The following is a 110685-nucleotide window of genomic DNA, read 5'->3' as shown; positions in this document are numbered from 1 at the left end:
ACGGCGTGAACGGGATGAAGGTCGGGTACAGCTCGAAACCGATCCGCTCCGCTTCGGCGATCGCGTCGCGCATGTGGTCGACGTCGATGTGCTTGTCGAAGATCCGCAGGATCCGGTTCGAGGGGAACTCCAGCGCGCACGTGACGCGGCGCAGGCCCAGCGAGACGAGCTTCTCCAGCTCCTTGGTGTAGTCCAGGACGTGGTCGACGCGCGTAGTGAACTCGAACGTGATCGGGCCGATGGCCTCGACCAGGCGCTCGACGACTCCGATGCCGATGGTGCGGGAGTTGAAGAACTCGGCGTCGATGAAGCAGAAGTGGCGCACGCCCTCCTCCGCGAGCTGCAGCGCGTCGGCCAGGACGGTGTCGGCGTCGAAGGCCGCGACTCCCCCGTCGTAGGCGCCGTAGACGGAGCAGTACGTGCACTTGTGGTGGCAGCCTCGCGAGACCTCGATGTTGCCCATCAGCCCGAACGGCGAGTGGTGCGCCGGGTAGTGGACGAGGGAGGGGAAGAGGTCGCGGGCGGGCCTGGGCACGGAGATACGCCGGCGCGGGGGCTTGGGCCGCATGCCATGGCGGGTCATCAGGGCGGGGACGGCATCGAGGGCGAGGGTGCCTGCGGCGAGCTGGGCGAGCTCCTCGCTGACGAGCTCGGGTTCCTCCATGACGATGCCGTCGACGACCTCGAGGAACTCGCGGTGGTTCATCTGCGCGTACTGGCCGAAGGTGACGACGGTGGTGCCGTAGGTCTCGGACACCCTGCGGGCGAGGCTGATGCCGCGCTCGAGGCCCTCGAACTGCTGGACGGACACCAGCGTGAGGTCGAAGGGCCCTTCGGGAAGGGCGTCGGGCCGCAGGTGGGCGTCCCAGCCGACCACGTCGGCGCCGTGGTGTTGCAGCGCGGCGGCCGCGCACGCGGATGTCAGAGGTTGGAGCTCGGCTTCGAAAGCAGAGGTGACGAGCACACGGGGTTGGCTCACACTTCCCCCCCAGGGAGTGATCAAGGAATGCGACGGGTCGTGATCGGGCTGGGTCTGGGCCCGGATCGGCAGCGACTCTGTCGGCCGACGGCCGGAACCCTGCCAGCGTTAAGCGATGTATGTCAATAGATCGATGAATGACCGAAGAGCGATGGGCGCCCATCGGACGCCCGGGCGAAGCGCGACTGGCCTGTTCTGACCGGGTTGAGGGTCACTGGGCGGTTGGCCGAACCGCGCGATCTACCGTCAGATGCCTTTGCCCCATGGCTCCGGGACGGCTGCGAAGAGGGCGGTGCGCCTGCACCGCCAGCCCCCGCCGATGACTGCGCCAGAGTGTCGGCGCAGTCGATGACCAGCCGAAATCAATCGGTAACCATCGATACCGGGAGCGGCGTCGGCGTTCCACGATTCAATCGATGGGTGGCGCCGACTGGCGTGACGGCGTCCTTCGCGGGGCTCGCCGGGAAGGCCCTCAGGAGGTACCTTTGCGGCTGGATCGCGACGCCCGCGCATGCCCTGGGTCAGGTGTGCAGGGCGTCGGGTGTGGGCCGCTCATCCGCGCGAATCGAGCCCAGGGGGGTCGTGAGGGCTAGCCGCAGAGGCGTTTGGTGTGCGCGGCCTCTCGTGAGCTTTCGGCCAGGCCGCCGAAGAACGCCGAGAGAGCATCGAACATCTCGGGGTCAAGCTTGTAGTAGGTGAAGCGCCCGCACGGCTCGGTCGCGACGACGGACGCTTCCCTCAGGACGCGCAGGTGGTTGGAGAGATTCGTCTGCCGGGCGCCCGTCTCCTGGACGAGATGGGACGTGCACAGTGATTCACGGGCGAGCAGGCACACGATGCGGAGTCTGAGCGGGTCCGCCAGGGCCCGGAGGAGCTCCATATTTACCGACGTCAGCACGGTCTGATCGTGACACATCAATCACAACCGGTGTCCACCGCGCCCACCAGCAACTCCCATGGCTGTGAGGGGATATGAGGAGAAAACAGATGCCCGGCAGGCCCTCCGTCCTGTTCGTGTGCGTGCACAACGCCGGCCGTTCCCAGATGGCTGCGGCGTGGCTGCGCCACTTGGCCGGCGACCGGATCGAGGTCCGTTCGGCGGGCTCGGCACCGGCTTCTTCGGTGAATCCGGCCGCGGTGGAGGCGATGCGGGAGGTCGGCATCGACATGTCCGCCGAGATCCCGAAGATTCTCACCGTGAAGGCGGTCAAGGAATCCGACGTGTGCATCACGATGGGCTGCGGCGACACCTGCCCCGTCTTCCCGGGCAAGCGCTACCTGGACTGGGAACTCAAGGACCCCGCCGGTCAGGGCGTCGAGGCGGTGCGCCCCGTCCGCGACGAGATCAGAGAACTCGTGGAGCGCCTCATCGCCGACATCGAGTCGCCGGGGTGAGGGACGCGGTGCGGCGCCGCGCGGGCATCAGTCCGTAGCGGGGAAGACCCGTTGTTGCAGCTCGCGCAGGGCCTGCGGCCGCAGCGAGAACCATGCCCATGTGCCTCGCTGCTGTCTGCGCAGGAAACCGGCGTTCATGAGGATCTTCAGGTGGCGGCTCACCGTCGACTGCGCCAGCTGCATGGAGGTGGTGAGGTCGCACACGCACAGCTCACCGGCCGGAGCCTGGTGGATCAGATGGATCATCTGCAGCCGGGCCGGGTCGGCGAGCGCCTTCAGCCTGGAGGCCATCAGCTCGACCTCCTCGCGGTCGATCAGCCGGCCCGGGGCGCAAGGACTGCAACGCTCTTCGCTCAGATCTTCGATCGGTATGTCCGTCGCAGAGATAGCCATCCGCTCACCATACGAGAACGCAAGATCTGTTCGCGAACCGTGAGGCGCTCCCGGGTGAGGCGTTCACCGGCCGTTCACTCCACCCAACCGCCGCTCCTCGGCGAGGAGTTGGCCGAACCGGATAATCCGCGATCTGACGGGCGGCTTCGCGGGCGGGACGGCCGAGGCCGATGAGCGTGGCGGAGGCGGGGCCGGTCCAGCCTCCGTGGCCAAGCAGGTGCAGACGCGGTTCGGCGACGGCCCGGGTACCGGTCCTCGGTATACGGCCGCGCGTGCCGCGCAGACCCAGCGGAGCGGGATGGGACAGGGCGGAGCGAAAGCCCGTGCACCGGGTGATCGCATCGGCCTCGGCGGTCGTGCCGTCCGCCCACGCGACCCCGTTCGGGATGAGGCGGCTGAACATCGGCCGGGGCTTGAGGAGTTCCGCGCCGCGGGCTGTCGAACAGGTGGCACCGCGACGATGTCACCGGGCGGGGCCACTCCCCCGGTGTCCGCGCGGCCCGCGGCCAGCGCCCGGCGCCCGGCGTCCGGCGGCGGGCCGCGGCGGGCGACAGCGGGCAGCGGGCGACAGCGGGCGCGTCGAACAGGGCGCGGCCGTCGATGTCGTCGGGGAGGTAGCGCGGCGAGCGCGTCGTCACCCAGGTCGGCTCGGTCCTGCAGGCGGGATCGGCGGCGATCGGGGCGCCGGAGTCGCCGCCGCCGACCACGGCGACGCGCTGCCCGGCGAAATCCTCGGCCGACCGGTAACCACCGGCGTGCGACCGGACGCCGGCCACCAAGATCCATTGCCAGGGTGGCCACTCCAAGGAATCGGCCTCGGTTCGCGCGTGACCCGCACGTCCGGTCGGCCCGGCCCTCGTACGGCCGGGTGCGCGGTCGGCCCAGGCCGAGTCGGGGGCCCGGATGGCCTCCAGGACCGGCTGGAGCCGCGGGCTGTCGTGTCACTGGCCTGCCACGCCCAGCAGCGACAACGGCTTCTGCTCCTGCTCAACCACCAACTGCAGCTTCGTGATCAGCCCTGTGCCGGGTGAATCAGAGGTCATGGGTGGGTCCGCCTCCGTCGGTGGGCGACTGCCGGGAGCCCGGCTGTCGTCAGGCTTCCCGGTCGTGGCCCCGGGGCCCGCCTCCGGACGTGTTCACTCGGAGGTGTTCGGAGAGCCACGTGTGGATGGCGAGGGCGCCGAGTCTGCCCTGATCCGTATCCGGCCGACGCCGTCCTGGGCGATCAGGCCCCGGTAAGGCCGGCGCCATGGTGCTTGCGTGCAGCGCGCAGGTACGGGGCGAGCCTGCGGACCCCTTCGTCCGGTTCGTTGTTCAGGGCGTTGAGGACTTCCGGGAGCAGGGCAACGGGCTCTTCGAGATGACGGTAGAGGGATTCGGCGGTCTGCCGGTGATGCCGGACCACAGGGGAGGGGTCGACGCAGTACGGCAGGTAGATGCCCAGGATCAGGGAGGCGTCGATCTCATGCTCGACGAAGTCGTCGATGGCTCCTTGCACCGTGGATTGCTCGATCGGCGGCCGCTCAGGTGCGAAATGGGTGAAGGAGGCGTCGGTACGGCCAGTGTCCAAAATGAGGTCGGTGATGTGACGGGCGATGACGGGTGAGCTGTGGAGGCCGTCACGATAGGTGCCGGTGGCGAAGACCAGGCGGCCGCAGGAGGCCATATGCCCGATGAGGGGGAAACCGTCGAGTGCCACCGGGCGACGGCCGTGCAACCAACGCTGGATGCTCGAATTTCCCAGGCGGCGGTCGAGTTGCTCGCTGGCGCCGCGCAGCAGGTTGAACGCTACTCCGAGACCGGGGCCCTTGTCGGACCGAAATGACAGAATGTTCGTCGCTCCGATGTACTCCAGGCCCTTGCCGGCCAGCGGCACGAGGTGGAGGCCGCACGCGCCGGCCTGGTTCGGCGTGCGGACCACGTGCCGGAATCCGGGGTATGCCTCCCGCTGCGCCTGCACGGCCAGCCCAGTACCGTGCAGCATCGGCGGGACCGCCCCCTGCGGCAGTTGCTCGATGAAGTGCTGGGTGGTGCTTCCCGCAGCCAGCACCACCGTTCCTGCCGCCATCCGGTCACCGCCGGCCAGCCGCACGCCCGTGACCCGGCCACCGGACATCTGCAGGCCCTCGACCACATCCCCTACCATCTGCACGTTGTGGCGTTCCAGAGCCTTCTCGAGCAGAGCGAGGATCTCGCGGGCGTCGACGGAACCTTCCCGGTGCAGGTGCAGTGCCCGCACAGGGCGTGCGTTCAGCTCCGGGCTCATGCCCTCGATGTCCTCGAAGGTCACTTCGGTGAAGGGTTCCTCGTACTCGAGCAGAGCCGCCTCGATGGCGTGGAAGTTGTTGATCGTCTGGTCGGCAGCCCGCGCGCCCAGCAGGACGAACGTGCCCTCCGTCCACGACCGTGATTCCCCCGCCGCGCCAGCCGCCTCACGCAGGCGGCCAAACCAGGAGGGCCACGCATCCAGCGCCTCCCGGGCGATGGTGAACTTCGCGCTCGCGGCCGGATGGGTGAACGTGGAGGTGGTGACCTCGGCGAAGCAGTTCAGCATCGCCCCGGCGGCCGCCGATGCCGCCCCTTCCCGCACCGTGGGCCCCACCACTGCGACACGTAGTTCCGGAGCCCGCTGAGTGAGTTCGAAGGCGATGGACATGCCGATGACACCATTGCCGACCACTAGCACATCGAGCGCGGGACGAGTCGCCTCCACGTTGTCTCCACAAGGAGTCTTCCCCCTCGCGAGAGGGGGCCAGGTACAGAGAAACGGCACAGTACTCAACCAGCCCGGCTCACCCGTCTCCACACGCCGGACGATCAGCCGGCTCAGAAACCGCACTCGTCTCATGAGAGATTCAGCGCCGCCCCGGCCGATGGGTCACCAGCCCGTCAGGAGGCGTCCGGACCAACTCGGCAGTCGCCCGTTTGCGGGCGGGTGCGGCACGTCACCGGGCCGGCCCGCGGGGACCGCGCAGCGGGTGCGCCTCGTCGGACGCTCCTTGCCACCGGTGTCCTTCATCGTCCGCTGGAAGAACCGGGCGTACTTCTCCAGCTCGTCGGTGATTTCCTCAGCCGTCCCGTGGCAGTTGCCGACCTCGATGGACAGCAGGGGGACGTCGTCCCGGGGGCGCCGAAAACGGTGAACCGTCCCCCCATCCTGCGGCTCCCGGGAACGCTGGGGGATGATCTCCGGAGTGTTCCGAGTGCCTCCCCCGCCGGGGAGGCGACCTCTTCGTTCCTGTGCCGGATCGCGGCCCGCTACGGGCTGGAGGAGCAGGTGTTGCCGTCCTGTCGGCAGTGGCGTAGCCACTGCCCCGGCACGAAGGCGGGGGTGCGCGGGCGGACGCGGAGGTACTGCTGAATGCGGCAGCCTGAACGGACCATCGGGCGGTTGGCCGTGGGCGCGCAGGAGTTGTTCAATGCACTGGATTCCGGTGGATTGCCCGTTGTCCGGGCACCGGGCGTAGCGGATCGGCGGGACCTCAACGTTGTTGCCGGCGCGCTGGGTGCCACGGTCGGGTCGGTCCTCGTTCGTGCTGCTGCGACGAGCCGCCCGGCCGAAGGCTCGGGTCGAGCCTTCGGCCGGGCGACAGATCCCTACGACGAGATCCCTACGGCGAGATCCTTACGGCGCCGTGGCCCTCACCGGTTCCGTGGTCGTGACCTTCACCGGTTCGGTGTCGGGTGCGCTGTGCCGCTGGGCCCAGTTGTGCAGGGCTGTGCGGCAGGCGTGGTCGAGGTGGTGCAGCCCGGACAGGTCCACCTCGATCGGCCGGTCCTGCGGAAGGGCCTCCAGGCTGTCGAGTATCTTCGGCAGCCGCAGGAAGGTCGCGTTGCCCGTCAGGTACACCTGAATCGGCCCGGCGCCCTTGTCTATGACCTCTGTCTTCAGGTGCGACGCCTCCCAGGCGGTCTTGATCACCGCCAGGGCCAGACCGATGAGCACGCCCTCGAACATGTTCACGGCCACGATCGACACGGCCGTGACCACCAAGATCAACGCCTCACCCCTGTGGCCCCGCCACATCCCGGCGATCTGGCGGAACGGAATCAGCTTCCAGCCCGCGTGCACCAGGATGCCGGCGAGCGCGGGCAGCGGGATCAGCGCCAGCGCGGAGGGCAGCGCGGCGGCGAACAGCAGCAGCCACACGCCGTGCAGCACACGCGACGCCTTGGTCTTCGCGCCCGCGTTGACGTTGGCGGAGCTGCGCACGATCACCGCGGTCATCGGCAGCGCGCCGAGCAGACCGCACACCGTGTTGCCCCCGCCCTGGGCGATCATCTCCTTGTCGTACTGGGTGCGCGGACCGTCGTGCAGCCGGTCCACCGCGGCCGCGCTGAACAGCGACTCGGCGGAGGCGATCAGCGCGAACGCGATGATCGTGCCCCAGATGGCCGGGCTGGCGAGCTCACCGAAGGCGTCGGCGCCGGGCGGCTGGATGACGCCGAGCAGACCCTCCACCTCGACGGTGGCGACTGGCAGGCCGAAGGCGAGCGAGGCGACCGTGGCCAGCAGTACCGCGGCGAGGGCGCCGGGCACGGCCTGTGCCTTCTTCGGCATCTTCTTCCACAGCACGATGACGGCGATGGTGCCCACGCCGATCACGAGCGAGACGAGCGCCTTGGTGCTGCCGAGGGCGTCGGCGAACGCCCCGGGCAGGCCGGCGATCTTGCCGATGCCGGTCTCCGGGGCCTTCAGACCCGCCGCCGCGTAGATCTGCCCGGCGATGATCACCAGGCCGATGCCGCAGAGCATGCCCTCGACGACGGAGACGGATATCGCCCGGAACCAGCGGCCGATCCTGAGGAAGCCCATGGCGAGCTGGAGCAGTCCGGACATCAGCACGATCACGCCGAGCGCGGCTGCTCCGAACTCGCTGACCGCCTCGAAGACCAGCACGGTCAGGCCCGCGGCCGGCCCCGAAACCTGAAGACTGCTGCCGGGCAGCAGGCCGGTGAACAGGCCGCCCACGATGCCAGTGACCAGGCCCAGTTCCGCGGGGACTCCGGAGGCGACCGCCACGCCGACGCACAGCGGCACGGCGACCAGGAAGACGACGACGGAGGCGGCGAAGTCCTGCCGCAGGTGAGGGAACTTCGACATCGCAGTCAGCCCCTTCACAGTGCCTCGAACGTGTCGGACTCCGCGCGGTGTTCGCGCACGGCCCCGGTGTGCACCTCGTAGTACCAGCCGTGCAGCCGGAGTCGGCCCGCCTGCAGGCGCTGCTCGATGCTCGGGTAGGAGCACAGTCGCAGCAGCTGCGCCAGGACGTGGTTCTGCACGGCCTCGGCGACCGTCGGGTCGGCGGGGTCGGAGCACTTGGGTTCGTCGGCGGCGTGCGTGAGCCAGTCACGCACGGCGGGTACGGCGTTCAGGTCGTCGCCGCGCACCAGCGCGCCGACGGCGCCGCAGTGGGAGTGGCCGCAGACCACGATGTGCTGGACGCCGAGCACCTCGACGGCGTACTCGATGGTGGCCGCCTCGCCGGTGGGGTGCTCGGAGGCGTAAGACGGGACGATGTTGCCCGCGGTGCGCAGTTCGAAGAGCTGGCCGGGGCGGGCGCCGGTGATCAGGGCCGGGACGACCCGGGAGTCGGCGCAGGTGATGAACAGGACCTCTGGCGCCTGGCCTTGGGCGAGGCCTGCGAACTCCTCAGGGCGCTGTCCGAACGTGCGGGCGTTGTCGATGAGGGGCTGCATGCGGTGATTCCTCCTGGCGCGCTGACGGCGCGTCGGGCTGACGGGGGCGGGGTCGGGCGCCGCTCGGCGGCGGGACCCGGAGGCGGCCGGTGTGCGGGCCACGCCGGGGCGCGGCGGATGCGGTTGCGGTTGCGGACCACCCCCTCTCCTCTTGGCACGCACGCCGAACTTCACCAAGGAAAGTCAAAGACAAGGTCAATGAAGGGTAATGGCGCAGGTGGGGTCGGATTGTGAAGAGTTTTTGAAGTAACAGTGTTTCCGACTGAAAACAGCTGGAAGTCGACGGAAAACCGCCCCGGGGTCGGAGGGGCGCGAGGCGTCGGCGGCGTGCGCGGCGGCCGGGGTGGGGTACGGCGTCGCCGGGGCTCACCGCCGTGCGGCGGTCCCGGAGCCCGGTACGCGCCGCGCGGCGGGGTTCGGACGGCCGTCGGGGCGGCCCGGTGCGGATGATCGCAGCCGGTCGAACACGGCCTGGGCGATGGCCGGGGCGACGGTGGTCGCGGCCGCCTTCCAGGCGGCGTCGGTGTTCACCCCGCAGATGCCGAACCCCCGTCCGGCATGAAGAGCAGGCCCGTGTCGGCCACCGTCGGGCCGAGGGTCCCGGCGGCGCGGCCGTCCACCAGGGCCGCACCGGGGGCCGCCGCGGCCAGGCACCCGTGGCGCAGGTCACCACCGCGGTCACCAAACGCATCTCTATGGCTGCGCTGATCTGCACCAGGGCCGGCCTCCGGTCGCGGCTGATCTACCGCATCCACCTCGACCGCGGTCCCGCCGAAGGGCGGCGCAGAGGCTTCACCGAGCCCGACTACGCCCGCCTGCTCGACGCCGCACACCAGCCCGGCGGACCGATCGCCCTGGTCCAGGACAATCCGAACACGGACGTCAACCGCACCATGCGGCAGCTGATCGGCACCCGATCAAGGAAGCGCGAGCTGTTGAGGCAGGATCAGTAGCCGCTGATGTAGCAGCGGATGGTTGTGCCGTCGGGACCGGTGTGGATGCGTACGAGGTCTGCCAGATAGTGAACCAGCAGCAAACCCCGGCCGCCCTGCTGGGCTGGCGTGGCTGGGCGGCGTCCGGCGAGCGGATCGCTCAGGTGCCCGTGGTCGCGGACCTCGAGCACCACTTGGCCGTCGTCGGTCCATACCCGTATGGTGCCCGAACCCCCGCCGTGCACGACGCTGTTGGTGGTCAACTCGGCCACGATCAGAGCCACGTCCTCCAGGCGGATCCCGGACAGGCCGAACCGTGCGGCCCGCTCGACCGCGAAGTGCCGGACGCCCGGCAGCCCGTCGGCGTCATAGACGAGCTCTTCCGTCGTCGCTGGATGTGCCAAGGGGCGGTTGTAGTCCGTAACCACCTGCTCGGGTGCGTAGGCGGTACTGAGCCGCTCTTCGCCCCCGGAGATAACGACGGGGTGGGTCGCATACGCGTCGGTGAGTACCTGCTCGTCGAGGCGTTCGGCATCGTAGGGGCAGAGAATGGTGACTTCCCGGCCTTCGAATGCCGGATTGATCAGCGCCTCGTGCTGGACGCACGCGGGATACTCCACGCTGCTGCGGCCGACCCAGATCGGCTCACCGATGATCCGCACTCGCGTCTCCCGATGAGCGTCCGCGAAAGCGCGCAGCACCCTCGGGATGATCCGTCCGGGGTTGCGCCCCACCTCGGTCATGTCGAGGAACCGTACATCCGGGGCATCCGCGCCCAGGGCCGCCCTGAGGATCGCCAGGTTCGGCCCGGGCACGGCAACCGCCACCGGCTCCCCGGCCTTCAACCCGTCGCGGATGAAGGGCACCGTGCCGTGCAGGTACTCCGTCTCGCCTCGGTAGAACAAGGCGGGATGAACGAAGGGTTCGGTGGTCTGGACGGTCATCACGCCACCACCTCGAGGGCGGGCAGATCCGGCCAGAACATGTCCATGACCCGCCGCAACGCGGCAGGCGGCCCTTCCAGCACGATGCGTCGTCCCTCCGGAAGGGTCTGGGCGGCTGCCGCCAGAGCAGAGACACCAGCGACGTCGACGAAGGTGATCGCGGAAAGCTCCAAGTGGCACGCCTCTTCGTCGCTCAGGGCAAGCTGGTGCAGCGTCTGTTCCCAGGCGGGGCGCGTGGTCAGACTGATCTCGCCGACCGCTTGCCAGCCCGGCCGGTCCGGCAACGGGTGCACGCTCAAAGCGCCCGGAGGCCGGGCGGGCGATGCTGCCAACGCATCCGCCTCCCCTGAACTGTCCACGCCGTCACCCCTGGGTTACCTGCTGTTTGATTTCCCAGTATCCCCTACCGGTGAAGTGAACGTACGGCAGGGCGGAGGCGGCTTCTGCAGGCCGCTCCGATGTCAGCGACGGACCGGCGCCGGGCCGCGTCTGGAGGTAGCTGTGGACGGTGCAGGCAGTTCACGGCGAGGTGGCTCCGGCATGCCCGGGTCCACCCGCGGCTCCTCTTCCCGTACCTGCCGCAGCAACCCGGCTACGACAAGCGGCTGCGCGAGGCCGCCGACCTGCTCCGTCGTATCAGCCGGACCCTGGCCGCCGCCCGGCCCGCAAGGGCGAACAGCAGCGGCCTGGCGGACCCCTGTCCAAGCCGCTGCGGCAGGTCGTCGGCACCGGACATGGCACCCTCCGTTCGCTGACTCCATACGGTCACTGACCCTTGGAATCGATCACCCAGGGCCTGTATGAGGTTGCGATCAGTGGTGGTCCCGCAGGAGGCCGTCGGTCCAGGTCATTGAGGTCGCTGAGGCGCGGAGGTGCGAGCCCGCGAGGTGACTCCCGGGTGTCTCGTCGTATCGGGTGGTAATGCCTCGCCACGCCTTCACCTTGTTGATCAGGTCTTCGGCAGTGTTCCGTTCCCTGGAGAGACTGGGGTCGTGACGGACGGGCCGGCCGCCTCGTGTGCCCTTCTTCTTGCGGTGGGCGGCCCGGTCCTTCTTTTCCGGGATGACGGCTTTGACACTGCGCTTGCGCAGGTGGGAGCGTCGCCGCGGGACGAGTGGGCCTCGCCCGCGGCGACGGCTCCCGGCCTGGACGGACCGCCACCGCCTTTGGGAGACCGGGTCGGCCACCCGAGTCGGCCGCACCGGAACCACTCCCCATGCGACTGCGGTCGGAGCGGTGGTACGCCCCTCTCGACGTATCCCTTGCGGATCTTCTGGCCGACCTACCATTGTGGAACGCCTGCACTCGTCTCCGCTGTATGAATGGATCAGAATGACGCAGCAGACATCGGACGGCCGCGGGCCCACGTTGGTGTACGCGAACTTCGTTTCCGATCTGGCCCTCGGCCTCGAAGCATCCGAGGTGCTCGATCGATGGGCCGAGCAGGCACCGCGCAAGGTGTGGCTGCTCAGCCCGGGCGACGTACTGCTGACGCCTGTGCCGCTCAGCGCCGCTTTCCATCGGTACGCGGCGCAGCTGCTGGCCGTGTGCCCGGAGGAGGTGACTGCCGTTGTGGTGCCGCCGCGGCCGGGTGCCTCGATGGCGGATGCCGTGAGAGGCGCCGGCTTGATGGACAGGATCCGGGAGCTGGCTCAGGAGCGACCGGGTATCGCGCTGTTGCCGACAGCGCTGGACAGCTCCTCCGTCGGCTTTGCCCGGGAGGTGGGCGTACCGGTCGCTCCGTACGGGAGGGGCGGGCCCACCACGCAGGCGTTGCGCGTCGTCTCCTCGCTCAATACGAAGTCGGGCTTCCGGGACATCGCTTCGACACTCGGCATGAGGGTGCCGCAGGGTGTCGTCTGCCAGCACGCGGATCTTCGCACGCATGTCGAGGAAATGGTGAAGAAGCACGGTGAGGTGGTGCTCAAACCAGACCGGTCGGCCGGAGGCCACGGTATGAGCTTCCTTTCGGCTTCGCAGTCACAGCTGCCCGTCGCCGGCCCCGGTCTGGACGGCCTGTGGGTCGTCGAGGAACGGCTGGAGGTGGCCCACTCCGTCAGCATCCAGCTCAGCACTGGGCCGCAGGGCAGCGTCATGGCGTACAGCGGTGAAATGCGGACCAAGGAGTGTTCCTTCATCGGGTACGAGGCTCCGCTGCGGGGGCTCGCGGCGACCGCGGCTGATGAACTCGAACAGTGGGGTACGAAGCTCGGCGATCACCTCGCACACCACGGTTATGCCGGCCCGTTCAGCCTGGACGCGGTGGTCACGCACGACGGCACCTTGTTCGCCAACGAGAGCAACGTACGCCGGACGGCCACCACCACACCGCACGCGATGGTCACCAGACTCGCCCGCGCGGCAGGCCTGCACCGCCCCGCATGGCTCCTGGGCCGTCGCCGCTCTGCGAAGACGTACACCTTCGTGGAGGCGGTGCGGTTGCTCGAGGACAGCGAACTGGCGTGGAGCCGCGAGCGGCGTGAGGGCGTCGTCCTCTACATGGACGAGCCGGTGGATGGCCACACCTGGCGGTACGCCGTCATCAGCGGGCCCGAGGACGGCCGGCTGGCCGCCCTTGAGGCACGCCTGGCCCGGACCATGGCCTTCGAAGACTGAGTGCGCGCGAACACACGGGACCGCGTGCCGGGTGACGCTGCGCACAGCGTGCCCCGAGTCCCTCCTCAGGTCGCGCGGCCCCAGGGCCTCAGGCCATCGCTGCCGGCAGGGCGGACAGCCAGTGGGCCAGGGTCTCGGCGCCCTGGACAAGAGCCCGCACCTCGGCCCTTTCGTCACCGCTGTGCCAGCGGTCCTCCAGCAGGCCGGTGCCGTAGAAGAGCACGGGTGCCTCAACGGCCCGGGCAAGCTGGGCGGCAGGAGCCGCGCCGCCGTTGCGCATGTGGACGGCCGACGCCCCGAGAGTGCGGCTGATCGCACGCTCCAGCGCCGTGAAGGCAGGGTGGTCCGTGGGTGTCGTGTACGGGTCCGACCGGCTGGAGGGAAGATCGAGGTCGAAGGTGAAACCGGACGGGATCCGCTCCTCGACCCACTCCCGCACCCGCTGTGCGATGTCATCCGCCTGCTGGCAGGGCACCAGACGGAACACCAGGCCCGCCGTGGCGGTGGCAGGAACAACCCCCAGCCCCGGAAGGTCCGGGTGACCGCCGAGCATGCTCGTCACCTCCGCGGCCGGCCGCAGCCATACGCGCTCCAGGATGCTGAACCCCGCCTCCCCCCGTGCGCCGAAGGTGCCGGTCCGGGCAAGCCATTCCGGCTCGTCAGGTGCGATGGCGGCGAGCTGCGCCCGCTCACGTGCCGACGGGTCTTCCACCTGATCGTAGAACCCGGGGACGGCGACACGTCCGCTCTCGTCATGAAGAGAGCCGAGCAGCCGGGACAGCTCTGTGAGCGGATTGCCGGCCGCTCCCGACACGGCCCCGTTGTGGATGTCGTACCGTGCCGCGCTCACAGTGAGCGCAGCGCTGACCGAGCCACGCACGCCGGTGCACACCGCCGGCTTGTCCGTCGACCACAGCATCGTGTCGGAGACCATGACCACGTCGGCCTGCAGCTCTTGGCGGTGCTGGGCCAGCAGGCTGTCGAGATGGACGGAGCCGATCTCCTCCTCCCCCTCGATCAGGAACTTCACCGTGACCGCCGGGGCGCGACGGCCTGTCGCCGCGAGGTGTGCCCGCAGCGCCCACACGTGGCACATCACCTGGCCTTTCGCATCCGATGCGCCCCGTCCGTGCAACCGGCCTTCCCGCAGTACGCCCGCGAAGGGCTCCGTCTCGTACCACTCCTCGTCGATGACGGCGTTGACGTCATGGTGACTGTAGACAAGCACCGTCGGGGCGTCGGGACGGTGAGCGGGCCAGCACGCATAGACAGCGGGAAGCCCGTCCGTCCGCCATTCCTCGACTACGGGAAACCCCGAGTCCCGTAAGAACGCGGCCAGCCAGCGGGCCGATCGGGTCACGTCCACCACGTGGCCGGTGTCGCTGGAGACGGAAGGGATACGGACCCATTGCGCCAACCGTTCCATCATGACGTCCGTCTGCTGCGCCACGACATCACGCACCGAAGCCCTGTCGGTCAACCGTCGCTCCCTTCCGCCCGGACACAGGCATACACCCGAACGCCGTCACCCGCCGGTACATGTACCCCGTCCTGCGCACGGGACGAAGGCCGGCCTCCCCCCTCACGCGTCGCCCGGCCTCAGGTGATGGACACCCTGTTGATCACGGCAGCGCCGGGCATGGCCGGTCCCACAATCAAGCCAGCCTATTGGCACACCGCGCCGCACCACTCCGACGGCCACCGGCGTTGCGACAAGTGAGGTGCCCAAACACCTGACTGGACGCAAACGGCAACGACGACCGGCAGAAGCGCGGACCATCGGCGGTCGCGAGCAGAGCTCCTGGACCGCATGAGCACCGGACGCCGGACCGGGAGGCCGTTTCACGGACGGCGGCATTGTTGCGCCACACCGTGGGCAGGCTCGGAGCCTGACGCGACGCCGCCTGCACCGCCTGACCGTCGGCTCCCTCCTGACCGTCGGCACCCCCTGACCGTCGGCACCGACGGCGCGACCCGGCTGCGACTACAGGCCTTGACCCGTTTGCCGGGCGCTGCCATGCACCGGACCGCCGTGACTGGCGATACCGGGATACGACTGGCTGTGCGCCTGGAGACACCGGCAGAGGATTCGTTCCTCCGGGCACGGGCACCCGCGACGGTACGCGCATCGCCGAGAGGAGCGGATCTCGTTGACCCACGACACGTCGACTGCGGGGAAGCGTATGAAAACGCCCACGGGCACCGGGCTCGTCGCACGGGCCGCGCGGAGCATCGCGCACTGGCGCCACGCACCGGCGCTGCACCCGTTCGGGGTCAGCTGCGACGGTGTGCTCGCCGTGCAGCCGTCCGGCCCTGCCTGGGGCGAGCCGTGGCTCGACACGCCGGGGGACTACCAGGTGCGGATGAGGTGGTCGCGTGCCGTCGGGCTGCCCGGACGGCTGCCGGACGCCCTGGGACTTGCGCTGCGCGTGCACAGCGCCGGAGGCGCCGGGCGCTCCCTGGACCTACTGCTGACCAGCAGCGGCACCGGGCGACGGACCAGACATCTGCCCCTGCCGCGCTTTGACGCCCTGGTCGGACCGTACTCCACACTCCTCGCCTACCGGGTCGGCGAGCACGAGGCGCTGCTGGCCGCCCACCCGGACATGACCTCGCCCCTCGTACCAAGCGGCCTCGCGACTCTGCGCACGACGCTCCAGGCCGGGCCGCTGACGTTTCACCTGTGCGCGGCGCTGCCCGGACAGGGGTGGCGCGCTCTGGGCACACTCACCACCGGCCCGCCCCACGACCTCCCCGCCGAAGAGACCGTCTCGTACGACCCGTACCTGAACCACCTGCCGCGCCTGCACCCGACGGCCCGGTTCAGCGGGCTGCGGGAAGCCGCCTACGCTGCTTCCCGGGCGGGACGTCGAGCGGCCGGCCGCGCCGGCTCGTGAACTCTCCCGCGGCCATGGAGCCCGCGGCAGGGTGTGACCGCCCTGCGGCGTCCAGGACCACCACACGCGGCCGTCGCCCGGCGAAGACCTGGCATCCGACCCCGTCGGCGGCGTCCAGCCCGAGGCCGACGAGGGCGGGCCCCCGCAACCAGCCGGCCAGTCGGACAGCCCCGGCCACGCGGGCCTTGCCGCGGCCGACCCGCGTGGCCGGGGCAAGGGGGGCCGCCCACCGGCCGAGGGGGTCGTGCCTGCCGCATCAGCACCGAAGCCGCTTATGTGGAACGATCCCTGCGGCATCCCTAGCACCGGAAGTGAGACAGAGCCGTCAAATTGACACACCCGTTCAATTGTGGGCCGGGGCCATGCCGGAACAGCGGCGCGAGCAGCTGGAGGAAGAGGAAATCGACGCGTACTGGTGCCCGGCATCGCCGGTGACGTGGCAGTGGTGCCTCCACCTCACCCGGCTGCACCTGGATGACGGTGGGACGCTGCCCGCCACGGTGGGCGAGGTCGTACGCCAGGGCGAGAATCCGGGGCGGTGGGTGACGACGGCGAGGCTCGGGTGGGATCAGCTCACCGGCGTGCGGCAACGGAGCAGGGCCACCCCGTTGCCGCCGGAGCGGATGGAGCAGTTGTCCGCGATCGGAATGCGCTGGGGGTGAGGGGTGTGCTCTGTGAGTCTCCGGGCAAGCGGGGCCGGTGGGTTTCCCGCTGTGTGCCAGGATGCGTCGATGGACGACCTCATACGCGCAGGGGAACGCATCGGGAGCTGGTTTCGAGAGCACCGGTGCGCTGGCGCTGTCTCCGAACTGCACCCGCCTGTCTCCGAAGAGGTCATCCGGTCCCTCCAGGACACCATCCCGTACCCGCTTCATCCGCATCTCGCGCAGTGGCCTGGAATCCGCGGCGGCGCCCCCGTGTAGGACGCCCCCGTCTGGCCGGGCGGCTACGTCCCGTACGACATCGAAGCGCTCAAGGGCGGGCCGGAGTCCATGGAGGAAATACTCGAAGAGTTCGACGAGCAGCGTGATGAGGATCCCGGGCACTGGATTCTGGATCCGTGCGCGGACCCGCTGTGGCTTCCCCTTGCCGGTACGAACACGGGGAAGAGCCTCGTCATCGACCACCGGCCCGGCGACACCTACGGCAACATCATCGAGATCGACTATGAGGGCGGAGAGGTCACCGCGGTCCGCTGGAAGAATCTGGGGGAGATGATCAGGCTGACGGCCGAGTCCCTGGAGTCCGGACCCCTTATGCCGTACTCGCGCGTTCCGCAACTGGACGAAGGCCCACCCGGCCGCCTCAACTGGAAGTTGGAGGAGATCCAGGACCAGGACGCGAGAAGCCCCCTCCCGCGGACCGGCGGGAAGGGGCTTCTCCTCTGTACCTGCTACGGCCTGACCGGGCCGGGGACATCGATGAAGTACGCATCGTTGTCCAGCATTCGACGCCTGGTGCAGAAGCCCGAGAGGCGGGGTCCAGCACGCTCGTTCTGGGTTCCGGCCATGGTGGCGCGGGCGCACTTCTCCGTAGAGGTGGGTGCGGTGTTCGGCGGCCGGGGCCAACGCGCTGCCGGTCGCCGAACACACCACAGGGTGCGGCCGCGGGCGGACGGCCGTGTGCGGCGCGAGCCCGCCATGAGCACTCCGGGAGATGAGTGGTGAGCGGAGCGGAGAAGCAGCCAAGACGAGTGAGGCCTGGGCGTGGTGCTTACCGGACGCGGCCCGCGCCCGCCCCCCGCGCCACAGCGCGGTCCGCCCGCACCGCGCTGTCGACTGGGCCGTGCAGGGAGGGCTTCCAGCCGACGTCACCGGTCAGGTCGCGTTCGCTGCCGGAGTTGTAGGCGTTGTGGATCGCCAACAGGTCGACCGGGAAGCCGTTGAAAGAAGTCCCGCTCTGGTGCAGGGCGGTACCGTTCCAGCTCTTCACCAGATCCGCCGCCTCGACGTGGCCCGGCGTGGTGAAGGAGTTGTTCTCCGCGTAGATCGCCGACTCGGTGGAGACCCCGATCGAGTACCGGTAGTCGTGGGCATCGGCCGGAACGACGTACCGGTTGTTGTACAGGTGCACTTGGCCGTAGCGGACGCGCGGGGCGCGCTGTACGACGCCTTGGAACTCGTTGTGATGCAGGGTGACGCGCAGTCTGCCGCGGTCACCGGCCGCGGAGTCGCTGTTGCCGATCAGCATGGCCTTGTCGTGGTCGGCGAACCGGCTCCAGGAGACGGTCACCAGGTCCGATCCCTGGGTGATGTCCAACAGGCCGTCGTGGCGCAGGTAGTTGCGGCCGAAGTAGGCCGGCTCGTCCTCATCAAGGTGGCCCTTGTCGCTGGCGGTGACGTGGTCGATCCACACATGGGAGGCGCCGCGCAGCCAGATGGTGTCGTACGCGGCCTTCCAGTCTCCGAGACCCCCGGTGTTGGGCTGCCAGACGGGGAAGCAGTCGAAGGCGTCACGCAGTTCGAGGTTGCGCACGATGACGTTGCCCGCGTTCTCGATCTGCAGACTGGCTCCCTTGAGTACGGCGCCGGAACCGAGCCCGACGATCGTGGTGTTGGAGCCGACCGGGAGCTCCACCCGCTCGGCCTGGCGCGCGGCCGACGCCTTCCTGGCCTCCTCCTGCGGACCGGCCGGTTTGGCGGAGCCCCAGGTGCGCGGGTCGTAAGCGGCCAGGTACTCCTTCAGGCCGTAGCCGCCGGTGACGTAGTCGGCGCAGTCCAGGCGGTGGCCCTGGTCGTCGGTGTTGGCGTCGACGACCCCGGCGACTTTGATGATCTTCGGGGTGCTGCTGCCGCCGTCCAGGGCACGGGCCAGCTCCGCCCGGTTGCGTACGGTGAACACATGGCCCTGGTCGGCCGCAGCGCCCCCGTCGGTACCTCCCTGCGCAGCCGCCCAGCCGTCGTTGGGTGCGAGCGTCTCGCGGCTGATGTCGCGGGTCTCGGCGGCGGCGGTGGCGCCGGCGCCACCGCCGGCCAACAGGGCTCCCACCGCGGTGAGACGGAGCGCTGCACGGAGGATGGGCACGGGCGTCATATACGTCTCCCGGATCGTGTACCGCGTCTCATATATGACGCATGAAGTACGACGCCATGAAGCTAGGGAGGCACCAAGCGTTTCGTCAACTCTCCTGACAAATTAATTTCCATCAGCTGGAGGAGTCGTGCGGTCGGACTGAGCCGTGGCGTCCGCGCGCTTCGTGCACTCCTCCGAAGTCCGTGACTGAGCGCGCCGGACGGTGGGGCGCTGCGGACAGGCGGGAGAGGCAACCACGACGCGGCGTCGGCGTTGACCTGCGACCCACACCCGCCGGGGACCGTGCTCCACCGGTCGCGTCGCAGTACCAAGGGCCGGTACCGCGCGGTTCGGTAGGACCTTCGGTGGGCTACGGGGCGGCCCTTGCCGCAGCGTGAAGAGGGCTGGGGGAAGACCGCGTCGGGGGTGTCGGGGCCGTGCGGGTTCACCACGGCGGGCAGGTGCCGGACCCGTTGCCGAGGTCGGTCTCCACAGACCGCTCGGCGGCCGGATGGTCAGCGTTTGCGTGATGTCGTCGACGTTGACCGCTGCGGTGACCACCTTGAGCGGGGTGCCCTTCCCGTCGCAGATCAGGCAGTGCTTACTGCCCGTCTTCCCGGGATCGGCCGACGACGGGCCGGCGACCTCGCCCCCTTTTCCGCGCGAATGTGGGAGGCATCCACACAGGCTCGCGACCAATCGGGTTCGCCGGCCGCGCGCAACTGACCGAGCAGAATGCGGTGCAGCTGGTCGAACACGCCGGCCTCGTACCACCGGCCCAGCCTGCGCCAGCAGGTCTGTCCGGAGCCGGACCCCAGCTCCAGCTCCAGCAGTTGCCAGCCGATGTCGTGGTAGAGCACGTACAGGATGCCCCGCAGGGACAGCCGGTCATGCACCGGCTTCGGGCCGGGCGCCTTCTGCGGCCAGGGCGGCAGCAGCGGCTCGATCCGCATCCACAAGTCGTCGCCCACGAGCCACGGCCGAGCGCCCACACCTCTCGAACGGCGGAATCGTCACACCGGTCACGCCCGACCGGGAGTGTCCAGTCGACGGCGGATCTGCTGATCAAGGAGAGACGCCGGGTGAGCGAGATGACGATCATGCACGAGTCCGTCGAGGAACTGGCCGGTAGTGAGATGCCGTCGGCCGCGTACGACGGGAAGCGCCCGGCTGAGAAATCCCAGCCGGGCGCTTGTCCGGGTCCCGCACTCCACTGACCGACCGTCAGCGATTAATGGTCACGGGGTGCGATGTCGTGGACCGGTGCTTCCTGTCCTGCCGCAGCGACCCGCTCACCGGAGGTGTTCAACAGGGGAGAGTGGTCTTGCCGGCAGCGCCGGTGGCGCCGGTGGTACCGTCCGCGAACATCGTGGCGGCGGTGCCGTTGCCGCCGGGCTTGCCCGGGCACACCGGGCTGGCCGCGCCGCCGGCGCCGCCTGTGCCGCCCGTGTGGCCGCCCCCGACCTTGGAGGCGCCGCCGTTGCCGCCCTTGCCACCGGCGATGCCGGCACCGGCATCGCCTACGCCGCCCACGCCGCCTTTGCCGCCGGTGCCGCCGAGCTTGGCCTCTCCGCCGTAGCCGCCGTTGCCGCCGTTGCCGTTGGCGCCGCCGGCGCCACCCGTGCCCCCGGCCCCGCCGACGCTCGCGCTGCCGGTGGCGTTGCCGCCGGCGCCGCCGTTGCCTCCGTTGCCGTTGGCACCCGCGGCGCCACCGGTGCCGCCGAGGCCGCCGATACCGCCGAGGATCCCGACGCCGTTGGCGCCGTTGGCGCCGGGGGCCCCGGCAGCGTGGTGAGTCCGGGCGCTGCCCGTGCCGGGCTGGGCGGAGGCGAGGACGGGAGTAACGGTGAGGCCGGCTACGGCGATCGCCGCGATCAGGAAGGTCCGGGCAGTGGCCGTGGTGCGCATGGAGCGCATGAGGTACTTCCTTCGGTTTGTGCAGGTGGAGAGATTCTCCGCCTGACAACCCTCAACGTAGGGAAGCACGACACACTGCGCATCCTAAAGGATGATCAAATGTCTTTAAATAGACTGAATCATCAAACTTTGGCTGTAAATACCTAGTTCTGAATCTGTCACAGACGATGCTCCGTCTCCCGTCGCTTCCCCACCCGCGACACCGTGGAGTGCCATCGACTCGGCATACGTGGTATCCACCTCCTGGTCGTGGACCACGCCCCGGTGGACCGCATCCGCCTGGGACGCGGCCATCCCGATGACCCGATCACCTCGTGCGACCTCACGGTCTGCCACAACCGCACTGTCACACCGAACGCCGACCCACAGCACGCCGCGATTGCAGCAGGGCGGGGCCGCCCGGCCGGGATGGGGTGAACAGCAGGGGCCCGGTAGCCGTCGAACTTGGCCTCGAACGCCGGGCTGCCCGGCAGGACGCCCGGCACGGGCACGCTCCCCCGGTCCTGGGCGAGCATCGGCTCCACCGGAGGTCTTCAGCACCACTGCGCGCCCCGGCCTGGCTCAGCCGAGATAGTTCTCGGGATACGCAGGCTTCTGCACCTTCCAGAACTCAGCCGTGCAGCCCGACGGCAGGGGCGGAACGCGGTGCCCCTTCGCCTCCGTGCTCCAGTGATGCTCGCCGTCGCAATCGCACGCGTAGACCCCTCCGGCGGACACGATCTCACCGGGATGCCACGACGACTTCTCCTGACTCATGGCTCCTGTCTACGACGGCGCTGCGCACTGCGCGACCCGGGCGGTCTCCCGGGGGTTCGTTCGCCGGAGTCCGCGCGCTCGGGGTAGCGCGGACTCCGGCGAGAGGGGCAACAGCCTTAAGGTCCCGTCCTGTCGTCGGACCGCAAGCTGCACCTGTCTCTGCCTCTGTCCAATGGCCCCGTCGCACCCGCGCGACCGGCGAGCGGCAGTACGCCTACGGCTCTCACCCATCCGGGCGGTCATGCGGCCGCCAGCGAGCAGGGCCGTGGCCCCGGTCGTCGCCAGGGGCATGCGCATCGACGAACAGCACACCACCGAATCCGGCCTGGCCGTCCTGGACGTCACCTCTGCCGACGAAGACACCATTCGCGCGGTAACGGACGGCTTCCCACAGCGGTGGGCAGCCTCCGGCATCACCCCGGTATGGCTCACCCCGGGAGAAGCCGGGGTGCGAGCACGGGTATACGCCGGTATCCGACGCCCCGCCACCACTGGACAGAGGACGCGACGTCCGACACCGGGCGCCCGGGCGAGCCGCCACGCGGGTGGGCTTGCCCAGGGTCACCTTCGGCTTGCCCAGGCCGTCAGCGGCCGGCCACTTCGAGATAGCGGGCGCGGCGCCGGTCCGGGACGCCGACGCCGATCTCGTACCAGGGCTCACCTCGCTTCAGCCGGGGCAGCGTGTTCACCCAGACTGCGCTGGTGATGCCGTGCACTGCGGCCGTGAGCGCCTGGCGGCGGTTGTCGAGCCGGCGCTCCGCCTTGCCCGCCAGGACGACGTGCAGCCGTGGGAAGCGCTGGCACCGGGTGTGGCGGTGGCGCTGCCGGAACGGGTACGTGGTGCCGACGGCGCCGCGGACTCCCTCCCGGACGCGGTGCCCGGTGTAGCGCTCGTAGTCCCCGACCTCACGGGCGAGGCGGACCTGAGTCATGGCGCCCAGAACGGGCCAGTGGTGTGGGACACCAGAGGTCAGCTCGCCTTCGAGCCGCTGCAGAGCCGGCTTCAACGCCCGCGGCGCCCGGCCCGCCCCGGCGCCGCGGGCACGTCCGCGCGGACGCCGACGTACAGCACAAACCTTGACGCCCGGGTCCATCACCCTCGCTGAGGTCGATGGACCCGACATCCCGACATGAAGAGCCCACGCCCGAGGAGCTCCAGAGGATCCAGGTCTCAGACGGAGCTGTCAGAACGCGGTCATCCGGCGCGTCCGCTGAGCACCTTCGCCGCCATCGGCTCCTCGCACGGCTGGAAGATGCCCGGTGAGCGTTTCCGAGACTGCGAGCTCATATGTTTGTAACGGTCGGACTGGGGTACTCGGGCGGATTCGCGTCCAGATGAAGGAGAGACATGGACGACGTCGCCGTTCCCGGCACGGGAGATATCCCGATGTCCGGGCACCAGGCGCTGCTGTCTGGCGCACTGCTGGACGGAGCTCTGGAAAACTTGGTGGCGTCCGCCATCGTGGTCGATGACGACGGCTTCATCGTCGCGGCCAACAGCGCGGCCCAGAGCTTGCTGGGCAGAGATGCCACGGAACTCATCGGTCAGGACTTTCACGATCTGCTACACCGGGACAAACACGGGCATACCATGCCGCGCACCCGCTGCCGGATAAGGAAGGCGCTCCTCACAAGGGACACCAGACATGGCGACGCCGAGTGGTTCGCCCGCGGGGACGGCACTCTCGTCCAGTTGTCCTGGCTGGTCACGCCCTGCACACCGGGTCCGGGCCTGACGGGTGCGCTGGCGCTGTTGTACGAGCTGCACCAGGAGGACGTACACCAGAGCGAGGATGGGCACTCCGCACCGCTGACGGAACTGGATCGCCTGGCCCTGCTGGCGGAGACGACCACGCAGCTCACGTCCACCCTGGACGTGAACGAGGCACTGCACCGACTGGCGGCCCTGACCGTGCCCCGACTCGCGGACTGGGCGGTGGTCGACCTCCTCACCGAACGCGACGAAGTACGACGTGTCCTGGTGATGCAGCACAAGGACGGCATTCTGATCGAGCGGGACGACTTGCAAGGCCCGATGCCCCCAGTGCCAGAAGAGTCCCCGATGCCGCTGTCGCGGGCTCTGCGCGGCGCCGCCTCCACTCTTGCCGGTCCCGCGACTTACCAGGGCCCACCCGATTCAGGCATCGCGGTCGAGCAACAGCGCCTGTTCACCGAGACGGGCATGCACTCCGCCGCCATCGCACCGATTCGAGGTCTGCGCGACGTACTCGGCGCCCTGACCCTGGGCCGCGCCCAGCGTCATGACGCCTTCACCCCCGCCGACCTGCCGCTGCTGGAAGACCTCACCCGCCGGGCGGGCCTGGCGCTGGACAACGCGCGCCTGTACCAGCGCCAGCGCAAAGTCGCCGAAACCATGCAACGCCACCTGCTGCCCCAGCTGCCCACCCTGCCCGGGCTTGGGATGACCGCGCGATACGTGCCCGCCCCGGACGCCTCCTCCGTGGGCGGTGACTGGTACGACGCCTTCGCTCTGGCCCCCCGCTCCCACGCCCACGCACTGGCCATCGGCGATGTCGTCGGACACGATCTCGACGCCGCAGCCGGTATGGCGCAAGTCCGCAACATGCTGCGTGCCTTCGCCTGGTCCCATCCGGAGGGCGCCCCCAGTGCCGTCGTCACACGGCTCGACGAGGCCGTGATGCACATAGCCGAGGTACCCATGGCGACCATGATCCTCGCCACGCTCACACTCGGTGATGACACACTGTGGCGCCTGCGCTGGACGAACGCCGGCCACCCCCCGCCCCTGCTCGTCACCCACGACGGTCAGGCCCACTACCTCGACGAAGCTCACGGCATACTGCTCGGGGCCGGGGTGACCAGACCTCGCCCCGACGCCGTCACCGTCCTGCCGCCCCGGTCCACGCTCCTGCTCTACACCGACGGACTGGTCGAGTCCCCGCAGCACTCCATCGACCATGGACTGAACCGGTTGCGCCGACACGCGGCCTCCCTCGCCCACCGCCCCCTGGACTCCTTCTGCGACTCCCTGTTGGACCAGGTCCGCCCCAACGACAACGACGACGATGTCGCCATGATCGCGCTACGCACACCCGCTCCCGCGCAGGAGCAATGACGCGAAATGTCTCGCGCAAGCGTCGCGGACGAAGGGTGAGCCGCCGCCGACGGGCGTGCCGGTCCACCGTCCGGCGCAGCGGTACCGGGGTGCCCAGGCTGGTCGGTCGTGTCATGGACGGGGGCGCAGGCCGGGAGTGACGAGGTGCTGGCCGGTGAGGTGGGTGATCAGCTCGGCGCACAGGCCGTGGAGTCCGATGTTGCGGCTCCGGGAGGGGGCGCCGGATGCCGAAGGCTTCGTCGGCGGTGCAGCGGCGCCGGCCCATGCACACGGCGGGCTGGGCGACGCTCTCCAGCCGGGAGGGGGTGTTGCCGATGGCGGTCTGGATGCTCACATGCTCACCGAGCGCCAGGGCGAACGGCTACCTGAATGACTCGACGACGTCCGCAAGGACGACCTGCCCAGCCTTCACATCCCTGCCGCTGGCATCGAGCGCGGCCGCGACGCCGTCATCGCCGGATTCACCCTGCCCTGGAGCTCCGGTGTCGTCGAAGGACACGTCGACCGGGTCAAGATGCTGAACCGGTTGGCCGAGTGACGGCCGCTTCAGGAGCCGGAAGCCGTGGGCTGGTTCCGGTCGAGACAGCCGTCACCAGGGCAGCCGGCATCGGGGTCGTCCCCAGTCGGGCACATCACAGGGTCGTCTTCGTCACCGAAGAGGTAGGCGGCCACCTCGCAGTCGCCGGCGGAGAAGGTCAGCGACAGCACGGCGCCACGTGTGGCGGTCTCTTCAGCGGTGATCACCTGATCGGCTCCAGCAGGGGCGTGGAACGCCCAGCGGCCGGACGACAAGGCCGAAGGGTTCTCGCAGTCTGATGCGACGGGCGGCGCGTCGAAGTGCTCGGCGGTGAAGGTGTGATCCTCGTGGAAGGTTCAGGGATGTGCCCCCCTCGCTGGTCCACCGCCCCGCAACCTGATCCGCTGAAACCTCTGCGGCATGGATCACCGCAGCCGAGCCGCAGGACACCACCAGCGCCCCCACCGCCCCTGTGAAGGCGATTGAGCGCCAACCCTGTCGGCCCATGCGAACCCCTCCCCCACACCCCCGGTTCAGCCAACCCCCTCGGCCGGACCCCCACCATATTTGAACGCGCTCAAAATCGCGCAGTGGTCCGCCGCTACGGACAGCTGACGGAGTACGAGAGCCGCGACGCCAGTGAGCCAGAGCACCCTCCAACCATCACCCAGCGTGTCCGCTTCACGGAAGGCGGGCCAGAACCGGAACGGACTCTGACTCAACTCCTGCGGAGCAGTGAAGAAGTGCCCTCACTCGAGTTCGTTTGGTACGGCTGCCCTGCGATCCGTCCTACCTGCGCAGCCGCACCTCACAGCTCACCGTGTCTGCCTGGAGAAGTGGGCCGCGAGGGGCACATTCCCTGCGCCGTCGGGCAGGCCCAGGCGCTGCCTGCACGGCGCGGAGAGCAGTGGGCGCGGATCGCCGGGCCGCAGGACCAGGAGCAGCGTCAGTGACCTGTGAGAGCGAAGACTGACGCTTCGCCACCGAAGTTTGACCGGCGCGGTGATGGGCGCGGCCCGCATTTCCCTGGCGGTGGGCCGCCCGGCTTGGAAGCGGACGGACAGGTTGTCCTGGCAGCGGATGGACACGCCCGCCTGCTTGTCGATGTCACCGTCTGGAGAGGCCATGAGCCGGACGCCAGGTCAGCCCCCCCACTTGCCGTCACCAGGGTTCTTCCGGGGAGCGAGGGCCGACGGCACGACCGTTGTCCCGCAAACACGACACCTGCCGTGCTCAGTATCACGCCGCCCGACTGCAATCCCCCGAAGGAGTGACACAGCTCGATCGAACGAGTTTGAGACTCGGCCGCCAGGACCCGCGCGACCAACCCCCTTCATCAGAACTCGTGTTCACGAAATGCCCCGCGATCGGGCCGTGACGGGACCGGATCCGGCGCGTTTTTAGAGCACCAGTGCCACTTCGCCACCAGATGGAGGACGCCATGCACCCCGCTCCCGCTCCCACGCATCAGCCCCCTGGATTCGAACGGCGGCCTCTTACGACCACGCACAGCGTTGACGGCATCATCAGCTCAGCACAGCCGGATACGGGGTGGGCGGCATGAGCGAGCCCACCGACGCACCAGCCGACAGCGTCCCGGGGCCGCGCACCACCCCGCTGCCGCCCTCTGCCGCGACACCGCCCGCCAGGCCGCAAGACGCACCGGACGCTCCTTCTCTCTCCGAGCCGCTCGCTTCCGACACGGCGAACGATCCGGGGCCGCAGATGCGGTACGTCGACCTGACCGGCAGCCGTGAAGCGGCCGGCCGCTCCATCCGGATGCGCGACATGGCCAGGCGTCTGCCGCAGCTGGTGCGCCGGTCGTTGGCTCTCGCCTGGCGAGTCGACCGGCGAGCCACCATCGGCCTCCTGTTGTGCCAGGCGGTGGCCGGCGTGATGCAGGCCCTGGGCCTGGTCGCCATCAGCGGCACCCTGACCGCGTTGCTGGCCAGCGGTGACGTCTACGACCGGCTCCTGCGGGCGTGGCCTTCCGTGGCCCTGCTGGTCGGCGCCGCCGGGGGGCGCGCGCTCCTGGGAATCACCGTCAGCTGGCTCTCCTCCCGGCTGGGTCCGCTGATGTCGCGCGAGGCCGAGCAGATGCTGCTGACGGGCTGCGTCGAGGTGGAGTTGTGTGCCTACGACGAGCCCGACTTCAACCGTGATCGTGAAGCCGCCGACCGCGGAGCGCAGGTCACCGGAGACCTGGTCGACGAGGGGCAGGATCTGATCGCTTCGGCTGCCTCCTTCCTCGCCGGGGCGCTCGTGCTGGCCGGAGTGCACTGGATACTCCTTCCCCTCCTGGTGGCGGCCAGCCTGCCGCAGGCCCTGGCCCAGGTCAGCGCCGCACGGGTGCGCTACCTGGCGAACCTGCGCAGCAACGGCGACCAGCGGATGCTGTCGGTGCTGCGCCGGCACATCTACACCAAGGACGCCGCCGACCAGATCCGCGCCGGCACCATGGCCGCCTTCCTGTCCGGCCGGTACCGGCAGACGGTCTCGCGGATCAACCGCGAGGACCGGGCCGCGGCTGACACGGGTGCCCGTATGTCCCTGGTCGGCGCGTTGTGCGGGGGTCTGGGGTCGGCGGTGGTGTGGGCGGCGGTGGTGCGGCTGCCGGCCACCGGCCGCACCAGCGTCGGACAGGTCGGGACGGCCGTCTTCGCCCTGCAGATGGCGGGTCAGTCGGTCCGCGGGCTGGTGGCCGTCGGGGCGCGAGCCATGCGCACCGGACTGTACATGGACGACTGGAGCGGCTTCCTGGACAAGGCGGGCGGGTTCCGCATGCGCCGCGGCGAGCGGCGGCCCGAGCCACCGAGAAGAATCGAGATCCAGTCGGTCAGCCACCGCTACTCCGGCAAGGACCGCGACGCGCTGTCCGACGTCTCGCTCACCCTGCGCCGGGGCGAAGTCACCGCCCTGGTCGGTTTCAACGGGTCGGGGAAGTCGACGCTGTCGAAGCTGGTCAGCGGCCTGTACCTGCCCACGGAAGGGCAGGTGCTGTGGGACGGCACCCCCACCGGCGACGCCGACCCGCAGAAGCTGTGGGAACAGGTGGCCCTGGTGCCGCAGGACTACGCGCTCTGGCCGTTGACCGTTATGCCGTCTGTCAAGGTGTCCCAGACGTGGGTGTCTCATCGCTCGGAGAACGGTCAGGCGCGCTTTGTACGCCGGGGCTGCCGACGGGAGGAGCAGGTGAAGTCCGCCCTCGATGCAGTCATCCCAGCTCCGCGCGGAGGGCCACGACATCAGAGACGAGGACGTGGCCCGGCTGCCCTCGCTCAAGCACAAGAATCTGAACGTTCTGGGCCGCTACAGCTTCACCGCCTCCCAGCCGGGCCGGCGACTGTGGCCGCTGCGCGACCCGGATGCCGTCGGCCTGGACGAGGACGACGAGAGGAGAAGTAGCACGGACGCTGTACCGGGGTGTGCGTCGCGGGAGCGGCGGGCGTCAGCCCGCCTGCTGTTGAGTCTCTTCGGGGGCTTGTGGCCGGATGGCGGGGGTGCCGGTCCAGCTGGCGAGGATGGAGAGGGCTTCGGCGGTGGGGGAGGCGGGCTCGGGGGTCAGGACGATCAGGGACTGGTCGGGGTCGCCTTCGACGGCCAGACCCACGTAGTCGAGGGTGAGGTCGCCGACGAGCGGGTGGTGCAGGCGTTTGCTGCCGGTGGTGTGGACGAGGACGTCGTGATCGGCCCACAGGCGGCGGAAGGCGTCGCTGAGTACGGACAACTCGCCGACGAGTTGGGTGAGTTGCGGATCGTCGGGATGGCGTCCTGCGTAGTGGTGGAGGGTGGCCACGCACTCGGCGGCGGCCTTCTCCCAGTCGTCGTCGTAGAGCGTGCGGGCGTCGTCGTCCAGGAAGACGTACCGGGCGAAGTTGCGCTCCCGGTGGGGGCGCTCCTGGAAGTCGGTGTAGAGGGCGTGGGCGAGTCGGTTGCCTGCCAGGACGTCCATGCGCCTGCCCATGACGAGGGCGGGGACGCCGAGGGCGTCCAGGGTCCGGTACAGGAGCGGGTGGACCCTCTGAGGGGCCAGGGGCCGCTTGCGGCGGGGGTGAGCTGCGCCCGAAGCGGGGCGGGTCAGGTCGAAGAGGTGGGCGCGTTCGGTGGGGTCGAGCTGCAGGGCGCGGGCGACGGCATCCAGGACGGTCTCGGAGACGCCTCGGGTGCGGCCCCGCTCCAGGCGGACGTAGTAGTCGACGCTGACCCCGGCGAGCTGGGCAACCTCCTCCCGGCGCAGGCCCGGCACCCGACGGGCGCCGCCGTGCGGGGTGAGGCCGGCCCGTTCGGGAGTGATCCGGGCCCGGCGGGTGCTGAGGAACTCCCGGATTTCACTGCTGCGGTCCATAGGTCCACGGTACGGCCGTAAACGGCAGGTCAGCGCGGTGAAGGGGGTACTGGCAGACCCCCGGAAGAGGGGTGCCCGTTACGGCGCCCCGGGCGGGGTCTGCGGGTGGTTGCCTGGATAGCGGGCCTACTGCACGGCACTGATCATGTGAGAAGTACGCGCCGTAACGGCACGCAGGAGATCGTCACCGACGCTGCCCGCCGTCTGCCCTTACGTCGTACGTCTGGAGAAGAGGACAACCCCATGGCTTCGCAACTGACCGGCACGGTCGCACTCGTCACCGGCGCAAGCAGCGGCATCGGCGCCGCCACCGCCCGCCGTCTCGCCGAGGAAGGCGCCTCGGTGGCGCTCGTGGCCCGCCGCAAGGACCGCCTGGAAGCTCTCGCCGCCGAGATCGAGCAGGTCGGTGGCACCGCGCTGGTGGTGGCGGCGGACATCACCGACCGGCTCCAGGCCGAAGGCGCCGTACAGCAGGTCATCGAGCGGTTCGGACGGCTGGACACGCTGGTCAACAACGCGGGTCTGATGCTCCTGGGACCCATCGAAGGTGCGGACGCCGAGGACTGGGACCGCATGATCGCCGTCAACGTCCAGGGTCTGCTCTCCACCACCCGTGCCGCCCTGCCGCACCTGCTGCGGGCCGCCGAACAGGGCCCGCGTCAGGTCTCCGACATCGTCAACATCGGCTCGTACGCCGGGCGCGTGGCGAGCAAGGGCTTCGGCGTCTACAACGCCACCAAGTTCGGCGTGCACGCCTTCACCGAGTCCCTGCGCCAGGAAGTCACCGAGCGCCACGTGCGGGTCGGGGTCCTGGAGCCGGGCGCCGTGGAGAGCGAGCTGGGCACGCACAACAAGCCCGAGATCCGCGACGAGGTGATCAACCCCTTCTTCGAGGGGACCGAGGTCCTCGCCCCCGAGGACATCGCCGACGGCGTCGCCTACATGGTCACCCGCCCCCGCCACGCCGCGGTCGGCGAGCTGTGGATCATGCCCACCGAACAAGCCTGAACATCTCCCCCACCCCCGACCCATCGGGCGCCGTATGCGCAGCCCGAAGCAAGGAACCCCTCATGAGCAAGGTCATTTTCGTCACCGGTGCCGGACGCGGTCTGGGTACCGACATCGCCCGCCAGGCCCTCGCGGCCGGCCACCAGGTCGTCGCCACCGGGCGCCGCCCCGAGGAGGTCGAGAAGACCCTGGGCGGCCCGCACGACAACCTGCTGACCACCAAGCTGGACGTCACCAGCCTGGACGACGCGTACGCGGCCGCGCAGGCCGCCGTCGACCGCTTCGGCCGCATCGACGTCCTGATCAACAACGCCGGGAATTTCTACGCCGGTTTCTTCGAGGAGCTCTCCCCGCAGGACCTGCACCGGCAGATCGAGACCAACCTCTACGGGCCCATGAACGTCGCCCGCGCCGTTCTGCCCGTCCTGCGCAAGCAGCGCGACGGCCACATCATCACCCTCTCCTCGATCGCCGGTCTGGTCGGCGGGGAGTTCACCTCCGCATACGCCGCCTCGAAGTTCGCCGTCGAGGGCTGGATGGAGTCGCTGCGCGGCGAGGTCGCCCCGTACAACATCCGCACCACGATCGTGGAGCCCGGCTTCTTCCGCACCGAGCTGCTCGTGGACGCCTCCACCACCTGGCCCGAGCCGACCATCGACGACTACGCCGAGCGCACCACCGCCACGGTCGCAGCCTGGAAGAGCATCAACGGGCAACAGCCCGGCGACCCCGTCAAGCTCGCCGACGCCCTGCTGACCCTCGCCGGCCGGAGCGAGCCGCCGCAGCGCTTCCTCGCCGGCGCCGACGCCATCGAAGGCGCCACGGCCAAGGCCAAGGAACTCCTCGCCCAGGCCGAAGCCTCCCGCGAACTCGGCGGCAACCTCGGCCACGAGGACATCAACGCCTGACACCATCCTCATCCTCATGTACTGGGCAGGCCACAGGCCGCCCGGCGCATGAGCCTCGGGGATCACGGAGCACGCCTCGCCACTCTCATAAACGGGTGACTACAGAGGAAGTTGGGAGTCATGGCAACGGCCTCCTCCTGCGAGGGACACGGACCGGACAGCAGCCCTTGCACTCAGGCTTCCCCTGCCGCCTACCGAAGCGGGTGCACCGTTCCACGGGTCGCTTCGTCGACCTGAGATCGGAGCTTGCGTGCGTCCTCTTCCAATTCGGCATTGCGCAAGGCCAGTGCCTGGATCTGGTTGGCGTAGGTGGCGACTGTGTCCTGGAGTTCGCGGAGCTCGGCGGCCTTCTCCTTGCGGAGGTCACGGTCGGCTTTACGCAGGCGCGTGATCTCGGCCTTCAGTTCGTCGGCTTCCGGTCGCCCCGCCTCAGGAGCTGCCAGGACCTCCTTAATCGCGACAGCCACCGGGGAGCGGTAATACGAGGCGCGGCCCACTCCCGCCTCGGCCACGATGTTGACGACGGTCAGGCTGCCGTCGGTGGTCTGTGGGCGCCCGTCCATGAGTTCTTCGAAGGCGCGCATGATGCGACGATCGACGTCGGTCAGGTCCGGATGCTCCCGGACGAGACGGAGGAACACGGTCTGCACGATGCCGGCGCCAGTCATGAAGGGCCGTCCTTCTCATCGTGAATCTCTGCGATCAGGCGGGTCAGGCTGGAGAGGTGCTCGGTAATGGCGATCTGCTGCAGACGGGGCAGGCTGTCGATGTCATGGAAGTCCTGGCGTGCTTGGTTGCGGGTATGGAGCAATCGGGGCAGGTGAACGGCAGATCTGCGGGAGTTCGGGCATTGAAGACACATGCTGAGCATCGGCAGCGGCCGTCCCGGGGACTTCGCCCGTTTATTGCATACCGCTGTCTCCGCCTGATGGAAACAGTCGTTGAGCATTCCGGGGTGCAGGGTGCGAGTCAGGTGTCTGAGCATGGCGCGCAGGCGTGTGGGGCTGGACACCACCCCGGGCAGGTCTCCGGTTTCGGCTCGGATGCGGTCGAATTCGGCCTCGATTCGCTGGGCCGCGCCACCGACGGACCTGCCACCCTCGTTCCAGTCGTGGAAGAGGTCTTCCACGTAGTCCAGTTTGGCCACTGTCTGGTCGGCGGCGACCTCGTCGGCGAAGCCTGAGGCCGAGGTGCCCGCGTACCCTTCGAAGATCGCGTATGCGGCATGTTTGTACTGCCGCGTACCGGCGACGACCCCGAAGGGCTGGTGGGCGATATGCCAGGCCAGGGTGCGGCGGAACTGCCGGGTGTTGAACGCCCAGGGAAGTAGCTGAGTCCCTTCGGCTTCCCCGTCCACAGGCACCTCAGGCCCATGACACGCAGCAGCGACGTCGTCCAACGAGTCTTCCAGCACGGCTGGTTGGGCGGTGAAGGGCGGGATGTACGGTCCCTCCTCTGTGCCGAACAGGTCGTCGAGGTGGGCACAGAAGACGGCGAGGCGACCGGGAACGGCCCGCAGCATGACGTAGCCGACGTTGGGGCCGCCTGTGTAGCCGAACAGATGGGTGGGGTCGTCGTTGATCCGCAGCAACACGTCAATGGCGCGGTGGACTACATCGAGGACAACCCATTCCTCTTCGTCCCCGCTGAGCCGGCGCCCCTTGAAGACACGGCCACGGACCTTGTACCTCAGCCGCCCGTCGGCTCCCGGCTCGATGAACGCACAGTCGCGGCCGAGTTCGCGTACCTCCACGTCACGCATGCCCGACAGATAGGCGATCACGATCCAGCAGGCGACTCGCAGACTGACGATCTCGCCGGCCAGCGTGGCCGGCGACATCTCAGGCCGCCAGCGCCTGCCGGTCGCGGGCCACGGCGAGATGCGCGTGCCCAGGCCGCCCTCCTCCCAGCCCAGTTCCTGACCGGCTTCCAGGATCCGGGGAAGTTGGTGGTGGATGTGACCGGCGCGAAGGAGCAGCGTGAGCATGCGGAGGTTGGGAGCCTGTACGACCCCGTCGATGATCCGGGCCTCGGGCTTGGTGTGAGCCAGCGCGAGAGGCAGGGCGGGCAGTCCGCGGCCTGCTGACCGCCGCTGTTCGATGAAGTCTTCCAGCCGGTGCCGGATCTCACCGTCGCCCGCCTTACCCCGGCGGGAGTGCTGTTCTCCGAGGCGGGCCAGTTCGTCTTGGGCGGCGAAGATGTCGAGGCTGGCGGTCTCGACGTAGAAGAGGGCAGCGCTCAGAAGAGCTCGCATGGCGTCTTCGGGGATGCGGGGGGTCGTGTTCTCGGTGGGCTTGCTCAGCCCGGCGACGGCTTTGGCGCTTCGCCCGTCCCAGGGAACGAGGTCCAGCCGGTCCCGGGTGAGGAACCGGCCGTGCGCGGCCACGTGCTGGAGCAACCGAACCATTGCAGCTGCCGTGTGTACGCTCTCTCGCTTCCACAGAGCCAAGGCGGCAGTGAGGTGATGGCGCTCGACATCCCGCAGTCGCGGTGCTTCGAGAACGCGAAGATCGCGCAGGACCCGGGCGAACATGGTGAGTTCCTCGTACGCCGCGGTGGGCTTCATCGGAATCCCCGAACGTCCGGACGGGTTCCGTAACCGCGAATAGAGGTACTCCTTGGCGGTCTGGCGCTTGTCTCCCTCCGTGAAACGGGTGAAGTCCAGGCGCGTCCCCATCCTCGTCCGGGGCAGAACGATGCGCAGATCCCACACGTCATCGCTGAACCTCGGCCCTCGATCCCCCTTGCCCTCGGTGAGGCGGGCGGGTAGCACGTAGGGGTCATCTGCCAGGAGCTTCGGGGCCGACGCAGAATTGAATGCGGTCGTCACGAGAGAACCTCCAGAGAGGACGGCGGCAGGGCGAGCCGGGCTCCGTCGCCTTCAGCGATGGCGCGGGCTGTGGTGATCTGCGCCGTATTGAAGCGGGCCAGCACACCGTTGATGATCCGCTGGTGGGCTTGCCCGAAGCGGGCCTGCCAGTCTGCGGCGGAGAACTCCTCGCGTTGCTGCTCGAGGGTGGCCAAGGTCGACAGCACCGACGGCAGATGCCGAGTGGTGAACACCGCATTCGGGCATTCCAAGCACACCCATGGCGGCACCGGGCACGGCGCTCCTGGCTTCGTGGCGTAGGGGGAGGCGAAGAAGTCCTGGCAGGAGGACAACCAAACGTCCGTCGCCCCCGACAGGGCATCGCGTACGGCGGCGGGGGCGATCTCCACAGAACCGTCGTCCAGACGCTCGCCGTTGTCGTCCAGGACCACGGGAGGCGGCAGCGCGACGGCCAGCGCCTGGTTCAAGCCCGCCTCCACTGCCTGGTCATGGATCTCCTCGTGGGCACCGATGTCGGCGTAATGGCGTCCCGCCACCTGCGACGTGTGTCCACTGGTGAAGTCCGGCAGGATCCCGCCGGCCCGCAGGTACTGCTGCGACTTGTAGGTCTTGCGGAGCCGCCGCAGGTCCAGAGTGACCGGCAGCCCGCCCTTGTCTTGCCGGACGGCGAGGCCATGGGCACTCATCCAGGCCCGCCGGTATTGCGTGTCGACGACGCCCCTTCCCGCGAAGCGGGCCGTCACCTCGCCGGTCCTGCGGGACACGGTCACCCAGAGATCGGAGACGCCTGCCAGGGAACGGGCTCGCTGGGTGAGTCTCAGGGCCAGCCGGATGACGCCGCCCGGCGAGCGAAGAGTCCCGCCGTCGCGGACCCGCAGGGTCTTGTGTGGGTTTCCTCGGGCCCGACGCTTGACGTAGGCGAGGCTGACGTAGCCGCGTGCCGAGTTGACCAGGCAGTTGGTCTGCAGCTGCTTGACGCCCTCGGGCTCCATGCCGGTCTGGCACCCCAGCAGCACCTGGAAGGGGATCATGTCCTCACTGGTCAGAAACAGTCGGGTGTTGATGTCGCGGATGCCACCATGCCGGATGACCCCCGGGATCCGGCTGTGCTTGGACTGCAGAGGGCCATGGTGCTCGGTGTGCCACAGGATGTTCTCGAGGCAGTCCCATCCGTGGACTTCAGGGTCTTCACCGGATGACGCCAGCCGCTCTCCCTCCAGGATCCGGTCGCGGATGGCGCCGACGCTGGACAGCGCGGCAGCCTCCAACGCCTCGAACACCGGCAGCGGGTAGGAGTCCAGCGGGTTCACATGACGACGGTTGGCGACGGCGGTGGCATAGCCGAGGCGAGCGGCGAAGGGCGCTTCGAAACCGTTCGGGCGGGCGTCCCGGACCAGCCGAAGCAATGCCACCAGGCACATCAGGATGACGTACGGCTCCTTGCTGTCCTGCCCGTACCGGAAGATCAGCGTTTGCTCGTAGGCATCCAGCAGTTCGGGCTCCAGGTCGTCCAGATCCAGAGCCTCCCCTTGCTCCGGCATCGCCGCAGCAGCAAATGCGACGAACTCGCGGACGGTGCCGAGCAGATAGCGCCGGAAGCGCTTCCGGTTCTGCACCGAGCCCCGGCTCCCGGGCGACCGCGCGAGTGCCTCGGCCAGCGCCCGCGCGAGGCGAGGGCACGGGAGATCGGAGAGGTCGACAACTTCGTCCACGCCGTTGAACGTCACGGTGAACACGACCGGTCCCAGCCGGGGCACCGGCTCAGGCTGCGCGGGCGCCTCCCCGGCCTGCGGGAAGCGGACCCGTCGCGCGCTCACCGTGCCACCACCTGGAGACGATCGAGAACCGCGGCCTGGTCGTCCCACTCGGCAAGCGCGGACAGAACGATCTCCTGAGCCTCGTCCAGCACGTCGAGATACGCATGGACGGTCTCTTCCCGCGCGTGGCCGAGCAGCAGCTGGAGCTTGCGCATCGGGTTGCCGATCAGCATTCGTTTGATCTGCGCCAGGGTGAAGTGCCGGTCCTCCCGCATCCCCATCGCGCGGATGGTCTGCCGCAGCAGCAGCCCGAGCATGTGGACGGCGAAGGTGTGCCGCAAGGTGTGCGGATGGACCTCGAAGTCGATGCCGAACCTCGCGCACCGCTCGTTCGCTCGCCGGAAGGCCGACTGCCAGGTTGAGCTCCGCAACGGCTGTCCGTCCTCGCCCAGCCACAGCCACAAGGGGCCCGCCGGCCGACCTTGGGAGTCCACCGCCATCAGCCGGCGCCGCTGATCGACGTCGATCGCGGAATAGGTCCAGGAGCGCCGGGCACCATCTACGGTCAGGGCTTGCCGACTGGCACGACGCACCGTCAAGTAGTCTCCGCGGATGTCGTACGCGCCGGCCACTCGGCGGCGCTGGACGAGTTCGTCCCGCTCAATGCCCAGGTAGTGGTGCAGCTCCCGCAATACCTGCCGACGCATGAACACGGTCCGGGGCCGGTGCCGCTTGACGACCGCCGCCGCCAGATTCAGATCACCGCGCTCCGGCACGAGAGGCGGCAGCTCGGGGACGAGAAGGCTGGACGCCTCGCCCAGCCGCATCCCGGTGCACACCACCAGGTCCGCGAACAGGGCGTTGCGCTGGCCGTTTCGGCCTCGCCAGCCAGGATCTCGCCCACCGTCCGGCAGGCGCCCGAGCAGCCCTACGTCCCGCCACAACAGATAGTCCTCATAGGGCAGGAACGTGATCGGCGCGCGGTGCCAGTCGACCTCGGCCTCCGCCATCACCCGGACCTGCTTGACGCCCTGGGAGGTCATCACCGTCTTGTCGACGTACCGGAACGGCTCCTTCGTCAGCAGTCGCTCGTACAATGACCACCGCACCCACTTGTCGAGTGCCGCCATCGCCCGGCTCCACGTGCTCTCCTTGATCCGGTCATCTGGGTCCGCCGCGAACAACCGGGCCTGTTTGTAGGCCCGTAGATCCTCCCCCTCCATCTGCCAGATGCTCTTCCCGCCGCGCGCTTCATGCAGGAATCTGCAAATCAGGGCGATGTCCGAGCAGTAGGCACCGATTCCGTTCTCCGACTTGACGCCCCACTCGGGCAACTCCCTGAAGAACCGGTTCAAGTGCAGGTCGTACGACCCGCCCGGCCCCAGGACGAACGGAACACGCTCGGTGGCACCTGCCCTGTCGAGAACACCGATAGCGTCCACGAGCGAATCCGACGCGGCACGCACGGCGGCGGTTCGATGTAAGGTGACCACTGCCTGAGGCTTGCCCCACGAGAGATCGGCATGACGATATGCCTTCAAGCCGAGGACCACTCAACACCCCCACGACGCTTACGAAATGGTCTCCCACGGCCAACGAGCGGCGAGACGGTGAGACACTCGAAAGCGCCAACATAATGACCGTGCGCGAGAACGTGACCCTGGGCCGGCCCACGGCCCGTGGCGACGCGGCAGTGCGTGAAGCGTGCGCTGCCGCCGGCGCCGACGAGGTCGTCGACAGGCTCGGCGCCGGTCTGGATACCCTTCTCGCCCGCGAGTGGCTCAACGGGGAGGAGCTGAGCGGCGGTCAGTGGCAGCGCATCGCTCTCGCAAGGGCGTTCTTCCGCGAGGCGGGACTGCTGGTCCTCGACGAGCCGACCGCGAACCTGGACCCCCGCGCGGAGTACCGGATCTTCCAGCGGCTGCGGGATCTGGCCCAGGACCGGATGGTGCTGCTGGTGACCCACCGCATCACCAACGTCGCCGTGGCCGACCGGATCGTGGTCCTCGACGAGGGCAGGATCGTGCAGGAGGGCACCTATCGGGAGCTCGCCGAACAGGAAGGTCTGTTCCAGCAGTTGCTGTCCTACCAGGTCACCTCCGATCCGGACGGCGAGAAGCGCGGGACACGCGCGTGAGCTCCCTCGCATACTCGGTCGATTCGGGCGGCGAGAGCTTGCGTGCAGGGGGCGAGATCAGCTCGCTCGCCCACCACGACGCGCTCGACTCTCCGGCTCAAGTGCTCCTTACCTTGTCGGCGGGTTGATTCCGGTCCTTCGTACGGTCGGTAGGCCCCGGGGCCCGGGTGTGGCTGAAAGCGCTCATGCCGTAGGTGTGGCTTTGGATGATTGGCCGCCCCGTGCCCCGCGACGACACGGCCACTCATCGGGATGAGCGAACAGAGATCGCTTCGTAAGGACACGTCGGCGTGGTCGTCCGCAGGGTCCAGTCAGCCGATCGACGAGGGAGGCTCGGGTGCCGGGCGGCCCGCTCGGGGCCGGGGTCCTGGTCCTGGCCGCCGGCCGCAGGGGCCGGCACTCGGGCCCCGGCCGGGGATCGCGTCTCCCGCTACTCGCACGCGGCCGCTACGGGCAACCGGTCCGGACCGTGTCCGTCGCGTGCCGGGCGCAGGCGTTTCCCCAGGGCGCGGTGAGGAATACCCTTAATAAGGCATAACGGGCACCAGTGAGGGGGTTGGTCCGATGTCGACAGGGACCCTCCTAGCGATCATCATTCCTGTAGTGGTGGTGCTTGCCGCGCTCGCCGTGGTGGCGTTTCTCGGCTTCCGGCGTAAGCGCCTGCGTGAGCGTTTCGGCCCCGAGTACGAACGGACCGTCGAAGGTTCCGGTAGCCGCCTTGAGGCCGAGCGTGATCTCAGCGCGCGCGAGAAGCGCCATGACTCGCTGGACATCAGGCCGCTGCCCGGTGATGTCCGGGACCGCTACAGCCAGGACTGGGCGGGTGTGCAGGGAGAATTCGTGGACCGGCCGGAGGACGCCGTGCGGGACGCGGACTCCCTGGTCACCTCTTTGATGCGGGAGCGGGGTTATCCGACCGAGGATCTGCCCCAGCGGATCAGGGATCTCTCGGTCGAGCACGGCCGCACGATCGAGCACTACCGCGCAGCGCACGAGGTCAACGAGCTGAGCATGAAGCACCAGGCGACGACCGAGCAGCTGCGGGGAGCCATGGTGCACTACCGCGCCTTGTTCGACGAGCTTCTGTCCGATGGGGGCCAGGGACGTCACGCCCGGACCTGACCGGCTCGCCCCGCCCCGCCCCGGCGAGTGCCGGGGCCCTTCGCCCGGCCGTGTGCGACGCCGGGCGAGGCGGGGCGAGACCCGGCGGAGGCTGGCGAATACGGATGCAGGAGAACGGAGGAGAGATGGAACGCGAGAACATTCCCGACCCCACCGAGAGCGGCCTGTCGACCGAGGATCTCGCCGGGCCCCACGGCCTGGGCGAGGCGGGCGAGGAGCCGGAGGGTGGGCCTCCCGCCTTCCCTGGAGAGAGCACCGCACCGGCAGCTGATGCCGACGCGTCCACGGCCCCGGGACAGGAGTCGGTCACCGCGCAGGGGGAGGATGTGCCGGAACTCCTGACGACCGAGGACGAGGAGCGCTTCCGTACGCGCTGGCAGGACGTACAGAATCAGTTCGTCGACGATCCCCGTGAGGCCGTGCACAAGGCCGACGCCCTCGTCGCAGACGTCATGCAGACGCTGGCGGCGACCTTCGCCGACTACAAGAAGGATCTGGAAGGGCAGTGGAAGCAGGGCGAGGAGGTGGACACCGAGGACCTGCGCAAGGCGCTGCGGCATTACCGGTCGTTCTTCAACCGCCTGCTCACCACCTGAACCCACCCGCCCGAGCGGGTGGCGATGACCCGCCCGGGCGGCTCCCCCTCCCCGCAGCGGCGGAGCCGCCATGTGCGGCTGCCCCACACGCGGGCCTCCCCCTCAGCGCGCGGGTTGCGCGATCAGCGTTCCCAGCACGTCCAGGATGCGGCCATGAGTACGGCAGGAGGCGTCGCGCCGGGGCGGGCCGGGCGGCACCGCCTGGAGAACGTGCCGCCCGATGCCGCTGCTCGCGGCGTGGCATCTGCACGGCTCAGACGCTGTACGCAGGTGGCAGATGCCGGACTCGCGGATGTTCGCTCTGAGCGACGGCGAGGGTGGGGAAAGCAACGGGTTTCGGCTCTGGCGAAGATCTCGCGACGGGCATGGCCTTGTCAGTGCCTCTGGATGCCGTCGCTCGGCGGAGTGGGCCGGCCGAAGTCCCCTGCCGATCGCCCCCGGGGACTTGCCCTCGGACAGTCGTTCCCGCACCTCCGCGTAGCGTTCCGACTGCCTCGGCCGCACGCGGCGCCGGGCCGCCCCGCACCAAGGTGCCCATGGTCTGCGCGCTTGCCGGCCGGCCCGTTGCCCGCCTGGCCGCCGGTGCGGCCGATGTCGCGGGTGCGGGTCTCATGCCACCGGTCGCTCTGCCGCTCGGCCCGGAGGACGGGCCTGCGGCTGATCACGAAGGAGCCGGCGCCGGAGTCCTGCTGGATGACGACAAGAGCCGGCCGGGGCCCGAGATCCCGCGGACCCGGCTCTCGCAGGATGGGACACGGGCGGACGCGGAGTTGTGGATCCCCGCGGAGTGGACAGCGCTCTGAGCAACAGCGCGCGGCGGTCCCGGGCCGCCGCGCGCTGGAGACGTGGGTCAAAACGGTGGAACGATCCCGGGATGGCTCACGGCGATCCGACAGACGAAAAGTGGGCGCTGCTGCTGCCGCTGCTGCCGCAGGCAGCGGGGACGGGCCTGCCGCCGGGAGACCGGCGGCAGGTCTTCGACGGGATCTGGTGACGGGCGCCAACCGGCTCACCATGGCGGGATGTGCCCGAGCGGTACGGGCCCTGGCACAGACGCGTCCACGGTGTTGCGGCGCTGGCAGATCGATGGCACCAGGGCCATGGTCTTGAAGAATCTCCAGGTCAAAGCCGATGCGGCCGGGCATATCGAGTGGGGGTCTCGGTCGACTCCACCATCTGCCGGGCCCGTCAGCATGCTGCTGGGGCTCGCAGACGGGCAGCTGCCGAGCTGGTCCGGGCGCCTCCTGACGGGCTGGTGACCGAGCCGGACGGTCACGGGATCGGGCGCTCGCGCGGCGGCCTGACCACCGGGCTCCACCTCGCCGTGGACGCCTCCTTCCACGTCCTGGCCACCGGGTCACCGCTGGACAGCGGGCAGACGCACCCTTGTTCGCCGAGGTCATGGAACGCGTCCGTGTTCCCAGGGTCGGCGGCGGACGCCCGCGTATCCGCCCGGGCCATGCCCCTGCCGGCCGTGCGTACTCCTTCCGGGAGATCCGCGCGTACCTGCGCCAGAGGCAGATCCCGCACACCGTCCCAGAGAGGCGTGACCGGGCCGGACACCACCTCCGTCGTGGCCCGGGTCCCGGGCAATGGCCGGCGTACGCGCGTCGGAGCCGTACCAGCCGATGCCGAAACCGTCTCCGTCGGTGGTCTCGACGCCCGTCCGCGAATGCAGGCTCTGGCCGATCAGGGGGTAGGCGGGCCTGTACAGAATGTCACCGAGCGGGAAGGAGTGTTCCGGAGCAGGCGAGCCATCGGCACATCGGAACACTCCTTCCCGCTCGGCGTCCTGCGGCAGCGGCATGCCCCCGCGGATGCCCCGCCTCACCCGGGCGAAGCAGCCGGCAGAAGCGGCCGCCGCGTCACCATGACCGGAAGAAGCGTTCCACCGCCGCGCGTGAGGCGGCTCAGGTGCCGGGCTTGCGGCCGTAGACGAAGACGTCGTCGCCCTTGCGGAGCATGCTCCAGTACTTCGAAGCGTCGGCTTTGGTCATGTTGACGCACCCGTGCGAGCCGGGCGGGCCCCAGACGCTGATGCCGACCGAGTGGAACGCCTGGCCGCCGTCGAAGAACTGGCTGTACGGCATCGGCACGTGGTAGAGGCTGGAGACGTGGTCGATGTTGCGCCAGTAGACCTTCTTCAGGCCGGTGCGGGTCTCGTACCCGTCGCGTCCGGTGCGCACCGGGACCGGTCCGTACGCCAGCTCCCCGCCGTCCTGGATCCAGCTGAGCTGGAGCGTCAGGTCGACGCAGGCGATACGGCCCTTGTTCGTCGGGCACTTGCCCGCCCTGTTCGGGTTCTTCCCCACGGCCTTCTGGCGGTTCATCAGATCCATGATGCCCCAGGTGATGGGACCAGCCAGTCCGGCGTTGGGGCTTATGGAGTGTTTCGTCTGAAATGCCTGGATGGCCTTGCAGTCGGCGACCGACTGCCTTCCGTCCACCGGGCGGCCGAGGAACTTCTCGACCTGCCTCTGATAGGCCCCGGTCTGCGTGGTGCATGACGCGGCCTGAGCCGGCGTACTTCCCATGGCTACAGTGAGCGGGGCCACCAGCGCGGTAATTCCGGCTGCGACAACCCCTCGTCGGGTTATGTTCCTCACCGCTGTCCCTTCCTCGTGCGCACGTGATTCACGTTTTGCTTAATAGACGGCGGACGGGATGCGGCAGTTGCACGGAGAAAGGCGACAGTTGCATAACTACGTGCGGCTCCGTCGTCGATGCCCCAGGAAGCCTCGGCCCCGGCAGCCGGCAGCCGGCACTCCATCGCGCTGCCCGTCACCACGACATCCGGCCAGGACCCCACCGGCTTCCTGCGGCAGACCGTCATCGACTTCACCTTGCGCCGCTGGGATGGACAGGTACTCAACGGCCTCACGTGTCCTGGCGATTGAGGTGTCGCTCCCGGCTTTCCCCTCCCCCGAAACTCTGCGGGTCACCTGGCGATAACGATCCTCCGCTCCGTACAACCAGGGGCACCCCTCGTTGATCTTCCGTACGACACGTTTCGTCGTTCAGAGCAGTGGAGCCCCCATGCAGCACATCCCGTCCCACAGGTACGCCGTGCCCGGCGTCCTGCTCGGCGCCCTCACGCTCAGCGCGCTCTGCGTGCCCGGGGCCGCGGCCGCACCGGTGCGGTCGGGGATCGAGGCCGACTACAACGGCGACGGCTACCTGGACCTGGCCGTCGGGGCGCCGAACGCGAAGGTCGGGTCGCGGGAGTACGCCGGAGCGGTGGTCGTGCTCTACGGATCGGCGTCCGGAGTGTCTGCCGGACGGCGCACGGTCGTGCACCAGGACACGGCCGGGGTGCCGGGGGCCGCGGAGACGAACGACAGATTCGGCCGGTCGATGGCCTCGGCCGACCTGGACGGCGACGGGTACAGCGACCTGGTCGTCGGCTCGCCGGGCGAGGATGTCGGCTCTGTGCCCGGCCGGGGCGCCGTCACCGTGCTGTGGGGCGGCCGCCAGGGCATCGCGGGCGGCGCGAACCTGCCGCTCCCCTCCTACCTGGACGAGCAGAGCGTGATGGGGTCGGGTGTCGCTGCCGATGACTTCAACGGCGACGGCCGCAACGATGTGACGGTCACCGGCCCTACAGAGACCCGGACGTACTTCGGCGCGTTCACCCGCACCGGTGTCCCCGCCCGCCAGCAGACGGAGAACCTGGGCAGTACCAGCGGCGCGGTCGCGGGCGACCTCAGCGGCGACGGCGCGGCCGAGCGCCTGTACCCGCGAGGGACCACCGACGATCCCGCCGGCGTGATCTCCTACGTCAGGTGGACCGGCGGCAGCACGTACGCGACCACGGAGCTGACCGGCGCGGACGGGGACGCCGCCGCCATCGGCGACATCAACGGCGACGGGTACGGCGACCTCGCCGTCGGCGACTACCAGGAGCCGGGCGGAGACAGGAACGGCGGCCACAAAGGCGGCCAGCTCACCGTCTGGTACGGCGGCCCCACCGGCCCCGCGCCGGCCCAGCGGCCCACCGTCGTGCATCAGGACACCGCCGGTGTCCCCGGCGGGGGTGAGAGCGGTGACGGCTTCGGCGTGAGCGTGGCCGTCGGTGACATCGACAAGGACGGATACGCGGACGTCGCCGTCGGAGCCCCCTACGAGGACCTGGCCGGCAGCACAGACGCGGGGGCCGTCACCCTTCTGTACGGCTCGGAGGACGGCCTGACCACCGCGCGGGCCCGCATGATCACGCAGGACACCGCGGGCGTGACCGGGGCCCCGGAACGCTACGACTACTTCGGGCACGCCCTCACCCTCCGCGATCTGACCGGCGACGGCCGATCCGACTTGGTCGTCGGAGTGCCGGAGGAGAACGGCTACGGCATGGTGAGCGTGGTGCGCGGCGCCGCCTCGGGGCTCTCCACCAGCGGCGTGGTATCAATCACCGGCACAGCGGCCGGGCTGTCCGGCGCATCCCAGGAATGGTTCGGCATGGTCCTGCCCGACGCCGCCCACTGACGGTCCGTCACCTTCCACAGAGACGGCACGAGCCTGCCAAAACGTCCGCAGATGCACGCAGTACGCCGACTCGCTGTTGTGAGCTTCGGTCCCTTTCCACCTCTGTCCTGGCGAGTGTCCTGATCCTGAGCTGCTGCTTCCGTTCCACGGTGGACGAGGAGTGCCGCGCAGTACGGCGACTGCGCGGCACTCGCTCCCTTCGTCAAGGCCGGCAAGGCGGTCCTGCACGTCGAATACGCCGCCCTGCTCGGCGACTTCTGCGAGCGCTCCGCAGAACTCGGCCTCAGTTCGATGCGCAAGAAACCGGACCTCGGAGCGTGGCACCGGCCGTGCTGACGGGCACCGGCGTCCGCCCCGGACCGGAGGTTACGGCTACGCGCCGGCGTCGTGCAGGACACGCAGCCGTGTGCGGAGCGACTCCTGGCCGACCGTGCCCGCCTGGAGGTCCTGGGCCCGGTCCATGGCGGACCACCCGCTGCCGCCTTCCGCGTTCACCTGCTCACGCACGTCCGTCAACGCGTAACAGGCGAACAGCTTCTCCTCGTCGGCCACGGAGAGTATCTCCCCGCCTCCGCGCGCGACACGCGCCGCGGCCTCGATCACAGCCGAGGAGAACGGGACCTCCAGTCGGCCGTCACCGCCGACGGCGTCCCGCAGCGGAACGAAGACATCACCTGGCGCCGAGCCGCCACGAACGCGCACCCACTCCGGCCTGCCGGTGGTGTCGTCCAGCAGGACATGGACCACGTCCCCGACCTTGTGCCCGTCAACGGCGAAGACCGGCTGACCGGCCAAGCTCGCGAGCTGCTCCTGGGAAATCACCGCTGCTCCTCAATCGTCCTGCCGCGACCTGTCCCGGAGTGCCTTGCCCGCACCGGCGCGCCCAAACGGTCGGTGACCAGGTTTTCATGGGCTTCCGCGGCACTGGTGCGATCGACGGCCGACGATCGACGATCGGCCCTCGACGGCCGGCAGGGGCGGGAGGGCGCCGAGGATCCGCGGCGGGTCTGCTTTCCACCGCGTGCAGCGGTGCCAGGACCGCAACGGCGTTCGTGCTGATGGACGTGCGGTTTCTGTGGGCCGTGTCCGTGTCGTTCGCAGTGGCTGGTGCGGGCTTGGTGTCGTCGTCGGCGGCGCCGGTGTGACCGGTGCAGGAGGTGATCGACCGGGGTGGGAGCGCGGTCGTCGAGGCGGGTGATCAGGCGTCCCGCGCCCGTAGCCGTTGGACGAGCGCGGAGAGCGCCGCCACCACGAGGGCGAGCGCACCGGCAACAGTCGGCAGACTGTCCACCACGCCGCTCGGCTTCCCCTTTCCGGCCACGGGCGGGTGCCCCCGGGCATCCGATGCTCCGGACGGCCCAAGCTGGTGGCATAGCCGAAGAGTACGAAACTCGCCCGGAAACAGGCCGTGGCGCGCCCGTGGCCGGCCGGGTGGCGGCATCCCCGACCCGGTGCCGCGATGGGCTGCGTGTGATCGCGGCCGAAGCGGAGGAACACCGGTCCGGACGGGCCGTGCCGGCGCAGGTCGCGCAGCCCGGTCACGGTGATCGGGGCCTTTGCGTCGCAGAGGTGGTGGCCGCCGCGCTGCCGCCCGCTCCCCCTCCTCCCCCAGTCCCTGGCGGCGGACCACACGGCGTGAGATCATCACCCGGGTGACCGATGCTGCTCGGGAAACGATCTCGGTTCGACCTGACGACCGCGCCGCGTCCGCCCTGCGCTTCGCAGTGGAACTCATCGCCTGGGTGGCGACCCCCTGGGCGCTGGCCGGCCACTCGTGGCTGCTTGCCGCCCTGTCCGTGGTGCTCCTGATCGGCCTTCCGACGTGCTTCTCCACCCCGGGTGACAAGGCCCACGTGATCATCGCGGTGCCGGGCTGGGCCACGATCCTTCTGGTGCTGCTCCAGCTCGCCGCAGCCGTGGCTTCCTCCTGGCTGGCCTGGCCCGCGTGGGCGGCGGTCGCCGTGAGCCTGCTGGCAGCCGTCACCCTCGTCACCGAGCGCCGACGCTGGCAGTGGCTGGTCTCCGCGAACCGTTTCGCCCACTGAAGCGACCGCCGGCCGAAGCCCCTCAGCCTCACCAGCCGACCGTCCGCAGAGAGCTGGTCAGCTCGGAATCAAAGTACGCGACATGCCCCAGAGCCGGCTTGGGCCGGCGGAACATCAGCGCCGATATCACCGCGAGGGCGGCGATGACGTACCGGATGCTGCCCGCGAACGCGTCGGCCGCGGTGGTGCCGTGGCTGCCCGCGGGGGCGTGGTTGAAGAACACCAGCGACGCCATCGCGACACCCAGGGCGGTCCCTGACTGCATGGCGGTGTTGAACCGTCAGCCAGATCCGGGACTCCGCTGCCAGGTCCGGGTCGCCTTCGAGGTGTAGTCCTTGTCGCCGATGACGTGACCGGGCCTGGCCCTCGGCCTGCCGAGCCCGGTTTGTGACACCCGTATCGCATCCATCACGGCGGTGAACCGGGTGCAGTCGTTGGTGTTCCCGTCTGTCGGAACGAACGCGAGCGGACCGCCCGTGCCGTCGCACGCCAGCACGCCAGGTGGATCTGCCGGCCAGTCCACCCCGGCACCGGTCACTCAATGCCGCCCGCCGCCCAGCGGCGGAACCTGGTGTGGAGCGTGGTCCAGGAACCGTACCGCTCGGGCACGTCCCGCCAGGCGACCCGGTGCGGAACTTCCACATGACTTCCACGTGCTCCCGTTGAGGACCGTCCGGTAGTCCAGTCGCGGCCGCCGCGGCACGGCCCGGAGCAGCGGTGACTGTATGAGTTCCTCCCTGGCGTCGGACAGTTCATGGCTGCGTATCACCACACCATGACCCACCACCCAAGATCACTTCGACGACAGACCTGGCACGCCTTCAGGCGGCCCGCCTCAGGTACCGACGATGGCGCGCAGGGCGGCGAGGTGGGCGTGGTAGGCGTCACGGCCGGAGCGGGTGAGACGGAGCCAGACGCGTTGGCGGGTGTCCCGTACGGCTTTGCGCTGCTCGACATAGCCGGCGTCCACAAGCACGGTGACGTGCTTGCTCAATACAGAGGCGGAGACGTCGAGCTGCCGCTGCACCGTGGCGAACTCGGCCTCTCCGGCTGCGTCGAGGAGGGCGCAGATGCGCAGGCGGTTGGGGGCGTGGATGGTGGTGTCGAAGCCGTCCATGGGATCGGGTGTGGAACTGCTCATGAGGCCTTCCGGTGCAGTCGGACGAAGACGAGGTGGAAGCCGATCGACACTCCGGCGCCGAGAGTGGACGCGGCGAGCAGCCACAACGGCTCGCGGGTGGCGCGGAAGACGAAGGCCGAGCCCAGCAGCAGGGCGGGCAGCCCCGTGACCAGAGGCAGGGTGACACGCTTGGGCAGCAGGTCGAAGCGGAGTGCCACGCCGGTCTTCTTCCGCCAGTTGGAGGCCGCTGCCGCGTACAGCGCCATGTACGCCGCCGTCAGCACCATGAGGAGGACGCTCCAGGCCGCCTGGGGCATCAGCCAGTCGGGATTGGCCAGCGTGCCCCCGTAGACCGGGGGTATCGCGGCGACGTACAGCGTGAGCGCGGTGGTGAACCAGCGTGGCCAGGGCGTGGCGGACGCGGCTGCGGTGGTCACGCGGACCCGCTCAGCGTCGGTCAGGGCGGCGAGGGCCTGCTGTGCGTTCGGTCGGATGACGTCCCCGTTGGTTTCCATGATGGAAACTGTAGAGGTGAGTTTCCATTGCGGCAAGCCATGAATTTCCGAAGTGGAAAGTCTGGCCACCCGCTAGAGTCGCCGCATGGGGGATTTCGCCAGTCAGGGCAGGACCGTGCTGTGCAAGTCATGTCACCGGCCACTCCGCCAGAACCGCCGTTGGTTCCCGCGGCAGTACTGCAACCGCTGGCACAAGGTGAGGCACCGGGTGGCCGACCTCGTCCGGAGCGTGCTGGACAACGTGTAGGCGCCCGGGCACCGATGGGGGCGTCAATGCGTTGCCGGGATGGTCCAGGTGGCGTGGCCCGACGGGGCGGCGATCCCACCCGCTCCCCACGCATGCGGGGATGGTTCCGTAACCATCGCTGATGCGGTGCGGCGTACGCCCCCACCCCTGCGAACCGATGACCGGCCTGGTACGTGAGGGCCGAGACGACTCGTGCCTCGGTGAACGTCCCTCCCGGCTCGCCGGAGGGCAACGCCTTCGGGAAATGCCCGTCGGCCAGGACCCGTCCGGGCCACTCGACCCCACGGCCGCGCTCCCTGCCAAAGAGTGAGGGGGTATCGACCCATCACCTGTACCGGGGCACAGCGGCGCCCTTGCCGCTATCACCTTGCACTACGACGGTGCCGGCCGCTTCCCCTGCCGGCCGTCAAACGGATCATGAGTTCATGGCGTACAGCGTCTTCGTTCAGTACACCCGTCTCCTGCGGACCAGCAGCCACGACCTGTGGACCCGGTTGCGAGAACTCCTGAAGAGCCAGGAACTCGATCCAGATCGGACACTCGTTGTCGACCTCTTGCAGGAGGGCCCCGATCATGAAGATGGTCAGGTCGTTTCCGAAGACGCCAGGGTCTACACATTCGGTCTCGTCCACGACCGGGCAGCAGAGCACGGGGTCTGGCGGCCACCGCCCTCACCGGCAGCCCCGGCGCCGGAGAACGCCCCGCTCCTCTCCCAGCTTGTTCTCCACACCCGGGACGCCCGCGCCGGCAACGTCACCAGGGCGCCCCGGTGGGTCGGTCACACCCTCGCCCCGGCACCTTCGGCGAGCGGCCGGCCCCCGGCGCGCTGGGCATGGGGGATCTCGGCGTCGTCGCCGCCCCGGACCGTCTGCACCTCGTCCCACCGGTCCACGGCGGGCGCGAGGTGGCGGCCGGTACCTTCCGCATACTGAACACCGGCATGCTCGCACCCCCGCTGCGGACTGTGTACGACACCACCCCGAGCCAATGACGCCGTCCTCGGCGGACGCGGGTGGTGAAGCCTGTTCCGTACCCTGGCGGCATGCGCATACGCCCCACTCTGAGCTGGACCCCCACCGAGGACCTGCCGCCGGGCACCACGGACCTGGAGCCGGTCGCCGAGGCGCTGAGCACCGGCGGCGTGCTGGTGCTCAGCGGGGCGGGCCTCTCCACGGAGTCGGGCATCCCCGACTACCGGGGCGAGGGCGGGAGCCTGAGCCGGCACACCCCGATGACCTACCAGGAATTCACCGCCAGCGCCCAGGCCCGGCGCCGGTACTGGGCACGCAGCCACCTCGGATGGCGCACCTTCGGCCGCGCCCGGCCCAACGCCGGGCACCGCGCCGTGGCCGCGTTCGGGCGGCACGGCTTGCTCTTGGGTGTGATCACCCAGAACGTCGACGGCCTGCACCAGACTGCCGGCAGTGAGGGCGTCGTGGAACTCCACGGAAGCCTGGACCGGGTCGTCTGCCTTTCCTGCGGCGCCTTCAGCCCGCGCCGCGACCTCGCCCGGCGGTTGGAGGAGGCCAATGCGGGCTTCGAGCCGGTGGCAGCCGGAATCAATCCGGACGGTGACGCCGACCTCACCGACGAACAGGTCGGGGACTTCCGCGTGGTGCCCTGCACGCTCTGCGGCGGCATCCTCAAACCGGACGTGGTGTTCTTCGGCGAGAACGTTCCGCCGCGGCGGGTCGAGCACTGCCGCGCACTGGTCCGTGAGGCGGCCACGCTGCTGGTCCTGGGTTCCTCACTGACGGTAATGTCCGGGCTCCGGTTCGTCCGCCAGGCGGCCCAGGCCGGAAAGCCGGTGCTGATCGTCAATCGGGATCCGACACGGGGCGACCGGCACGCCCTCACCCGCGTCGCGTTCCCCCTGGGAACAGCCCTCACCACCGTGGCCGAACGACTGGACATCCTCATCGACGGCCAGGCGACGGCCTGAGCGAGTCGTAACGGTGGAGTGACAGCGGTCGTCACCGGACATGAGTGGCCGCGGCGGCGCCGGCTCGTGCTCGGTGCTCCACAGCGGTGAAAACGGACGACGCACTCACAACCGGGGCGCGGCGCTCGAGGATATCGCCCCGTCCTGGTGCCCGGTCTGGGGCGCCGGCACCCGCCGGCAATGCGCCTACCGGCTGTGCCGCACGCGGGTCCAATCGGACTCACCCCGGCCGGGCAGGACGAAAGGCCGGTCAAGCACCCCCGGACCGAGCCGGCGAGTGGGCACTCGACAGGAAAGCCACCCAGCAGTTCCGCGCTCGTGAAGACCATCTGAGCGTGCCCAGAAAACACCTGGAGCCCCCGAGCAGCGGCGGCAGCCGAGGCGAGCAAGCGGTAAGGCTCGGCGCCTTTCTGGACAACGCCCGCCGACGAGCCGCCACGCTCGCCCCCGAACACCACCAGGCACTGGCCGTATCCGCCGTGCGCTGGGCATGGTGGTTGTGCGTGGCAGTCCGATCAGGCGGCTTCTCCGGATCTCTTCCCCGGCCACGAAGGGGTGTCCGAAAACCCGGGCACCCCTTCGCATGTCACGGCTGACGCGGTCGCCCCTGAAGGCCCTACACCGAGGAGTGGCCGAACGGAGCGTGCATCACCGCCGAGGGCTCGCAGGACGAGATGACGCCAGCGCTCGCCTCGGTCTTGCAGACCTCGAAGTAGGCGTAGCTGATGTAACCGCCCGGAGCGGACGCCTACGGCCCTCACTCGTCCGGGCGGCCCCCTCGTCCGAGTCCCCTCACTCCTCATCCGGGTCTTCCCGCTCCCCTACCGGCCCTCAAGCCCTTACCGGTGCGTACTGCGAGGTATCGGTCCCTCGAATGGCCCGGCCCTGCGTGCGCGCCGGCCGGGCCGCTCCAAGACTGAAGCGGCCCCGAAGCCCGCCCCACTACAGAAACGAGGTGCTCATGAGGACGATGCTGGTGATCCACATGGACACGGAGAAGACCAGTGAGCTGATCGAGAACAACGGGATGGAGCAGTTCATGCAGTCCGTACTGGAGCGCCTGCGACCGGAGGCGGCGTACTTCGGCCCGCACGAGGGCATGCGCACCGGGTTCGTCGTCATCGACCTGGAGGACCCCTCCCAGCTCCCGGTCATCTCCGAACCGTTCTTCTCGCAGCTCGGCGCCAGGATCGAGATGTTCCCCGTGATGACCGCCGACGACGTCCGGGCGGGCCTCCAGCGGTACGCCACGGGCTGAGCCGCCCGCGCCGCGCGCGGAGGCCGGCCGGCGGGGTCCGGCTTCTTCTGACGGTGTACGCCCGGGGCGCCCTGGAGCCGGCGGGCGGCCTCCGCCGCCGCGGATCGACGAGCCCCGGGCGGATGCCGACGAGGCGGATGCCGACGAGCGGGTGGCCGCGGGCGGTAGGGCCCCTCCTGGGACACCCTCTGACCCTCCCCGCACCGGACCGGACCCCGGGCCTCTTGAGGCTCGGGGTCCGGTGCTGTCGCCGGGTGCCGGCCGTTCGGCCCCGCGCAGCCGCGCCTGGGCCGGTCCCGCCCCGGCTCCGGCGACGTCCAAGTCCGAGGCAGGGCAAGGGCTTCGGACAGACCGTCTGCACGCGCCCGGCACAAGTGCCGCTTCCCTGGGGGATCTCACGTCGGCGGAAGGGCGAGCGGTGCTGGCGTGGCTGCGTGTGGTGGGGATGCCCGCAGAACCTGAGGGGGCCGGTCATGGGGCGGGCTGCCGCTGCGACAGGCGGTTGATCCCGTGGCCCGCGGACGAGGCATCGCCACCAGGACTCTCGGCCGGATCGCGGTCAGGACGGTACAGAGCCAAGAGCGCTGGCCGTTCCTCCGCAGGAGAACGGGGCTCTGCGGCCTGTACGGCTGTATCGGGCGGAGTCCACTGGTTCTTGCAGGCGGGCACGCCGCGCGTCGGGGACCGGCGCCTCCTTCCGAGGATGGACAGGCGTTCGCTTCTCCTCTTGAATGAACGCGCCCGATCAAGGCGACCATATGTTCGAACAAGAGGGGTGGGCAGTAGTTTGGATCGCACACGAAGACTGTTACTCGGCGGTGTCACGGCGGGTGCCGCGTCCGTGGTGGCGGGAACGGGGAGCGCCGCCGCGATGGAGCCCGGGGCAGCCTCGGCACTCGGCTGGCACGACGTCAAGACGTACGGCGCCAAGGGGAACGGCACGAGCGACGACACCGCCGCGGTCCAGGCGGCACTTGACGCTTGTGAACCAGGCAACAGTGTGTACCTGCCCGCCGGGCAGTACCGTACGAGCACGCCCGTACGGGTCCCGCCCTACGTCACCCTCCGCGGCTCTCACGGCTCCGGCGAGAACGAACACGACGTACCCGACCCGCCGTTCGGCCTGAAGCCGCTCCCCGGTTTCACCGGCGAAGCCGTGGTGCTGATCCTCGACCAGATGCGAGGCGGTTACGCACGCCGGGCGGTCGAGCCGCGGATCTTCGACCTCACCATCGACGGCTCCGCCCTGCCGCGCGACGGGGCGGAGATCGACGGCATCAGGGCCGTCGGCCAGATCCAGCACCTCCAGTTACGGGACGTCCAGATCCGCAAGGTCACCGGCATCGGCATCAACACCGTCTACAACACCGACGTGCCCAAGGGGCCGCAGGCCCCCTTCTGTCTGCACTTCGACCGGGTCTCCGTGCAGTGGACCGGCAGTTACGGCATCGCGCTGAACAACTGCACCGATTCCGTCTTCCACGACGTGTACGCGCTCGGCTGCAACGGAACCGGCTGGTGGATCGCCGGCACCGGCAACTCGACGTTCACCAGCTGCCGGGCGGAATGGTCGGGCGGCGACGGGTTCCTGATGCACGGCTGGGAAGGCGTCGTCCAGTTCATCGGCTGCTCCACCGACCGCAGCATGCACAACGGCATCAAGGTCGAGGCCAGGAACGCCCGGGCCATCCTGCAGCTCACCGGCTGCCGCCTGGACCGGGACGGACGCAACCAGGACCTCGGCGGTGGCGGGTACGCCGGACTGAAGGTCGAGGGCGCGACCGCCAAGGTGCTCGCCGACGGACTCATCGTCACCGCCGGCAACAACGACGACGGCCTGAGCAAGGCGTCCCCGGCGCGCGGAGTCTCCGTAACCAACTCCGCGTACACCGTCGTCAGTTCCGGTTACATCGACGGTGTCGAGATCGACTGGCACGACGGCGGTGGCAACACCGTGCTGAAGAGGGGCCCCCTCGTCTAGGACCCCTTCCGCCCGTACCGGCGCAGACCGTGCCCCACGCGCGGCGCGCCCTTTTTCTCCGCGTCCGGAACGCCCTGACGCAGACAGTGCGATCGAAGAAAGCTGAGCATGAGACACACCCGCACAGCGTTCACCGCCCTTGGCGCATGCGCGCTCGCCGCACCCCTTCTCACCGCCCCCGCCACGGCGGCCGAGATGGCACCGGAGCAGGCCGTCTACGGCGAACTGGCGCGCAACGGCACCTTCACCACGGACACCGAAGACTGGTGGGGAAGCCCCGGCGCATCGGTGGAATCCGCAGACGGCGCGCTACGGGCCACGGTTGAACCCGCCTCCCCGGGCCAGGTCGGCCAGTGGCACCACACGGTCGTGGGACAGAACCACATCAAGCTGCGCCCGGGCGTCACCTACACCCTGTCCTTCGACGCCAGGGCATCCAGGACCACGAAGATCAAGTCGACGGTCCAGCTGGGGACCCATCCCTATCCGTCGTCCCTGGACAACGAACTCGACCTGACGACCACCGCCCAGCGGTTCAGCCGGACCTTCACGTCCTCACTGGATTCGGACGACGGTCACATCGACTTCCAGGTCGGCGGCCAGGACGTCAGGACCGACATCATCCTGGACAACGTCTCGCTGACCACCTCGACGGCGCGCGAGGGCTTCTACACCGACCCCGACAGCACGGCGATGAAGTGGGTACGGAACACCGCGGACCCCCGCGCCACGAAGATCAAGGCGGCCATCGGCGACCACACCACCGTGAAGTGGTTCGGCAACTGGGACGCCGACGGCGACGCCACGACCGGCATCCGGACCGAGGTGAGCGACTACGTGGCCGCGGCCGCGGCCCAGGGCAGGCTCCCCGTGATCGTCGCGTACAACATTCCCGGCCGTGACTGCGGCGGCGCCTCCTCGGGCGGCTCTGCGGACGCCGACCGCTACAAGGAGTGGATCGACGCCTTCGCCCAGGGCATCGAGGGCCGTCCGGCCGTCGTGATCCTGGAGCCCGACGCGGTCGCCCAGTCCTCCGACCCCGGGTGCATCTCGGGCGAAGCCCTCGAAGCCCGCTTCGACATGCTCTGGTACGCCAATCAGCACCTCCAGGCGCAGGGCACCTTCGTCCAGACGTACCTCGACGGAGGCAACGCCACCTGGACCCTGGGGCAGGACCTCAGCGGCACCGACGGCAACGGCGGCATCGGCCTGAAGCGGATGGCCTACCTGCTCAACCGTTCCGGTGTCTCGATGGCCCGCGGAGTCTCCCTCGGCGTCTCGAACTTCCACTCCACGGAGATCTCCAACCAGTACGGCAGCAGGCTGGCGGCGCAGCTCAAGGCCGACTTCGGCGTCGACACCCGGTGGGTCGTGGACACCGCACGCAACGGCAACGGCGCCTATGCGACCCCGGGCGTCCCGAGCAGCGGGCACGTGGGCTTCTGCAACCCGGCCGGGCGCAAGCTGGGCGTGACCTCCCGGGCCGGCACGGGCGGCGCCGAGTACCTCCTGTGGATCAAGAACCCGGGTGATTCGGACGGCGACTCCGCCCAGTGCCCGGTGGGCTCCCCGCCGGCAGGATCTTTCTCCCCCGACCTCGCCGACGCGCTCATCGACGGCCGCTGACCACGCCCCGTCGGGGCCCTCGCCGCTTTCCTGAACCGTGGCCGCCGAGCCGGGCCGCCTTCGCGGCGGCCACGGGGGCGGCCGCCTGGTAGGACTCGGCCGCCCTGTCGTAGCGGGTGGCGCTGCCGCGCCATCGCTTGAGGCGGTTGAAGCACCGTTCCACCACGTTGTGCCGCGTGTGGACCTGCTGGTCGAAGGCCGGCAGTCGGGGGCCGGCCACCCGACTGCCGCGCTTGAGGCGGTTGCGGACCTGGCCGGCCCGGAGCGCGCGGGTGAAGGTGCCGTCCTTCGCCCAGCGACGGAAGCGCGTGTGCGGGGAGGCCCACGCACCGTACCGCTCGGGCACGTCCCATCAGGCGACCCCCGTACGGAACTTCCACAGGATTTCGACGAGTACCTCCGCGTGGGCGGCTGTTCCGTTCAGGCCCGCTACGGGGAGCCGAGGTCTGTCCGGTCCCCGGGCCGACGCGAACCGAGGAGTACGTCGTGTCCTGCGGCGTCCCAGCCGTGGGCGAGTGCTCGGGCGACGTTGCCGGTGCCAAGTAGTCCTCTACGCATGGTGGGACGCCAACTCTTGCCGGGGGCGCGGCGAATCGGACCGCGGGCCCGGGCAGACCGGCACCAGAGACCCAGTTCTGTGGTCGCTCGCCATCCAGCTCCTCCGGGGCCTGGTGCTGTTCTTCCTCTCTTCCTCGTGTTTCGGCAGCAGGGGGGTCGCTCTCATTCCTGTGGGGTTGCCGATGGCCTCCGGAGACGCGGGATCTGCGCCTCGGTCCCGGCGGCGCCCGGGCAGCGCCAGTACGCCGACGAGACCGAGGACGTATCCGCCCTGCACTCCGTCGCCGTGCTGCGACGGCCGTGGGCTGCTGCTCCTGGTGCCACCGGCCGCTCGTCCGGTACCAAGACGTGGGAAGGCGGGGCGTCCTCAGGCCGGGGTGATTCCCCGGCTGATGCCGCCGTCGACATGCAGCTCCGTGCCGGTCGTGAACGTGGCGTCGAAGGCGAGGAAGAGCACCGCACGTGCGAACTCCTCGACCGAACCATGGCGCTTCATGGGAGTGATCTGGTCGCCCTCCCGCAAGAAGGCCTCCCTCTGCTCCGCGGTGAAGTCCGCGACCGCCATGGTGGGGGTTTTGATGTAACCGCCGCTCACCGCGTTGACCCGTACGTTCCTCGGAAGCAGTTCGGCTGCGAACACCTGGGTGAAGGAGCGGACCGCCGCCTTGGCTCCGGAGTACGCCGCCATGCCCGGGTAGCCCATCACGTTGGCCACCGACGTGCTGTAGACGATCGAGCCGCCCTCCCTGATCAAGGGTGCCAGCCGTTGCGTGCTGAAGAACGCGCCCTTGGTGTTGACGTCGAAGGTGCGGTCATAGCTGGTCTCCGTCACCTCTTCGAGCCGCTCCAGATAGGAAGTCCCGGCATTGACGTGCAGGAAGTCGATGGTGCCGAGCTTCTCCTCCACCTGAGTGGCGAGCTCCGCGATGTCGGCCATGCTCGTGATGTCGGAGCGGACCGTGTGGGCGGCCGGGCCGAGACCGGTTCTGACGGCTTCCAGGTTCTTCTCGTCATGGCCGGTCAACAGCACCTCCGCCCCGCCGGTGAGCAGTGCCTCGGCCACGCCCCGGCCCATCCCGTGCGTGCCGCCGATCACGACGGCCTTCTTTCCCCTGTACGCGGTACTCATGCCGTCTTCCTCAGCGACTCGATCGCCCGGGAGAGGCTGGCAGCCCCGTGGCCCTGCGCGGTCTGGTGCTCGAAGAGGGACTGGAGGGGGGCGAGCAGGTCCACACCGACGCCCTGGGCCCTGGTCGCGGTCAGGATGTTGGCCAGTCCGACGGTGTTGATGTCCAGGTTGGACGTCTCGGTGGTGTAGTCCCCGGAGTCGATCTCCTGGGCGAAACCGGGCAGGGCCGCGGCGGCCGCGTTCAGCCAGGGCACCAGCAGGGCCGTGATCTCAGCGGCTTTGATCTGCGCCGAGTCGCCCAGGGCCACCGACTGGAAGAACCCCGCGAACATCCCGTACATGCCGCTGAGCAGCGCGACGTCGTAGACCGAGGCGAGGCCGGCGTCCGCGCCGACGAACGTGCCGGTGCCAAGGAGGTCCAGCTGCTCGCGGTACGCCTCGAACACGGAGGCCGAGCCGCTGTAGAGGACGAACGCTTCGGGCGTCCCGATCGTCTGCGGCACCGCGTAGACCGCACCGTCCAGGTACTCCGCGCCGTGGCCGGCCGCCCAGGCGGCCAACTCGCGGGCCGGCTCCGGGGTTCCGGAGGTGAGGTTGACCAGGACACGGCCGGTGAGGGTGTCCGCGGCCGGAGCGAGAACCTCTCGTACGGTCTCGTAGTCCAGCAGGCAGACGATGACGAGGCCGCCCGCCGCCAGGGCTTCGGCGGCCGTTGCCGCCCGGACCGCGCCCTTGGCGACCAGGCTGTCCGCCTTGGCCTGCGAACGGTTCCACACGGTCGTGGGATGGCCCTGTTGCAGGAAGGCGGCGGCCAGCACTTGGCCCAGGTTGCCCAGACCGATGACCGTGACGGGCTGCTTGGAATCGGGGTTCATTTCGCTCCTCCGTTGCGTGGGCGGCTTGTGGTCACACCTTGCTGGGGAGACCTGCCGATCGGCTGTCGGCCGGCTGTCGGCCCGTGCCGGCCGCTCCGACAGACCGGTACGGAGGCCGGGCTAGGGTGAGGCCATGCGATTCGGGGTGCTTGGTCCGCTTGCGTTGTGGACGGACGGCGGTGAGCCGGTAGGGGTCCCCGGGGCGAAAGTCCGTGCTTTGCTGGCCCAGCTGCTGGTGCACCCGGGACGCCCGGTGTCCGTTGAGCGGCTGGTGGACGACTTGTGGGGCTCCGTACTGCCGGACGATCCCGGCAACACCCTTCAGGGGAAGGCTTCCCAGCTGCGCCGGGTCCTGGAGAGGGCCGAACCCGGTGGCCGTGAACTCGTGGTCTCCGGGGCATCGGGGTATCTGCTGAGGATCGGCGCCGAGGCCGTCGACGCGGGCCGGTTCACCGCTCTCCTGGACCGGGCACGGACCGCCGGCGCGTCCCACGCGAAGGCGGCGTTGCTGTCCGAGGCCCTGGGGCTGTGGCGGGGTGAGGCGTTCGCGGACTTCGCCGCCGAGCCCTTCGCCCGTGCGGCGATCAGCCGGCTCGCCGAGGAGCGGCTGGCCGCGCTGGAGGAACACGCCGAGGCAAGAATGCAGCTGGACGGCGGGAACGGGCACGGAGAAGGGCACGCCGCGCTCGCCGGTGAGCTCGACGGTCTGGTGGCCCGGTACCCGCTCCGGGAACGGCTCCGCGCCGTACAGCTGCGCGCCCTGTACCGGGCAGGGCGTCAGACCGAGGCGCTCGACAGTTATGAGGATCTACGGCGCCGGCTCTCCGACGAACTCGGCCTGGAGCCGGGCAGCGAACTGGTGAACCTGCGACAGGCGATCCTGCGGCAGGACCCCGCACTGGACGCACCCCGCCCTGCCGGTACGAATCTGCCCGCCCCTGTCGCGGGAATCGTCGGCCGGGAGAACGCCGTTCTCGGCGTATGCCACATGCTCGGTTCCTCTCGCCTGGTGACGCTCACGGGGCCGGGCGGGGTGGGGAAGACGCGGTTGGCCGTGGAGGCCGCCGGGCAGGCCGCCGCCGGCCGTCCCGACGGCGTGTGGTTCGTCGAGCTGGCCGGGCTCGACCCGTCACCGGGCCACGGCGGGGACGCGGACGCGGTGGGCGCGGTGGCCGGAGCGGTGATGAGGGTCCTCCACATCAAGGAAGCGGGCGAGGCCGGAGAACAGGGGTCCCCGGTGGGCCGGCTGACCGGTGCCCTGCGGGACAGGCGTCTCCTGCTCGTCCTGGACAACTGCGAGCATGTGGTCCAGCCGGTCGCCGAACTGGTCGGGACATTGCTGCGGGACGTACCGGGGCTGACCGTCCTGGCGACCGGCCGGGAACCTCTCGGGGTCGGCAGCGAGCGGGTGTGGCCGGTGCCGCCGCTGGAACTGCCCAGCGCAGTGGATCTGTTCATGGAGCGGGCCGGCACCGCGCCCGGTTTCACCCTCGACCCGGACAACGCCGAGGCCGTCGCGGTGCTCTGCGGACGCCTGGACGGCATTCCGCTGGCATTGGAGCTGGCGGCCTCCCGGGTACGGACCATCGGCGTACACGGCCTGGTGACCCGCCTGGCCGACGACAGGTTCCGGTTGCTGGCGGGCGGAACCCGGACCGCGCCGGCCCGGCAGCGGACCCTGCGGGCGGTCATCGACTGGAGTTGGGAGCTGCTGACGGCCGCGGAGCGCGTCGTGCTGCGTCGGCTGTGCGTCCACGCCGAGGGCTGCACCCTGGAGGCGGCCGAAGCGGTCTCCGCCGGAGACGGCGTGAAGGCTGCTGAGGTACTCGACCTGCTGGCACGTCTGGTGGACCGGTCGCTGGTTGTGCTGGACGACCGCGCGGAAGGCCCGCGGTACCGGCTGCTGGAGTCCGTGAGGGAGTACTGCCTGGAGCAACTGCGGGCAGCGGGCGAGGCCGAGGACGTACGAGAACGGCACAGTCTGTACTACACCGAACTGGCCTTCCGGGCCCAGCCCTTGCTGCGAGGGCCCGGGCAACAGCGCCAGCTGCGGCGGCTGGACCAGGAGAGCGCCAATCTGCGCCGGGCGTTCGCCTGCGCCGTACAGCGGGGAGCGGCGGACCAGGTGCTGCGGACGGTCAACGCGCTGGCCTGGTACTGGGTACTGCGCGGCCGTCTCGCGGAGGCCCGGCGGGCCCTGGACACAGCCCTCGCCGCGGCCCCCGCGCAGCTCACGCCCGAACGCGCCCTGGCCATGGCCTGGCAGACGGGCATCGCGCTGCTGGAAGGCACCGCAGCCGACGGAGCGGAGCGCATCCGGGCGGTTCTTGCGGCGTACGACGAGGTCGACGATGCTCCGGGGCAGGCCACGGCACTATGGTTCCTGGGGGCCGCGCAGATGGGTTCCGGTGATGTGGGCAGCGGGGAGGCACTGGTGGACCGGGCCCTGCGGGGCTTCCGTGCGCTGGGTGACACCTGGGGAACGGCGGCGGTCCTGAGCGTACGAGCAAGGCACGCGATGGCCCGTGGGGACCTGGACGCGGTCGGGCGCGACGGGGAACTGAGCGCCCGTCTCTTCCACGAGGCCGGCGACCAGTGGGGGCAGTTGCAGACCGTCTTCCCGCTGGCCGCACTGAGCGAGATCACCGGCGACTACGCACGGGCCGCGCGGCTGCAGCGTGACGGACTGGAGATCGCCGAGCGGCTCGGGCTGTGGACGGAGGCCGCCAAGCGGCTGTCCGGCCTCGGGCGGCTCGCCCTGCTGACGGACGACTGCGCGCAGGCCCGCACGTATCACCGGCGGGCGCTCAAGCTGGCTCGCGAGCAGAATTTCAGGTCCGGGGAGGTCGACGCCGAGATCGGCCTCGGGCTCGGTGCCCGCAGGGAAGGCGACTACGACCTGGCCGAGACCCACATGCGCGGCCTGCTCTCGTGGTTCCGAGAGGTGGGTTACGGGCCCGGTACCTCGCTGGCACTGGCCGAACTGGGTTTCATCGCGGAGCTGCGCGGCGACGCCGGCGCCGCCCGGGCTCTGCACGCGGAGGGTTTCGGCATAGCGGGTGAACTCGGCGATCCGCGTGCTTTGGCCCTGGCCCTGGAGGGACTGGCCGGCGCGAGAGCCCTGGCCGGGGAGCACGGGGAGTCGGCGGCTCTGCTGGGCGCGGCAGCGGCGGCCCGGAGGTCCGTCGGCGCTCCGCTGCCGCCTGCCGAACGACGGGACGTGGACCGTGTCGCGGCCGCGTCGCGCGAGGCCCTGGGACAGGACGCCTTCGCTGCCGAGTTCGACCGTGGCACCTTGCTGGACTTCGGCCAGGTGCAGGCCCTGGGCACCGGCTGACAGGGATCTTCCGTGCCGACGCCGACGCCGAGCAGGCGATCGGCACCGCGCCCGGGGCACCCGGCGCCCATGGCTGCGGGTCCCGCCCGCAGCGTGCGAGAGGTCTGGGCGGGGGGCGGTCCTTCGGGAGGTGATGTCTGGGCGGGGAGCGGTCCTTCGGGGCGTCGGGCAGGAGCCGTGGGTGACGTGGTCAGTCGCACGAACTCGCCGTCGACCACGCGGAGCCCGGCACACGCCGCAACGGGTGAGGTGAGGGGTGCGCCGCTGAGGTGGGGCGCGGTGGGGAGACCTGGCGGGCAAGTCGGCCGACCATGACCTATGGATCTTGTGGAACGGTGCCGGGCTCTTCATCCTGGGCATACCTCTCCCACCCCTCGTGACCACCGCCCCCGCCAGGGAGCCTCGGCCGACCGGCTGAGATGCTCGCGGCCGGCTCCGTTCAGGCCGGCCGTCAGCCACGTCGCTACCGCTGACGAGGATTTCAGGGCAGCGCGGAGCGCGGAGCCCGCCGGGAACCTTCGCACGCATTCCGGTCGGGCCGCGCCATGCCGAACCATCGTCGTCCCCACGTCTGCGCGAAGGGCTGCAAGGTCAGCCCTGTGTCACCGCTTGCTCCAGGGCGGTCTCGAACTCGGCTTCGGTGGCAGGGCGTTCATCAGCGAGATGCAGCGGCTCTGCCTGTTCCTGCGGGCCGACGGCCAGGTCCCAGCGGAGCTTGGCTGCTGTCCATTCCGCGGCGTGATTGAGCCCCGGCCATTCCTCCTGGTCAGCGGCGCTCATTGGTCTTTCCGTCGAGGGAATTCAACGACCATGGCGGGGAAAGCGCATGGTGCGAAGGGGCGCTGCCGGATTGGATTGGCAAGGTCGAGACGGCTTTCCGGTCATCGGACGAGAGCGGGTCACCATCACGTCGGTGGTGCTCGCCGTCGTCCAGCTCCGGCTCGACGTACTTCCCACGGTCCAGGCCGACTCGAGCAGTCTGCGTCTCGTGCAGATCGGCGGCGCGCCCTTGCACCGGGAGACCACCGAACGGACAGGCCCCGCATGGGGCTGTCGCCTGCAGCAGGTCTTCGGCATGGCCGAGGGGCTGCTCACTCTCACCCGGCCCGGCGATCCGGACGAGACCGTGCTCACCGCGCAGGGCCGCCCGCTCTCGCCCGACGATGAGATCCGCATGGTCGGCGTCGACGGCAAGGACGTGCCCGCCGGACGGCAACCTGGTGGTGACCGGCCGTCTCAAGGACGTCCCGCGGCAGGCTGACCACGAAGACCCATCCGGCCGGTGACGGGCAGGGACGGCCGCCGGCCTTTACCATCACCGCCGGGAACGTCGACGACTGCACCCCGTTCGAGCAGGTCATGGCCCTCTTGAGCCGGGTCCTCCGCTCCCCAGTCCCACAGGGCCTGGAGGACCGGGCCGAGGCGATACCCCTGCGGAGTGAGCGTGTAGCGCACCCGAGGCGGCCAGCCCGGACGGCGGTCGCGCTCGACGACTCCGGCCTCGCCGAGCTGTGCCAGCCGGTCGGACAGCACCTTGTCCGACAGCGTGGGCAGGGCCCCGCGCAGTTCGCTGTAGGAGCGGTCGCCGCGCAGCAGTTCGCGAACCACCAGCGTTGTCCAGCGGCCGTGCAGGGCCGCCAGCGTGATCTCCACCGGGCAGGTGGGAGTGGGCGCCGCGACGTTCGCGTGCGGGTCGTCGGGCAGCCCGGTCAGGTGACCAACCGTTCGGTGAGCCACGGGAGCGCCTCCTAACGTATAGAGCACTTCGATTATCCCGATCCGGAAGGACGTCTGTCGATCATGCGAGAACTGGCCGACCGGCCTGAAGAGGTGCCCGCAGTGTTCGCCGCGCGGTTCAACAGCGGCGATGCCGCCGCGTTGGCGCAGGTCTACGAGGACGCGGCGGTGCTGGTCCCGGAGCCCGGAGCGCCGGTGACCGGCCCGGACCTGCACGCCGCCAACGGCCGCCTGCAGAAGCTCGGAGTCCCCATCTCGGTCCGTCCGCGACACGTATACCGCAACGGGGAGCTGGCGCTGCTGATAGTGGACTGGGTCATCGACGGAGCCGGCCAGGACGGGCGGGCGGTGCACGTCGAGGGCACCGCCACCGACGTCGCCCGGCGGGGCTCGGACGGCCGCTGGCGGTACGTCATCGACAACCCGTTCGGTGCCCCTTCACAGTAGCTCGCCTCAAGGGGCGTCCCGTGAATGAGCCTCGCCCCGGTCAGGGTGTGATCGGCCGCGATCGGCCGGTGCGGGTCTTTCGCCTGTCCGGCGAGGCTGGGGTCGTGGAAGCGGGCGATGCCGAGCATGGCGTGATGGACACCGTCACCCTTGAGACGGCAGTCGCGGAGTATCTTCCAGATCTTCATGCGGGCAAGGACGTGCCCGACGCGGGCTCGGGCCTGTTTGTGGGCCTCGTTGCTCGCCTCCTGCCCGGCGGGCAGGTCCTGGCCGGCCCGGTGACGGTGTGGTCGCGGGCAGGTACCAGGGTGGCGACCACCATGAGCACAGCGTCCCCGCGGAACCTTTTGCGGGGCCGGAGCGCGATCACCGGCCCGAGTCGGCCGATGACGCGGTCCGCGGCGGACTTCGAGATGCCGAAGAGCGGGGCCGACCGGCGCAGCGTCAAGTTCGCACACCAGTACGTCAGTACGCTGCGCCCCGTAGCATCCGGTATTCCAGCGGCAGCCCCACGGGCGCCCCCGCGTACCTTACCGGCGCCCCCGCGGCGCAGGGCGGTCAGCAACTCGCCGAAGCCGCGCGGGCTCAGTCCGGTGAACGGGGCTGTCCAGGACGGCTCCGACGCCGTGATCACCCCAGCCACGTCGAGACGCTCTCACCCGTGCACGGCAGCCCGACGGCCCCTTCGGCCGGGCAGGTCGCCGTTGCCTCCCAGATGGGCGACCATGCGACGCAGGACGTTGACCGTGGTCACGAAGCCGGCCGTAGCGATGCCTTCCTACGTCTGCTGATGCACTCGCACGTTACGCTCCCCGGCCCGTACACACCCCGCCTCCCCCACCTCCCCCGCCTCGGTCAATGTCATGGCTCCCACATCCTCCGTCAGCCACCCACAGGCGACGAGGTCGTCGAAGACGCTGTCGAAACCGATCCCGTCCCACAGGTACGCCGTACCCTGCACCCTGCTCGGCGCCCTCACGCTCAGCCCACTCCGCGGTGCACCCGAGGCCGCACCGGTGCGGTCCGGGACCGAGGCCGACCGCGACGGTGACGGCCGCCCCGACCTCGCCGTCGGCGCGCCGAACGCGAAGGCCGGGTCGCGGGAGTACACCGGAGCCGTGGCCGTGTTCTACGGATCGGCCTCCGGGGTGTCCGCCGGACGGCGCACCGTCGTGCACCAGGACTCGTCCGGGGTGCCGGGGACCGCGGGGAGGAACGATGCGTTCGACCGGTCACCGGTCACCGGTCACCGGTCACCGGCCTCGGCCGACCTGGATGGTGACGGGTACACGGAACACCCGGGGAACATCCGCGTCAACGCGGGTGTGAGGTGCGGTCCGCCCGGACGCCCTTCGCACGTCGACCGGGCGGACCGCTCCGGACGGGCTTTTCCTGACCAGCCGGCTGAGGACCGCTGTACTGCGCGGTTCAACCGGCACGGGTTGCAGCATGACCGGATAGGTGGAGTGGGTGTATCCGGCCCGGACCAGTGGCTCTGCGCACGCCATTGTGACTTCGTCGTCAAGAACGGAGATCACTCGGTGTGGCAGATGCCCCGGTGCCTCCTCCGCGAGGGCGGGCAGCACCTCGGGTTCGAAGGCCGTGTCGATGACGGCCCGGTTGTTCGCGCGGGAATGTGCGAAGGCGTCGTCATATACGGCGAACCCGCCCGGGAGGTCGACGATCCGCGCGGCCTGGCGGCGGGCGAAGGCCGTCAGGAAGGAGTTGATCCGCTGTAATTCTGAGTCTGGTATGGGGGAGCACAGGAGGCCCTGGGTCATGGCCTCCTGCGAACGGCCTCCATGGGCTTCAGAACACCCCGGTCGCCTCGTTGTTGTTTTTGGCCTCGCCTCGGCCGGCCCTCCTGCCGCGCGGCGGGTGCGGGGCCTTCAGGCCGCACGGGAAGCGGGCACTCACACAACGGCGGCCGTATGCGAGGGATGGCTCCGGCCTCGGTCCCGGTCGGCCGCCCCACGTGGCCGACGACGAGCAGTCGGAATGGTGCCGGTTCACTCGAAGGAGCCGGTTACACACAACGGGTGCACGGTAGGACTGAGGTTGTTTGCCGCTGCCTCGCTCGAGAAGGTCCCATGCCAGCAACACCGATCGACATCACTTCCGCCGACCATCGCTACGACGCTCTGCGTCGCGGTTTCAACCAGCGCTGGATCGCCGAACCTGACAACGTCTTCCTGGCCGCCTCCACAGAGGACGTGGTCGCCGCCCTGACTGCCTATCTGAGCAGGCCGGCCGGCAAGCGGCGCCGTATCACTGTCCGTTCCGGCGGACACTGCTACGAGGACTTCGTCTGCTCGGCCGACGTCGGCGTCATCATCGATGTGAGCCAGATGGACGGCGTCACCTACGACTCCGAGATGAAGGCGTACTGCATCGAGGCCGGTGCGACGAACTGGGGCAGCACCACCCGGCTGTACCGCTCCACCGGCCTCGCCCTGCCGGGAGGGTCCTGCAGCTCTGTCGGGCTGGGCGGACACATTTCCGGCGGCGGCTACGGTCTGCTGTCCCGGCTCCACGGGCTGACGGTGGATTACCTGTACGCGGTCGAAGTCGTCACCGTCCCCGACGGCAGGAAGCCCGTGGTCAAGGTGGCCCGCAAGGACTCCAAGGAGACCGACCTGCAGGACCTGTGGTGGGGCCACACCGGTGGCGGCGGAGGAAACTTCGGTGTCATCACGCGGTACTGGTTCCGCGGCCTGCCGGAGCCGCCTGCCCAGGTCCTCCTGCAGGCGGTTGCCTGGAAGTGGGACGACTTCCTGAAGCACCCCGCTGCGTTCAAAGGTCTCGTCCGCCGCTACGGAGAGTTCTTCGAGTACGAACACGCAGGCACAGGTGGCCCCGAATTCCTCCATAAGACCGACTACAGCGACATGTTCACGCTCCTGCGGCTCACCCACCGCAGCGCCGGCAAGGTCGGCCTGACCGTCCAGCTCGACGGCACCCGCAAGGACTCCCCCAAGCGTCTGAAGGACTTCCTGACGTACATCACCCAGGACTTCTCCTCCAAGGAAGGCAAGCACTTCGTCGAAACCAAGCCCCTGGACCTGGCGATCGCTGAGCACGGGCCGCAAACCGACTGGTTCACGGCCACCAGCCTGCCGTGGCTGACCGCCACCCAGAGCCTCAACGACACCGGACCCAACCGGTGCGGCAAGTACAAGTCGGCGTACATGACCAGCGGATTCACCCAGCCCCAGATCGATGCGATCCACCATCACCTCACCAACGAGTACAACAACCCCACCGCGCTCCTGCAGGTCGACTCCTACGGCGGGAAGATCAACAAGACAGCCCCGGACGCGACGGCTGTGCCGCAGCGCTCCTCCGTCCTCAAGCTGCAGTACCAGACCTACTGGAGCTGGAACACGGACGCGAACAAAGATGGCGTGCACGACTACAAGGACGCCGAGGTGGACCCGGAAATCGCCGCCCCGCACCTGAAGTGGATCCGCGACTTCTACCGCGCCGTGTACAAGAACACCGGTGGCGTCCCGGCGGTGGCCGACCCTCAGCGGCCCGAAACCAAGACGGTGAACACCGACGGCTGCTACATCAGCTACCCCGACGTCGACCTGTCCGACACGACCGAACAGAACACCTCGGGACAGGCATGGTCCCAGCTGTACTACAAGGACAACTACGAGCGACTGCAGCGGGTGAAGAAGCGCTGGGACCCGCACAACATCTTCCACCACGCCCAGTCCATCGCCGTCCCGGCAGATCACTGAAACCACGCGTTCAGGGCCAGCCCGGCACGGGAACGGGCCGCCCTCGCCGATGCGTTCATCGCGCGAGAGGGGGGAGACCACAGCCGGCTGCGCAGGTGGGCGGCCGATGGCACCGGGGAGAAGGTCTTCAGCGCCCTGCCGGCCCAGGCCGATGTCGACGACGGCCCCGACTGGGTCGTCGCGGTGGATTCCGCCATCATGCGGGCTCATCAGCACACGGCCGGGGCCCGTCAAAAGGGACCCCGGCCGGGCGGGGGTCGTACCCGCGTGTGGGCAGGTCTTGGCCCACCTGCGGGTGCCCCGGTCTGCCAGTCGGCCTCGCGCGACCCCGCGCACGGTCCTGGCGTACAAGGCGCATTCACCGCGCGCCATTCGTGAACACCTTCGGCGGTGTGGCATCCGTGCGGTGGAGAGGACCTCCCGAGCCCGTCAGATCCGCCCGGACACGGTGGCTTTCCGGCCCTATGAGCCGGCCCCCGAGATGCCCTGGGCAAGCTGGGTCAGGACGTTCGCGATCCCCTGACCGCACGCGGCCGGGGCGATCAGCACTCCGAACGCCAGCACGGTGATCACGGTGAGCTGCTCATCTCTCAGGCTTCTGGCCTGCGTCCGGCGGCACAGGCGCAGGCGCAGGCGCAGGGTGATGATGACAGCAAGCAGCACGACCTGGGGGACGCATTTCAGTCATGACCCTGTCGTTTGGCTGAATCCAGTGCAATGCTGTGACGACGGTGATCCTCTCGCTCCCAGGCGAGGGCCGCCGCCCCTGGCCCTGTTCTGTGTGCTGCCACACGGGCGGGACCCGCCGTCCCTCCCGGCCCTCCCCACGGGAGGGACGACGGCTGCGCAGACACACGGCCCGCCCCACGGCTTCACGGGCAGTCGTTCCGACCACGCCGTAACGCGCAGCGGAGCAGGACGCGGCACCGCGAGCAGGCTGATCTCAAGACCCCGAATCCCGGATGACCATGGTGGACGCGCCCCCTCGGACGGCATGCGGCGTCTGAAACGCCGGGCAAGCGAGCGGCAGGTCAGCAGCACGAGCCGACGACAACGCACGGGCCGGAACCCTGGCGTGGTGTGGCTGAGCATTTCAGTTGGCCACCTCGGGCTTCCTGGCTGACCCGTCGCACCCGCTCCTGGCCGTCGATCTCTACGACGAACCCGGGCGGACCTTCCGAGTCCCGGCCCGGTGGTGCTCCGGGATCTCCGCCCATCTGAGCATCGCCGACTTGGACTTCACCGACTTCACCGATGTCGCGAATGCCAGGGAGGGATCGGCTACGTTCCGCGGTTTCGGAGGAACTCGAACGCCGACTGGTCAAGCTGAGCGCCCAGTCACGCGTGGGTTCCGGCCCGTGTCGCATATGCAGGGGGTCAGATGGTGACTTCGACGCAGTCGATGTCGGTCAGCTCCACCAGAAGCCCGGCCGCGCTTGCCGTGTTCATCAGCCTGTGCGTCCTCACCTCAAGCACGAGCACGAGCACTGGCGGCGCGGTGTGGAGGTCGCCGTCGTCTACGTGCGCGAGCACGGTGACCTGCGGGTGCCGTCACGTACCGCGTCCCCGGACCCGAGGGAGGGGGCGGACGATCGGTCCGGCGCGTAACCGCGGTCCCGCACCAACCAGACGGCTCGTGAGCCGAGTGAAGGCACGAGCCGCCACGCTCCGGCAGGCGCTGCGGCGACCCAGGAGGGCCACACTCTGCGCGCGGGCAGGGCCGGCGGCAGGAGCGGGTCGGGAGCGATGGACGTGAGGTGCAGGTGGTCGCTCGTATTACGCGGTCGGTGACTTCGGTGGTCGGGGTGCGGGGCCTGGCGATCGAGCAGGACAGTCCGCGGGCCATTCGCCACGCTCTCGCCGGGAGCAGGCTTCTTGGTCCGCCTGCGGCTGCCGACGCGTCGTGAGGCCGTTCCTGCGCCGGTGTGATGGAGCAGATCGGCCGTGACTGCGCAGCTCCGCGCCGTTCATGCCGAATTCGTCGGGGATGGCCACGACGATGGCCTCCGAGTCCGGGGGCCGGGCAACTTCCCTCAGGGGCACGGGTACGGTCATGCCCATGAGTGCAGCCCGCCAGCTTCTGGCCAACTGTGTTACCTGCACGGCGAGTAGGAGAATGTGATGACCCCTGACGACGTTGAGTTCCGCAAGCAGATACGGTCGGACATACCGCATTCCGCGCGGGTGTGGAACGCGTGGCTGGGCGGGAAGGACAACTACCCGGTGGACCGGGAGCTGGCCGACGCGGTCACGGCCGCCTACCCGCAGATGGCCGACATCGCGCAGGCATCGCGTGCGTTCCAGGCCCGGGCGGTCCGCCATCTCACCACCTTGGGAGTGCATCAGTTCCTGGATGTGGGAACAGGTCTTCCGGTGGAGAACAGCACCCACGAGGTCGCCCAGTCCGTCGCACCGCACGCCCGGATCGTCTATGTGGACAACGACCCCATCGTCCTGGTTCATGCCGCTGCGCTGCTGACCAGCGCCCCGGAGGGCAGGACGGCCTACGTGGATGCGGATCTGTCCGACACGGACGCGGTAGTGGACGAGGCGGCGAAGACGCTGGACCTGTCCGAGCCGGTGGCGGTGCTCCTGCTGTCGACCCTGGGACACCTGCCCCCGGCCGACGGGATCAAGGTGGTTCAGCAGTACATGGCCCGGATGCCGTCGGGGAGCTACCTGGTGCTCTGCGACACGGTGAAGACGCCGCAGACACTGGCTGCGCAGGAGGCGTACGACTCGGGTGACAACCCGCCCTACCTGGTACGGGAACCGGAAGAGATCACAGGGTGCGCCGAGGGCCTGGAGCTGATCGAACCGGGCTTCGTATCCATCGCGTTCTGGCGCCCGACGCAAGAGCATCCGGCAGCCGTCGACCAGTGGGGACTCGTCGCCCGTAAGCCCTGAAGGGCAAGACAGGCAGGTTGTCGGCCCTGTTCCGGGCCGGGGTGTCCGCGGTGGTGCGCCGTGTCAATGGGGCAGAGACCGTCGAGGTCATGCGTATGGCCGGGGCTTGGGCCGCTGAAGCCCCGGCCCGTGGCGGGCAAGGGGAGTCGGCCGTGCCGGTGCGTACGCTGCGGGCAGGAAGTCGCCCCGCGCCCCACAACAGCACGGTACGGGCTGTGACGGACATACAGGGGACACGCAGGGCCACAGGGCCGGGACTCCATCGGGTGCCGGCCCTGTGTGGCGTCCGAGTGCGGGAAGCACCAGAAGGCGGGCATGGCGGCGAAGGCCGGGCAGCTGATGCGGGATCACGGATGGACGCCGTCGATCCCCTGCCCGGGGCGCTGGAGCCGTGGTCATGCCCGTGCGGAGAGCGCGAGGAGTGCGGGCAGAAGGCCGGGCTGACGTTCGCGAAGACCCGGGAGCGCGGCCGAGATCGCCGAATTCGAGGCAGCTCGCGTCACCGCCCAGGGTCGAGCCCGCGCCCGGTCCGTCTATTCCGTCCTCACGATGCGTTCGACCGCGGCCGCCACCAGTTCTTCGCGCTCCGTCTCCGTGAAGACGTCCGGCAGGGTGAGCTGCTCGACGATCAGCCAGTTCAGAGCCAGCATGAGCAGCTTGACGGCCATCGCGTCGCCGGGGAGGCCGGAGGTCTCGTGGTAGGCGATGTTGGCGTCGACGTCGGCCCGGACTCGCGCGGTGAGGACCTCGCGCAGGGCGGGGCGGCGGGTGGCCTCGAGGCGGAGTTCGAGCAGCGCGAGGTAGCCGGTGCGGAAGGAGGCGACGCGGCCGATGAGTTCACGCATCAGCTCCGCGTACGTCTCCCGGTCACGGTCGGCCGCCCGGTGGCGGGCGATCGTGGCCTCGTCGGGCTGGAGCCGCTCATAGACGCGGGCGCCGGACTGGGTGAGCAGGTCGTCACGGTTGGCGAAGTAGTTGGACGCGGTGCCGGCCGGCACCGCGGCCTCGACGTCCACCGCCCGGAAAGTCAGGCCTCGCGCACCTTCCCTGGCCAGCACCTCGATCGCGGCGTCGACCAGGGCGGCGCGCCGCTGGTCGTTCCTTCTCACCATTGACACCACTCCATCCGTAGCACTACGTTCAAACCACTGCAAACATAGTAGTACATGTGGAGTTTTCAGGGATGTGAAAGCTCGTGTACTACGTAGGCGTCACGCTCGACGGCCGTACCGCCTGTCCCAGTGACGAGTGCGACTTCTTCCCGACCGGGGACGGACAGCAGACCGCCGCCCACTCCGCCTGGATCAACACGCTGCACCCCGAGACCGTCCCGACCGCCTACCGTGCCACCGCCGGCCTCTCCGACGCGCCCAACCGGCGCTTCGACACGGTCGTCATGGGCCTCGGCACCTACCGGTCCCCGCTCGACGCGGGGATTACCAGCCCTTACGCGCACCTGCGCCAGTACGTGGTGTCAAGCATCCTCAAGCCCGACATCGGCCCGGACGTCACCGTTGTCCCGGGCGACCCGCTCGCCCTCGTGCGCGAGCTCAAGCAGGAGGAAAACGCCGGCCTGGACATCTGGCTCTGCGGCGGCGGCAGGCTCGCGGGCGCTCTCCTCCCCGAGATCGACGAACTGGTGGTCAAGAGCTACCCCGTGGTCGCCGGCGCCGGAATCCCGTGCCTTCGACGGCGCCTTCGACCCCGTCGTCTTCGACGTCGCCGAACGCACCGCCCTCTCCAGCGGCACCACCCTCACCCACCTCATCCGCCATTACTGACCGTTTCAGAATGAGTTCGGCGCGAGAGCTTGACAGTTGAGTAATGATCATGACACCGGCCCTCGCCGGGACTGTTCATGGAGGGGGTGCTCCGGTCGTGGCTCACTTCCGAACCCCGGCCGAACCCCGGCCGAAGCCCGGCACACAGCACGCGCCCATGCCACAGCCCCAGACATCATTCACGCCCGGGTCCGGGGCGTGCGCCCGGGAACAGGTCTTCGTTCAACCGGGTACGCAGCAGCAGGAGCGCCCCGGTATCGGCCTGCTGGGCCAGCCGCTCGGGCAGCGCCCGGATCCGCAGATCGTCGCCGTCCCGGACCGCTTGCACGATCTCACCGTCCGGCTCAGGCGGTGGAGGCCGCAGCCGCTGCACCATCTGGTCTGCCATGGGCCGCCGGTTCAGCTCAGTGCCACAGCCACCATCGCCCACACGGCCGTGATCACCGCCGCGCAGAGCATCACAGTCCGTTCTCGCCCCGGCGCCGCCTCCCCCACCGGCCAGATGAGCGCACCGGATGCAGAACCGCCCGGCTCCGGCCTGGCATGTCCGGCCACCGGGTCGTCACCCAGCCGGTCTCGGGTACCTGTCTGCCGCAGCAGCGCACACAACGCGCAGTCGTCACCGCCGTGCACCGGCGAGTCCAGCCAGTACGCACACGCCCACAACCCCCGAGCGATCTCACCGTGGGAACCTTCCATGCCCGGCCAACGTCCGGGGCCCGCGAAAAGAACGCCCCTCAGCAGTAGTGCAACCTCACCGAGACACAGCCGTTAGCAAGCCGCGCGCACATCCACATCAGCGGTCTGCTCCATGTGGCCGCCCCAGGCTCTTCGCCTGCCCGGGCCGGTTCACCGGGTCTTCGTACGCCCCGCCATCACCCCGCCATCGGCTCGCCGAAGCGCCCTGGTGCTCAGAGCGCCCGCATCATCCGGTTGCCGGTGCGGTACCGCGGTGCCACCAGGTGGACGAGTTTCAACCGGGAGGCGGCGCCGGTCACTTGACGTACCGCAGCGGACGCGGCACGCCCGCGCCGCACGGTCCGAGGGCGTTGCGGCGCGCCGGTGTGATCAGCGGTGATCCGCCGGACGTCGAAGAACTCCCGGCTGCTTCATGCGGACGCCCGTGACGGGCCGGCCGGTGTCACGTTCGGCCAGTCCTTTGTCATCGGGCATTGAAATGCCCTGCCGGCCGGCAGTACGGGCGACAGGGCGGAAGCAGGGTGGGGTCAAGCGTGCCGTCGGGCCCACAGGGGGGTGACGAAGGCGACGAGGACGGCGGCGACGCCGATCTGGAAGATGTGCCGGATCCAGTCGATACCTCCGGTGTCCCGTACGCCGAAGGCACTGGCCAGCACATTGCCGACGAGGGCACCCACGATGCCGAGCACGATCGTCAGCCACAGGGGAATGGGCTGACGGCCGGGCAAGACGAGCTTCGCCAACAGGCCGATGATGAGTCCCGCGATGATGGCCCACAGGAACGACACGACAACTCCTCCTGTCCACTGCCCCGGCCTTCGGGGCTTAGAACCCGCGTGCCCCCGGAAGCCCGCCGTACTCGTCATCAGAATGACTGAATTCAGCATAGAAACGATCACTGCCATTCCTGCGCGACCGCGACAACAGCTCTGCGTCTGACCGAGCGCCCCGAGACACCGGGCTCAACTCACCCTGGGGAAAGCGTCGGCGCGAACATGGGGCATGGCACTGCTGGCAACACGGTAGCGGCCGTCGGGAAGGTCCGCCGAGGCGGTGACGCGCACAGTGAGCGGGCCGGCCCATTCGTAGCCGTTCTTCTCGCCGTGGCGGGCGAGAGCATCCGTCAGGGCTTGCCCCACCCGATCGCCGTGCCGGACCAGCTCCTCGTGTATACGATCGTCGATTCCGACTTCATAAGCGTTGGGCGCTATGACGCGGTTTTCGCTGCACACCACGGCATGGTCGTCGCATTCACGCCGCAGAGCATCGATCAGCTCGACCGGCTCGCTGTGGGAAACCTTGGCGAGTAGTGCGTTCTGCCAGCGTTCGAGGGCTTGTTCCCATTGATTCAACGTTTCCATAACCACACGCCTGCCCCGGGCGCCTCCCCGCACGCCTCAGTTGCCCGCGGCCTCCACCGACACCGTCGACCGGTTGCCGCCCGAGGTCATACACCTGCCGCGCCTGCGGGTTCACGCCGGTGGGTGAGCTGGGCCTGGAGCGGCCGGCTGAGGACCGTTTGTTTCCGGCAACGTCTCCCGCCCTCTGCGCAGCCGCCGGCACTCATCGCGGCCCGCTCTCGCCCGGGGAAGTCGGCTGTCAGGCACGTGTGCGCGGGCCTGGGGGAATTGTGCCGCTTTCGGCCGCATCAGTGAGCGGCACCAGCTCGCTGGTGCAGTGCCCACAGCGGCGCGCCTGGGCAGGGACGGGGTTGAGACATGCGGGGCAGTCCCGCTTGTCCGCCTGGACATCGTGATGCGGGGCGAAACGCTCGTGGATTTTGTTGACCGGCAGGACGACGAGAAAGTACAGCACGCAAGCGATGAGCAGAAATCCGATCGTGGCGTTGATGAAGTTTCCATAGGGAAATATGGTTTGGCCGATCGTGAAGGTTTTGCGGCTGAAGTCGCCCGTCGCACCGGTCGCCAGGCCCACCACAGGGGTCAGAAAAGCTTTCACGAAGCCGTTGACCACAGTGGTGAACGCGGCGCCGATGACGATACCGACAGCCAAGTCCACGACGTTTCCGCGCAGAATGAAGCTGCGGAAGCCTTGCAGCAAATCCTTCATCAGCTCAGTCCTTCCTCCGGGTTCGCCCGGACAGCGCAGCCGGTCTGCGCCTGCTCTCACCTCACGCATGCCCCTTTCGGCGTCGGCACACCAGCAGCGTCGAGCCGAGCCACCCGGGGACCGGGTTCTGGCCACGGTTCAGGACATTCGGGACAACGGCGAACAGAACAGATCAGCCGCGGCGGCTACGCAGTGCGGCGTTCCTACGGCGGAGACGCCGCTGCCGGCGACCAGCAGAACTGGGCCACCGGCGAAACTCATCCTCCTGGGGCCCGCGGTCTCTTGTCCCCTGCCCCTTCGGGCGCCTCGGGTTCCCGGCGCCCGTATGCGGCCGGGAACGTGTGGAGGCGCCGCGCAGCGGTGGCCGGCCGGACTTGTCAACAGGTGTGGCCTTCACCCTGCGGCGGGGGTGGCTCCGAGTCCGGCTGCGGGCTCGCAGACGAAGGGGCAACTGATGAGGCGGCAGCTGAGCTCCTGGGCGCGGAGAGGCGCGTGAACGTCAGGCTGTCGCCCTCAGGGCCTGCGCCCGCCCGCCCGGACGGACGATCCGAGGACTGAGTACCTCTGCGGTGGGCAGGCGAGGGGAATGGCTGACCTTGGAGAGCTTCTGCAAGTGACCATGCGCCGCCGTCGCCTGACCGTGCAGGCCCTCGCGGAGCGAACCGGAATCCGTACGCCACGGATCAGGGCGTTCGTGGAGGACGGGGCGAGTGGCCCCGTCCATCCCACTGAGCGGGAGCTGGCCGAACTCGCCGGCGTCCTGGGACTGCCGCTGCCCGAAGTCCTTCACGCAGCCCGGGTCGTCGACAAGGCCCTGGCCTGACAGCGTTCTGGTGCTCATGGCAGTGATCGCGGTGCTGTTGCCGGCACTTTTCCTCGGCTTAGTGCTTGTGCTGGGCCGATACGAGGAGCGTCTGTTCATGCCCCGGCCTGTCCGTCGGCACCGCCACTCCCGCACGGCCCGACATGCGCGACGATGAGAGGTGGCACCTAAGTCCGGCTCCACTGGACCCCGGCGCGCCGCTCGAACTGGCGTAGGGATGCGGACTGCGGGGAAGCAGACGATCATGCGTCCACTCCATGACTTCCTCGATCTCGACCGGCAGCTGACCCGTCGGGCCGCCTCCTGGGACTCCCCCTGGGCCCGGCAAGTGCTGCCGGCGGTCGAGTCCGCAGCGGAGAAAACGAAACTCTGGTGGGGCACCGCCCTGGTCATGACCGTCACGGGCGGGCACACCGAGCGCAGAGCCGCAGCGGCGGGCCTGGCCGGCATGCTTACCGCACAGGTGATCGGCAACGCGGGGTGCAAGCAGCTGTACGAGCGGCGCAGGCCCCCCGTGGAGATGATCCCGCACGACGATGCCGAGGACCGGCCGGAGAGCTCTTCCTTCCCGTCCGGACACACCGCGGCCGCCGTGGGTTTCACCGCCGCGGTGGCCCTCGTCTCCCCATGGTGGGGAGCGGCCTCCGCGGTTCCCGCCGCGATGGTGGCCGTGGAGCGTGTCCACAGCGGAGCCCACTACCCCAGCGACGTCGCGGTCGGCGCCGTCATCGGCCTGACCAGCGCCTGGCTGGTCCACCGCGCACCTCGGCTGCTGCTCCGCAGGCTGCTGTAATCCCCTGTACGGGGCGTCGGCCACCCGCATGGCAAGACAGAACTCGGGTACGCGGCCGGGAACGCCCCGTACCCGACACGAGCGGAGAGTCAGGTGTCATGGCGGCATCCTTTGAGATACGGCACCAGCCCGGCAAGGGCTACCCCTTCGCCCCGTTCGTCACCAGCGAGTGCCACGAAACCCACCGCGCCCGCCTGAACGGCACCGACTCCGTCAAACCCGACGCCGAAGCGCCCGTCCACGCCGTCGCCCCCGGCGCAGGAAAGGGAAGCTGACGTCCGGGCCGCCGGCAGTCACGCCGGGGCACGCCCACGCCGTGCCCCGGCTGAGCATGGAAAGGCAGGTAGGACGATGAGCACGTCCATGGCCCCCCGGCCGCGTCAGACCTCCGAGGCCGAGGAGCCGGTGGGTGAGCTGGTCAAGCAGGCGTCGGAGCAGGTCTCCCAGCTGATGCGGCAGGAACTGCGCCTCGCCCGGGCCGAGATGCAGCAGAAGGGCAAACGGTTCGGGATCGGCGGCGGCCTGCTCGGCGGATCCGGCGTGGTCGGCCTCCTCGCCCTCCAGGCCCTTGCCGCCACCGCGATCGTGGCGCTGAACCTGATGTGGCCGCTGTGGGTCTCCGCGTTGACCGTGACCGCGGTCCTGGCGGCGCTGGCTGCGGGGCTCGGCGCCGTGGGCAGGAAACAGATCAGCCAGGCGAACCCGCCCGTCCCCGAGCACGCTATCGACGGCGTCAAGGCCGACGTCGCTGAGATCAAGGAGAAAGCGCACCGATGACCGTCAACCCGCAGGACAACGGTTCCACGCCTACCCCTGAAGAACTGCGCGAGCAGGTGGAAGGAACCCGCGAGGAACTCGGCCAGACCGTCGAAGCGCTGGCCGCCAAGGCCGATGTCAAGGCCCAAGCACAACAGAAGGCCGCACAGACCAAGGAGCGGATCGCGCAGACAGCGGCCGCCGTGGCAGACAAGTTTCAGGAGAAGACCCCGGATCCGGTCCTGGAGAAGGCGTATCAGGCACCAGAGCGCGCGCACAGCAACCGTGGCCTGCTCATCGCCGGAGTCGCTGCGCTCGCCGTGCTCGTCCTCGTGCGCCGTAAGAGGAAGGGTCGCTGATGAAAGCCTCCACGGTGCCTGCAAGCCCATCGGCCTGGCGCTCGGCGCCGTCAGCGGCGTCGTGGCCGGCGCGCTCTTCGAGCAGGTCCGGAAAGTCAAGGGCAGCATGCGGCGGACCCACCTACAAGGGTGGCCCCCCGCCCAGGTGAAGACGGCCCGGCGCACCCGCACCCGGCCGATCACGCACAGCCTGGCCGGTACACCCGAGCCGGCCAAGCTCCAGCAGGTCCTGACGAAAGTCACCAGCACCAGACGGAAGTCACCAGCACCACAGGAACAGTCCCTGGTTACTACTGAGCCTCTTCCAACCTGGTGTGCGTGTGGAAGCCCTGGTCAGGGGCGCGTGCCGGATGCGGGAAATCGACCGACGACCAGGCGCTGACCAGCGTGGATGCCGGGTTGGAAAAGGCTCGACGAATAAACGCAGAACGTCGCAGCGTTGCGGGGCCTCATGAGCAATTGAGCGGTCTCCCCCACGGGGGGGCAACCCATTGGATGCCCCCCCACCCGTCGCCACCTCGAAACCCAGGCCCTTGGAGGGCGGCCTTCAAGGTGGCCATGGCCCGTTCGCAGAGGATGGAGCCTCTCCCTCGCTCGAACGAAGCCGGGAGCTTGAGGAAGGAAGGCGAACAAGCGAAGCTCCTGGTCGGCACGGGTGATCTTGACCGTGAACCCGTACCGACCAGAAGTCCGACCTCTCCGTACAGCCCACCAACCACCCACTCGCACCGTCAGACCGGAAAGGACTGACGGTCTTACCGGGTCACCCAAGGGGCAGCAACTCGGCACCGACCGGCAGCAGTTCCTCCTGTCGGCTGTGGACGACTGCCGGCTCGTAGGCGTGGCGGCGGCCCGGCTGCCACTGCCCTCCGGCGCATGGTGCCGGGTCAGGACAGCAAGAGCCAGGAACCCTCCTCTCAGGCCCCTGGATACTCGCGCGGTCGGCGCTCCGGTCGAGGGAAGGCCGGATGACCGTCCGGTGCCGCATCCGGCCGGTTTCGGTCTCTCCCCGGGCGGGAACACCGAAGCCGACCCGTACGGAACACAAGATCACAGGTGATTCCCCTCGGGGTGGCGGCGGTCCACGCCGTCGAGAGCGACGCCGGTACGGGCGGTGTGCTGCCGAACCTGTCCGGCAGCAACTCCTCGGAGCACGACGGCCTCTGCGACAACGAGACAGTCCCGGTGTTCAGGAAGACCACCTGCGTCACCGTCGAGTCGACCAGGGAGGGCCGGCCAGTTCGGTCTCCGGCCGGCCGGTCGGCCGGCCGGTCGTGGCGTGGCTCCTTCTCCGGGGAGGCAGAGCCTGCCATCCGGATCAACCAGTGACCGGGTGGTTCCTTTCGCACAGCGCCACCCGGGGAAGCGGCCGGCCGTATGAGCGTGGTGCAGAACGTGAAACCTCCTCCGGCCGGCTGCGGCCCCGCGTTCACGGGTCCGCGCGAGGTGCTTACGGCAACGAAGCAGCCAAGCACCAGCCACGGACGGACGGAAGACGAGGAGCTGGCTCAGCGTTCGCCGCCGGTCGGCCTTCCCAGGTATGTCAGCGGCCCCGGGTCCGCCACCGGTATCTCGGTGAATCCCAGCCGGTCGTAGAAGGCCCGGGCGGGGATGTTGGCGGTGAGCATGGACAAGTGGACTGCCGGGACACCCTTGCCCCGCAAGGCATGGAGGAAGGCGTGCATCAGAACCCGGCCGAAACCGCGCCGTTGCCAGTCGGGCAGCAGGTCGATGTGCAGATGGGCCGGGTACGCGGCGACCTCCGGGCGGACCATCCGCTCCGGGTGGTACAGCAACGGGATCATCTCCTGCGCCGGGGTACGCGGCAGGCCCTCGGGAAGCGGGTAGCGGTCCGCGACCCTCGGGAGCCATACGGTGCGCCAGGTCCTTACGAAGCGCGAGGTGTCCGCCGTGCCCAGGATGTAGCCGACGGCTCGTCCGGTCCCGTCGTCGAGCACGAAGGCAAGGTCGGGTTCGAAGTACGCGTACGGCGCGGCGAACAGCGTCGACATCAGATCCGGGTGGTCCGGGTAGAGGCAGCGGGAGTCGCCACCGTTGTCGGCCGTGCGGGCACAGATGTCGGCCACGGCGTCCCCGTCCCCCGGCCGGTACGGGCGTACGGTCGGCTCCTGCTCCTGCTCCTGCTCCTGCTCCTGCTCCTGGAAGGTGTCCGTAGCTCCGGCGGGAAGCGCGGTGTGGCCCGCGGCGGCAGAGGAAGACGTCGAAGGAGAAGTCATCTGGCGATGATGCCTGCCATGGGAGCGCTCCCACAAGCTCATTCACCGACCTCCGCCCCGTACCACCCCGGGGCGGGTTCCCGGCGGGCAGACCGGATAAGCGGCGCATCTCCGCCCCGAAATCAACGGGAGCGGCTTGAGTGGGGCGAAGCGGCGTTGACCGCTTACTTCGACGACCGGTTCTCAGGTGGCGCAGGATCGCCCGGCTCTTGATGCTCCGTCGATTCCGTCGCACGACGAGCGGAAGTCCGCCGTGCGGCAGTGACTGATGCGGGTTTGATGCTGCCCGGGCATCTGGCCCTGTGGCAGCGAACCGTGCGTGCATGCCGCGAAGTTCGAATAGTCGCAGGTCATGCTCTGAGGCAGACGCCCCACCCGGCCCGCCGACCGGTGGCGATCTCCATCTGCCACGGCACCGAAGCCCCTCGCAGACCGCTGGCCAACTGTTGGCCGACGTCATGCGCTCGCAACCAAAAAATACCCGATGGGGTTAAATCCAGGCATTAATCATGGGTTAAATTCTGCTAGGGTCCCGGAAGGAGGTGCACCACATGCCAAGCCAGGAAGAGCTGTTCGAGGCAGTGGACGCGCTGCTGGAGGGTGGACCGCAGTTGCCGCCTCCGGCGGAACGGGCCCGGCTGCGCGAGGCGGCCGGTGTCTCCCAGACCAAGCTGGCACAGGCGTTGAAGTCGACGCCTCAGACGGTGAAGAACTGGGAGAACGGCCGCTCCGAGCCGAGGCCACCGCGTCTGCAGGCATACCTGCGGCTCCTGGAGGGCTGGGCCGAGAGGTACCCGGCGCCGGTGTCCGCGGCCGTTCCCGCGGCTGCAGCCGTTCCGGAAATGTCCACCGGCCCCGCCTCCATGGCGCAGCCGATTCCGGCCGTCCCCGCGGCGGTGCCCGTCGCGAAGAGCACGCCCGCGGCGGGACCCGTGACGTCATCGCTGCGCCCGGCCAGGAAGCGTGTCGTGCCCAGCCGTGCCGCTGCTCCCTACCCGCACGGGCCGCTTGCCGTGCTGGACGGTGACGGGATCGCGTACGGCGTGGACGGGATCGTACTGGAATGCCCGGCGACGACGATTCCACAACTGGTCGTATGGGCCCTGGAAGAGTCGGGACTCGGCGCTGCGCGCCTGCACCGCAACGGCAAGGACTCCGACCCGCTGATCGTGCTGACCGTGTCGGCGGCCGTACGGTTCGGGCTGCCGGAGCGCCTGGAAGGCCCGGAGGCCCGCCGTTCGCTGCGGCTGGAGGAGGGCCACCCGGTCGTCAAGCAGATCACGAAGGCGAAGTGGAAACTGACGCAGCGCGGGTTCGGACCGTGGGCGCGCATCTACCGCCCGGCGAAGGCCGGACAGCGCCAGTGCGTGCAGCTTGCGATCCTGTCCTGGGACGCGCTGGATTCCCGCGCCTGGCCCGGGGTCACCGAGCTGGAACCGGAGGAAATCGCGCGCGTCCTGGGCGTCTACGCCCAGCGGGTGATCACCCCCCGCGGCTCCACCGCCGTCTCCGGCCTGGAACTGATGACGGCGCTGCGCCCGCCGACCCGAGCCGTGAAGGATGAGGCGACGGGCGAGTGGGTGCCCGGCCACAACCCCGGCTCCCTCGGCACCGAGCCGGTCGATCCCGCGCCACCGGAGGCCCCCGCCGAGCACCCTGTCGCGCAGGGCTGGACGGGTGGCTTCCTCGATGAGGAGGCGTACCAGTGGGTGCGCGACCCGCACCTGCTCACGGACGAGGAGTGCCTGCGGCCCTTCGCGGTCGGCCTGGACCTCAACGTTGCCTTCCTCGCCGCCGCGGCCCGGCTGGTCGTCGGCCTCTGCGGTCCCGACCACTTCGACCGCCCCCGGTTCAACAAGAAGATCCCCGGCAGCTGGCTGGTGGACCTCTCGCACATCGAGCTGGACCCACGCCTCCCGTCGCCGTTCACACCGTCCGGTCTGCGCCCGACGGGTCCGGCCTGGTACCAGACCCACACCGTTGCCTACGCACAGGAGCTCGGCCACGAGGTCCAGCCCATCGAGGCGTACTTGCGGCGGGAGACCGGCGCGTTCCTCGACCCGTGGCACGACCGTCTCAAGGCCGCGTACGTCGACACGATGGCCGACCTGGGGGTGCACGCGGACCTGGAGGACCAGCAGTTCCTCGCCGCGATGGAGCAGCACAAGCAGACCGACCCCGGCATGGCGGCCGTCCTCGCTGCCATCAAGGCCACGGTCAAGGGTGGTGTCGGCAAGCTGCGTGAGCGCCCGCAGGGGCGCCACTACCGCGACGGCGAACCGTGGCCGGCTCTTCGGCGCCCGACGTGGCGCCCCGACATCCGTGCCGCGGTCGTCTCCAGAGCCCGGGTGAACATGCACCGCAAGATGGCCAACGTCGCCCGCGCCACCGGACAGTACCCGCTCGGTGTACTGTCCGATTGCGTCGTCTACGCCAGTCCCGGCCCCGGTCCGCTGGACTTCCTGCCCTACTCCACCTCCGGCAAGCCGCTGCCCGGCTCCTTCCGCCTCGGCCTCTCCCCGGGCCTGGCGAAGGTCGAAGGGGTGCAGGAAATGGCCTGGGTGGTGGACCTGATGGAGAAGGGCCTCAATCCGGCCCGCCACATCAAGGGCGGCGACGCCGTCCTGGACGAAGGAGAGTAGAACCCGTGGGGGACATCGACGACGCCCTGGACCGCGCGGACCGTGAGGCATTCACCCGTGAGCCGCCCAAGAGTCTCAAGGCCCGCATCAACTTCCTCATGGGCAAGCTGAAGACGACCAAGGCCGTGGCCCGGGAGCTCGGTGTCAGTCAGCGGTCGGTGGAGCGCTACCGCAAAGGCGAACGGAGAAACCCTCCCCAGGAGATCGCCGACCGGATCGACACCGCGGTCCGTGCCCGCTGGCAGCCTCAGGTCCGGGGGCGCCGCCGCAAGCAGGCCGCTACCCGTACCGGTATCACCATCGAGACCCGCGCCCGCTTCGGCTACACCGCGCCCATCGGCACCACCGACGACGGCCGCATGCGCCGCCTCACCGTCCATCTCCCCCACCACTACGCCGACCGCCTTTTCCAAGCCCAGCGACAAGGCGCCGGGGACGACCAGCTCCGCGGCATCGTCGCCGAAGGCCTTCAAGAGGTCTACTTCAAAGACAACGGAACCCGCGCCGACCACCTCGAAGTCCACCTCACCGACATCGACTACATCGACGTCTCCTTCTGAGGAGCGACCACGCTGGAGACCCGCCACACCGGTGGTGACTGGGCACTCGATCTGGCCGCCTTGCGTTCGCGCCGGCCTGTTGGGTGTTTCGCGTCGAACCTTCGAAGGGCTCGGTGCTCGTCCCCCTGAAAGGGTCACGGGCTCCTGTCTCCGACCGCAGCCGCTCTCTGCCAGGACGGCGGCCAGGACGTGCACGACCTGGCCCGCGGAACCGACGTCGGGTGAGGCCCACGACTGACCGCCCCTTCGCAGCTGGTCATGGACCAGCTGCTCTACGCCCTTCTCGTGAAGTTCAGAGCATGATGAGCAGACGCGTCTTCGGCTTGAGCTTTCTGTTCACCGAACGACTTTGCACGTATACCTCCAACTTGGGATTGTGCCCCGCCTTCACGGAGACGGTCCCCTGGATACCCGTGCCGAACAGAAGACTGCGTGCCGCGTCGCCCGTGTATGCGCGGTCGGTGTCCTTCTCGACCACGATGACTTCCTTGTCGGGCTGAACCTGAACTCGGGTGCCCAACTGGTAGTAACACGACCCTCGTTCGTACGTCACGCCCGGATGTGAATCAACGAAGGACCGAATCTCGGCCTCCGTGTCGACCTTCAGGAGTCGATACTTGTCGGCCGGGACCGGTTCGAGGTTCGCCCGCACGTCGTCGATCGATACGTCCTGGCCGACCGTGAACAGGTTTTTCGTTCCGCGCACGCCCTGCTCGCGGCCACGGAGGAAGCTGGTGGCGGCAGCGCGCACGGTACCGATCGCCTCCTCGACACCCTCCTGGGAATCCGCATCCCAGATGGCGATGTTTCCGGCCGGGAAGCCGTAGTTCTGAGCGGTTCGTTTCGCCAGGGAGTCCGGAACGAGGATCGCGGAAGTCCAGTGGTCCGCAAGCGCACCCATCTTCGCCGCGATCTTGTCGAGCCAGGGGCCGAGGACGGCCATGTCGCCGTCGTGCCGTCTGTCACCGCCGGAGGCGTTCTCCTCGCCATCCGTCACCACGATCTGGAGGAAACTGTGCTCGCCGTACGCCTCCCAGATGTGGCCCAGGTCGTCCAGGGACTTCAGGGAGGCTTCGATGAGGGCCGTAGCACCATTGTTGACCTTGTACAGACCCCGCATGGACGGCAGATGCTTCACGTCCATGTCCCAGACCAGGTTCTCCACCTTGTGGTCGAAGGAGTAGAGGCTGATCCGGGTCTCATGACCGAGGCTGTCCGACTCGGCCTTCAAGCCCGCCACGAACTCGTCGACGACACGGACGAGTTGGCTCTGGTGCTGACGCATGGAACCTGAACAGTCCACTACCAGCGCGACGTGATTCACCTTGTGCTGGATCTTGTTGGCGGACACGTTTCCGCTCCTTCTCCGAGGTTCCCCGAGTGATGTCTCCACACTATGAGGAGGCACTGACAACGGAGCTTGACGGGCCATCACCCGCCTGTCCCGCGACAGACTCCGGGGCCGGGCAGGAGGTCGCGGTGAGAGCCGGACGCCCGTGTTCCGAGCCCAGCCGGCCGCGCAGGCCCAGCCGTCCCTGCTCGGCCTGCTGGACCGGCTCACCACGCCCCCGTCCAGGTCATCACCGACCTGCACGAGACGCTCGTACAGAACAGCCGGTCGGCCGCGCGCGTCGGCCGTCCTCCAGGCAGGCGTCACCGGAACTGCTCTGCGTGACCGGTACGCAGAAAAGGGCAGCGGGCGAGAGCGCGTTCCGTCGGGGACCGGACACGAACGCCGGTTGCTGGGGCCTGACTCGTGATGCCACCGGTGGTCAGGCAGAACAGTGTGACTGAGCGCGGTGGTCGGCCGGTGAAGCGTCGAGTGGTGGTTCATCCCGGGAGGCGTCCGCGGCGAGGCCGCGAACGGGTGCTCATCCCTGGAGGCCATCTCTGGTGGTCAGCCACGCGGGGACGGCGGAAGCGGAAAGGGATCAGGCCTGGGCGGCCGCCGCCACGATCGCGGCCGCCGCCGAGGCCGCCGCCAGCACCGGCTCCGGGGAGCGGTCGGCACGGCCGAGCATGAAAGCACCCTCCAGCAGAGCGATCACCGAACTCGCCGTGGTCCGGGGTGAGCCGATACCGCAGGAGGCGTAGTAGCCGGCCAGAGCGTCGATCCAGGAGGCGAAGACCTCGGACGTCGCCAACCTCAGCCCCTCGTGCGTGCTCGCCACCTCCAAGGCCACGGTGGCGATGGGACACGGGTCGGCGAAGTCCAGGGACTCCAGGGTGGCGGCCGCCCCACGGAAAGCCTCGCGGGTGGCTTGCACCGGGTCAGGGGCCTGGCCGAACAGGTCGCCGATCAAGGCCAGGTAGGCCGCCCCGGAGGTTCGGACCACCTCTTCGCCCAGCTGTGCCTTGCCACCCGGGAAGAAGTGGTAGGCGGATCCGTACGGCGCCTGGGCCGTCACCACAATCTGCTTCATCCCGGTGGCCGCGTACCCCTGGCGCCGGAAGAGTTCGGTCGCGGCGGTCAGAATGCGCGCTCTGGTGTCGCTTGTCGTCGTCATAGCGACTAGTCTCTCACTAGATCGGTCTATCAAATAGATCAGCAACGGGGGACGCGCATGCCTGCCATCGAACTCGCCTCGGGCGTCATCGACTACATCGACACCGGCACGGGCACGGGCCCTGACGACACGCGGGAAACGGTCGTCCTCGTCCACGGCGTCGCATTCGACGAGTCCCTCTGGCAGCCGGTGGTGGACGACCTGTGCGCGGATTTCCGCGTCGTCGTTCCCGTCCTCCCCCTCGGCAGCCACCGGCGCCCCATGCGCCCCGGGGCCGACCTGTCCGCCCACGGGGTCGCCGCGCTGCTCGCCGAGTTCCTGGACCGCCTCGACCTGCGCGCGGTCACCCTCGTCCAGAACGACGCCGGTACCGCCCAGCTCCTCGTGGGCACCCATGAGAAGCGCGTCGGCCGCCTGGTGCTCACCTCCTGCGAGGCCCTCGACAACTACCCGCCGGGCACCCAGGGCCGGATCCTGCAGGCCGCGGTCCACGTCCCGGGCGGGCTGTTTCTGCTCCTGCAGTCCTTCCGCTCGCCCTTCCTCGCCGGGATGCAGAGCTCACTGGGCGGTATGGCCAAGTATCCGATCCCGTACGAACTCGTCCGCCGCTGGTACGGCCCGCTGCTGACCGACCCCGCCGTCCGCCGGGACTTCGCCGCGTTCCTGCGCAGCACCCGCAAGGACACCTACCTGCGGGCCGCCGAGCGCCTGCGTACGTTCGACCGCCCGGCCCTCGTCGCCTGGGGGGCGGAGGACCGCATGATGCCGCCCGAGACCGGTCGCCGGCTCGCCGAACTGCTGCCGCACGGCCGCTACGTGGAGATCCCCGACTCCCGCACCCTGATCCCGCTGGACAATCCCGGGGGCCTGTGCGCCGCCCTGCGCCGGTTCATCGCGGACACCCCCTAGGAAGCCCGGACCGCCGACAGCAGCCTCGAGGCCCAGGGAATCGAGCCCGTCGGCCAAGGGGGGTGGGTGTCGTGGCCGCACCATGCCGCCATGAGCAGCGGACGGATCGATTTCGCCCGTGAACTCACCGACAGGGGCGTGCCGTTGTCATGGCAGGCTCTGTGGTCCCGGTGGCGCCCCAGCGGAGTGCTCAGCGGCTGCGACGGTGAGGGCCGTACATCGGGTTGGGCACCTGGATGCACTCCGGACTGCTGCTCAACGGCAGCACCGGCGAAGTGTTGCGCGACGACAGCGGCGGACCCGGTGGGGTACTGGCCGGCAGCAGCCTCGCCCGGTTCGTCACCATGGTGCGGCTCTTCGACGAGCACCGCCGTGCGCAGTATCCGTGTCGGGCGGACCGGCAGGACGCCGCCGGGTGGCTGCGTACGTGCTGCCGCCTGACCGGCCCGGTGGCCATGAAGCACGGAGCACGGGAAATCGTCCTGGCGCCTACGAGGCCGGAGACGGCACGTGGGACTTTGCGTCCCTCGACGGACGCGCACCATGACGGTTCACTGCCGCGTCCCCGCCACCGTCTCCGTCCCTGTCCCCCGTGGCACGGATGGCGCTCAAGCACGCTCTCGAAACCCCGGACACCGCCGGCAACCGCATAAACGTCATGGCCTCCCACAACTAGCGCGAACGTCAAAGGCACCCGCCCCGGACCGAAGTCCGGCCACCGGCCAGAGTCCGGCTTTCGTCCCGCGAGGCTGAGAAGATCTTCGAGAGTTCCACACCACTGCTGGCGGCCGCGGCCCCCTTGCCTGGCCCAACATATTCAGCGACTGGGCGCTGAGCGCTCACGAGGCGGCAGCGTGGCTGGTCACAGGGGCCTGCTTCCCTGGCGGTGCGGGGCAGGTGCGAGGGGTGTGGTGAGGACAGGCACATCCGCCGGGTCGTGGTGGATGCGAGCCGCGGGCATCCCGTCGTGCAGCAGGATCTGGGCTGCTTCTGTGACCATGGCGGGCGGCCCGCACAGGAACGCCTCACGCTGCCCCCAGGGGCCGAAGTCACGCAGAACCTGCGGCAGAGTGCCCTCCCGGCCGGCGATGTGCTGGTGGGAGACGGCTGCGCGTACGGAGAGCCAGTGGTGGCGTTGCGCCATCCGCAGCATGTCGTCCAGGCCGTAGAGCTCTTCCCCGGTACGAGCCCCGACGAACAGATCGACATGACGCCGCATGTCCCGCCGGGCTGCTTCCTCCAGCAGGGCACGGATCGGTGCGAGGCCGGTTCCGCCTGCCACGCACACCAGGTCCCGGTCACCCGCCGCCTGCAGGGTCATGTCCCCTTGCGGTGGTCCCAGCTGCACGGTGTCACCCAACGCCGCGTGGTGGACCAAGGCATTGCTGACCTGTCCGCGGGCCACGGCACGTACGTGAAAGGTGAGGGTGTGGTCCGGACGCGGGGCGTGGGCGGGGGAGTAATGGCGCCAGGCTCTGGGATACCAGGGTGTCTCCATGCTCACGTACTGACCCGCGGTGTAGAGGTACGGGATCTCTGGCTGGACGGTGATCTCGGCAATGCCGTGCCCACGGTGTACGTGCCGAACGATCTGCGCGGGCCATGTGGCGGGACGCAGCCGGGCGTCGTCGTCGGCAGCCAGGATCATGACCCGCGATGCGGTGGTGTAAGCGCGCGTCCAGGCGGTGGCCGCCTCCGCCGTCCAGGCGGTGCCGGCAAAGCGGGCCAGAGAAGCCAGGAGGCATTCGCCCACCGCCGGGTAATGAGCTTCGAGCGCCCCGAACTTGCGGTGGCCCCGTCCCAGCAGGGAGCAGAACCGCACGAGGTTCTCCGGATCGTCGGCCAGGTCGACTATGCGCAGCAGTCCCCGCAGCAACCGGTCGCGCTGGAGGTCCATGTTGTCGGGGAAGAGCTGCCTGACCTGCGGGTAACGAGCAAACAAAATGGCGTAGAAGTACACCGTCATCTCAGCCGCCTGCGACTCGACCACCGCCAGGCTCATGCGGACCAGCGAAATCTCACGGGGAGTGAGCGGCGCAGGCGCCCTCCCGGGCGCCGACGGACTCCCGGGGGGCGGCACGGACGGGCGCTGCGGCGCCTTCGGTCGGAAAGCAGAGCTGAAGGCGTCGAAGGCAGGCACGGAGCAGTGTCGCAATCGCAGTAGTGGGGCTCACTTGGGAGTAAGGCTGATGGAGGGTGCCCGAAATGACGGACGGCAAACACATGGGCCTCCGTACCGTGCAGCGGCGAGGCACAGCGGTCACCACCTGTCGGTCGGCCTGCCGGGTAGTCAGGACGTTCAGTTCACTGAGCGCTGGTCATGGTCTCATCCGGTTGGCACAAGGCGGCGAACGGGGCGACCGATCCGGCCCGACGGGCCGGCGCAGCGAGCCGACTGCACCCCTGCCGGACGAGGTGTATCAATGGTGCGCTTGCCGGCCGCCACGTGCCGCCGCGCATGCACCCCGCCCACCGGGGCAGGTGGCACCACACACCTCACCCCAAGGAGCCCTTCATGATGATCATCGGTATTGTCGCCGTCTGCGCAGTTCTCGCTGTCCTCGCTTTCTTCGTGCCCCGCCTGTCCCGCCACCCCGAACGCGGTACGCAGCGGACTCTGGGAGCCGGAACACGCGCCGGCGGCAAAGCCCCCGGGGTCCTGGGCCGGATTTTCAGCAAGCCCTTCCGCAGCAGCTCCAACGCCGTGGGCCGCAGCGGCTCCGCCGGCCGACGAGCCCGCGGCCGCATGCCGTTCTAATGGCTCGGCTCACATCGTTGGCCGGGTGATCGACGTGCTGCTCGGCGGTCAGCAGACTGTCTCCAGGACCTGATCTTGGAGGCGGTCGTGGGACGTCGACCGGTTGTGTTCGTCCGGCCGGTCAGCATGGACGAGGGCCGCAGGCTGGAGCGGATCAGCCGGACCGCGAAGGGCCCGGTCCGGTTACGCCGGGCGATCGTGATGCTGATGTCCGCCCAGGACCAGACGGTCGAAGACATCATCTCGTTGATACAGGTCGGCGGGGACTCCGTGCGCGATGTCATCCACGCGTTCAACGAGCGGGAGCTCGCCGCGCTGGTCGAGGCGACCGGACACCGCCTTCCCCCCCAGCCCTCACCGCAGCGGACCCCGCCGAGGATGTCACCGCACGCCTCGAAGCGGCCGGTGCACTGGACCTCCGCTTCCTCTCCCCCGCCGACACCATCCGCTGGCTGAGCACTCTGGGCGAATGGCCGCAGCGCATGCCCGCCACGATGGAACCGAGCCTGCACGGACTGGTCAAGACCGACCTGGACCGGGTACGCGACGAGGCGGAGAACACACGCCGCGAGCGTGAGCGCCGCAGGGAGACGATCCGTGTCGGCGGCCGGGACTTCCACGTCCCGCCCGGGGGCTTCGCCGAACTGACAACCGAACTCCAGCGGACCCTGGTCACAGGTCTGCGCCCCCGTGGCCGTGCGGTCTTCACCTGTCCCCAGGCCCCGGAACCGGCCAGGCGGTCCTCAGGGCCGGGAGGCAGCCGGGCCGGACGATGCACCGGCCGCGCAGACACGGGGGCTGTCCCCGGCCCAGCGCGGGGCCATCGGCTACGTGGGCGAGCGGTACGCCTACCACTGGCCGCGAGCGAACCACAAGGACGCCACGGACGAGACCAGCTGGGTGTCCATCCAACGGAGGTCAGCGCAGCGCTGCCCGTGTGGTGTCCGTACGCCCCGGGTTGCTCCGCCTACGCCGTCAAGGCGCTGCACCAGGGTGGTGCGCTGTGTCTGCCGCCGACGGAACTTTCCCCAGGAGCCATCGGCTTTCCGCGGCCTGCCGTTCACGCTGCGCATAATTCGCCCGCAGCACAAAGGGTCCGGCCGCCCCTCGGCCGCCCGATAGCGTCACGCCATGGAACTCATCCAGATCACCCCTGCCGTCTGGCAGTTGCCCTTCCCCGTCGGGCACGTCCACATCGTGCGTCTGCCGGACGGATACGCCCTGATCGATACCGGTGTGCCGGGGTCCGCCCCGGCGATCCTGAAGGCCCTCGATCAGCTCGGGGGCCGTCCTCAAGACGTACGGCAGATCGTTCTGACCCACTCCCACGGCGACCATACGGGCTCGGCTGCGGATCTCGTCGCGGCCACGGGCGCACGAGTTGTGGCCGGTGCGCTGGACACCCCGTTCATCCGCGGCACCGCCCCCGAACCCGAGCCCGTGTTCACTGCCTCGGAACGTGTGCTTCATGAGCAGGTCATGGCTGGATTCGGCGACTCCGGCATACCTCCTGCCAAGCATGTTCCGGTGGACATTGAGCTGCGCGACGGCGACGTCCTCGACGGCTGGGCCGAGCCCGTCCGCGTCCTGCATGTTCCAGGCCACACTCCGGGAGGCATCGCACTCCATCTCGCTTCCAGCGGCGTGTTGTTCCCAGGTGACATCGTCGCCACCATGGAGGGCCGGGCGATCCTCGGCCCGTTCAACGTGGACAGGGAGGAGGCCATCGCTTCCTTCCGGCGGTTGGCCGCGTTGGAGGTGGAGACAGTGTGCGTGCCCCACGGCGAGCCGTTGGTGGAAGACGCAGGCGCGGTGCTCCGGGCAGCTGCTCCGGAGGGTGACTGGGTGTGACAGGAAACGTTCGAGACGTTGCCACGCACAGCGGCTGGTGAGAGCCTTCCGCCGGCGAGACGGGAGTCCGGGTGTCACGCCAGGGCTCCGATCCAACCCGACTTCAACGGCACCGAACCGGCCCGCGCCGGCCTGGTCTTGGGCAGCCGGGCGGAGGGTGAGGTCGGCTCGGATGATGCCGTTTCGGGTCTCATAGCAGCGCCAATGACACCGAGCCGCGCTGGTCTCAAGCCGCATCCGCTCGGCGGCGGTGGCCAGGGTTTCCCAGAAGCTGAGGGGAAGCGGCTTCCAGCAGCTTGGGGAGGTCCATGCCCTGATTCTGGAGCTCCTCCGCCATAACGCACTCGCCGGGGATGCCCGGCAGGAGCACCACGTCGGTGCAGTTGACAGATCGGCCTCGGGTGGCCGGGCCCGAGCATCGTCGAGTTCGTGGCGGTCGGGTTCAGGCCTGGCGGGGAGCGACTACGCGTCGCGGTGCAGCGTGATGCGCCAGCCTGTTGCGTGTGGCGGCCTGGAGTCGCCGCAGCCACAGGGAAGCCGTGCACAGCAATCCGGTGAAAACCGCGAGGAGAAGCATGGAGACCCACATCTGCCGACTCCCAGGATGCGTCCATCCCGTCCAGGCCGCCGCGGCCGCCCACAACAGGACACCTGCGACGTAGAAAGTGCGGGTCCGGCGCAGCTGCCGCGCGGCCCGCAAGGACATGAGGTGATCATTCTTCGGTGCCATGCCGAGCCGTGTACCCCGATCCGCGCGATCCACCAGGCGGATCACGCCGCACCACCCCGTGATGAGCCGTCGGCGTGACGCGGCCCTTCCAGGTGCGGCTTCGTGATCCGTGCCGGACACCGGGCAGGTACGACGCCGGCGGGCCCGGCGCATCCTACGGCCCCGCCGATCGACGGCCCGGGCATCAAACGGCATGGTCCGTCAGCATCCAGTGGCTCTGCTTGACACCGAAAGGCCGAATCCGTCGTCACCTTCGTCGATCAGTCGACGGACGCGGCAGGCTGCCGGGCACGCCGCCCGCCTCCCTGCATGCCGGGTAACGCGTGGCGGGCGGATCGAACCTCAGCCCTTGACGGCCTCCGCGATCTGCGGGGCGGCCTGGGCGGGAGTGAGGTGCGTGGTGTCGACGACCTCGGCCTCGCCGTGCAGCCATGTGCGGGCCGCCCCGGCGTGATGTCCATGAGTGTCTCGTCGGCCTTTTCGGTGCCGAACACCCGTGAATCCGGGGATCAGCTGCTGCACGAGTGCACTGGTCGTCGTCCTGCCTGCGCCGTGGGTGCCGTTGAGCCACACGATCATGAGCCCGACGCCAGCGGTGTGCAGGCCGCGGACCGGCGCTGATCACGTCACAGAACCTGAGCCAGAACCGCTGCTCAGCGGGGTGTGTACGGTCCTCCCGGGCATGGTGGAGCGCGGCCGCGGCACCCTCGCCGACCTCAGTCCGGTCGCGGGCCGCGAGACCTTCGCCCACCACACGGCCTACGCCGGCACCAAGTTCGTGGTGCACGCGATGTCGGAGAACCTGCGCGAGGAGGTCGCCCCGTACGGGGTGCGGGCTACCGTGATCGCGCCGGGCGCGGTGGAGACCGAGCCGCTGTCGCACACCTCCAGCAAGGAGATCAAGGCCGGCTACGAGGAGTGGAAGAAGACCAACGCCTCGCCGGCGCCGGAGACGGTGGCCGAGGCGGTCCGGTACGCCCATGCCCAGCCAAAGGAGGTCCGCATCCGGGAGCTGGTGCCGGCCGGGTCCCGACAGCAGGCCCGAGGGCAGCGGAGGCTCGGGCCGGGTGGGGAAAATATCGGGCGACTCCTCCTGCCTTGGCACCGTACGCTCGGCGGCACCGTCGAACAGCAGGGATGACCGACCGCCATGACCAGCGAATACACCGGCCGAGAGACAGTCGGGGAGTCGGCAGCACACCGGCTCGCGCAAGGCACCCCCATCGGCTCCGCGCTCGACACGGACGATCCGACGGCCTGGATCTCGCTGGACATCGAGGCGCGTGGGCTCTCCCGCCCCCGACCGAACCCTCGGCTGTGTCCCGTGCACCCTCGTCCCGCGCCTCCGCGCCGTCGGTGGCTGAGCCGCATCCTGCCCCCGCTCCGCGCCGCGCCCAAGGCCACCTCCTCCCGGCCCTCCCCGGATGCCGGGCCCGCGGCCTTCCGTGCCCTGCCCCCGGCCACGTACGACACTGAGCCCGCCCTGGCCCTCGCCCTGTGCGACGCCGACGGCCACGTCCGCGAGGCCGCCCTCGCCCGGGTTCCGACCGGCTCCGCCCTGCTCCCCCTGGTCGTGATCCGCTGCGCGGACTGGGGCGCCCCCGTACGCGACCGGGCCCGCGAGCTGCTGCGGGCCGAGCTTCCCGCCCGCACCCCCGAGGAGCTGGCCGCCCTGGCCCCGCTGCTGCTCCGCATCGACCGCCGCGAGCGCGGGGCCTTCGCCGCCGGGCTCCTCGAAGCGGCCCTGCGTACGCCGCCGTACGACCATCTCAAAGCCCAGCTGGGCAGCGCCGACCGCGACACCCGGCGTTTCGCGCACCGCATCGCCGCGGCCGAACAGGCCCTGGCCCCCGCCGAGTTCGCCCGTATCGCGGCCCAGAGCCCGGACGTGGTCGTACAGAGCTGCTGCGCCGGGGCCGCGCTCGCCGGCGTACGACCGGATGCGTACGACGAAGTGCTCGGTCCACTGCTGGCCGCGCGCAACCCACAGGTGCGCGCCGCGGGAGTCACCGCGCTGCGCAAGGCGGAGCGGCCCGTGGAGGCGGAGCCGTTCCTGGCCGACCGCTCCCCCGTGGTGCGGGCCTGCGCCCGCTATGTCATGCGGCAGTACGACATCGATCCGCTGCCCGTGTACCGGGCCTGGTGCGCGGAGCGGGACCCGGCCGCGCTGCCGATCGGTGCGCCCGTCGGGCTGGCCGAGTGCGGGGACCGCCAGGACGCCGGGCTGCTGTGGCCGCTGACCGGGCACCCGGACCCCGCGATCCGGTCCCGCGCCGTGGCCGGCCTGCGCACCCTGGACGTCTTCGACGCCGGGCGCCTGATCCCGCTCCTCGACGACCCGTCACCGGCCGTCACGCGTGAGACCGTCATCTCCCTCACCCCTTCCGCTCGGCGGATCCCCGTCGATCACCTTGTCGACCGGCTCGCCCCGGACCACCCCCGGCACCATCGACTCGCCTCCATCCGGCTGCTCGCCGCACAGGGCGGACTCCGCCAACTCCGGATCCTGCAAACCCTGCGGGAGGACGAGGACGCCAAGGTCCGCCAGTGGGCCGACCAGACTCGTTAGACAGGTGAATAGTTTCCCTACATAATCCTTAGGCATGGGAAAGACTTACGAACGCATCGACGGCAGGCTGCGCACCTTCATAGAGGAGCAGCCGATGTTCTTCACCGCGACCGCCCCGCTGGCCGGTGACGGCACGGTCAACCTCTCCCCCAAGGGCCTCAAGGGCTCCTTCGCGGTGCTCGACGAGGAGCGGGTCGCCTATCTCGACTTCGCCGGCAGCACTGCCGAGACCATCGCGCATCTGCGGGAGAACGGCCGGATCACGGTGATGTGGTGCGCCTTCCAGGGGCCGCCCAATATCGTTCGGGTGCACGGCCGGGGCGAACCCGTCTTCCGTGACGACCCGCGCTTCAGGGAACTGCTCACACATTTCCCGGGCATCGACCCGGCCCTGCACGGGCTGCGCGCGATCATCGTGGTCACGGCCGAACTCGTCCGTGACTCCTGCGGATACGCGGTGCCCTTCATGTCGTACAACGAAGATCGCGATCTGCACGGCAAGCGCTTCTCGCGTGAGGACGACGCATCGCTCAGTGCGTACTTCACCAAGAAGGACCACATCGCACAGAGCATCGACGGCCTGCCCGGACTGCCTCTTCCGCTGCCGCCCAGTAGCTTCTGAGCAACCGCCCTCCTTCTTCCGGTGGTTGCCGTGACCTTCGTACGTGCCGGTGTCGCGCTCACCGCCGTCCTGTTGGCCCCGGCCCCGGACGACAGCGGTCCGCCGCTGCCGGACCGGCCGGCCGACACCGGCGGGGGCAGTCAGCCGATCAGCGCCGTCACGCCCCGCACCGGCGCCACGACAGGGACCCTGCCCCGGTGGGACCGGCGGGGCGGCAAGTGGGTCGCGGCCGACAGCGCGAACGCCCGGTTCGGGACGAAGGAGCTGCTCGAGGGCGGCAGGCACAGGCGGGGCACCGGCACCACCCCACCGGGCACCGGGTCCGCACGACCTCCCCCACGGCCTCGGGATCAAGGCCGCGCCGAGCGGGACCTCGGCGCCGTACCGCCGGATGCACCGGAACTCCTGGCGGTACAGGACAATCGCTCGCGCACCTACAGCCGCTGGGTCGAGCCGCTGCCCACCGGCTGCCGCGCCGCCGAGTCCGAGCACCCCGCCGACTACGGCACCCCGTACGCGCACGCGCTCGTCATCGGCTTCACCTACGGGAATCCGGTACGCGGCGGGGGCCCGGGCACCTTCCTGCGCGTCAGAGGACAGGACGTCCAAGTTCTTTCTGTGACGAACCACCTGGACACCCTGCTGACCCAGCCGTACGTAAGGATCGATGACGAGATCGGAGGGACCCGGGAGGACGGCACGGCGATCCTCTCCCCCGTGTCGGGCTGACCGTGCCAGGGAATTGCGGGGGTTGGCGTTCGTACAGGGGTCACTGCGGGACGCCCTTCAGGAGGCCGTACCCTTCCGCACGCCGTACGGCGCTGAGTCGATCGTTGACGTCCAGCCTCCGGCAGAGGTTCTGCAGGTGCTTGTGCACCGTGCGCTCCGAGATCGAGAGACGGCGTGCGATGGAGTGAGCCGACAGTCCCGCCCCGAGCAGGTGGAGCACCACCACCTGACGTGGTGTCAGTCCAATGTCGTGGGCGGCGGCTCCAGCAGGGCCGTCGAGTGGCGTGAGGCTTTCGAGGAGAGCGCTGTGCGCGGCAGCTGCGGTCAGCAGTCGTTGCGCTCGTGTGGCGTACGCGGTTTCGGGCGTACGGAAATCCTGGCCGTCTCGGTGAATGACGAATCCGTGCAGCCCTGAGTCCCGGTTCTTCAGAGGGAGTCCGAGCATGTGGCGGGTGCCGAACGCTTCCCGTAGCACGCTGGCGGTTTCGCTGCCGGCCCACTGCTTGACGCCGACGATTTGCGCCGCGGAGGCGGGTGCAAGGCCGGGCGCCGTGGCGTAGTGCCCGGCGAAGGGGTAGCCGGTGCGTACGCACCGGGCAGTGTCCTGCCGCGTCACGGTGCGCTGTTGTGGCAGACCTGGCCGCCAGACGGTGACGCGCCCTGAGTCCTCGGTCCATTCCTGGTCCTTCGAGATCACAGCGGCTCCGTCGAGCACGCGGGCGAGTTCCTCCGCCACCAAGGGCCACACCGCCTCCGGCCGCCGGGTCTCAAGTACGTGTACGGCAAGGTCGAGCAAGGTCGAGTCGTCACGCTCGGACATGTGCTGGCACCTCTCCCCGTTGTCCATACGTAGTTCTCTCCGTGGCCCGCCGGAACTCCGTGCGCCATCGTGATGCCGTCGCCCTTGTCCGACACCGGCCGTAGCTCCATCGGGGGGTGGATTGTCATGTACAGCATTGCTCACGCCGTACGCCGTGCGTCAGTCGTGATTCTCGTGACTCTCACCGTGGCAGGATGCGGTGGCAGCCGGGGCCCGGAGCCCCGTGCGGCCGGGGCGGCCGTCCAGGTGCGGCCGCTGACCGACGCCGAGAAGCTGCGGATCTCGGACGCCCAGCAGGTGCTGATCGGCACCTGTATGACGCGGCGGGGCTTCCGGTTTTGGGAGACGGAGCGGCTGAGCCTGGAGGAGAGCCGAACGCTCGGCTACGTATCGGACGACGTGGACTGGGCGCGTGAACACGGCTACGGCAGCCGTATCCAGGCCAAGCAGGACCGTGCGCGGCGCACCAACCCCAACCTGGCCTACCGCAAGGCGCTCTCCGCGAAGCGACGGGCCGCGTACGACGAGACGCTGGACGGCGGACTCGACGCGCCCGTGATCTCGGCGGAGGTCCCGGGCGGCGCGACGATCCGCAAACGCGTGGGGGGCTGCACGGCCGAGGCCGAGAAGCAGCTGTACGGCGACTCGGAGACGTGGTTCCGGGCGGAGAAGACCGCCGGGAACCTCCAACCCCTCTATGTCCCCCAGCTGATGGCCGACCAGCGGTTCACCACGGCGATGAGGGCCTGGTCGCGATGTATGGGACGGGCCGGCCACCCCTACAAGGAACCCGGCGCGGCCCGCCGGGCAGCGCTCCAGCAGGCCCTGAACACCGCTCCGGACAAGGCGTTCGACGCCGAGCGGAAGCTCGCGGTCGCCGATGCCGCCTGCGCCCGGGACACCTCGCTGAGGTCCATCGGCAACCGGCGCGAGACCCACTACGTCAACAAGCTGCGCGGCCGGTACGGCGAGGTCCTCGACACGCATGCCCGGCTGCAGCACAAGGCTCTCGCACGCGCCATGAAGATCGCCGGGCCTCGCGCCTGACCACCACCACAGTCGTCCGCGGTTACCTGCCGTGGATCAGTGCGCCTTCAACGACGCAGAAAAAGACAAAGCCGACAAAGACAAACAGGAGACAGTCATGCGCAAGTTAGGCACAGCCATCGCAGTTCTCGGTCTGACGGCCCTCGGCCTCGTCGCCCCCGCCACGTCGGCCCAGGCAGCGGCTCAGGGACCCGGCTGCGAGGGGAAGTGGGCGGCCTACGGCCGGGACGGGAACGTCCGCGCCTGGCAGCACCCCGACTGCGGCGGCGTCCTGCTCGGCCAGTCCCAGGAGAATGACTCCCACTGGGGCGACACCACGGGCGGATTCGGCTACTCCGCCTACTACGACACGAGTTCGGTCATGAACAACGGCACCGTCGGCGGCTTGGACGTCGTCGCCTTCTACGTCAGCCCCGGCCACCTGGGCGGTTACACCTGCCTTTCGCCGTACGAGCTGTACGCGGACAACCTGACCGACAACCGCTTCACCGACGGCAGCGTCGTGGACAACCGGATCGGCTCCCACAGGTGGGTGACGGCCTCCGCATGCGCACCGGGCAGCTGGCTCACCTGAGCGAGTAACCGCACGTGTCCGGCCCACCGGTTTGCCGCCGGCGGGCCGGCCTCGGTTCGTTCGTTGGTTCGAGCGGACGCGGAACGGCGCAGGACGACCCGCGCGGCGCAGGCCCGGGGCGGCGCCGCGCGGCGGCGATGTCCGGGACGAGGTGCGTACACGCAACGGTTCAGCACCCCTTCGGTGCAGCCCCGTACGTGCCGGGGTTCTCTCCCCGCTGCTGGTCGGTTCTCACTGGGCGCGGTGGACACCGGCCATCAGTTGCTCACCGGGACCCACCGTGCGTCATGAACTGCACAGCCTGCCGGTATACCAGGCGTTGCGGTACTCGAAGGCCCAGCCCAGGCGGGTCTCGCCGGGGCCGACGCACCTGTTCGTGTCGATACCTCCGACAGCGTCGAGCCGAATCTGGATACGCGATCCGTCTGTGGTGCAGTGGTTGTACCAGGCGAAGCCTCCGGACTCGGAGTACCCGCACGGTTTGGCCAGGGCCTGCTCACTGGCGTGCGTCGCCGCACCGGCAGGGCCGGGCGTCGTCATCAAGGCCAGAATCGCTGTGCCGGCCAGCGCCGCCCATCGCCTCCTCAGCCGCGTCGTACCGATGCCGTGTTCCGTTTCGTTCCTCACACTCTCACCCTCTTCGTAGCGTGTCGGCAATCGACTTGCTACCCGCCCGTTGGCGGCCTCAGTCGGGCGCGAGAGGGGCGAACAGAGTGTCGACCACCCTCAGGCGGCGGGTGAGGGTGCCGTAGCTGGATCAGGTCGTCGTGGCTGGTATACACCGCGATGCCGCGGACTGCGGCTGAGCTGGCCAGAGCCAGGTCCTGTGGGAACAGCAGGTGGCGCGGCAGGGGGAAGGACGCTCGACGGCTTCCTCGGCGGGGATCGGGGCGCCGACGGCGATCCGGCCGAGCAGGTAGGAGAGACCGTTTGTACGACAATGAGAAAACGCCACACCCGGTCAGTGGAAGCGCCGGTCCGATCTGCACCTGGACCGGTAGACACCCAGGCCAGGAGCACCTTGACTGCGGTTCGTCACTGCCAGGCAAGCGGCTTCACCCACTGCCGTCCTGAAGACCTCTCACACCGCCAGGCGGCTCCGCGTACGACGCGTCATGTTCCGTCGGTGATGTAGTAATCGTTCTCGAGGTACTCCAGGGTGTAGCTGCCGAGGTCGCTCTCGGAGAAAGTGGCGGAGGCCCTGACCGCTTCGAGCGGCATCTCGATCTTGTCGGGGGTGCGCACGGCGATGCGCTGCGGATCGACCGTCGCGGTTTGCAGGGCCTTCTTCTGCGCGGGTGAGATCATCTGGAACACCACGACGTACGTCGACGTGCACGGACCGAATCCCATGTCCTGTGCCTTCTTCGCCCCGGGACCGGCCACTTCGCAGACCGTGTCGATGTCCTCACGGCCGAGGGCGCGGAGGTACTGCTCGTACCTCTGGATCGCGCGCTCCTTCGTCCTGGGCGCGGGCTGGTTACCGGTCGGGGCGGCCGACGGCTTCTCGGTCCGAGCGGACACGGACGGCGTGGCCGAGGGCTCTTGCGCCCGCGTGGACGCGGACGGCTGCGAAGACTTCGCGTCCGCGTCCTCCTTCGTTTTCTCCGGACCGCACGCGCACGCCACCAGCGTCACACAGGCCGATACCGCCACCCTCACCATCGTCCGCGTCCTCATCCGGTCTCCTCCACCAGCCGACTGCACATCAAGAGGTCACGCAGGATCCCGGGGAACGATTCCCGAGCCGGTCCAGGAGTCGTGATCGGTGCCGCGCTCGACGTCGTCCCGCCGACGCCCGTAAGCCGTCCGCCCACCGGAGGGCGCCCTGGTAGGCCGGGCCCGGGTCTGCTTCTCCTGCGGCCTCCAGGGCCCGTACGGGGGCGGCCGGCGGGCATCGACCGGCAAGGGCTGCGTCACCCGGTGCCCACCGTGCTCCGGAGCGGCCTTTCGGGCCTACGCCGGACACCTGCGCGGGGTGAGTACGAGTCGTCCCGTCGGCGCGGCACTCGCCACGCAGAAGGGCCGGTCTTCTCCCGACGCCGCCACGGATGCCGGGCGCCCGGCACGCGGTGACGTCGTTGAGCACGGCATCGTGTGTATGCACATCCGCCCCCCACGGATACACCGGCGAGCCCCGGACCGTGTCGGCCAGGCGCTGGTCGTGACGCAGCACAGCCAGGACGATCACCGCGGTCTTCCCGGGCGGCAGGATCCGCCACCGGTACCGAATCGCCTTCAGGTGGCGCCGCAGGAGTGCGGCGAGGTGGTTGACGGTGTGCGTGGACAGCGGCAGACGGCACTGGTGGACGAGCGGGGAGGTGGCCTCGGTGCGTTCTCCGGTTTTCGTCACACCATTCCCACGGCCGCCGGCGATCACCCGGTTACCCCCGAGCCGCACCGCCGCGGGCCGCGGTGTCCCAGGTCACGGGCGGGTGGTGAACCGGCCGTCGGGCCGTTTCCGCAGCCAGCCACGGTCGGCCAGCCTGACCAGCTTCCCGCGCAATGGTTCCGGCTCGGCCCGCACGCTGACGTCCACCCCCCGCACTTCGCCTGCCCGCCCACCTGCCCGGGCATCGGCGCGGCCGAGGCGCGCTCGTCAGCAGGCTGTTCGCTGTCCGCTCAAGGACCCGTTCGGCGACAGCGAGCTCGTCCCGCTCGGCCCGCACCTCCGCCAGTTGCTTGGCCGGCTGTTCTTCGCGTTCGTCCAGCTCCGCGCGGTGCGCGGTGATCCGTTCCAGCAGCCCGGGATCCAGTACGCGCCGGATCGCAGAAGACCGCCCGGCCACACGGAGTGAGAACCGGCAAACCGACCGCTGACGGATGGCTTGCCGGCGAGATACGGTCCTGGCTCGAGTCGCAGCGCGCGGGCTCACGCCGTCAGGCCGGAACCGGGTGAGCGGGACGGCAGGGCCCGGACGTGGTCGGGTGAGAGGTGCAGCTCATACGGCAGGCAGCAGTCGGAGCAGAGGGTCGCGACCAGTGCTCCGCAGGCGCAGACCTGATTCAGTCCCCCATCGGGAGTCGCCCCGCAGCATGCGGCGGAGGCGTGCCGCGTCGTCAGCCCACGGCAGTCATCCGGGTTCATGACGATATTGCCTCGCGGTCCCCGGGAGACCAGCGGCTGCCCGTCGATGTCGTAGTGAGCCCCGTGGCGCGGCATCACAGGGCCGGGTGCCTCGGCAACGACGAGAGGCGGGCCGTACGGTTCCGTCTCGATCGCGTAGCAGCCCGACGGCACAGTGGCCGGCGATGGCCCCATGTCCTCCGCCTCCCACCATGCGTAGCAGGGAGCCTCGGGCACTGCCGGCAGACGCTGCAGCGGCCCCGTCAGCGCAGCGCCACAGACAGCGCAGGCGAACACGGTCATCTCCGGCGCAGCCCCCTCGATCATGGCGGAGTCGGGTACGGCGGCCTGCCCGCTGCCCAGCTGGACACCGGCCCCATCCTGATGGCGCTGATCCTCCATAGAGGAACCGTACTGAAACGCCCCGATCGTCCAGCAGCCGCCTCCGCCGAAACCGGACGGTCTACCGCGCAGACTGCCGCCCACGACCAGCGTGAGCACCCCGAGCACGGATCACACCATCCCTGTGACCTGCGGCTTCAAGTGGGTGGAGGTTCAGTGACCTGCTCCTCTTGCCCAGCCCGGCAAGGAAATCGGTGCGGTCTCGCAGAGGGTGGGCGAGGGCACAGCAGAGGGGACCCGCTGTGCCGTCAGGGGTCGCCACCCGCGTGTACCCGGCATGCGGACAGCACGACAAAGCCTCGTCGAGCACCCCCAACGCAGTAGCCCGTGCCGCCGGGTGACCCCGCTGGGCAGTGCCCAGGAGCAGCGGGGCCGCAACCGCGGTCGCTGGGAACACCGCGCCGCTGTGGCCACGAACAATTCCACCGCCGCCGAGCTGCGAGCCGGCCTCCGCCACCAGCGCTCCTCCCGACGCGTCACCGTCGAGCCCACCCTCACCGACCACAAACGCTGGAAGCAACTCCTTCGCCGGACCCACCGACGGGATGTCCTGCCCGCCACCTGCCGGGCCATCGCTGGGGCTGCGGTCCAGCACACGCCGTCTGAGGTCACTGAGATGCTGCGCGCTCTGGTTCTGGCCGGCGGCAGGAGGCCGCGTCCGGTGCTGTGCGTGGTGGGCCGGCACGCTGCGGCCGGAGGCGGGAATTCCATGGCGGTCGCGACGCAGGGCCTCGAGGCGTACGCGGTCACCGGGACACCACCGGTCGGCCGAGAGCGCGATCCACTCCGTGGCGGCTTCGCGGCGGCCGGGCCATGCTCTGCTGACGGTCTCTCATATCTGATTCAGGACAAGGTAGTTGCTGGTTTTCGACAGCCGCATTTTTCGCCATCTGAGCCGACTAGGGTGCCTTCTGATCCACTGCCAGGTGCTCTCGGCCGTCGAGAGGGAATACACCGGCATGTCCACAGGACGGGTGTGAATTGAACAGTCAATCGCGTCGCCTTCAGAGCCGTACGACGATGTCGTTCCTCCGCAGCAGGCTCGCCGCGATGGTCGGAGCGGTCGCGATGCTCGCGGCCGTCTTCACCGGCACGGCCACCAGCACAGCGGGCGCCGCCGAGGCCGGATCCGCGGGGGCCACGGCAGGCGGGTGGACCTGCCCGGGCACCGCCGTCCCTCCCGGTTACGTCATCACCGCGTTCAATCGCAGCGGTTGCAACGGTTCAGGATCCTGGCTGCACGAGCCGGCCCGTGACGGCATATGGACGTGCACGTACTCCCCCATCGTGGCCGGGTATGTCATCACCGGCTACATCAGGAGCGGTTGCGACGGCATCGGCTCCTGGCAGCACAAGCTCGCCCGTGACGGCATCTGGACCTGCGGGGGCTCCCCGGTCGTGGCCGGATACGTCATCACCAACTACATCAAGAACGGTTGTGACGGCGTCGGCGCCTGGTACCACCAGCTCGTCCGCAACGGCATCTGGACGTGCCCCTACTCCCCCATCCCGGCGGGCTACCGGAGCACCACCTACGACGCGACCGGATGCGGCGGCCTCGGTGCGTGGCTCACCGTGCGCGTCTGACCCCGGTCTCACGCACACATCACCCCTGCCGTAAGCCGTAAGCCACCTGAGGCATCACGTACCGCGTGGTGCCTCAGGTGTGTCATGGACGGCGTACGCCACCACCGCGACCTTGTGGAGCGCCAGGCGCCCCCTACACGACTCGCATGCTGTTCGGCTCCGGCCGACCAGTGGTCTGTTCTGTCTTGCCCGTCCTGCCCACTGGCACCGGCGTTTCGCCGCGCCGGGTCACCCCACAGGCTTTTTCTTGGTAGTGCGCTCGGCGACTTCGGGTGATGAGTCGCGCACTCAGCGACCAGCGCCGTCCTCCGGTCTCCACTCGCATCTCTCCACCACGGTGCCGGGCCACTTGGGGACCGCGGTGAAGAGATACGGGAATCGAGCGAGGAGCAGGAGCCGCTTTCCCGGTCGTCGGGTCGCGCGTACAGCCGGCGTCGGGAGGAGACCGGCGGCTCAGGGTCGAGCGGTCAGCCGACGGTGGGCCGCAGCGAGCACGTACCGACGGTGTCGCTTCCGGCCGGGGGCGCGGGCAGGGTGTGGCTCGGGGGCGGGGTGGTGCCTTGCCCGGTCCAGGCCGTGAGTACGTCGAATGCCGTTCTGAGGCACGGGGACATCGGCCGGATCAGCTCGGGATGGGCCGCGTACAGGCCGTCGGAGTGCGTTCCGCCGGTGACCCGGTAGTAGCGGTGCATATCACCGTGGCGGGTGTCAGCCACCATTTTCGCGTAGACGTCACCACTCCTGGAGATCGGCAGGAGCACATCCAATGTGCCCTGGAGGCTGATGAGCGGTCGCTTGATCCTCCCCGTCAGTGACAGGTTCTTGACCACCTTGTGTACGCCGGCCGGGCGGTCGGCGTAGACGTAATCGGTGTCGCACCCTTTCTGGGTGCCCTGCGGGCAGAACGGAGTTCCGGCCTCCTTGTCACCGTCGTACCGTGGGTCGACCTCCTCGCGCACGATGCGCTGGAGCGAGTCCCACTGGTTGCGGTAATGAAAGTCCCACAGCGGCTCGGACCCAGCCGGATACCCGGCGGCGTACATGGCGTCCCGGGCGCCCGGCTCTCCGGCGCGGTATCGCGGGTAGGCGCGCAGTGCGGCGGGCGCCGTGGCCAGGATATTGGGCTGGTCGGCAGTGAACAGCAGACCGTGCAGTTCGACGCCGCCCGTGTACAGCCGCGGGTGGTTCTCCAGCTGCCATCGCACTAGATAGCCGCCTGCCGACGCGCCTGCCATGTAGGTTCTCGCAGGCTTGCGGCCGTAGTGACGCGCGGCTGTCCGCTGGGCGGCCACGGTCAGTTCGGCCACACGGGCATGCCATTCCGCGATGGCGTCGCCGGGTCGTCTGCCGTCCTTGTATATCTGCGCGCCGGTGTTGCCCTTGTCGGTGGCCGCGTACGCGAAGCCCCGGGCGAGCGCATGGTCCGCGATCAGACGGTCGTTGGCGTACTGCTCGCGCACGCCGGGCGGTCCGGTGACGACCAGTCCACCGTTCCACTTGTCGGGCAGCCGGATCACGAACTGGCTGTCGTGGTCCCAGCCATGGTTGGTGTTGGTGGTTGAGGAGTCGGGGAAGTAGCCGTCGAGCTGGACTCCCTTGACGCCCGAGGGGTTGACGGTGCCGGGTGCTTCGAGCCCGGCCCAGTCGGCCGGGTCGGTGTGGCCGGAGACAATGGTGCCTGCCGTAGTCAGGTCGGCCAGGCAGGAGCCGACCGCATGTTCCGCACCGGGAACGTCCACCGTGCAGGCCGATGCGGCAGCGGGGGAGGCGGACTCGTGTGCCGCACTCGCGGCCGTAGGGGCGAGCAGTGCTGCCAGCGCAACCGCGACACCAGCGACACGTGGACGGGTGATTCTCATCAGGGGCATTCCTGTCTTTGCGGTTCGACCGGATCGGCGCCGGGGGTCTGTGCCCGGCGATGCGAGACTAGGAACGCGGGGGCGCCGGGGCGAAGATGCCGAGTGGCCACATCGTTGGCAGGTGCCCGGCCGGCCCATGCCACAGCTGGCTGAACGGCACATGACCTTTGGCCAATGTCCGTCACCATCTGGTGCGGTGCGCCCTGCCCTGCCGGAGCGCGCCGGTATCGTGCGGTGCACATCGCAGCCGGACGAGAGGCGTCGAATGACTGTCGTGCCGGCCCAGCCGACCGGAACCCCGCGTCCCATGGCATGGGTGCCTCCCCTGGTCCACACCGCCGTCCTGACCGGCGGCCTCTACGCCGGTGTGGTGGCGGGCGGCCCGGTCGACCGGGCCCGGCTCGGCAGTTTCACCGCGTGTCTGCTGCTTCTCGTCGTCCTCGACCTCGTGGAACGGCGCCGCCACCCGGTGCGGACACCGGTCCGCCCGGCCCTCGCCCTGCTTGTGGCGCGCCTCCTGCTGTTCGCCGCGGCCGGTTTCCTGGACGAGTCCGGGGTTACGCGAGCCCTGTTCGTACTGGTGCCCTTCACCGCGTTCTTCGCGTTCGGCCGCCGGGTCAGTGTCGCCCTGAGCGGGGCGTGCGTCGGGGTGATCCTGGCCGGGAACACCCTGTGGGTTCCCGGCTGGTACTTGAAGCCGGGTGTTGTCACGGACCTGCTGATGTCCGGCCTCGGACTCGTACTGGCGGTATCGATGGCGACGATCGCCGTGGCGGAACAGGAGGGGCGGGCGCGGCTGGAGCACACACTGGGTGAGCTGCGCGATTCGCACGCCCGGTTGTCCGACTATGCCGCGCGGGTCGCACGGCTCTCTGCCGAACGGGAACGCAACCGGCTCGCCCGCGAGTTCCACGACGGGCTGGGGCACCATCTGACGGCGATCGCCATCCAGCTGGAAAAGGCGTCCGCCTTCCGGGATCTGGACGCCGGCATCGCGCAGCAGGCGATCGTAGACGCCCGTTGGTCCGCGGGCCGGGCGCTCGAAGAAGTCCGTCAGTCGGTGCGGGCACTGCGCGACGAGGAGGAACCCTTCTCGCTGTCCTCCGCGCTCGCGGATCTGGTGCGTCACCTCGACGGCGGACCGCCGCACGTGACGCTCGACGTGGCCGGCAACGAGCACGGTTACCACGTCGAAACACTCACGGCGCTGTACCGGGCTGCCCAGGAGGGACTGACCAACGCCCATCGGCATGCGCACGCCACCCACGTCACGCTGTCTGCGGTATACGGCGACCATGAAGCCCGGCTCGTCGTCACCGATGACGGGCGCGGTTTCCCGGATGACGCCCTCACGCACCACGGCGTGGCCGCCCCACGGCAGAGCGCCGACGGCCAGGGGGGATTCGGCTTGCGCGCGATGCGCGAACGACTCGACCTGCTCGGAGGACGCGTCGAAGTCGACACGGCACCGGGCTGTGGCACGGTGGTCACCGTCACGGTGCCACGCGTCCCCGCGTCCGCACTGGAGACGGCCTGATGACGACAAGCGCCGGCAGCGCCCGCGACACCCACTCCGTACGGGTGCTGGTTGTGGACGACCAGGAGCTGGTCCGAGAGGGCATCGCCTCCCTGCTCGGCATCCAGCCCGGCGTCACCGTCGTCGGTGCGGTATCCAACGGCAGGCAGGCAGTCGAAGCCGCCATCGCCCACCGTCCCGACGTCATTCTCATGGACGTCCGGATGCCCGTCATGGACGGGGTCACCGCCGTCGCCGAACTGAGCAGGCGCATACCCACCTGCCGAGTGGTCATGCTGACGACCTTCGACGACGATGAATACGTGGCTCAGGCCCTGGCCGCCGGAGCCGTCGGCTACCTGCTCAAGAATCTGCCCTCCGCCGAACTCGCGTCCGCCGTACGCCTGGCACATGCCGGTGTGGCCCAGCTCGACGCCTCGGTGACCCGGCGTCTGGCCGCCCGCCTGTCCAGCCCGCTGCCCTCGGACACACCGGCACCCGGCCTTCGCCCCCCGGCCCCGGCCGCCGCCCTCACCAGCCCGGAGCCCGGTCTCCAAGCCCTCACCGACCGCGAAACCGATGTGCTGCGCCTGATCGCGACTGGATCGACCAACCGCGAGATCGCCTCTCACCTCTTCCTCAGCGAAGGCACGGTCAAGAACCACATCTCCCGCATCCTCACCCGACTCCGCCTGCGCGACCGCACTCACGCCGCCATTTACGCCCGCGATCACGGACTCCTCGAGTGACCCGGGTCGGAGACAGCAGGACGTTGCGCTCGTTCTGTTCCCGGGCGTCGTTCGCGGCCTTTCGTTGTACCGCAGCTGATACCCGAGGCCCTCGTCCAGCACGCCGGGCCCTCCTTCCGAGCGCCGCGCGCTACCGGCCGGGCGTGCCGTGCCGTCTCGTACGGGCTGGTGGCCGGGGCGTCGCCCCGCGCACTTTGCGGGCCCTTCGCGGGCGAGGAGCCGGGCGTCCGGTCGACGCCGTGCGGCCCGGTTGCCGCGTCCGGGTGGGACACCGGCGGGAAGCGGAAGAAAGAGGAAAACGGAAGAACCAGGAAAAGGGGAGAACCGGCGACGGGGCAGGAGGTCGGCTCCACAGGTCCCGAAGCCCCCTACCTCTGCTCCGTTATGTCCCGGGCCTGCTGGGCGATGTCCTCCAGTACGGCCTTCGGGTCGGCGGACGGCGCGACGGCCTTGCCGATGTTCCGCTTGATGGTGTTGCTGACCTGCAGCCAGGACGGTTCGTTGACCGGGTAGAGCTCGGCACCGCGCAGTGCGGTCAGGAACTGCTCACCGCTGGGATCCGCCGCCGCATCCTCGGATGCCTCGGTCGCGGACACCGTCGAGGGCAACAGGTGGTAGCGCCCGGCGAACTCGCTGAGGTTCTTGTCCTCGTAGACGAACTCCAGGAACGAGCCCACCAGTTCGCGATTGCCGTCGTGCTTGAAGGCCATCATCCAGTCCGCGACGCCCGCCGACGGCGGGATCCTCCCGTCACCCAGCGTGTCCGACACCGGCATGCTCAGGGTGCCGACCCTCATGCCCTTCGCCCTCGCCTCGTGGAGGAGCGAGGGGTAGCCGTTGACCATGCCGACCTCACCGCGCAGGAAGGCGGCGAAGGCGTCCTGCCGGTTGAGCTCGGCCGGCGGGACCGGGCCGGTCAGGCCGGGCTCGACCAGGTTGTCCTTGATCCAGCGGAACGTCTCCGTGTTCTGCTCGGAAGCGATGCTGTAGCCGCCGCTGCTGTCGGCGTACCCCCCGCCGTTGCTCAGTTCCCAGATCAGGGCTTCGGCGTGCGCCTCCTCGGGGCCGAGCGGCAGAGCGTACGGGTAGAGCACGCCCGCCTCCTTCAGCGCCTCGGCCGCGTCCTTCAGGTCCGACCAGGTCTTCGGCGGTCTCGCTCCGGCCTCGTCGAACAGTTCCTCGTTGCAGAAGAGCAGCCGGCTGCTGGCTACGAAGGGCAAGCCGTAGAGGGTGTTGCCGACCGAACCCGCCTCCACGAGCGGCGGCAGGAAGTTCGCCTCCGCCCCGATCGACAGCAGCTCACTGGCGGCGTAGAGGCGGCCCTGCGCGGCGAAGTCGGAGTACGCGCCCATCAGGGCCACGTCCGGGGCATTGTCCTCCTTGACCATGCGGGTGACCTCGCGGTCGACGTCGGCCCACGGGTAGAGCGTCACCTCGACCTTCTTGCCGGGGTGGGTGGCGGTGAAGGCGGCGGTCAGTTTGTCCCAGTACGCCTTGGAGCTGGTCGCCGGGCTGTTGCCGTACTCGGCAGCCACCAGGCGCAGCGTCGTCTTGCCGTCGCCGCTCCCGGACAAGCCGCAGGCGGTGATGAGGGAGCCCAGTAGTCCGAGTGCGGCCACGGAGGCGGTCGCGCCGAAGAGTCTTGGTCGCACGAATGTTTCCTCTTGATCTTTTTTTGGATGGTACGGCCGGAATTCTCTCCTGCCTCAGGGCGTATTGCGCCCCCTGCTCAAGGGTTGTGGCCCTTGCTCCAACTGCGTTGGTTGCGACTGGTGTCTTCCGATATGCCGCCGTTGATTCCGACGCGCGTAGAACCCTCCGCGGTGTCCAACACGACTCCTGTACGGAGCATTGACGACCGGCGTCAACGCAGCCAGGTGCGGTGCCAGGCGTCGCGAGCCCGGCAAGAACGGCAGCACCATGTGCCACTGCTCGCTGGCGACCTACGGCTACGAGCCCTTGGACTCATTCATCTAGTCGTGTTCGACGCGCCAGCGCATCTTCGCCCCCAGCACCAGGTCGTTGACCGGTGCGGTGGCGGACAGGCCGGCCATCTGTCCTTCGAAGCCGAACCGATCGAGCGCAACGACCCGTGGCGCGGCGCTGACCAGGTCGAACGAGTGGTCGTCCAGTGGGTCGGCCGGTACAACACCGAACGCCTGCACTCCGCCCTCGACTACCTCCCACCCGAAGAATTCGAGGCCCAGCACCACTCGTCCCAGGGGACCACGAACACCGTCTGACACCAGATAAACCGGCCGCTACGCAACTCAGAGCGGCTCATCAAGCTCAAGAACTACGGTCCAGGACCCCGGCTGGCTACGAAGCCTCCGTATAGTGCGCCCAGAGACCAAGGGCGATGAACAGAACCAGCCCCAGGCCGAGACCGTAGGGGCCGACTGCTCCGGTCATACGCTCCGCGAGCGTTGGTGGCTCATAACCGTGTTCCTGGCCTATCTCATTGGCCAGCCGCTCGACAGCGCGTTGGTCTGCCTCGCTCAGACCGTCCTTGGACGCCAGGGACTCCGCCAGCGCCACCACCCGGACGGCCTCCGGACCGGAGAACTTCCCACCTGATCCAGCGGGGACGCCGCCGAACCCCGGAACGCGCTCGCAGTAGAGAACTTCGCCCGTTTTCCGGTCGAGAAAAAGGCCTTTGACCTTCGCATCCCCGTCCGCGTCGCACGCTTTGCCGACCTGCGAGAACGCTACCCGGTAGGGAAACGCGGGCCCCTTGATTACCTGATGGACCACCAGGCTCACGCCACCGACGAGCACGGCCACCAGTGCGAGGCAGCCCACGCATACCACCAGCAGGTGGGCACGTCGATTGTCACGGGACCGCGAGTCGGAGCCGTCCGGCATGCTCGGCACGTATCCCCCTCCCGTTCGCCAGGCAGCAGGAAGGCCGCCGACACCCACTATTCAGCCTGGCACCCCTCCACAAGGCAAGACATCCGGATGGGGCCCCAGCGACTCCGCACGAAGCCTCTACAACCCGGTTGAACGCGGAACCGGGCGTCCTGTCGGAACCAACTACAGGGGCGGGCACTTCCAGCGTGTCCGACACCAGCCGACTCCGACCGGTCTGCGTACCCAACGATCGTCTCGGGGCTGTACGTCGTACTCGATCACGAGGTCAGAAGCCTTCCCGGTGTCGTCTTGGGCACCGGGAAGCCAGGACTCCAGCAAGGCGGCAAGCCCTCTCCGATCACCACGGCAGGAAAGCGTGCACCGTCTTGCCGTAAGTCTCCGGAACGATGATGGTCTGCTCGGCCAGCGCGCTGATGAGATGCCAGCCCAGCCCACCGCAGCCGGTGAGGTCAACGGGCCGGGGCCGGGGCGCCGCTGCGTTGGTGTCGGTCAGGGCGACGTGCACCGTCCCGGTCATGGTGGTCCGCAAAGTGAGAGTGAAGGGGCCGGGAGCAAACGCGAACGCGTTGGAGGCCAGTTCGGTGACGACGAGCAGTACGTCGTCGTGCGCATCCGGAGTTGCCGGCGGATACATCCGGCTGAGGCCGTAGAGGAAGTCAGAAGCCCAGCCGCGGGCTTCGCTCACATCACTCAAAGTGCCGTCGAAGTGCCAGCTTTGTTCGATGCTCATGGTGGTCAGCAGTTCGGCGTCCGAATGATCTCGGTCAGCAGCCACATTTCGCTCCTTCGTCCCGTCGGAACCTGGAGCCTTACGGGCTGCCCGATTCTTCGGTACTCATGCCCATGGTTCGCAGACGCACATGACAGGCGTGGTCAATGAGTCGTGCGATGTGTCAGGCCAGCATGCCGGTGCGGAGCCTGGCCAGGGTGCGGTTGAGGAGGCGGGAGACCTGCATCTGGGAGACGCCGAGTTCGGCGCCGATCT

At 69.3% G+C, this 110685-nt stretch carries 103 protein-coding genes and 17 pseudogenes (1 of these 120 only partly in view); 57 read left to right on the top strand and 63 right to left on the bottom strand.

The window, feature by feature from the left end; all coding sequences use genetic code 11:
• Together arsL and ACWDZ4_RS13895 are read right to left on the bottom strand one after the other, a co-directional pair.
• Window positions 1-979: the 5' portion of an arsinothricin biosynthesis radical SAM protein ArsL gene (gene arsL, locus ACWDZ4_RS13900; protein ID WP_451508605.1), read on the bottom strand. It extends 272 nt beyond the left edge of the window; 979 of the gene's 1251 nt are visible here — the first part of the coding sequence; its start codon is at window positions 977-979; its stop codon lies off the left edge, out of view.
• A gap of 589 nt (window positions 980-1568) precedes the next feature.
• Window positions 1569-1877, bottom strand: a complete 309-nt coding sequence (locus tag ACWDZ4_RS13895) for an ArsR/SmtB family transcription factor (protein ID WP_451508604.1) — start codon at window positions 1875-1877, stop codon at window positions 1569-1571.
• A gap of 89 nt (window positions 1878-1966) precedes the next feature.
• On the opposite strand from ACWDZ4_RS13895, the gene ACWDZ4_RS13890 reads away from it, so the two are divergent.
• The gene (locus ACWDZ4_RS13890) at window positions 1967-2374 is read left to right on the top strand and encodes an arsenate reductase ArsC (protein ID WP_451508603.1); all 408 of its coding nucleotides are present in this window, start codon (window positions 1967-1969) and stop codon (window positions 2372-2374) included.
• A 27-nt stretch (window positions 2375-2401) separates the two neighbouring features.
• On the opposite strand, the gene ACWDZ4_RS13885 is transcribed toward ACWDZ4_RS13890, so the two are convergent.
• The 6 genes and pseudogenes from ACWDZ4_RS13885 to ACWDZ4_RS13860 all read right to left on the bottom strand — a co-directional run bounded on the left by ACWDZ4_RS13885 (window position 2402) and on the right by ACWDZ4_RS13860 (window position 8998).
• On the bottom strand, window positions 2402-2767 hold the full coding sequence (locus ACWDZ4_RS13885) for an ArsR/SmtB family transcription factor (RefSeq protein WP_451508602.1): 366 nt from the start codon (window positions 2765-2767) through the stop codon (window positions 2402-2404).
• 124 nt (window positions 2768-2891) lie between these two features.
• Window positions 2892-3537: pseudogene (locus tag ACWDZ4_RS13880) on the bottom strand (pyridine nucleotide-disulfide oxidoreductase); the annotation flags it as partial.
• 455 nt (window positions 3538-3992) lie between these two features.
• A complete protein-coding gene (locus ACWDZ4_RS13875; protein WP_451508601.1) occupies window positions 3993-5480 on the bottom strand; it encodes an NAD(P)/FAD-dependent oxidoreductase in 1488 nt (495 codons plus the stop codon).
• 912 nt (window positions 5481-6392) lie between these two features.
• Complete coding sequence (locus ACWDZ4_RS13870; RefSeq protein WP_451508600.1) at window positions 6393-7871, bottom strand: SulP family inorganic anion transporter; 1479 nt, start codon at window positions 7869-7871, stop codon at window positions 6393-6395.
• A 14-nt stretch (window positions 7872-7885) separates the two neighbouring features.
• Window positions 7886-8467 carry a carbonic anhydrase gene (locus ACWDZ4_RS13865; protein WP_451508599.1) on the bottom strand — a complete coding sequence of 194 codons (582 nt, stop codon included), beginning with the start codon at window positions 8465-8467 and terminating at the stop codon, window positions 7886-7888.
• Window positions 8468-8833: 366 nt separating this feature from the next.
• The gene (locus ACWDZ4_RS13860) at window positions 8834-8998 is read right to left on the bottom strand and encodes a hypothetical protein (RefSeq protein ID WP_451508674.1); all 165 of its coding nucleotides are present in this window, start codon (window positions 8996-8998) and stop codon (window positions 8834-8836) included.
• Between the two features lie 89 nt (window positions 8999-9087).
• Here ACWDZ4_RS13860 and ACWDZ4_RS13855 point away from each other — a divergent pair.
• Window positions 9088-9384, top strand: a pseudogene (locus ACWDZ4_RS13855) (IS630 family transposase); the annotation flags it as partial.
• 29 nt (window positions 9385-9413) lie between these two features.
• Here the strand turns inward: ACWDZ4_RS13855 and ACWDZ4_RS13850 are convergent.
• Entirely contained in the window at window positions 9414-10343 is a 930-nt protein-coding gene (locus ACWDZ4_RS13850; RefSeq protein WP_451508598.1) for an anti-sigma factor RsbA family regulatory protein, read from the bottom strand.
• Window positions 10343-10702: an STAS domain-containing protein gene (locus ACWDZ4_RS13845; RefSeq protein ID WP_451508597.1), complete on the bottom strand. Its 360-nt coding sequence runs from the start codon at window positions 10700-10702 to the stop codon at window positions 10343-10345. The genes ACWDZ4_RS13850 and ACWDZ4_RS13845 overlap by 1 nt, the downstream gene beginning before the upstream one ends.
• 168 nt (window positions 10703-10870) lie before the next feature.
• Here ACWDZ4_RS13845 and ACWDZ4_RS13840 point away from each other — a divergent pair.
• Window positions 10871-10973, top strand: a pseudogene (locus tag ACWDZ4_RS13840) (IS982 family transposase); the annotation flags it as partial.
• Between the two features lie 182 nt (window positions 10974-11155).
• Here the strand turns inward: ACWDZ4_RS13840 and ACWDZ4_RS13835 are convergent.
• Window positions 11156-11493 (bottom strand): annotated as a pseudogene (locus tag ACWDZ4_RS13835) (IS5/IS1182 family transposase); the annotation flags it as partial.
• Between the two features lie 182 nt (window positions 11494-11675).
• Here ACWDZ4_RS13835 and ACWDZ4_RS13830 point away from each other — a divergent pair.
• Window positions 11676-12959, top strand: a complete 1284-nt coding sequence (locus ACWDZ4_RS13830) for a preATP grasp domain-containing protein (RefSeq protein WP_451508596.1) — start codon at window positions 11676-11678, stop codon at window positions 12957-12959.
• An 88-nt stretch (window positions 12960-13047) separates the two neighbouring features.
• Here the strand turns inward: ACWDZ4_RS13830 and ACWDZ4_RS13825 are convergent, their stop codons facing one another.
• Window positions 13048-14439, bottom strand: a complete 1392-nt coding sequence (locus ACWDZ4_RS13825; RefSeq protein ID WP_451508595.1) for a M20/M25/M40 family metallo-hydrolase — start codon at window positions 14437-14439, stop codon at window positions 13048-13050.
• Window positions 14440-15142: 703 nt separating this feature from the next.
• Here ACWDZ4_RS13825 and ACWDZ4_RS13820 point away from each other — a divergent pair.
• The 3 genes from ACWDZ4_RS13820 (at window position 15143) to ACWDZ4_RS13810 (ending at window position 17523) form a co-directional block, all read left to right on the top strand.
• A complete protein-coding gene (locus tag ACWDZ4_RS13820) occupies window positions 15143-15856 on the top strand; it encodes a phosphodiesterase (RefSeq protein ID WP_451508594.1) in 714 nt (237 codons plus the stop codon).
• 362 nt (window positions 15857-16218) lie between these two features.
• A complete protein-coding gene (locus ACWDZ4_RS13815) occupies window positions 16219-16518 on the top strand; it encodes a hypothetical protein (RefSeq protein WP_451508593.1) in 300 nt (99 codons plus the stop codon).
• Between the two features lie 330 nt (window positions 16519-16848).
• Window positions 16849-17523 carry a hypothetical protein gene (locus tag ACWDZ4_RS13810; protein WP_451508592.1) on the top strand — a complete coding sequence of 225 codons (675 nt, stop codon included), beginning with the start codon at window positions 16849-16851 and terminating at the stop codon, window positions 17521-17523.
• A gap of 46 nt (window positions 17524-17569) precedes the next feature.
• On the opposite strand, the gene ACWDZ4_RS13805 is transcribed toward ACWDZ4_RS13810, so the two are convergent.
• Window positions 17570-18844, bottom strand: a complete 1275-nt coding sequence (locus ACWDZ4_RS13805) for a pectate lyase family protein (RefSeq protein ID WP_451508669.1) — start codon at window positions 18842-18844, stop codon at window positions 17570-17572.
• 614 nt (window positions 18845-19458) lie between these two features.
• The gene (locus ACWDZ4_RS13800) at window positions 19459-19821 is read right to left on the bottom strand and encodes a transposase (RefSeq protein ID WP_451508591.1); all 363 of its coding nucleotides are present in this window, start codon (window positions 19819-19821) and stop codon (window positions 19459-19461) included.
• A gap of 129 nt (window positions 19822-19950) precedes the next feature.
• Here ACWDZ4_RS13800 and ACWDZ4_RS13795 point away from each other — a divergent pair, with 129 nt between their 5' ends.
• Complete coding sequence (locus ACWDZ4_RS13795; protein ID WP_451508590.1) at window positions 19951-20085, top strand: hypothetical protein; 135 nt, start codon at window positions 19951-19953, stop codon at window positions 20083-20085.
• Window positions 20086-20173: 88 nt separating this feature from the next.
• On the opposite strand, the gene ACWDZ4_RS13790 is transcribed toward ACWDZ4_RS13795, so the two are convergent.
• From ACWDZ4_RS13790 to ACWDZ4_RS13780, 3 genes and pseudogenes are all read right to left on the bottom strand, one after another.
• Complete coding sequence (locus ACWDZ4_RS13790) at window positions 20174-20785, bottom strand: hypothetical protein (RefSeq protein WP_451508589.1); 612 nt, start codon at window positions 20783-20785, stop codon at window positions 20174-20176.
• A 105-nt stretch (window positions 20786-20890) separates the two neighbouring features.
• Window positions 20891-21157, bottom strand: a pseudogene (locus tag ACWDZ4_RS13785) (phosphotransferase-like protein); the annotation flags it as partial.
• A gap of 189 nt (window positions 21158-21346) precedes the next feature.
• Complete coding sequence (locus ACWDZ4_RS13780; RefSeq protein ID WP_451508588.1) at window positions 21347-21541, bottom strand: hypothetical protein; 195 nt, start codon at window positions 21539-21541, stop codon at window positions 21347-21349.
• Between ACWDZ4_RS13780 and ACWDZ4_RS13775 the strand changes: the two are divergent.
• Window positions 21540-22013, top strand: a pseudogene (locus ACWDZ4_RS13775) (DUF6207 family protein); the annotation flags it as partial. The gene ACWDZ4_RS13780 and the pseudogene ACWDZ4_RS13775 sit on opposite strands and share 2 nt — an antisense overlap.
• A 112-nt stretch (window positions 22014-22125) precedes the next feature.
• Here ACWDZ4_RS13775 and ACWDZ4_RS13770 read toward each other — a convergent pair.
• The gene (locus tag ACWDZ4_RS13770; RefSeq protein WP_451508673.1) at window positions 22126-22473 is read right to left on the bottom strand and encodes a hypothetical protein; all 348 of its coding nucleotides are present in this window, start codon (window positions 22471-22473) and stop codon (window positions 22126-22128) included.
• A gap of 416 nt (window positions 22474-22889) precedes the next feature.
• Between ACWDZ4_RS13770 and ACWDZ4_RS13765 the strand changes: the two genes are divergently transcribed.
• Both ACWDZ4_RS13765 and ACWDZ4_RS13760 read left to right on the top strand, forming a co-directional pair.
• The gene (locus ACWDZ4_RS13765) at window positions 22890-24638 is read left to right on the top strand and encodes a SpoIIE family protein phosphatase (protein ID WP_451508587.1); all 1749 of its coding nucleotides are present in this window, start codon (window positions 22890-22892) and stop codon (window positions 24636-24638) included.
• A gap of 328 nt (window positions 24639-24966) precedes the next feature.
• Window positions 24967-25176: pseudogene (locus ACWDZ4_RS13760) on the top strand (ISL3 family transposase); the annotation flags it as partial.
• An 8-nt stretch (window positions 25177-25184) separates the two neighbouring features.
• Here the strand turns inward: ACWDZ4_RS13760 and ACWDZ4_RS13755 are convergent.
• Both ACWDZ4_RS13755 and ACWDZ4_RS13750 read right to left on the bottom strand, forming a co-directional pair.
• Entirely contained in the window at window positions 25185-25382 is a 198-nt protein-coding gene (locus ACWDZ4_RS13755; RefSeq protein WP_451508586.1) for a hypothetical protein, read from the bottom strand.
• A 588-nt stretch (window positions 25383-25970) separates the two neighbouring features.
• Window positions 25971-26282 carry a hypothetical protein gene (locus ACWDZ4_RS13750; RefSeq protein ID WP_451508585.1) on the bottom strand — a complete coding sequence of 104 codons (312 nt, stop codon included), beginning with the start codon at window positions 26280-26282 and terminating at the stop codon, window positions 25971-25973.
• A 598-nt stretch (window positions 26283-26880) separates the two neighbouring features.
• On the opposite strand from ACWDZ4_RS13750, the gene ACWDZ4_RS13745 reads away from it, so the two are divergent.
• Window positions 26881-28560 (top strand): ATP-binding cassette domain-containing protein, encoded by a 1680-nt coding sequence (locus tag ACWDZ4_RS13745; protein ID WP_451508668.1) that lies wholly within the window; start codon window positions 26881-26883, stop codon window positions 28558-28560.
• Between the two features lie 43 nt (window positions 28561-28603).
• Here ACWDZ4_RS13745 and ACWDZ4_RS13740 read toward each other — a convergent pair whose 3' ends face one another.
• Window positions 28604-29500: a helix-turn-helix transcriptional regulator gene (locus tag ACWDZ4_RS13740; RefSeq protein WP_451508584.1), complete on the bottom strand. Its 897-nt coding sequence runs from the start codon at window positions 29498-29500 to the stop codon at window positions 28604-28606.
• 243 nt (window positions 29501-29743) lie between these two features.
• Here ACWDZ4_RS13740 and ACWDZ4_RS13735 point away from each other — a divergent pair, with 243 nt between their 5' ends.
• Together ACWDZ4_RS13735 and ACWDZ4_RS13730 are read left to right on the top strand one after the other, a co-directional pair.
• Complete coding sequence (locus tag ACWDZ4_RS13735; RefSeq protein ID WP_451508583.1) at window positions 29744-30508, top strand: SDR family NAD(P)-dependent oxidoreductase; 765 nt, start codon at window positions 29744-29746, stop codon at window positions 30506-30508.
• 62 nt (window positions 30509-30570) lie between these two features.
• The gene (locus ACWDZ4_RS13730) at window positions 30571-31416 is read left to right on the top strand and encodes an SDR family oxidoreductase (protein ID WP_451508582.1); all 846 of its coding nucleotides are present in this window, start codon (window positions 30571-30573) and stop codon (window positions 31414-31416) included.
• Window positions 31417-31607: 191 nt separating this feature from the next.
• Here ACWDZ4_RS13730 and ACWDZ4_RS13725 read toward each other — a convergent pair whose 3' ends face one another.
• From ACWDZ4_RS13725 to ACWDZ4_RS13710, 4 genes are read right to left on the bottom strand one after another with little or no spacing between them, the layout of a single operon-like run.
• On the bottom strand, window positions 31608-32084 hold the full coding sequence (locus ACWDZ4_RS13725; protein WP_451508581.1) for a hypothetical protein: 477 nt from the start codon (window positions 32082-32084) through the stop codon (window positions 31608-31610).
• Window positions 32081-34246, bottom strand: a complete 2166-nt coding sequence (locus ACWDZ4_RS13720) for a hypothetical protein (protein WP_451508580.1) — start codon at window positions 34244-34246, stop codon at window positions 32081-32083. The genes ACWDZ4_RS13725 and ACWDZ4_RS13720 overlap by 4 nt, the downstream gene beginning before the upstream one ends.
• Window positions 34243-36063: a hypothetical protein gene (locus ACWDZ4_RS13715; RefSeq protein ID WP_451508579.1), complete on the bottom strand. Its 1821-nt coding sequence runs from the start codon at window positions 36061-36063 to the stop codon at window positions 34243-34245. Before ACWDZ4_RS13715 ends, ACWDZ4_RS13720 begins: the two co-directional genes overlap by 4 nt.
• Window positions 36060-37544, bottom strand: coding sequence for a tyrosine-type recombinase/integrase (locus ACWDZ4_RS13710; protein WP_451508578.1), 1485 nt, complete (start codon window positions 37542-37544; stop codon window positions 36060-36062). Before ACWDZ4_RS13710 ends, ACWDZ4_RS13715 begins: the two co-directional genes overlap by 4 nt.
• 95 nt (window positions 37545-37639) lie before the next feature.
• Between ACWDZ4_RS13710 and ACWDZ4_RS13705 the strand changes: the two are divergent.
• The 4 genes and pseudogenes from ACWDZ4_RS13705 to ACWDZ4_RS13690 form a co-directional block, all read left to right on the top strand.
• A pseudogene (locus ACWDZ4_RS13705) lies at window positions 37640-38140 on the top strand (ATP-binding cassette domain-containing protein); the annotation flags it as partial.
• A gap of 564 nt (window positions 38141-38704) precedes the next feature.
• A complete protein-coding gene (locus ACWDZ4_RS13700) occupies window positions 38705-39262 on the top strand; it encodes a hypothetical protein (protein WP_451508577.1) in 558 nt (185 codons plus the stop codon).
• A 125-nt stretch (window positions 39263-39387) separates the two neighbouring features.
• Window positions 39388-39858, top strand: a complete 471-nt coding sequence (locus ACWDZ4_RS13695; RefSeq protein ID WP_451508576.1) for a hypothetical protein — start codon at window positions 39388-39390, stop codon at window positions 39856-39858.
• 701 nt (window positions 39859-40559) lie between these two features.
• A pseudogene (locus ACWDZ4_RS13690) lies at window positions 40560-40661 on the top strand (AraC family transcriptional regulator); the annotation flags it as partial.
• A gap of 773 nt (window positions 40662-41434) precedes the next feature.
• Here the strand turns inward: ACWDZ4_RS13690 and ACWDZ4_RS13685 are convergent.
• Together ACWDZ4_RS13685 and ACWDZ4_RS13680 are read right to left on the bottom strand one after the other, a co-directional pair.
• Window positions 41435-41624, bottom strand: a pseudogene (locus ACWDZ4_RS13685) (class II glutamine amidotransferase); the annotation flags it as partial.
• Window positions 41625-41768: 144 nt separating this feature from the next.
• Window positions 41769-42464, bottom strand: coding sequence for a L,D-transpeptidase (locus tag ACWDZ4_RS13680; protein ID WP_451508575.1), 696 nt, complete (start codon window positions 42462-42464; stop codon window positions 41769-41771).
• 430 nt (window positions 42465-42894) lie between these two features.
• Between ACWDZ4_RS13680 and ACWDZ4_RS13675 the strand changes: the two genes are divergently transcribed.
• On the top strand, window positions 42895-44340 hold the full coding sequence (locus ACWDZ4_RS13675) for an FG-GAP-like repeat-containing protein (protein ID WP_451508574.1): 1446 nt from the start codon (window positions 42895-42897) through the stop codon (window positions 44338-44340).
• 174 nt (window positions 44341-44514) lie between these two features.
• Window positions 44515-44676 (top strand): annotated as a pseudogene (locus ACWDZ4_RS13670) (endo alpha-1,4 polygalactosaminidase); the annotation flags it as partial.
• A 36-nt stretch (window positions 44677-44712) separates the two neighbouring features.
• Here ACWDZ4_RS13670 and ACWDZ4_RS13665 read toward each other — a convergent pair.
• Complete coding sequence (locus tag ACWDZ4_RS13665) at window positions 44713-45162, bottom strand: PRC-barrel domain-containing protein (RefSeq protein ID WP_451508573.1); 450 nt, start codon at window positions 45160-45162, stop codon at window positions 44713-44715.
• An 830-nt stretch (window positions 45163-45992) separates the two neighbouring features.
• Between ACWDZ4_RS13665 and ACWDZ4_RS13660 the strand changes: the two genes are divergently transcribed.
• Window positions 45993-46385 carry a hypothetical protein gene (locus ACWDZ4_RS13660; protein ID WP_451508572.1) on the top strand — a complete coding sequence of 131 codons (393 nt, stop codon included), beginning with the start codon at window positions 45993-45995 and terminating at the stop codon, window positions 46383-46385.
• A 28-nt stretch (window positions 46386-46413) separates the two neighbouring features.
• On the opposite strand, the gene ACWDZ4_RS13655 is transcribed toward ACWDZ4_RS13660, so the two are convergent.
• From ACWDZ4_RS13655 to ACWDZ4_RS13630, 6 genes are all read right to left on the bottom strand, one after another.
• On the bottom strand, window positions 46414-46650 hold the full coding sequence (locus tag ACWDZ4_RS13655) for a hypothetical protein (RefSeq protein ID WP_451508571.1): 237 nt from the start codon (window positions 46648-46650) through the stop codon (window positions 46414-46416).
• 15 nt (window positions 46651-46665) lie between these two features.
• Complete coding sequence (locus ACWDZ4_RS13650) at window positions 46666-46881, bottom strand: transposase (RefSeq protein WP_451508570.1); 216 nt, start codon at window positions 46879-46881, stop codon at window positions 46666-46668.
• 38 nt (window positions 46882-46919) lie between these two features.
• The gene (locus tag ACWDZ4_RS13645; RefSeq protein WP_451508569.1) at window positions 46920-47141 is read right to left on the bottom strand and encodes a transposase; all 222 of its coding nucleotides are present in this window, start codon (window positions 47139-47141) and stop codon (window positions 46920-46922) included.
• A gap of 79 nt (window positions 47142-47220) precedes the next feature.
• On the bottom strand, window positions 47221-47526 hold the full coding sequence (locus ACWDZ4_RS13640; RefSeq protein ID WP_451508568.1) for a transcriptional regulator: 306 nt from the start codon (window positions 47524-47526) through the stop codon (window positions 47221-47223).
• Window positions 47523-48020 (bottom strand): hypothetical protein, encoded by a 498-nt coding sequence (locus ACWDZ4_RS13635; protein WP_451508567.1) that lies wholly within the window; start codon window positions 48018-48020, stop codon window positions 47523-47525. Before ACWDZ4_RS13635 ends, ACWDZ4_RS13640 begins: the two co-directional genes overlap by 4 nt.
• Window positions 48021-48629: 609 nt before the next feature.
• A complete protein-coding gene (locus tag ACWDZ4_RS13630; protein ID WP_451508566.1) occupies window positions 48630-48899 on the bottom strand; it encodes a hypothetical protein in 270 nt (89 codons plus the stop codon).
• 137 nt (window positions 48900-49036) lie between these two features.
• Here ACWDZ4_RS13630 and ACWDZ4_RS13625 point away from each other — a divergent pair, with 137 nt between their 5' ends.
• The 5 genes from ACWDZ4_RS13625 to ACWDZ4_RS13605 all read left to right on the top strand — a co-directional run bounded on the left by ACWDZ4_RS13625 (window position 49037) and on the right by ACWDZ4_RS13605 (window position 55074).
• Window positions 49037-49258, top strand: a complete 222-nt coding sequence (locus ACWDZ4_RS13625; RefSeq protein WP_451508565.1) for a hypothetical protein — start codon at window positions 49037-49039, stop codon at window positions 49256-49258.
• 51 nt (window positions 49259-49309) lie between these two features.
• Window positions 49310-50209, top strand: coding sequence for an NAD-dependent protein deacetylase (locus tag ACWDZ4_RS13620; protein WP_451508564.1), 900 nt, complete (start codon window positions 49310-49312; stop codon window positions 50207-50209).
• A 961-nt stretch (window positions 50210-51170) separates the two neighbouring features.
• A complete protein-coding gene (locus tag ACWDZ4_RS13615; protein WP_451508563.1) occupies window positions 51171-51467 on the top strand; it encodes a DUF3303 family protein in 297 nt (98 codons plus the stop codon).
• 871 nt (window positions 51468-52338) lie between these two features.
• Window positions 52339-53448: a glycosyl hydrolase family 28-related protein gene (locus ACWDZ4_RS13610; protein WP_451508562.1), complete on the top strand. Its 1110-nt coding sequence runs from the start codon at window positions 52339-52341 to the stop codon at window positions 53446-53448.
• A gap of 108 nt (window positions 53449-53556) precedes the next feature.
• Window positions 53557-55074 carry a glycoside hydrolase family 6 protein gene (locus tag ACWDZ4_RS13605; protein ID WP_451508561.1) on the top strand — a complete coding sequence of 506 codons (1518 nt, stop codon included), beginning with the start codon at window positions 53557-53559 and terminating at the stop codon, window positions 55072-55074.
• Here the strand turns inward: ACWDZ4_RS13605 and ACWDZ4_RS13600 are convergent.
• The 4 genes and pseudogenes from ACWDZ4_RS13600 to ACWDZ4_RS13585 all read right to left on the bottom strand — a co-directional run bounded on the left by ACWDZ4_RS13600 (window position 55058) and on the right by ACWDZ4_RS13585 (window position 57636).
• The gene (locus ACWDZ4_RS13600) at window positions 55058-55420 is read right to left on the bottom strand and encodes a hypothetical protein (RefSeq protein WP_451508560.1); all 363 of its coding nucleotides are present in this window, start codon (window positions 55418-55420) and stop codon (window positions 55058-55060) included. The genes ACWDZ4_RS13605 and ACWDZ4_RS13600 overlap by 17 nt on opposite strands.
• Before the next feature lie 42 nt (window positions 55421-55462).
• Window positions 55463-55632, bottom strand: a pseudogene (locus ACWDZ4_RS13595) (NAD(P)-binding domain-containing protein); the annotation flags it as partial.
• A gap of 367 nt (window positions 55633-55999) precedes the next feature.
• Complete coding sequence (locus ACWDZ4_RS13590; RefSeq protein WP_451508559.1) at window positions 56000-56761, bottom strand: SDR family NAD(P)-dependent oxidoreductase; 762 nt, start codon at window positions 56759-56761, stop codon at window positions 56000-56002.
• Entirely contained in the window at window positions 56758-57636 is an 879-nt protein-coding gene (locus ACWDZ4_RS13585; protein ID WP_451508558.1) for an NAD(P)-dependent oxidoreductase, read from the bottom strand. Before ACWDZ4_RS13585 ends, ACWDZ4_RS13590 begins: the two co-directional genes overlap by 4 nt.
• A gap of 217 nt (window positions 57637-57853) precedes the next feature.
• On the opposite strand from ACWDZ4_RS13585, the gene ACWDZ4_RS13580 reads away from it, so the two are divergent.
• Window positions 57854-60973 carry a BTAD domain-containing putative transcriptional regulator gene (locus ACWDZ4_RS13580; protein WP_451508557.1) on the top strand — a complete coding sequence of 1040 codons (3120 nt, stop codon included), beginning with the start codon at window positions 57854-57856 and terminating at the stop codon, window positions 60971-60973.
• Window positions 60974-61564: 591 nt separating this feature from the next.
• On the opposite strand, the gene ACWDZ4_RS13575 is transcribed toward ACWDZ4_RS13580, so the two are convergent.
• Window positions 61565-61753: a hypothetical protein gene (locus ACWDZ4_RS13575; RefSeq protein ID WP_451508556.1), complete on the bottom strand. Its 189-nt coding sequence runs from the start codon at window positions 61751-61753 to the stop codon at window positions 61565-61567.
• A gap of 46 nt (window positions 61754-61799) precedes the next feature.
• Between ACWDZ4_RS13575 and ACWDZ4_RS13570 the strand changes: the two genes are divergently transcribed.
• Window positions 61800-62234, top strand: a complete 435-nt coding sequence (locus ACWDZ4_RS13570) for an AMP-binding protein (RefSeq protein WP_451508555.1) — start codon at window positions 61800-61802, stop codon at window positions 62232-62234.
• Window positions 62219-62338, top strand: a pseudogene (locus ACWDZ4_RS13565) (IS5/IS1182 family transposase); the annotation flags it as partial. The gene ACWDZ4_RS13570 and the pseudogene ACWDZ4_RS13565, both read left to right, overlap by 16 nt.
• 75 nt (window positions 62339-62413) lie before the next feature.
• On the opposite strand, the pseudogene ACWDZ4_RS13560 reads toward ACWDZ4_RS13565, so the two are convergent.
• A pseudogene (locus tag ACWDZ4_RS13560) lies at window positions 62414-62581 on the bottom strand (winged helix-turn-helix transcriptional regulator); the annotation flags it as partial.
• A 192-nt stretch (window positions 62582-62773) separates the two neighbouring features.
• Between ACWDZ4_RS13560 and ACWDZ4_RS13555 the strand changes: the two are divergent.
• Complete coding sequence (locus ACWDZ4_RS13555) at window positions 62774-63157, top strand: YybH family protein (protein ID WP_451508554.1); 384 nt, start codon at window positions 62774-62776, stop codon at window positions 63155-63157.
• 86 nt (window positions 63158-63243) lie between these two features.
• On the opposite strand, the pseudogene ACWDZ4_RS13550 reads toward ACWDZ4_RS13555, so the two are convergent.
• Window positions 63244-63800: pseudogene (locus tag ACWDZ4_RS13550) on the bottom strand (IS5/IS1182 family transposase); the annotation flags it as partial.
• Window positions 63801-64020: 220 nt separating this feature from the next.
• Between ACWDZ4_RS13550 and ACWDZ4_RS13545 the strand changes: the two are divergent.
• Window positions 64021-64275 (top strand): annotated as a pseudogene (locus ACWDZ4_RS13545) (integrin alpha); the annotation flags it as partial.
• A gap of 135 nt (window positions 64276-64410) precedes the next feature.
• On the opposite strand, the gene ACWDZ4_RS13540 reads toward ACWDZ4_RS13545, so the two are convergent.
• Complete coding sequence (locus tag ACWDZ4_RS13540; protein ID WP_451508672.1) at window positions 64411-64938, bottom strand: hypothetical protein; 528 nt, start codon at window positions 64936-64938, stop codon at window positions 64411-64413.
• Window positions 64939-65247: 309 nt separating this feature from the next.
• On the opposite strand from ACWDZ4_RS13540, the gene ACWDZ4_RS13535 reads away from it, so the two are divergent.
• Window positions 65248-66903, top strand: coding sequence for an FAD-binding oxidoreductase (locus tag ACWDZ4_RS13535; RefSeq protein ID WP_451508553.1), 1656 nt, complete (start codon window positions 65248-65250; stop codon window positions 66901-66903).
• 462 nt (window positions 66904-67365) lie between these two features.
• Here ACWDZ4_RS13535 and ACWDZ4_RS13530 read toward each other — a convergent pair whose 3' ends face one another.
• The gene (locus ACWDZ4_RS13530) at window positions 67366-67566 is read right to left on the bottom strand and encodes a hypothetical protein (RefSeq protein ID WP_451508552.1); all 201 of its coding nucleotides are present in this window, start codon (window positions 67564-67566) and stop codon (window positions 67366-67368) included.
• Window positions 67567-68000: 434 nt separating this feature from the next.
• Here ACWDZ4_RS13530 and ACWDZ4_RS13525 point away from each other — a divergent pair, with 434 nt between their 5' ends.
• Entirely contained in the window at window positions 68001-68291 is a 291-nt protein-coding gene (locus ACWDZ4_RS13525; protein WP_451508551.1) for a DUF6924 domain-containing protein, read from the top strand.
• On the opposite strand, the gene ACWDZ4_RS13520 is transcribed toward ACWDZ4_RS13525, so the two are convergent.
• Window positions 68281-68436, bottom strand: coding sequence for a hypothetical protein (locus tag ACWDZ4_RS13520; RefSeq protein WP_451508550.1), 156 nt, complete (start codon window positions 68434-68436; stop codon window positions 68281-68283). The genes ACWDZ4_RS13525 and ACWDZ4_RS13520 overlap by 11 nt on opposite strands.
• 588 nt (window positions 68437-69024) lie before the next feature.
• Between ACWDZ4_RS13520 and ACWDZ4_RS13515 the strand changes: the two genes are divergently transcribed.
• Window positions 69025-69810, top strand: coding sequence for an SAM-dependent methyltransferase (locus tag ACWDZ4_RS13515; RefSeq protein WP_451508549.1), 786 nt, complete (start codon window positions 69025-69027; stop codon window positions 69808-69810).
• 533 nt (window positions 69811-70343) lie between these two features.
• On the opposite strand, the gene ACWDZ4_RS13510 is transcribed toward ACWDZ4_RS13515, so the two are convergent.
• On the bottom strand, window positions 70344-70922 hold the full coding sequence (locus tag ACWDZ4_RS13510) for a TetR/AcrR family transcriptional regulator (RefSeq protein ID WP_451508548.1): 579 nt from the start codon (window positions 70920-70922) through the stop codon (window positions 70344-70346).
• An 83-nt stretch (window positions 70923-71005) separates the two neighbouring features.
• Between ACWDZ4_RS13510 and ACWDZ4_RS13505 the strand changes: the two genes are divergently transcribed.
• The gene (locus ACWDZ4_RS13505) at window positions 71006-71605 is read left to right on the top strand and encodes a dihydrofolate reductase family protein (RefSeq protein ID WP_451508547.1); all 600 of its coding nucleotides are present in this window, start codon (window positions 71006-71008) and stop codon (window positions 71603-71605) included.
• Between the two features lie 161 nt (window positions 71606-71766).
• Here the strand turns inward: ACWDZ4_RS13505 and ACWDZ4_RS13500 are convergent, their stop codons facing one another.
• From ACWDZ4_RS13500 to mscL, 4 genes are all read right to left on the bottom strand, one after another.
• A complete protein-coding gene (locus tag ACWDZ4_RS13500) occupies window positions 71767-71979 on the bottom strand; it encodes a hypothetical protein (RefSeq protein WP_451508546.1) in 213 nt (70 codons plus the stop codon).
• A gap of 838 nt (window positions 71980-72817) precedes the next feature.
• Window positions 72818-73078, bottom strand: coding sequence for a GlsB/YeaQ/YmgE family stress response membrane protein (locus ACWDZ4_RS13495; protein ID WP_451508545.1), 261 nt, complete (start codon window positions 73076-73078; stop codon window positions 72818-72820).
• Window positions 73079-73252: 174 nt separating this feature from the next.
• Entirely contained in the window at window positions 73253-73651 is a 399-nt protein-coding gene (locus ACWDZ4_RS13490) for a DUF3662 domain-containing protein (protein ID WP_451508544.1), read from the bottom strand.
• A gap of 238 nt (window positions 73652-73889) precedes the next feature.
• A complete protein-coding gene (mscL, locus tag ACWDZ4_RS13485; protein WP_451508543.1) occupies window positions 73890-74360 on the bottom strand; it encodes a large conductance mechanosensitive channel protein MscL in 471 nt (156 codons plus the stop codon).
• 586 nt (window positions 74361-74946) lie between these two features.
• On the opposite strand from mscL, the gene ACWDZ4_RS13480 reads away from it, so the two are divergent.
• The 6 genes from ACWDZ4_RS13480 (at window position 74947) to ACWDZ4_RS13455 (ending at window position 78420) form a co-directional block, all read left to right on the top strand.
• Window positions 74947-75183 carry an XRE family transcriptional regulator gene (locus ACWDZ4_RS13480; protein WP_451508542.1) on the top strand — a complete coding sequence of 79 codons (237 nt, stop codon included), beginning with the start codon at window positions 74947-74949 and terminating at the stop codon, window positions 75181-75183.
• A 244-nt stretch (window positions 75184-75427) separates the two neighbouring features.
• Window positions 75428-75976 carry a phosphatase PAP2 family protein gene (locus ACWDZ4_RS13475; RefSeq protein ID WP_451508541.1) on the top strand — a complete coding sequence of 183 codons (549 nt, stop codon included), beginning with the start codon at window positions 75428-75430 and terminating at the stop codon, window positions 75974-75976.
• A gap of 98 nt (window positions 75977-76074) precedes the next feature.
• Window positions 76075-76251: a hypothetical protein gene (locus ACWDZ4_RS13470; protein WP_451508540.1), complete on the top strand. Its 177-nt coding sequence runs from the start codon at window positions 76075-76077 to the stop codon at window positions 76249-76251.
• Between the two features lie 76 nt (window positions 76252-76327).
• A complete protein-coding gene (locus ACWDZ4_RS13465) occupies window positions 76328-76753 on the top strand; it encodes a phage holin family protein (protein WP_451508539.1) in 426 nt (141 codons plus the stop codon).
• The gene (locus ACWDZ4_RS13460; RefSeq protein WP_451508538.1) at window positions 76750-77091 is read left to right on the top strand and encodes a DUF3618 domain-containing protein; all 342 of its coding nucleotides are present in this window, start codon (window positions 76750-76752) and stop codon (window positions 77089-77091) included. The genes ACWDZ4_RS13465 and ACWDZ4_RS13460 overlap by 4 nt, the downstream gene beginning before the upstream one ends.
• 1056 nt (window positions 77092-78147) lie before the next feature.
• Window positions 78148-78420, top strand: a complete 273-nt coding sequence (locus ACWDZ4_RS13455) for a hypothetical protein (protein ID WP_451508537.1) — start codon at window positions 78148-78150, stop codon at window positions 78418-78420.
• A 179-nt stretch (window positions 78421-78599) separates the two neighbouring features.
• On the opposite strand, the gene ACWDZ4_RS13450 is transcribed toward ACWDZ4_RS13455, so the two are convergent.
• Window positions 78600-79328, bottom strand: coding sequence for an N-acetyltransferase family protein (locus ACWDZ4_RS13450; RefSeq protein WP_451508536.1), 729 nt, complete (start codon window positions 79326-79328; stop codon window positions 78600-78602).
• A 551-nt stretch (window positions 79329-79879) separates the two neighbouring features.
• On the opposite strand from ACWDZ4_RS13450, the gene tap reads away from it, so the two are divergent.
• Together tap and tpg are read left to right on the top strand one after the other, a co-directional pair.
• Window positions 79880-81970: a telomere-associated protein Tap gene (tap, locus tag ACWDZ4_RS13445; protein WP_451508535.1), complete on the top strand. Its 2091-nt coding sequence runs from the start codon at window positions 79880-79882 to the stop codon at window positions 81968-81970.
• Between the two features lie 5 nt (window positions 81971-81975).
• On the top strand, window positions 81976-82530 hold the full coding sequence (gene tpg / locus ACWDZ4_RS13440; protein ID WP_451508534.1) for a telomere-protecting terminal protein Tpg: 555 nt from the start codon (window positions 81976-81978) through the stop codon (window positions 82528-82530).
• 292 nt (window positions 82531-82822) lie between these two features.
• Here the strand turns inward: tpg and ACWDZ4_RS13435 are convergent, their stop codons facing one another.
• Both ACWDZ4_RS13435 and ACWDZ4_RS13430 read right to left on the bottom strand, forming a co-directional pair.
• Entirely contained in the window at window positions 82823-83881 is a 1059-nt protein-coding gene (locus tag ACWDZ4_RS13435; RefSeq protein ID WP_451508533.1) for a VWA domain-containing protein, read from the bottom strand.
• A 580-nt stretch (window positions 83882-84461) separates the two neighbouring features.
• Complete coding sequence (locus ACWDZ4_RS13430; RefSeq protein WP_451508532.1) at window positions 84462-85037, bottom strand: TetR/AcrR family transcriptional regulator; 576 nt, start codon at window positions 85035-85037, stop codon at window positions 84462-84464.
• Window positions 85038-85094: 57 nt separating this feature from the next.
• Between ACWDZ4_RS13430 and ACWDZ4_RS13425 the strand changes: the two genes are divergently transcribed.
• Window positions 85095-85946 carry an alpha/beta fold hydrolase gene (locus ACWDZ4_RS13425; RefSeq protein ID WP_451508531.1) on the top strand — a complete coding sequence of 284 codons (852 nt, stop codon included), beginning with the start codon at window positions 85095-85097 and terminating at the stop codon, window positions 85944-85946.
• Between the two features lie 862 nt (window positions 85947-86808).
• Here ACWDZ4_RS13425 and ACWDZ4_RS13420 read toward each other — a convergent pair.
• Window positions 86809-87948, bottom strand: a complete 1140-nt coding sequence (locus ACWDZ4_RS13420; protein WP_451508530.1) for a globin domain-containing protein — start codon at window positions 87946-87948, stop codon at window positions 86809-86811.
• A gap of 513 nt (window positions 87949-88461) precedes the next feature.
• On the opposite strand from ACWDZ4_RS13420, the gene ACWDZ4_RS13415 reads away from it, so the two are divergent.
• The 3 genes from ACWDZ4_RS13415 to ACWDZ4_RS13405 all read left to right on the top strand — a co-directional run bounded on the left by ACWDZ4_RS13415 (window position 88462) and on the right by ACWDZ4_RS13405 (window position 90555).
• Window positions 88462-88704: a DUF6411 family protein gene (locus ACWDZ4_RS13415; RefSeq protein WP_451508529.1), complete on the top strand. Its 243-nt coding sequence runs from the start codon at window positions 88462-88464 to the stop codon at window positions 88702-88704.
• A gap of 87 nt (window positions 88705-88791) precedes the next feature.
• Window positions 88792-89160, top strand: a complete 369-nt coding sequence (locus ACWDZ4_RS13410) for a hypothetical protein (RefSeq protein ID WP_451508528.1) — start codon at window positions 88792-88794, stop codon at window positions 89158-89160.
• A 675-nt stretch (window positions 89161-89835) separates the two neighbouring features.
• On the top strand, window positions 89836-90555 hold the full coding sequence (locus tag ACWDZ4_RS13405) for an MBL fold metallo-hydrolase (RefSeq protein ID WP_451508527.1): 720 nt from the start codon (window positions 89836-89838) through the stop codon (window positions 90553-90555).
• A gap of 1072 nt (window positions 90556-91627) precedes the next feature.
• Here ACWDZ4_RS13405 and ACWDZ4_RS13400 read toward each other — a convergent pair.
• Window positions 91628-91864 (bottom strand): annotated as a pseudogene (locus tag ACWDZ4_RS13400) (hypothetical protein).
• On the opposite strand from ACWDZ4_RS13400, the gene ACWDZ4_RS13395 reads away from it, so the two are divergent.
• Genes ACWDZ4_RS13395 through ACWDZ4_RS13380 form a run of 4 tightly spaced genes read left to right on the top strand, consistent with a single transcriptional unit; the run spans window position 91863 to window position 95205 of the window.
• Window positions 91863-92426 carry an SDR family oxidoreductase gene (locus ACWDZ4_RS13395; RefSeq protein ID WP_451508526.1) on the top strand — a complete coding sequence of 188 codons (564 nt, stop codon included), beginning with the start codon at window positions 91863-91865 and terminating at the stop codon, window positions 92424-92426. The pseudogene ACWDZ4_RS13400 and the gene ACWDZ4_RS13395 overlap by 2 nt on opposite strands.
• A gap of 9 nt (window positions 92427-92435) precedes the next feature.
• Window positions 92436-93854, top strand: a complete 1419-nt coding sequence (locus tag ACWDZ4_RS13390) for a hypothetical protein (RefSeq protein ID WP_451508525.1) — start codon at window positions 92436-92438, stop codon at window positions 93852-93854.
• 34 nt (window positions 93855-93888) lie between these two features.
• Window positions 93889-94476, top strand: coding sequence for a pyridoxamine 5'-phosphate oxidase family protein (locus tag ACWDZ4_RS13385; protein ID WP_451508524.1), 588 nt, complete (start codon window positions 93889-93891; stop codon window positions 94474-94476).
• Window positions 94477-94506: 30 nt separating this feature from the next.
• Window positions 94507-95205, top strand: a complete 699-nt coding sequence (locus tag ACWDZ4_RS13380; protein ID WP_451508523.1) for a hypothetical protein — start codon at window positions 94507-94509, stop codon at window positions 95203-95205.
• A gap of 40 nt (window positions 95206-95245) precedes the next feature.
• Here ACWDZ4_RS13380 and ACWDZ4_RS13375 read toward each other — a convergent pair whose 3' ends face one another.
• A complete protein-coding gene (locus tag ACWDZ4_RS13375) occupies window positions 95246-96025 on the bottom strand; it encodes a response regulator transcription factor (RefSeq protein WP_451508522.1) in 780 nt (259 codons plus the stop codon).
• A 126-nt stretch (window positions 96026-96151) separates the two neighbouring features.
• On the opposite strand from ACWDZ4_RS13375, the gene ACWDZ4_RS13370 reads away from it, so the two are divergent.
• Entirely contained in the window at window positions 96152-97072 is a 921-nt protein-coding gene (locus ACWDZ4_RS13370) for a hypothetical protein (protein WP_451508521.1), read from the top strand.
• A 97-nt stretch (window positions 97073-97169) separates the two neighbouring features.
• A complete protein-coding gene (locus ACWDZ4_RS13365) occupies window positions 97170-97646 on the top strand; it encodes a hypothetical protein (protein ID WP_451508520.1) in 477 nt (158 codons plus the stop codon).
• Window positions 97647-97931: 285 nt separating this feature from the next.
• Here ACWDZ4_RS13365 and ACWDZ4_RS13360 read toward each other — a convergent pair whose 3' ends face one another.
• The 3 genes from ACWDZ4_RS13360 to ACWDZ4_RS13350 all read right to left on the bottom strand — a co-directional run bounded on the left by ACWDZ4_RS13360 (window position 97932) and on the right by ACWDZ4_RS13350 (window position 101223).
• Window positions 97932-98273 (bottom strand): DUF6355 family natural product biosynthesis protein, encoded by a 342-nt coding sequence (locus ACWDZ4_RS13360; RefSeq protein WP_451508519.1) that lies wholly within the window; start codon window positions 98271-98273, stop codon window positions 97932-97934.
• Window positions 98274-98759: 486 nt separating this feature from the next.
• On the bottom strand, window positions 98760-99326 hold the full coding sequence (locus tag ACWDZ4_RS13355) for a hypothetical protein (RefSeq protein WP_451508518.1): 567 nt from the start codon (window positions 99324-99326) through the stop codon (window positions 98760-98762).
• A 1192-nt stretch (window positions 99327-100518) separates the two neighbouring features.
• Window positions 100519-101223 (bottom strand): hypothetical protein, encoded by a 705-nt coding sequence (locus tag ACWDZ4_RS13350; protein ID WP_451508517.1) that lies wholly within the window; start codon window positions 101221-101223, stop codon window positions 100519-100521.
• A 912-nt stretch (window positions 101224-102135) separates the two neighbouring features.
• Between ACWDZ4_RS13350 and ACWDZ4_RS13345 the strand changes: the two genes are divergently transcribed.
• Window positions 102136-102702: a hypothetical protein gene (locus tag ACWDZ4_RS13345; protein WP_451508516.1), complete on the top strand. Its 567-nt coding sequence runs from the start codon at window positions 102136-102138 to the stop codon at window positions 102700-102702.
• Between the two features lie 467 nt (window positions 102703-103169).
• Here the strand turns inward: ACWDZ4_RS13345 and ACWDZ4_RS13340 are convergent, their stop codons facing one another.
• Window positions 103170-104561 (bottom strand): tannase/feruloyl esterase family alpha/beta hydrolase, encoded by a 1392-nt coding sequence (locus ACWDZ4_RS13340; RefSeq protein WP_451508515.1) that lies wholly within the window; start codon window positions 104559-104561, stop codon window positions 103170-103172.
• Between the two features lie 307 nt (window positions 104562-104868).
• On the opposite strand from ACWDZ4_RS13340, the gene ACWDZ4_RS13335 reads away from it, so the two are divergent.
• Window positions 104869-106098, top strand: coding sequence for a sensor histidine kinase (locus ACWDZ4_RS13335; RefSeq protein ID WP_451508514.1), 1230 nt, complete (start codon window positions 104869-104871; stop codon window positions 106096-106098).
• Window positions 106098-106826, top strand: a complete 729-nt coding sequence (locus ACWDZ4_RS13330) for a response regulator (protein WP_451508513.1) — start codon at window positions 106098-106100, stop codon at window positions 106824-106826. Before ACWDZ4_RS13335 ends, ACWDZ4_RS13330 begins: the two co-directional genes overlap by 1 nt.
• A 368-nt stretch (window positions 106827-107194) precedes the next feature.
• Here ACWDZ4_RS13330 and ACWDZ4_RS13325 read toward each other — a convergent pair whose 3' ends face one another.
• Window positions 107195-108478, bottom strand: coding sequence for an extracellular solute-binding protein (locus ACWDZ4_RS13325; RefSeq protein ID WP_451508512.1), 1284 nt, complete (start codon window positions 108476-108478; stop codon window positions 107195-107197).
• Between the two features lie 27 nt (window positions 108479-108505).
• Between ACWDZ4_RS13325 and ACWDZ4_RS13320 the strand changes: the two genes are divergently transcribed.
• A complete protein-coding gene (locus tag ACWDZ4_RS13320; RefSeq protein ID WP_451508511.1) occupies window positions 108506-109069 on the top strand; it encodes an integrase core domain-containing protein in 564 nt (187 codons plus the stop codon).
• Between the two features lie 76 nt (window positions 109070-109145).
• On the opposite strand, the gene ACWDZ4_RS13315 is transcribed toward ACWDZ4_RS13320, so the two are convergent.
• From ACWDZ4_RS13315 to ACWDZ4_RS13305, 3 genes are all read right to left on the bottom strand, one after another.
• Window positions 109146-109610, bottom strand: coding sequence for a hypothetical protein (locus ACWDZ4_RS13315; protein ID WP_451508510.1), 465 nt, complete (start codon window positions 109608-109610; stop codon window positions 109146-109148).
• Window positions 109611-110037: 427 nt separating this feature from the next.
• The gene (locus tag ACWDZ4_RS13310) at window positions 110038-110475 is read right to left on the bottom strand and encodes an ATP-binding protein (RefSeq protein ID WP_451508509.1); all 438 of its coding nucleotides are present in this window, start codon (window positions 110473-110475) and stop codon (window positions 110038-110040) included.
• 118 nt (window positions 110476-110593) lie between these two features.
• The coding region (locus ACWDZ4_RS13305; RefSeq protein WP_451508667.1) for a sigma factor-like helix-turn-helix DNA-binding protein at window positions 110594-110685 on the bottom strand (92 nt) is incomplete at its 5' end.

It is taken from the genome of Streptomyces sp. NPDC003016 (assembly GCF_053591455.1).
Note: the sequence above shows the minus strand (reverse complement) of the source record. Positions and strands in the feature narration are given on the sequence as shown.

Excerpts from the sequence above, each read along its gene's own strand:
- ACWDZ4_RS13635 (WP_451508567.1), bottom strand. The coding sequence starts at position 48,020 with ATGGAAACCAACGGGGACGTCATCCGACCGAACGCACAGCAGGCCCTC.
- ACWDZ4_RS13490 (WP_451508544.1), bottom strand. The coding sequence starts at position 73,651 with ATGGAAACGTTGAATCAATGGGAACAAGCCCTCGAACGCTGGCAGAAC.
- ACWDZ4_RS13610 (WP_451508562.1), top strand. The coding sequence starts at position 52,339 with ATGGAGCCCGGGGCAGCCTCGGCACTCGGCTGGCACGACGTCAAGACG.
- ACWDZ4_RS13820 (WP_451508594.1), top strand. The coding sequence starts at position 15,143 with ATGAAAACGCCCACGGGCACCGGGCTCGTCGCACGGGCCGCGCGGAGC.
- mscL (WP_451508543.1), bottom strand. The coding sequence starts at position 74,360 with ATGAAGGATTTGCTGCAAGGCTTCCGCAGCTTCATTCTGCGCGGAAAC.
- ACWDZ4_RS13540 (WP_451508672.1), bottom strand. The coding sequence starts at position 64,938 with ATGACCCAGGGCCTCCTGTGCTCCCCCATACCAGACTCAGAATTACAG.
- ACWDZ4_RS13365 (WP_451508520.1), top strand. The coding sequence starts at position 97,170 with ATGCGCAAGTTAGGCACAGCCATCGCAGTTCTCGGTCTGACGGCCCTC.
- ACWDZ4_RS13575 (WP_451508556.1), bottom strand. The coding sequence starts at position 61,753 with ATGAGCGCCGCTGACCAGGAGGAATGGCCGGGGCTCAATCACGCCGCG.
- ACWDZ4_RS13770 (WP_451508673.1), bottom strand. The coding sequence starts at position 22,473 with ATGACTCAGGTCCGCCTCGCCCGTGAGGTCGGGGACTACGAGCGCTAC.
- ACWDZ4_RS13790 (WP_451508589.1), bottom strand. The coding sequence starts at position 20,785 with ATGCGCTCCATGCGCACCACGGCCACTGCCCGGACCTTCCTGATCGCG.
- ACWDZ4_RS13695 (WP_451508576.1), top strand. The coding sequence starts at position 39,388 with ATGGAACGCGAGAACATTCCCGACCCCACCGAGAGCGGCCTGTCGACC.
- ACWDZ4_RS13605 (WP_451508561.1), top strand. The coding sequence starts at position 53,557 with ATGAGACACACCCGCACAGCGTTCACCGCCCTTGGCGCATGCGCGCTC.
- ACWDZ4_RS13620 (WP_451508564.1), top strand. The coding sequence starts at position 49,310 with ATGCGCATACGCCCCACTCTGAGCTGGACCCCCACCGAGGACCTGCCG.
- ACWDZ4_RS13615 (WP_451508563.1), top strand. The coding sequence starts at position 51,171 with ATGAGGACGATGCTGGTGATCCACATGGACACGGAGAAGACCAGTGAG.
- ACWDZ4_RS13735 (WP_451508583.1), top strand. The coding sequence starts at position 29,744 with ATGGCTTCGCAACTGACCGGCACGGTCGCACTCGTCACCGGCGCAAGC.
- ACWDZ4_RS13385 (WP_451508524.1), top strand. The coding sequence starts at position 93,889 with ATGGGAAAGACTTACGAACGCATCGACGGCAGGCTGCGCACCTTCATA.
- ACWDZ4_RS13340 (WP_451508515.1), bottom strand. The coding sequence starts at position 104,561 with ATGAGAATCACCCGTCCACGTGTCGCTGGTGTCGCGGTTGCGCTGGCA.
- ACWDZ4_RS13870 (WP_451508600.1), bottom strand. The coding sequence starts at position 7,871 with ATGTCGAAGTTCCCTCACCTGCGGCAGGACTTCGCCGCCTCCGTCGTC.
- ACWDZ4_RS13515 (WP_451508549.1), top strand. The coding sequence starts at position 69,025 with ATGACCCCTGACGACGTTGAGTTCCGCAAGCAGATACGGTCGGACATA.
- ACWDZ4_RS13535 (WP_451508553.1), top strand. The coding sequence starts at position 65,248 with ATGCCAGCAACACCGATCGACATCACTTCCGCCGACCATCGCTACGAC.
- ACWDZ4_RS13500 (WP_451508546.1), bottom strand. The coding sequence starts at position 71,979 with ATGGCAGACCAGATGGTGCAGCGGCTGCGGCCTCCACCGCCTGAGCCG.
- ACWDZ4_RS13800 (WP_451508591.1), bottom strand. The coding sequence starts at position 19,821 with ATGCGGATCGAGCCGCTGCTGCCGCCCTGGCCGCAGAAGGCGCCCGGC.
- tap (WP_451508535.1), top strand. The coding sequence starts at position 79,880 with ATGCCAAGCCAGGAAGAGCTGTTCGAGGCAGTGGACGCGCTGCTGGAG.
- ACWDZ4_RS13425 (WP_451508531.1), top strand. The coding sequence starts at position 85,095 with ATGCCTGCCATCGAACTCGCCTCGGGCGTCATCGACTACATCGACACC.
- ACWDZ4_RS13830 (WP_451508596.1), top strand. The coding sequence starts at position 11,676 with ATGACGCAGCAGACATCGGACGGCCGCGGGCCCACGTTGGTGTACGCG.
- ACWDZ4_RS13645 (WP_451508569.1), bottom strand. The coding sequence starts at position 47,141 with ATGAACTGTCCGACGCCAGGGAGGAACTCATACAGTCACCGCTGCTCC.
- ACWDZ4_RS13475 (WP_451508541.1), top strand. The coding sequence starts at position 75,428 with ATGCGTCCACTCCATGACTTCCTCGATCTCGACCGGCAGCTGACCCGT.
- ACWDZ4_RS13470 (WP_451508540.1), top strand. The coding sequence starts at position 76,075 with ATGGCGGCATCCTTTGAGATACGGCACCAGCCCGGCAAGGGCTACCCC.
- ACWDZ4_RS13415 (WP_451508529.1), top strand. The coding sequence starts at position 88,462 with ATGATGATCATCGGTATTGTCGCCGTCTGCGCAGTTCTCGCTGTCCTC.
- ACWDZ4_RS13865 (WP_451508599.1), bottom strand. The coding sequence starts at position 8,467 with ATGCAGCCCCTCATCGACAACGCCCGCACGTTCGGACAGCGCCCTGAG.
- ACWDZ4_RS13750 (WP_451508585.1), bottom strand. The coding sequence starts at position 26,282 with ATGGCCTCTCCAGACGGTGACATCGACAAGCAGGCGGGCGTGTCCATC.
- ACWDZ4_RS13590 (WP_451508559.1), bottom strand. The coding sequence starts at position 56,761 with ATGAGTACCGCGTACAGGGGAAAGAAGGCCGTCGTGATCGGCGGCACG.
- ACWDZ4_RS13700 (WP_451508577.1), top strand. The coding sequence starts at position 38,705 with ATGTCGACAGGGACCCTCCTAGCGATCATCATTCCTGTAGTGGTGGTG.
- ACWDZ4_RS13815 (WP_451508593.1), top strand. The coding sequence starts at position 16,219 with ATGCCGGAACAGCGGCGCGAGCAGCTGGAGGAAGAGGAAATCGACGCG.
- ACWDZ4_RS13810 (WP_451508592.1), top strand. The coding sequence starts at position 16,849 with ATGGAGGAAATACTCGAAGAGTTCGACGAGCAGCGTGATGAGGATCCC.
- ACWDZ4_RS13460 (WP_451508538.1), top strand. The coding sequence starts at position 76,750 with ATGACCGTCAACCCGCAGGACAACGGTTCCACGCCTACCCCTGAAGAA.
- ACWDZ4_RS13850 (WP_451508598.1), bottom strand. The coding sequence starts at position 10,343 with ATGACCGTCCAGACCACCGAACCCTTCGTTCATCCCGCCTTGTTCTAC.
- ACWDZ4_RS13465 (WP_451508539.1), top strand. The coding sequence starts at position 76,328 with ATGAGCACGTCCATGGCCCCCCGGCCGCGTCAGACCTCCGAGGCCGAG.
- ACWDZ4_RS13675 (WP_451508574.1), top strand. The coding sequence starts at position 42,895 with ATGCAGCACATCCCGTCCCACAGGTACGCCGTGCCCGGCGTCCTGCTC.
- ACWDZ4_RS13450 (WP_451508536.1), bottom strand. The coding sequence starts at position 79,328 with ATGACTTCTCCTTCGACGTCTTCCTCTGCCGCCGCGGGCCACACCGCG.
- ACWDZ4_RS13375 (WP_451508522.1), bottom strand. The coding sequence starts at position 96,025 with ATGTCCGAGCGTGACGACTCGACCTTGCTCGACCTTGCCGTACACGTA.
- ACWDZ4_RS13745 (WP_451508668.1), top strand. The coding sequence starts at position 26,881 with ATGCGGTACGTCGACCTGACCGGCAGCCGTGAAGCGGCCGGCCGCTCC.
- ACWDZ4_RS13730 (WP_451508582.1), top strand. The coding sequence starts at position 30,571 with ATGAGCAAGGTCATTTTCGTCACCGGTGCCGGACGCGGTCTGGGTACC.
- ACWDZ4_RS13570 (WP_451508555.1), top strand. The coding sequence starts at position 61,800 with ATGGTGCGAAGGGGCGCTGCCGGATTGGATTGGCAAGGTCGAGACGGC.
- ACWDZ4_RS13420 (WP_451508530.1), bottom strand. The coding sequence starts at position 87,948 with ATGAGCCTGGCGGTGGTCGAGTCGCAGGCGGCTGAGATGACGGTGTAC.
- ACWDZ4_RS13480 (WP_451508542.1), top strand. The coding sequence starts at position 74,947 with ATGGCTGACCTTGGAGAGCTTCTGCAAGTGACCATGCGCCGCCGTCGC.
- ACWDZ4_RS13655 (WP_451508571.1), bottom strand. The coding sequence starts at position 46,650 with ATGCAGTCAGGGACCGCCCTGGGTGTCGCGATGGCGTCGCTGGTGTTC.
- ACWDZ4_RS13355 (WP_451508518.1), bottom strand. The coding sequence starts at position 99,326 with ATGAGGACGCGGACGATGGTGAGGGTGGCGGTATCGGCCTGTGTGACG.
- ACWDZ4_RS13585 (WP_451508558.1), bottom strand. The coding sequence starts at position 57,636 with ATGAACCCCGATTCCAAGCAGCCCGTCACGGTCATCGGTCTGGGCAAC.
- ACWDZ4_RS13765 (WP_451508587.1), top strand. The coding sequence starts at position 22,890 with ATGGACGACGTCGCCGTTCCCGGCACGGGAGATATCCCGATGTCCGGG.
- ACWDZ4_RS13640 (WP_451508568.1), bottom strand. The coding sequence starts at position 47,526 with ATGAGCAGTTCCACACCCGATCCCATGGACGGCTTCGACACCACCATC.
- ACWDZ4_RS13390 (WP_451508525.1), top strand. The coding sequence starts at position 92,436 with ATGACCAGCGAATACACCGGCCGAGAGACAGTCGGGGAGTCGGCAGCA.
- ACWDZ4_RS13320 (WP_451508511.1), top strand. The coding sequence starts at position 108,506 with ATGGTACGGCCGGAATTCTCTCCTGCCTCAGGGCGTATTGCGCCCCCT.
- ACWDZ4_RS13890 (WP_451508603.1), top strand. The coding sequence starts at position 1,967 with ATGCCCGGCAGGCCCTCCGTCCTGTTCGTGTGCGTGCACAACGCCGGC.
- ACWDZ4_RS13555 (WP_451508554.1), top strand. The coding sequence starts at position 62,774 with ATGCGAGAACTGGCCGACCGGCCTGAAGAGGTGCCCGCAGTGTTCGCC.
- ACWDZ4_RS13740 (WP_451508584.1), bottom strand. The coding sequence starts at position 29,500 with ATGGACCGCAGCAGTGAAATCCGGGAGTTCCTCAGCACCCGCCGGGCC.
- ACWDZ4_RS13780 (WP_451508588.1), bottom strand. The coding sequence starts at position 21,541 with ATGAGTCAGGAGAAGTCGTCGTGGCATCCCGGTGAGATCGTGTCCGCC.
- ACWDZ4_RS13430 (WP_451508532.1), bottom strand. The coding sequence starts at position 85,037 with ATGACGACGACAAGCGACACCAGAGCGCGCATTCTGACCGCCGCGACC.
- ACWDZ4_RS13345 (WP_451508516.1), top strand. The coding sequence starts at position 102,136 with ATGTCGTTCCTCCGCAGCAGGCTCGCCGCGATGGTCGGAGCGGTCGCG.
- ACWDZ4_RS13395 (WP_451508526.1), top strand. The coding sequence starts at position 91,863 with ATGAGCCCGACGCCAGCGGTGTGCAGGCCGCGGACCGGCGCTGATCAC.
- ACWDZ4_RS13335 (WP_451508514.1), top strand. The coding sequence starts at position 104,869 with ATGGCATGGGTGCCTCCCCTGGTCCACACCGCCGTCCTGACCGGCGGC.
- ACWDZ4_RS13725 (WP_451508581.1), bottom strand. The coding sequence starts at position 32,084 with ATGACTGGCGCCGGCATCGTGCAGACCGTGTTCCTCCGTCTCGTCCGG.
- ACWDZ4_RS13405 (WP_451508527.1), top strand. The coding sequence starts at position 89,836 with ATGGAACTCATCCAGATCACCCCTGCCGTCTGGCAGTTGCCCTTCCCC.
- ACWDZ4_RS13510 (WP_451508548.1), bottom strand. The coding sequence starts at position 70,922 with ATGGTGAGAAGGAACGACCAGCGGCGCGCCGCCCTGGTCGACGCCGCG.
- ACWDZ4_RS13330 (WP_451508513.1), top strand. The coding sequence starts at position 106,098 with ATGACGACAAGCGCCGGCAGCGCCCGCGACACCCACTCCGTACGGGTG.
- ACWDZ4_RS13370 (WP_451508521.1), top strand. The coding sequence starts at position 96,152 with ATGTACAGCATTGCTCACGCCGTACGCCGTGCGTCAGTCGTGATTCTC.
- ACWDZ4_RS13885 (WP_451508602.1), bottom strand. The coding sequence starts at position 2,767 with ATGGCTATCTCTGCGACGGACATACCGATCGAAGATCTGAGCGAAGAG.